General features: G+C 60.5%; 108 protein-coding genes and 3 pseudogenes (2 of these 111 running past the window's edge). 50 read left to right on the top strand and 61 right to left on the bottom strand.

The window, feature by feature from the left end; genetic code table 11:
• The 3 genes from DY201_RS26195 to DY201_RS26185 all read right to left on the bottom strand — a co-directional run.
• Window positions 1-434, bottom strand: partial view of an efflux RND transporter periplasmic adaptor subunit gene (locus DY201_RS26195; RefSeq protein WP_115734240.1) — the 5' portion only. 670 nt of this gene lie to the left of the window's left edge; 434 of the gene's 1,104 nt are visible here — the first part of the coding sequence; the start codon lies at window positions 432-434; its stop codon lies off the left edge, out of view.
• Between the two features lie 75 nt (window positions 435-509).
• Window positions 510-1,754, bottom strand: a complete 1,245-nt coding sequence (gene arcA / locus DY201_RS26190) for an arginine deiminase (protein WP_115734239.1) — start codon at window positions 1,752-1,754, stop codon at window positions 510-512.
• Between the two features lie 19 nt (window positions 1,755-1,773).
• Window positions 1,774-3,207 carry a basic amino acid/polyamine antiporter gene (locus tag DY201_RS26185; protein ID WP_115734238.1) on the bottom strand — a complete coding sequence of 478 codons (1,434 nt, stop codon included), beginning with the start codon at window positions 3,205-3,207 and terminating at the stop codon, window positions 1,774-1,776.
• 87 nt (window positions 3,208-3,294) lie between these two features.
• On the opposite strand from DY201_RS26185, the gene DY201_RS28840 reads away from it, so the two are divergent.
• On the top strand, window positions 3,295-3,522 hold the full coding sequence (locus DY201_RS28840) for a hypothetical protein (RefSeq protein WP_131922395.1): 228 nt from the start codon (window positions 3,295-3,297) through the stop codon (window positions 3,520-3,522).
• Between the two features lie 7 nt (window positions 3,523-3,529).
• Here DY201_RS28840 and DY201_RS26180 read toward each other — a convergent pair whose 3' ends face one another.
• On the bottom strand, window positions 3,530-4,960 hold the full coding sequence (locus DY201_RS26180) for a basic amino acid/polyamine antiporter (RefSeq protein ID WP_115734237.1): 1,431 nt from the start codon (window positions 4,958-4,960) through the stop codon (window positions 3,530-3,532).
• A 212-nt stretch (window positions 4,961-5,172) separates the two neighbouring features.
• Between DY201_RS26180 and DY201_RS26175 the strand changes: the two genes are divergently transcribed.
• Genes DY201_RS26175 through DY201_RS26140 form a run of 8 tightly spaced genes read left to right on the top strand, consistent with a single transcriptional unit; the run spans window position 5,173 to window position 11,834 of the window.
• On the top strand, window positions 5,173-6,318 hold the full coding sequence (locus DY201_RS26175; protein WP_115734328.1) for an alpha/beta hydrolase: 1,146 nt from the start codon (window positions 5,173-5,175) through the stop codon (window positions 6,316-6,318).
• Entirely contained in the window at window positions 6,315-6,833 is a 519-nt protein-coding gene (locus DY201_RS26170; protein WP_115734236.1) for a Na+/H+ antiporter subunit E, read from the top strand. Before DY201_RS26175 ends, DY201_RS26170 begins: the two co-directional genes overlap by 4 nt.
• Window position 6,834: 1 nt before the next feature.
• Complete coding sequence (locus DY201_RS26165; protein ID WP_245432183.1) at window positions 6,835-7,086, top strand: MrpF/PhaF family protein; 252 nt, start codon at window positions 6,835-6,837, stop codon at window positions 7,084-7,086.
• Between the two features lie 2 nt (window positions 7,087-7,088).
• A complete protein-coding gene (locus DY201_RS26160) occupies window positions 7,089-7,331 on the top strand; it encodes a hydrogenase subunit MbhD domain-containing protein (protein ID WP_115734234.1) in 243 nt (80 codons plus the stop codon).
• A 2-nt stretch (window positions 7,332-7,333) separates the two neighbouring features.
• Window positions 7,334-7,675: a monovalent cation/H(+) antiporter subunit G gene (mnhG, locus tag DY201_RS26155; protein ID WP_115734233.1), complete on the top strand. Its 342-nt coding sequence runs from the start codon at window positions 7,334-7,336 to the stop codon at window positions 7,673-7,675.
• Window positions 7,672-8,361: a hydrogen gas-evolving membrane-bound hydrogenase subunit E gene (gene mbhE / locus DY201_RS26150; protein WP_115734232.1), complete on the top strand. Its 690-nt coding sequence runs from the start codon at window positions 7,672-7,674 to the stop codon at window positions 8,359-8,361. Before mnhG ends, mbhE begins: the two co-directional genes overlap by 4 nt.
• Window positions 8,362-8,376: 15 nt before the next feature.
• Entirely contained in the window at window positions 8,377-8,745 is a 369-nt protein-coding gene (locus DY201_RS26145) for a sodium:proton antiporter (protein ID WP_115734231.1), read from the top strand.
• Complete coding sequence (locus tag DY201_RS26140) at window positions 8,739-11,834, top strand: complex I subunit 5 family protein (RefSeq protein WP_115734230.1); 3,096 nt, start codon at window positions 8,739-8,741, stop codon at window positions 11,832-11,834. Before DY201_RS26145 ends, DY201_RS26140 begins: the two co-directional genes overlap by 7 nt.
• A gap of 145 nt (window positions 11,835-11,979) precedes the next feature.
• On the opposite strand, the gene DY201_RS26135 is transcribed toward DY201_RS26140, so the two are convergent.
• From DY201_RS26135 to DY201_RS26125, 3 genes are all read right to left on the bottom strand, one after another.
• The gene (locus DY201_RS26135; protein ID WP_115734229.1) at window positions 11,980-13,266 is read right to left on the bottom strand and encodes an alpha/beta hydrolase; all 1,287 of its coding nucleotides are present in this window, start codon (window positions 13,264-13,266) and stop codon (window positions 11,980-11,982) included.
• A 22-nt stretch (window positions 13,267-13,288) separates the two neighbouring features.
• Entirely contained in the window at window positions 13,289-13,951 is a 663-nt protein-coding gene (locus DY201_RS26130) for an alpha/beta hydrolase (RefSeq protein WP_245432177.1), read from the bottom strand.
• Window positions 13,952-14,170: 219 nt separating this feature from the next.
• Window positions 14,171-14,470, bottom strand: coding sequence for a hypothetical protein (locus DY201_RS26125; protein ID WP_115734227.1), 300 nt, complete (start codon window positions 14,468-14,470; stop codon window positions 14,171-14,173).
• Between the two features lie 363 nt (window positions 14,471-14,833).
• Between DY201_RS26125 and DY201_RS26120 the strand changes: the two genes are divergently transcribed.
• The 7 genes from DY201_RS26120 to DY201_RS26090 all read left to right on the top strand — a co-directional run bounded on the left by DY201_RS26120 (window position 14,834) and on the right by DY201_RS26090 (window position 21,937).
• Window positions 14,834-15,133: a hypothetical protein gene (locus DY201_RS26120; RefSeq protein ID WP_115734226.1), complete on the top strand. Its 300-nt coding sequence runs from the start codon at window positions 14,834-14,836 to the stop codon at window positions 15,131-15,133.
• 78 nt (window positions 15,134-15,211) lie between these two features.
• Window positions 15,212-16,414: a succinylglutamate desuccinylase/aspartoacylase family protein gene (locus tag DY201_RS26115; protein WP_115734225.1), complete on the top strand. Its 1,203-nt coding sequence runs from the start codon at window positions 15,212-15,214 to the stop codon at window positions 16,412-16,414.
• Between the two features lie 57 nt (window positions 16,415-16,471).
• Window positions 16,472-16,792, top strand: coding sequence for a hypothetical protein (locus DY201_RS26110; protein ID WP_245432176.1), 321 nt, complete (start codon window positions 16,472-16,474; stop codon window positions 16,790-16,792).
• A 137-nt stretch (window positions 16,793-16,929) separates the two neighbouring features.
• Entirely contained in the window at window positions 16,930-17,712 is a 783-nt protein-coding gene (locus tag DY201_RS26105) for a pyrroline-5-carboxylate reductase (protein WP_115734326.1), read from the top strand.
• Window positions 17,713-18,202: 490 nt separating this feature from the next.
• Complete coding sequence (locus tag DY201_RS26100) at window positions 18,203-19,390, top strand: MFS transporter (protein WP_115734224.1); 1,188 nt, start codon at window positions 18,203-18,205, stop codon at window positions 19,388-19,390.
• 415 nt (window positions 19,391-19,805) lie between these two features.
• The gene (locus DY201_RS26095) at window positions 19,806-20,315 is read left to right on the top strand and encodes a hypothetical protein (protein ID WP_210210434.1); all 510 of its coding nucleotides are present in this window, start codon (window positions 19,806-19,808) and stop codon (window positions 20,313-20,315) included.
• Window positions 20,312-21,937, top strand: coding sequence for a GMC family oxidoreductase (locus DY201_RS26090; RefSeq protein WP_115734222.1), 1,626 nt, complete (start codon window positions 20,312-20,314; stop codon window positions 21,935-21,937). The genes DY201_RS26095 and DY201_RS26090 overlap by 4 nt, the downstream gene beginning before the upstream one ends.
• 119 nt (window positions 21,938-22,056) lie before the next feature.
• On the opposite strand, the gene DY201_RS26085 is transcribed toward DY201_RS26090, so the two are convergent.
• Genes DY201_RS26085 through DY201_RS26060 form a run of 6 tightly spaced genes read right to left on the bottom strand, consistent with a single transcriptional unit; the run spans window position 22,057 to window position 28,023 of the window.
• Window positions 22,057-23,154 (bottom strand): D-TA family PLP-dependent enzyme, encoded by a 1,098-nt coding sequence (locus DY201_RS26085; protein ID WP_115734221.1) that lies wholly within the window; start codon window positions 23,152-23,154, stop codon window positions 22,057-22,059.
• Window positions 23,151-23,843 carry a TetR/AcrR family transcriptional regulator gene (locus DY201_RS26080; protein ID WP_245432175.1) on the bottom strand — a complete coding sequence of 231 codons (693 nt, stop codon included), beginning with the start codon at window positions 23,841-23,843 and terminating at the stop codon, window positions 23,151-23,153. Before DY201_RS26080 ends, DY201_RS26085 begins: the two co-directional genes overlap by 4 nt.
• Window positions 23,843-24,916, bottom strand: coding sequence for an ABC transporter ATP-binding protein (locus DY201_RS26075; RefSeq protein WP_115734220.1), 1,074 nt, complete (start codon window positions 24,914-24,916; stop codon window positions 23,843-23,845). The genes DY201_RS26080 and DY201_RS26075 overlap by 1 nt, the downstream gene beginning before the upstream one ends.
• A gap of 10 nt (window positions 24,917-24,926) precedes the next feature.
• Entirely contained in the window at window positions 24,927-25,754 is an 828-nt protein-coding gene (locus DY201_RS26070) for a carbohydrate ABC transporter permease (protein ID WP_115734219.1), read from the bottom strand.
• Window positions 25,747-26,733: a carbohydrate ABC transporter permease gene (locus tag DY201_RS26065; protein ID WP_245432174.1), complete on the bottom strand. Its 987-nt coding sequence runs from the start codon at window positions 26,731-26,733 to the stop codon at window positions 25,747-25,749. The genes DY201_RS26070 and DY201_RS26065 overlap by 8 nt, the downstream gene beginning before the upstream one ends.
• Before the next feature lie 45 nt (window positions 26,734-26,778).
• Entirely contained in the window at window positions 26,779-28,023 is a 1,245-nt protein-coding gene (locus DY201_RS26060; protein WP_115734217.1) for an ABC transporter substrate-binding protein, read from the bottom strand.
• Window positions 28,024-28,214: 191 nt separating this feature from the next.
• Between DY201_RS26060 and DY201_RS26055 the strand changes: the two genes are divergently transcribed.
• From DY201_RS26055 to DY201_RS26035, 5 genes are all read left to right on the top strand, one after another.
• Window positions 28,215-29,375, top strand: a complete 1,161-nt coding sequence (locus DY201_RS26055) for an amidohydrolase family protein (RefSeq protein WP_115734216.1) — start codon at window positions 28,215-28,217, stop codon at window positions 29,373-29,375.
• A 22-nt stretch (window positions 29,376-29,397) separates the two neighbouring features.
• Window positions 29,398-30,840 carry an aldehyde dehydrogenase family protein gene (locus tag DY201_RS26050; protein WP_115734324.1) on the top strand — a complete coding sequence of 481 codons (1,443 nt, stop codon included), beginning with the start codon at window positions 29,398-29,400 and terminating at the stop codon, window positions 30,838-30,840.
• Between the two features lie 128 nt (window positions 30,841-30,968).
• Window positions 30,969-31,832 (top strand): fumarylacetoacetate hydrolase family protein, encoded by an 864-nt coding sequence (locus tag DY201_RS26045; protein WP_115734215.1) that lies wholly within the window; start codon window positions 30,969-30,971, stop codon window positions 31,830-31,832.
• Between the two features lie 126 nt (window positions 31,833-31,958).
• Window positions 31,959-32,708, top strand: coding sequence for a 2-amino-5-chloromuconate deaminase CnbZ (gene cnbZ / locus DY201_RS26040; RefSeq protein ID WP_115734214.1), 750 nt, complete (start codon window positions 31,959-31,961; stop codon window positions 32,706-32,708).
• 13 nt (window positions 32,709-32,721) lie between these two features.
• Window positions 32,722-34,323, top strand: a complete 1,602-nt coding sequence (locus tag DY201_RS26035; protein ID WP_115734213.1) for a GMC family oxidoreductase — start codon at window positions 32,722-32,724, stop codon at window positions 34,321-34,323.
• Window positions 34,324-34,729: 406 nt separating this feature from the next.
• Here the strand turns inward: DY201_RS26035 and DY201_RS26030 are convergent, their stop codons facing one another.
• From DY201_RS26030 to DY201_RS26015, 4 genes are all read right to left on the bottom strand, one after another.
• Window positions 34,730-36,001: a sensor histidine kinase gene (locus tag DY201_RS26030; RefSeq protein WP_115734212.1), complete on the bottom strand. Its 1,272-nt coding sequence runs from the start codon at window positions 35,999-36,001 to the stop codon at window positions 34,730-34,732.
• 17 nt (window positions 36,002-36,018) lie between these two features.
• Window positions 36,019-36,720: a response regulator gene (locus tag DY201_RS26025; RefSeq protein ID WP_115734211.1), complete on the bottom strand. Its 702-nt coding sequence runs from the start codon at window positions 36,718-36,720 to the stop codon at window positions 36,019-36,021.
• A gap of 35 nt (window positions 36,721-36,755) precedes the next feature.
• Complete coding sequence (locus DY201_RS26020) at window positions 36,756-37,316, bottom strand: Spy/CpxP family protein refolding chaperone (protein ID WP_115734210.1); 561 nt, start codon at window positions 37,314-37,316, stop codon at window positions 36,756-36,758.
• 252 nt (window positions 37,317-37,568) lie between these two features.
• On the bottom strand, window positions 37,569-38,096 hold the full coding sequence (locus DY201_RS26015) for a Spy/CpxP family protein refolding chaperone (protein WP_115734209.1): 528 nt from the start codon (window positions 38,094-38,096) through the stop codon (window positions 37,569-37,571).
• Window positions 38,097-38,659: 563 nt separating this feature from the next.
• Here DY201_RS26015 and DY201_RS26010 point away from each other — a divergent pair.
• The 9 genes and pseudogenes from DY201_RS26010 to DY201_RS29645 form a co-directional block, all read left to right on the top strand.
• Complete coding sequence (locus DY201_RS26010; protein WP_115734208.1) at window positions 38,660-39,061, top strand: host attachment family protein; 402 nt, start codon at window positions 38,660-38,662, stop codon at window positions 39,059-39,061.
• Window positions 39,062-39,543: 482 nt separating this feature from the next.
• Window positions 39,544-40,569 (top strand): LacI family DNA-binding transcriptional regulator, encoded by a 1,026-nt coding sequence (locus DY201_RS26005; protein ID WP_115734323.1) that lies wholly within the window; start codon window positions 39,544-39,546, stop codon window positions 40,567-40,569.
• 89 nt (window positions 40,570-40,658) lie between these two features.
• Window positions 40,659-41,969, top strand: coding sequence for a xylose isomerase (gene xylA, locus DY201_RS26000; RefSeq protein ID WP_115734207.1), 1,311 nt, complete (start codon window positions 40,659-40,661; stop codon window positions 41,967-41,969).
• Between the two features lie 165 nt (window positions 41,970-42,134).
• Window positions 42,135-43,190 (top strand): sugar phosphate isomerase/epimerase family protein, encoded by a 1,056-nt coding sequence (locus DY201_RS25995; protein WP_115734206.1) that lies wholly within the window; start codon window positions 42,135-42,137, stop codon window positions 43,188-43,190.
• 12 nt (window positions 43,191-43,202) lie between these two features.
• Window positions 43,203-44,378, top strand: a complete 1,176-nt coding sequence (locus tag DY201_RS25990; RefSeq protein ID WP_115734205.1) for a Gfo/Idh/MocA family protein — start codon at window positions 43,203-43,205, stop codon at window positions 44,376-44,378.
• Window positions 44,375-45,907, top strand: coding sequence for a sugar ABC transporter ATP-binding protein (locus DY201_RS25985; RefSeq protein ID WP_115734204.1), 1,533 nt, complete (start codon window positions 44,375-44,377; stop codon window positions 45,905-45,907). The genes DY201_RS25990 and DY201_RS25985 overlap by 4 nt, the downstream gene beginning before the upstream one ends.
• A gap of 3 nt (window positions 45,908-45,910) precedes the next feature.
• On the top strand, window positions 45,911-46,915 hold the full coding sequence (locus DY201_RS25980) for an ABC transporter permease (RefSeq protein ID WP_115734203.1): 1,005 nt from the start codon (window positions 45,911-45,913) through the stop codon (window positions 46,913-46,915).
• Window positions 46,916-46,981: 66 nt separating this feature from the next.
• On the top strand, window positions 46,982-47,929 hold the full coding sequence (locus DY201_RS25975; RefSeq protein WP_115734202.1) for a substrate-binding domain-containing protein: 948 nt from the start codon (window positions 46,982-46,984) through the stop codon (window positions 47,927-47,929).
• Window positions 47,930-48,005: 76 nt separating this feature from the next.
• Window positions 48,006-48,132, top strand: a pseudogene (locus DY201_RS29645) (FAD-dependent oxidoreductase); the annotation flags it as partial.
• A gap of 33 nt (window positions 48,133-48,165) precedes the next feature.
• On the opposite strand, the gene DY201_RS25965 reads toward DY201_RS29645, so the two are convergent.
• The 12 genes from DY201_RS25965 to speB form a co-directional block, all read right to left on the bottom strand.
• Window positions 48,166-49,716, bottom strand: coding sequence for an acetolactate synthase large subunit (locus DY201_RS25965; protein ID WP_115734201.1), 1,551 nt, complete (start codon window positions 49,714-49,716; stop codon window positions 48,166-48,168).
• Window positions 49,717-49,726: 10 nt separating this feature from the next.
• Window positions 49,727-50,164, bottom strand: a complete 438-nt coding sequence (locus tag DY201_RS25960; RefSeq protein ID WP_115734200.1) for a RidA family protein — start codon at window positions 50,162-50,164, stop codon at window positions 49,727-49,729.
• A gap of 31 nt (window positions 50,165-50,195) precedes the next feature.
• Entirely contained in the window at window positions 50,196-51,260 is a 1,065-nt protein-coding gene (locus tag DY201_RS25955) for an ABC transporter ATP-binding protein (protein WP_115734199.1), read from the bottom strand.
• Between the two features lie 38 nt (window positions 51,261-51,298).
• Entirely contained in the window at window positions 51,299-52,090 is a 792-nt protein-coding gene (locus DY201_RS25950; protein ID WP_115734198.1) for an ABC transporter permease, read from the bottom strand.
• Window positions 52,091-52,092: 2 nt separating this feature from the next.
• Complete coding sequence (locus DY201_RS25945; RefSeq protein ID WP_115734197.1) at window positions 52,093-52,941, bottom strand: ABC transporter permease; 849 nt, start codon at window positions 52,939-52,941, stop codon at window positions 52,093-52,095.
• 89 nt (window positions 52,942-53,030) lie between these two features.
• Window positions 53,031-54,077 (bottom strand): ABC transporter substrate-binding protein, encoded by a 1,047-nt coding sequence (locus tag DY201_RS25940; RefSeq protein ID WP_115734196.1) that lies wholly within the window; start codon window positions 54,075-54,077, stop codon window positions 53,031-53,033.
• A gap of 23 nt (window positions 54,078-54,100) precedes the next feature.
• The gene (locus DY201_RS25935; protein ID WP_115734195.1) at window positions 54,101-55,072 is read right to left on the bottom strand and encodes a dipeptidase; all 972 of its coding nucleotides are present in this window, start codon (window positions 55,070-55,072) and stop codon (window positions 54,101-54,103) included.
• Window positions 55,069-55,800 (bottom strand): hypothetical protein, encoded by a 732-nt coding sequence (locus tag DY201_RS25930; protein WP_115734194.1) that lies wholly within the window; start codon window positions 55,798-55,800, stop codon window positions 55,069-55,071. The genes DY201_RS25935 and DY201_RS25930 overlap by 4 nt, the downstream gene beginning before the upstream one ends.
• On the bottom strand, window positions 55,797-57,518 hold the full coding sequence (locus DY201_RS25925; protein ID WP_245432173.1) for a hypothetical protein: 1,722 nt from the start codon (window positions 57,516-57,518) through the stop codon (window positions 55,797-55,799). The genes DY201_RS25930 and DY201_RS25925 overlap by 4 nt, the downstream gene beginning before the upstream one ends.
• Window position 57,519: 1 nt before the next feature.
• Window positions 57,520-58,278, bottom strand: a complete 759-nt coding sequence (locus DY201_RS25920; protein ID WP_115734193.1) for an IclR family transcriptional regulator — start codon at window positions 58,276-58,278, stop codon at window positions 57,520-57,522.
• 907 nt (window positions 58,279-59,185) lie between these two features.
• Complete coding sequence (tauA, locus tag DY201_RS25910) at window positions 59,186-60,196, bottom strand: taurine ABC transporter substrate-binding protein (RefSeq protein WP_115734192.1); 1,011 nt, start codon at window positions 60,194-60,196, stop codon at window positions 59,186-59,188.
• A gap of 46 nt (window positions 60,197-60,242) precedes the next feature.
• Window positions 60,243-61,178, bottom strand: a complete 936-nt coding sequence (gene speB / locus DY201_RS25905) for an agmatinase (RefSeq protein WP_342635229.1) — start codon at window positions 61,176-61,178, stop codon at window positions 60,243-60,245.
• A gap of 211 nt (window positions 61,179-61,389) precedes the next feature.
• On the opposite strand from speB, the gene DY201_RS25900 reads away from it, so the two are divergent.
• Window positions 61,390-62,310: a LysR family transcriptional regulator gene (locus tag DY201_RS25900; RefSeq protein WP_115734190.1), complete on the top strand. Its 921-nt coding sequence runs from the start codon at window positions 61,390-61,392 to the stop codon at window positions 62,308-62,310.
• Between the two features lie 500 nt (window positions 62,311-62,810).
• Here DY201_RS25900 and DY201_RS25890 read toward each other — a convergent pair whose 3' ends face one another.
• From DY201_RS25890 to DY201_RS25865, 6 genes and pseudogenes are all read right to left on the bottom strand, one after another.
• Entirely contained in the window at window positions 62,811-64,307 is a 1,497-nt protein-coding gene (locus tag DY201_RS25890) for a tripartite tricarboxylate transporter permease (protein WP_115734321.1), read from the bottom strand.
• A gap of 3 nt (window positions 64,308-64,310) precedes the next feature.
• On the bottom strand, window positions 64,311-64,802 hold the full coding sequence (locus DY201_RS25885) for a tripartite tricarboxylate transporter TctB family protein (RefSeq protein ID WP_165916004.1): 492 nt from the start codon (window positions 64,800-64,802) through the stop codon (window positions 64,311-64,313).
• A 33-nt stretch (window positions 64,803-64,835) separates the two neighbouring features.
• Entirely contained in the window at window positions 64,836-65,810 is a 975-nt protein-coding gene (locus DY201_RS25880; protein WP_115734188.1) for a tripartite tricarboxylate transporter substrate binding protein, read from the bottom strand.
• A gap of 49 nt (window positions 65,811-65,859) precedes the next feature.
• The gene (locus DY201_RS25875; protein ID WP_115734187.1) at window positions 65,860-66,666 is read right to left on the bottom strand and encodes an HpcH/HpaI aldolase family protein; all 807 of its coding nucleotides are present in this window, start codon (window positions 66,664-66,666) and stop codon (window positions 65,860-65,862) included.
• An 87-nt stretch (window positions 66,667-66,753) separates the two neighbouring features.
• The gene (locus tag DY201_RS25870; RefSeq protein WP_115734320.1) at window positions 66,754-67,785 is read right to left on the bottom strand and encodes an L-idonate 5-dehydrogenase; all 1,032 of its coding nucleotides are present in this window, start codon (window positions 67,783-67,785) and stop codon (window positions 66,754-66,756) included.
• A 9-nt stretch (window positions 67,786-67,794) separates the two neighbouring features.
• A pseudogene (locus DY201_RS25865) lies at window positions 67,795-68,643 on the bottom strand (2-hydroxyacid dehydrogenase); the annotation flags it as partial.
• A 163-nt stretch (window positions 68,644-68,806) separates the two neighbouring features.
• Between DY201_RS25865 and DY201_RS25860 the strand changes: the two are divergent.
• Entirely contained in the window at window positions 68,807-69,820 is a 1,014-nt protein-coding gene (locus DY201_RS25860) for a LacI family DNA-binding transcriptional regulator (protein ID WP_115734186.1), read from the top strand.
• 418 nt (window positions 69,821-70,238) lie between these two features.
• Here the strand turns inward: DY201_RS25860 and DY201_RS25855 are convergent, their stop codons facing one another.
• Together DY201_RS25855 and DY201_RS25845 are read right to left on the bottom strand one after the other, a co-directional pair.
• The gene (locus DY201_RS25855; protein WP_115734185.1) at window positions 70,239-71,327 is read right to left on the bottom strand and encodes a sensor histidine kinase; all 1,089 of its coding nucleotides are present in this window, start codon (window positions 71,325-71,327) and stop codon (window positions 70,239-70,241) included.
• A 501-nt stretch (window positions 71,328-71,828) separates the two neighbouring features.
• Window positions 71,829-73,475, bottom strand: a complete 1,647-nt coding sequence (locus DY201_RS25845) for an OmpA family protein (protein ID WP_115734183.1) — start codon at window positions 73,473-73,475, stop codon at window positions 71,829-71,831.
• Window positions 73,476-73,913: 438 nt separating this feature from the next.
• Between DY201_RS25845 and DY201_RS25840 the strand changes: the two genes are divergently transcribed.
• Together DY201_RS25840 and DY201_RS25835 are read left to right on the top strand one after the other, a co-directional pair.
• Window positions 73,914-74,318 carry a host attachment family protein gene (locus DY201_RS25840; RefSeq protein WP_115734182.1) on the top strand — a complete coding sequence of 135 codons (405 nt, stop codon included), beginning with the start codon at window positions 73,914-73,916 and terminating at the stop codon, window positions 74,316-74,318.
• Window positions 74,319-74,422: 104 nt separating this feature from the next.
• Window positions 74,423-74,905, top strand: a complete 483-nt coding sequence (locus DY201_RS25835; protein WP_115734181.1) for a hypothetical protein — start codon at window positions 74,423-74,425, stop codon at window positions 74,903-74,905.
• A gap of 229 nt (window positions 74,906-75,134) precedes the next feature.
• Here the strand turns inward: DY201_RS25835 and DY201_RS25830 are convergent, their stop codons facing one another.
• From DY201_RS25830 to DY201_RS25805, 6 genes are all read right to left on the bottom strand, one after another.
• Window positions 75,135-75,839 carry a DUF421 domain-containing protein gene (locus DY201_RS25830; protein ID WP_115734180.1) on the bottom strand — a complete coding sequence of 235 codons (705 nt, stop codon included), beginning with the start codon at window positions 75,837-75,839 and terminating at the stop codon, window positions 75,135-75,137.
• A 172-nt stretch (window positions 75,840-76,011) separates the two neighbouring features.
• The gene (locus DY201_RS25825; protein WP_115734179.1) at window positions 76,012-77,010 is read right to left on the bottom strand and encodes an MBL fold metallo-hydrolase; all 999 of its coding nucleotides are present in this window, start codon (window positions 77,008-77,010) and stop codon (window positions 76,012-76,014) included.
• Window positions 77,011-77,070: 60 nt separating this feature from the next.
• The gene (locus DY201_RS25820; RefSeq protein ID WP_115734319.1) at window positions 77,071-78,162 is read right to left on the bottom strand and encodes an ABC transporter substrate-binding protein; all 1,092 of its coding nucleotides are present in this window, start codon (window positions 78,160-78,162) and stop codon (window positions 77,071-77,073) included.
• Between the two features lie 104 nt (window positions 78,163-78,266).
• Window positions 78,267-79,097, bottom strand: a complete 831-nt coding sequence (locus DY201_RS25815) for an ABC transporter permease (RefSeq protein WP_115734178.1) — start codon at window positions 79,095-79,097, stop codon at window positions 78,267-78,269.
• On the bottom strand, window positions 79,094-79,888 hold the full coding sequence (locus DY201_RS25810) for an ABC transporter ATP-binding protein (RefSeq protein ID WP_115734177.1): 795 nt from the start codon (window positions 79,886-79,888) through the stop codon (window positions 79,094-79,096). The genes DY201_RS25815 and DY201_RS25810 overlap by 4 nt, the downstream gene beginning before the upstream one ends.
• Window positions 79,889-79,946: 58 nt before the next feature.
• Window positions 79,947-81,422: an aldehyde dehydrogenase family protein gene (locus tag DY201_RS25805; protein WP_165916005.1), complete on the bottom strand. Its 1,476-nt coding sequence runs from the start codon at window positions 81,420-81,422 to the stop codon at window positions 79,947-79,949.
• Between the two features lie 64 nt (window positions 81,423-81,486).
• Here DY201_RS25805 and DY201_RS25800 point away from each other — a divergent pair, with 64 nt between their 5' ends.
• Window positions 81,487-82,593 carry a 2-hydroxyacid dehydrogenase gene (locus DY201_RS25800; protein WP_165916006.1) on the top strand — a complete coding sequence of 369 codons (1,107 nt, stop codon included), beginning with the start codon at window positions 81,487-81,489 and terminating at the stop codon, window positions 82,591-82,593.
• A complete protein-coding gene (locus DY201_RS25795) occupies window positions 82,590-83,837 on the top strand; it encodes an acetyl-CoA hydrolase/transferase family protein (RefSeq protein ID WP_115734175.1) in 1,248 nt (415 codons plus the stop codon). The genes DY201_RS25800 and DY201_RS25795 overlap by 4 nt, the downstream gene beginning before the upstream one ends.
• On the opposite strand, the gene DY201_RS25790 is transcribed toward DY201_RS25795, so the two are convergent.
• Both DY201_RS25790 and DY201_RS25785 read right to left on the bottom strand, forming a co-directional pair.
• On the bottom strand, window positions 83,838-84,545 hold the full coding sequence (locus DY201_RS25790; RefSeq protein WP_131922397.1) for a GntR family transcriptional regulator: 708 nt from the start codon (window positions 84,543-84,545) through the stop codon (window positions 83,838-83,840).
• 114 nt (window positions 84,546-84,659) lie between these two features.
• A complete protein-coding gene (locus DY201_RS25785; RefSeq protein WP_165916007.1) occupies window positions 84,660-85,670 on the bottom strand; it encodes a zinc-dependent alcohol dehydrogenase family protein in 1,011 nt (336 codons plus the stop codon).
• Between the two features lie 108 nt (window positions 85,671-85,778).
• Between DY201_RS25785 and DY201_RS25780 the strand changes: the two genes are divergently transcribed.
• The 7 genes from DY201_RS25780 (at window position 85,779) to DY201_RS25750 (ending at window position 93,818) form a co-directional block, all read left to right on the top strand.
• Complete coding sequence (locus DY201_RS25780) at window positions 85,779-86,939, top strand: acetyl-CoA acetyltransferase (RefSeq protein WP_115734172.1); 1,161 nt, start codon at window positions 85,779-85,781, stop codon at window positions 86,937-86,939.
• Window positions 86,940-86,949: 10 nt separating this feature from the next.
• A complete protein-coding gene (locus DY201_RS25775; RefSeq protein WP_115734171.1) occupies window positions 86,950-88,443 on the top strand; it encodes an AMP-binding protein in 1,494 nt (497 codons plus the stop codon).
• Window positions 88,444-88,512: 69 nt separating this feature from the next.
• The gene (locus DY201_RS25770; RefSeq protein WP_115734170.1) at window positions 88,513-89,310 is read left to right on the top strand and encodes an enoyl-CoA hydratase-related protein; all 798 of its coding nucleotides are present in this window, start codon (window positions 88,513-88,515) and stop codon (window positions 89,308-89,310) included.
• A 36-nt stretch (window positions 89,311-89,346) separates the two neighbouring features.
• A complete protein-coding gene (locus tag DY201_RS25765; protein ID WP_115734169.1) occupies window positions 89,347-91,401 on the top strand; it encodes a CaiB/BaiF CoA transferase family protein in 2,055 nt (684 codons plus the stop codon).
• A 1-nt stretch (window position 91,402) separates the two neighbouring features.
• Window positions 91,403-92,581, top strand: coding sequence for a thiolase family protein (locus tag DY201_RS25760; protein WP_115734168.1), 1,179 nt, complete (start codon window positions 91,403-91,405; stop codon window positions 92,579-92,581).
• Window positions 92,578-93,021 carry a Zn-ribbon domain-containing OB-fold protein gene (locus DY201_RS25755; RefSeq protein WP_115734167.1) on the top strand — a complete coding sequence of 148 codons (444 nt, stop codon included), beginning with the start codon at window positions 92,578-92,580 and terminating at the stop codon, window positions 93,019-93,021. The genes DY201_RS25760 and DY201_RS25755 overlap by 4 nt, the downstream gene beginning before the upstream one ends.
• On the top strand, window positions 93,018-93,818 hold the full coding sequence (locus tag DY201_RS25750; protein WP_115734166.1) for an SDR family NAD(P)-dependent oxidoreductase: 801 nt from the start codon (window positions 93,018-93,020) through the stop codon (window positions 93,816-93,818). The genes DY201_RS25755 and DY201_RS25750 overlap by 4 nt, the downstream gene beginning before the upstream one ends.
• Window positions 93,819-94,281: 463 nt before the next feature.
• On the opposite strand, the gene DY201_RS28835 is transcribed toward DY201_RS25750, so the two are convergent.
• The gene (locus DY201_RS28835; protein WP_131922398.1) at window positions 94,282-94,554 is read right to left on the bottom strand and encodes a DUF6522 family protein; all 273 of its coding nucleotides are present in this window, start codon (window positions 94,552-94,554) and stop codon (window positions 94,282-94,284) included.
• Between the two features lie 143 nt (window positions 94,555-94,697).
• Here DY201_RS28835 and DY201_RS25745 point away from each other — a divergent pair, with 143 nt between their 5' ends.
• The 3 genes and pseudogenes from DY201_RS25745 to DY201_RS25735 form a co-directional block, all read left to right on the top strand.
• Entirely contained in the window at window positions 94,698-95,162 is a 465-nt protein-coding gene (locus tag DY201_RS25745; RefSeq protein ID WP_115734165.1) for a group III truncated hemoglobin, read from the top strand.
• Window positions 95,163-95,208: 46 nt separating this feature from the next.
• Window positions 95,209-95,640: an RrF2 family transcriptional regulator gene (locus DY201_RS25740; protein ID WP_115734164.1), complete on the top strand. Its 432-nt coding sequence runs from the start codon at window positions 95,209-95,211 to the stop codon at window positions 95,638-95,640.
• A gap of 222 nt (window positions 95,641-95,862) precedes the next feature.
• Window positions 95,863-96,174 (top strand): annotated as a pseudogene (locus DY201_RS25735) (transposase); the annotation flags it as partial.
• Window positions 96,175-96,543: 369 nt separating this feature from the next.
• Here the strand turns inward: DY201_RS25735 and DY201_RS25730 are convergent.
• The 3 genes from DY201_RS25730 to DY201_RS25720 form a co-directional block, all read right to left on the bottom strand.
• Window positions 96,544-97,134 carry a mobile mystery protein B gene (locus tag DY201_RS25730; RefSeq protein ID WP_115734163.1) on the bottom strand — a complete coding sequence of 197 codons (591 nt, stop codon included), beginning with the start codon at window positions 97,132-97,134 and terminating at the stop codon, window positions 96,544-96,546.
• Window positions 97,131-97,595 (bottom strand): mobile mystery protein A, encoded by a 465-nt coding sequence (locus tag DY201_RS25725; protein WP_115734162.1) that lies wholly within the window; start codon window positions 97,593-97,595, stop codon window positions 97,131-97,133. The genes DY201_RS25730 and DY201_RS25725 overlap by 4 nt, the downstream gene beginning before the upstream one ends.
• 499 nt (window positions 97,596-98,094) lie before the next feature.
• Entirely contained in the window at window positions 98,095-98,376 is a 282-nt protein-coding gene (locus DY201_RS25720) for a hypothetical protein (protein ID WP_131922400.1), read from the bottom strand.
• A gap of 103 nt (window positions 98,377-98,479) precedes the next feature.
• Between DY201_RS25720 and DY201_RS25715 the strand changes: the two genes are divergently transcribed.
• A complete protein-coding gene (locus DY201_RS25715; RefSeq protein WP_115734160.1) occupies window positions 98,480-98,878 on the top strand; it encodes an RrF2 family transcriptional regulator in 399 nt (132 codons plus the stop codon).
• 1,432 nt (window positions 98,879-100,310) lie between these two features.
• Here DY201_RS25715 and DY201_RS25710 read toward each other — a convergent pair.
• Window positions 100,311-101,081, bottom strand: coding sequence for a CPBP family intramembrane glutamic endopeptidase (locus DY201_RS25710; protein ID WP_115734159.1), 771 nt, complete (start codon window positions 101,079-101,081; stop codon window positions 100,311-100,313).
• 825 nt (window positions 101,082-101,906) lie between these two features.
• Complete coding sequence (locus DY201_RS25705) at window positions 101,907-103,244, bottom strand: FAD-dependent oxidoreductase (RefSeq protein ID WP_245432171.1); 1,338 nt, start codon at window positions 103,242-103,244, stop codon at window positions 101,907-101,909.
• A gap of 9 nt (window positions 103,245-103,253) precedes the next feature.
• On the opposite strand from DY201_RS25705, the gene DY201_RS25700 reads away from it, so the two are divergent.
• Window positions 103,254-103,853, top strand: coding sequence for a TetR/AcrR family transcriptional regulator (locus DY201_RS25700; protein WP_115734317.1), 600 nt, complete (start codon window positions 103,254-103,256; stop codon window positions 103,851-103,853).
• Between the two features lie 424 nt (window positions 103,854-104,277).
• Here DY201_RS25700 and DY201_RS25695 read toward each other — a convergent pair whose 3' ends face one another.
• Window positions 104,278-105,663 carry a nucleotidyl transferase AbiEii/AbiGii toxin family protein gene (locus DY201_RS25695; RefSeq protein ID WP_115734157.1) on the bottom strand — a complete coding sequence of 462 codons (1,386 nt, stop codon included), beginning with the start codon at window positions 105,661-105,663 and terminating at the stop codon, window positions 104,278-104,280.
• A 246-nt stretch (window positions 105,664-105,909) separates the two neighbouring features.
• Between DY201_RS25695 and DY201_RS25690 the strand changes: the two genes are divergently transcribed.
• Window positions 105,910-106,596: a hypothetical protein gene (locus DY201_RS25690; RefSeq protein WP_115734156.1), complete on the top strand. Its 687-nt coding sequence runs from the start codon at window positions 105,910-105,912 to the stop codon at window positions 106,594-106,596.
• Here the strand turns inward: DY201_RS25690 and DY201_RS25685 are convergent.
• From DY201_RS25685 to DY201_RS25645, 9 genes are read right to left on the bottom strand one after another with little or no spacing between them, the layout of a single operon-like run.
• Entirely contained in the window at window positions 106,562-107,140 is a 579-nt protein-coding gene (locus tag DY201_RS25685) for a hypothetical protein (RefSeq protein ID WP_131922401.1), read from the bottom strand. The genes DY201_RS25690 and DY201_RS25685 overlap by 35 nt on opposite strands.
• Before the next feature lie 26 nt (window positions 107,141-107,166).
• Entirely contained in the window at window positions 107,167-107,613 is a 447-nt protein-coding gene (locus DY201_RS29885; RefSeq protein WP_115734154.1) for a lipocalin-like domain-containing protein, read from the bottom strand.
• Window positions 107,614-108,936, bottom strand: a complete 1,323-nt coding sequence (locus DY201_RS25675; protein WP_165916008.1) for an aspartate aminotransferase family protein — start codon at window positions 108,934-108,936, stop codon at window positions 107,614-107,616.
• A gap of 11 nt (window positions 108,937-108,947) precedes the next feature.
• On the bottom strand, window positions 108,948-110,357 hold the full coding sequence (locus DY201_RS25670) for an amidase (protein WP_165916009.1): 1,410 nt from the start codon (window positions 110,355-110,357) through the stop codon (window positions 108,948-108,950).
• A complete protein-coding gene (locus tag DY201_RS29205) occupies window positions 110,354-110,602 on the bottom strand; it encodes a hypothetical protein (RefSeq protein ID WP_115734151.1) in 249 nt (82 codons plus the stop codon). Before DY201_RS29205 ends, DY201_RS25670 begins: the two co-directional genes overlap by 4 nt.
• Before the next feature lie 45 nt (window positions 110,603-110,647).
• Window positions 110,648-111,481, bottom strand: coding sequence for an ABC transporter permease (locus tag DY201_RS25660; protein ID WP_115734316.1), 834 nt, complete (start codon window positions 111,479-111,481; stop codon window positions 110,648-110,650).
• Between the two features lie 2 nt (window positions 111,482-111,483).
• Entirely contained in the window at window positions 111,484-112,776 is a 1,293-nt protein-coding gene (locus DY201_RS25655; RefSeq protein WP_245432170.1) for an ABC transporter permease, read from the bottom strand.
• A gap of 45 nt (window positions 112,777-112,821) precedes the next feature.
• Window positions 112,822-113,859: an ABC transporter substrate-binding protein gene (locus DY201_RS25650; protein WP_165916010.1), complete on the bottom strand. Its 1,038-nt coding sequence runs from the start codon at window positions 113,857-113,859 to the stop codon at window positions 112,822-112,824.
• 60 nt (window positions 113,860-113,919) lie between these two features.
• Window positions 113,920-115,014, bottom strand: a complete 1,095-nt coding sequence (locus DY201_RS25645; RefSeq protein WP_115734148.1) for an ABC transporter ATP-binding protein — start codon at window positions 115,012-115,014, stop codon at window positions 113,920-113,922.
• A 198-nt stretch (window positions 115,015-115,212) separates the two neighbouring features.
• Between DY201_RS25645 and DY201_RS25640 the strand changes: the two genes are divergently transcribed.
• On the top strand, window positions 115,213-115,343 hold the 5' portion of the coding sequence (locus DY201_RS25640; RefSeq protein WP_115734147.1) for an enoyl-CoA hydratase/isomerase family protein. The gene runs 664 nt beyond the window's last position; 131 of the gene's 795 nt are visible here — the first part of the coding sequence; its start codon is at window positions 115,213-115,215; its stop codon lies off the right edge, out of view.

Genomic DNA, 115,343 nt, shown 5'->3' with positions numbered 1-115,343 from the left:
TCAAGTGCTGCACGGCTGATGGTGCGCGGATAAAGCTGCTCCTGCCGCCTGCGCGTCTGGTCGGCATTGTCAAAAGTCGATTGTGCCGCAAACAGATTGGCCTCGGCCTTGCGGACGGCATCCTGGGCGTCTTCGGTGTCGAGCCGCGCCAGTACGACGCCGACCTCGACGCGGTCGCCGACATCCACGTCGCGCTCCCTGATCTCGCCGCCCTGCCGGAAACCGAAATTGGTTTCGGTTCGCGGCTGCACGTCGCCGACGAGCGAGCCGAACGTGTCCTCGGGGCTAAAGGAAACTGCAACCGTCTTGACCGGACGAGGCGGCAGTTCGGCCACGTCCTCCGCCCGCTGGCAGCCGGCGACAAGCAGTGACGTTGTGGCGACAGCGGCCAGCCCAAGGAGGCGCCTGCTGGTGGAAGACGAACGAGATGCCATTTCGGGTTCCTCATCGACCCAAGGGCCAGCGCGCGGCTCTCGTCGCACGCTGGAGGACAAGCACAGACGGTGACGTCAGTAGTCGACCGCGTCGCGGATGATCGGGCAGGTCATGCAGTGACCGCCGCCACGGCCCCGGCCAAGCTCGGCCCCGGTAATGGTGATGACCTCGATGCCTTCCTTGCGCAGCAGCGTGTTGGTGTAGGTGTTGCGGTCGTAGGCGAAGACGACGCCAGGAGAAGCGCAGACGAGATTGGCGCCGCTGTCCCACTGGGTACGTTCGCGCATGTAGTCGTTGCCGCCGGTCTCGACGACGCGCATCTTCTTGAGGCCGAGCGAGTCGCGCACCGTCTCGACGAAGCTGCCCTTGTCCTTGTGCAGTTCGACGCCGCCGTTTCCGTCGGGGCGATAGGAGAAGGCGCCGATGCCGTTGACGATATCGGGATAGAGCAGCACGCAGTCGCGGTCGGCGAAGGTGAAGACGGTGTCGAGGTGCATGGCGGCGCGCAGCTTGGGCATCGCTGCAACGATCACGCGCTCGGCAGCCCCCTTCTCGAACAGCGCGGCTGCAACCTGGCTGATCGCCTGGCGCGATGTGCGCTCGCTCATGCCGATGAGCACGTTGCCCTTGCCGATCGGCATGACGTCGCCGCCTTCGAGCGTTGCCAGTCCCCAATCCTTGGTCGGGTCACCCCACCAGACGTTGACCTTGCCGGCGAAGTCGGGGTGGAACTTGTATATCGCGGTGGTGAGGATCGTCTCCTCGTGGCGCGCCGGCCAGTAGAGCGAGTTCAGCGTCACGCCGCCATAGATCCAGCACGTGGTGTCGCGGGTGTAGAGCGTATTGGGCAGTGGCGGCAGGAGATATTCGTTGACGCCGGCAGCATCCCGGATCAGTGCCAGTTGCTCGCCGCCGATGGCCTCGGGGAACTCATGTGTCGAGAGGCCGCCGATCAGTGTTTCGGCGAGCTCGCGATTGGAGAGCCCTTCGAGATAGGAGCGGACTTCGTCGAGAAGTCCGAGGCCGATCTGGTTCGGCGACACCTGATGATCGAGGATCCACTTCTTGGCCTCGGGATTGGCAACCGTTTCGGCGAGCAGGTTGTGCATCTCGACCACCTCGACACCGCGGTCGCGCATCTTGGTCATGAAGTCGAAATGGTCGCGCTTGGCATTGTCCACCCAGAGCACGTCGTCGAAGAGGAGATCGTCGCAGTTGGAAGGCGTCAGGCGCTGGTGGGCCCGGCCGGGCGCACAAACCATGACCTTGCGAAGCTGGCCGACTTCCGAATGAACACCGAGAGGAGTGTTGTTTGTCATGACGTTTCTGCCTTTCTGTTCAATGTGTGATGGTGCCGGTCAGCAGACCGTAGACGCCGACCAGACCAGCGATCAGGGTGATGGCGAAGACGATGAGCTCGGTTGGGGTGAACAACTGCAGTTTCTGTTCACGGCGTGCCCAGAAGTAGAGGATCGTACCCGGCGCGAAGAGGACGGCGACGAGCAGCACGTATTTCAGCCCGGCAGCGACGAACATGAAGATCGTGTAGATCGCCGCTATCCAGGCGATGACCTGATCCCGCCCACGTTCATTCTGGGAGGTCTCGTAGCCTTCCCCGCTGCGCGCGATCAGAATGCCGTAACCGGCAACCAGCAGGTAGGGCAGCAGCGCCGTCACGCTCGTCATGTCGAGCATGAAGTTGAAGGCGTCGCGGGACCAATAGGTTGAGATCACGAACAGCGACACGACGATGTTCGTCAGCCACAGTGCATTGGCGGGGACCCGATTGCCGTTCTGCGTGGCAAAGAGCTTCGGCATGTCATTGGACTTGGCGGCAGCAAACAGCACTTCCGCGCAGATCAGCGACCAGGCGAGATAGGCGCCCAGCACCGACACCAGGACACCGATGGAGATGAAGACGGCGCCCCAATGTCCCACAACGGCCTCGAGAACACTCGCCATCGACGGCTGCGGGACGGCGGCGATCGCCGACTGCGGCATCGCTGCGTAGGGCAGCAAGGTCACCGCCACCATCAGTCCGGTGACGCCGACGAAGCCGAGGATCGTTGCCCTGCCGACGTCGGAGCGTTCCTTGGCGAAGCGCGAGTAAACGCTCGCGCCTTCGATGCCGAGGAAGACAAAAACGGTGATCAGCATGGTGTCGCGCACCTGGGCGATCAGCGTCTTGGCCGGCATGTCGGCACCACCGAAAAAATTCGCGGAGAACTGGGAATAGTTGAAGGCGAAGACCAGTGCGAGGATGAACACCAGGATCGGTACGATCTTGGCAATTGTGACGATGGTGTTGATGAACGTGGCCTGCTCGACGCCGCGCAGGATCATGAAATGGAATGCCCAGATGCCAATCAGCGATACGATGATGGCGGTGGCGCTACTTCCGTCGCCGAACATGCCGGGGAAGAACCGCCCAAGGGTCGAACCGATCAGGACCCAGTAGAAGACGTTGCCCAGGCAACTGCCGAGCCAGTAGCCGAAGGCCGACAGGAACCCCATATAGTTGCCGAAACCGGCCTTGGCATAAGCAAAGACGCCGGAGTCGATGTCCGGCTTCTTCTCGGCCAGGGCCTGGAACACGCGTGCCAGCATATACATGCCCGTTCCCGCGATCGCCCAGGCAATGATGGCGCCGAACGGACCTGTGGCTGCGCCGAAGCGACCGGGCAGGTTGAAGATGCCCGCACCGACCATCGATCCCACGACCATGGACGTAAGTGCAAACAGCGACAGCTTCTGATTATCGCTTGAAGCCATGGTCCCCTCTCCTGGCAGCGAACCCACGTTCGCGATCGAGATGCGAAAGAAATTCAGTGTGAACTATAGGATTGCAGGGGTGGGGCTGTGATCAGCATGGAATCCCATGTCTATGCTTCGCGTCCCAAAGTTGTGCCGCGCAAAGGCATAGGGAACCGAAACGCCATCCCGAAAAAGATCGCGCCAATCAAGCAGATGCTCAAATACCGTACAGTTGCTTCTGAGCATGGGCTGCTGGTCACGGCCATGCCGGGTGTTTGCGCCTGCGGCGTTGCAACTAGAGCAAGCTACGGGCATGCGCAGGCATTGCTGTAGAGCTTGGCTAAACAACGATGAGACCTGTGACGATGCCGTAGATCGCAGCCGCCGCGCCGACAGCGGCAACGGCGAACATCACCGTCTCGGCGGGCGTGAATACCCTGCGACCCTGCTCGATGCGCGCCATGAAGAATAGGATCGTGCCCGGTCCGTAAAGGGCTGCGGAGAGCAGCAGGTGCTTGGCGCCTGCCGCATAGATGAGGAAGGCGGTGTAGACCAAGGCGATAGCAGCAATGGCCAATTCGCTACGCCGCGCGGCCTGGTCTTTTTCATAGCTCTCGCCGCTCCAGGCCAGCTTGAAGCCGTAGGCGGCGACCAGAAAATACGGAATGAGGATCATCGAACTGGTCAGTTCGAGCGCCAGCCTGAAGGCATACTGGGCAAAGAGCGTAAGGATCAGGAAGGTCTGGACGACAGCATTGGTGAGCCACAGCGCGTTCGACGGCACACCGTTCTTGTTCTCATGCGCGAGGAAGCGCGGCATGGTTTCGTTACGTGATGCGGTGAACAGGATTTCGGCCGCCAGCAACACCCAGGACAGGTAGGCGCCGGCAACCGAGATCAGCAGGCCGACACTGACGAACTTGGCGCCCCATGGCCCCACCACCGCCTCCAGCACGCCAGCCATGGACGGGTTGCGCAGGGCCGCCAGATCCGGGCGCAGCATGACGCCGTAGGAGAGGATCGTCACCAGCACGAGCAGGCAGAGCACGCCGAGAAAACCGAGCAGCGTCGCCACGCCGACGTCGCGGCGACTGCGGGCATAGCGCGAATAGACGCTTGCGCCCTCGATGCCGCCGAAGACGAAAACAGTCACCAGCATCGTGCCCCGGACCTGGCTTGCGACGCTGCGGAGGCTGACATCTTCGCCACCCCAGAAGTTGGTAGCGAAGATGTCGGCCCTGAAGCCATAGATGACGAAGACGATGAACAGGAAGATCGGGATGATCTTGGCGAAGGTGACGATTGTGTTGATCGCCGCTGCTTCCTTGACGCCACGCAGGATGAGCGAATGAACGACCCACAGCAGCATCGACGAGATGACGATGGCCGTGATGGTGTTGCCATCGCCGAATACTGGAAAGAACAGACCGAGCGTCGACTTGATCAGAACGAAATAGGAAACATTGCCGAGAAGCGCGGCTGACCAATAGCCGAGGGCCGAAAGAAAGCCGAGATAGTTGCCGAAACCTGCCTTGGCATAGGCGTAGATGCCAGCGTCGAGATCGGGCTTTCGGCGCGACAGCGTCTGGAAGACGAAAGCCAGCATCAGCATGCCTACGCCAGCGATGGCCCAGGCGATCAGGGCACCGAACGGCCCGGTCTCGCGGCCGAAGGCCTGCGGCAGCGAGAAGATGCCTGCGCCGACCATCGAGCCGACGACCATCGCCATCAGGGTCCAGACCGAGAATTTCTGCTGAGTGGCTGAGCTCATCGAATCTTGTCGTCAATATTTGATTGGCCGGCGGCAGCCCCATCAATTTCTTCCGCCATGACGGCAATCTAGCCCGAGCCCGGTGACCATGTGATTGGCATGGAATCCCGAGGATATGCTTGGCGTCCCAATCCTTGGCCTCGACCTGCTTCGTCGGTTGCCGCCACGCGAATTTGCTGCTTCTGATCACGCGTAAGCTGCTGGATCGAGGCATGTCGGCGAAGCGTCTGTTTTCCGTTCTGTTGATGGTAGTGCTGCTCGCCGGCTGCGGTGGCCCCCGCGCGGTGCTCGGCCTTGGCGCGGCGGCGGACCAGGCTGCGTCTGCGGCGGATGTGCCCGTCTACGTCGCCACCACGCGCGCCCGTTCGGACAACCTGTCGCTGCCCTATTCGGCCGAACGCTCGCAGACCCTCAATTTCGCAAGATTCGATATCGGCATTCCCAGGAACCATGTGCCCGGCGACGTCGAGAAGACCGGCCGGACACCTGACTCCAGCAGGCATTTCGTGGCGCGGAGCTACCAGCAGATCGCCAGCCGCAAGCAGTTCGTCGCCCAACTCGATGCCGCGCTGGCCCAGCGTCCGCCGCAGGAGCGCGAGATCTTCATCTTCGTGCACGGCTACAACAACAACTTCGCCGACAGTGTCTTCCGGGCCGCGCAGATCGCCCATGACTACAATGTCCGCGCCGTCACGCTGCACTATGCGTGGCCCTCGGGAGGTGCTTTGCCGCTCTATGTATACGACCGCGACAGCACCGTGGTCGGTCGCGGCGGCCTGGCGGAAACCATCGAGATCGCGGCGCAGACCAAGGCGAACCGGGTCATCCTCGTCGGCCATTCCATGGGTGCCTATGTCGTCATGGAAGCGCTGCGTGAATTGGCGCAGACCGGCCGCCGCCACGCCATCAAGCGTCTCGGCGGCGTGGTGCTGGCAGCGCCCGACATCGACATCGACGCCTTCCAGAGCCAGGTCCGCGACATCGGCGAATTGCCCATGCCCTTCGCCATCGTGGTATCGCGTCGCGACCGCGCCCTCGGCATATCCCGGCGCATCGCCGGCGGCCATCCGCGGGTCGGCAGCGGCTCCGATATCGCGCTGTTGCAACAGAAGCATATCACTGTGCTTGACGCGTCCGAGGTCGATGGCGGCTCGCACAACATTTTCGCAACTTCCCCGACGCTGATTGGCTTTGCCGGTCAAAGCGGGCTGCTGCGCCGCTTGATCGAGGGCGGCGATGCCAGCGCCGGCGAAACGATCCTGGCCGATGGCGGCTCGGTCATCGAAGGTGCGGCGGCTCTCGTCATCTATCTGCCCGGCCGCATCCTCGGCGGCGTGGCGCTCGCGAGTCGCCTATGAGCGAACGGTCTCCGACCATCGGGAAAGGTGTCGGCGGCCTGCCGGTGCTTTGGCTGCTGCTCTTCATCCTCTGGCTGATCGTCAACGCGTCGCTGGCAACGCCCATCCTTGTCACCGGCGCTGTCATTTCCTTTGCCGTCGCCTTGATCTTCGCACGCCGCAGCAATGTCTGGGACATCGCCATCACCCCGCGCAGCGCATGGCACTTCCTCGCCTATACCGCCGTCTTCTTCACGGAGTTGGTGAAGGCCAATCTCAACATGCTGCGCTATGTCTATTCGCCGCGCATCGACATCCATCCCGGCATCGTCAGGGTCCGCATTCGCTTGAAGTCGCCGATCGGAAGGCTGGCGCTCTGCAACTCGATCGCACTGACACCTGGTTCACTGATGATGGACGTCAGAGGCGAGGCGTTGTTCATCCACTGGCTCGACGTGAAGACGTCGGACCCGGATCAGGCGACCCAGATGATAGTCGCGCCGTTCGAGAAGCATCTGGAGGCGGTCTTTGGCTGACATGATGCTCCTGCTTGCCGGCGTGCTGATCTCCTTCGCCATCGTCTTCGGCGTGGCGAGGCTGGTGATCGGACGGACCGCAGTCGACCGTGTCGTTGCCATCGACATGCTGACCGTCGTCTCGATCGCGTTGATCACGCTCTACGCGCATCTGTCAGGCCGCTTCGTCTATATCGACGTCGCCCTCGTTTACGGCCTGCTCAGCTTCCTCGCCGTGCTCGCCATTGCCCGTTTCCTCGAAAAGGGGCCGTGACGATGCTTGAACTGCTGGTGATCCTGATCTGCGGCAGCATCCTGGTCAGTGGCGTCTTGGCCGTCTGTCTCGAAAATCTCATGCCGGCGATGGTGAGTGCCGGCCTGGCAAGCCTGTTTGCCGCTGTTTCTTACGTGCTGCTGGCAGCGCCCGATGTAGCCATGGCGGAAGCCGCAATCGGCTCGGGCCTGTCGACCGTCATCTTTCTTTACGCGATCCGCCGCACCGGCGGCGGGGGAGGATGACCATGGAGCTGACGGGCAGCATCCTGGTGCTAGCAGGCGCGTTCTTCCTGTTTTCCGCCGGGCTCGGCCTGCTGCGCATGCCCGACACCTTTACCCGCATCCAGGCCGGCACCAAGGCCTCGACGCTGGGCAACATTCTTGTGCTTGCCGGGCTCGGTTTCCATCACCCGGATTGGGCGTTCAAGCTCCTGGTCGTTGGCTATTTCGTCATGATGACCAACCCGCTCTCCTCGCACGCGCTGTCGCGCGCAGCGCACGCCATCGGCACGCCTATGGCGCGGTCGACCATCGTCGACGCTCTGCGCGAGGAGGACGACCGGGCAGGCAACGGGGACGCGTCATGAAGACGGTCCTCTCCTTCCTCGTCGTACTTTTGTTCGGGGCGGTCTTCGCCAGTATCGTCGGCGGTTATGCCGAACGCGACAGCGTGTCCGCGCTCGCCGAACAGTACCTGGCCATGGTGCCGCGCGAACTCGGCGCACCCAATGTCGTGACGGGCATTCTGATCACCTATCGTGGCTTCGACACGCTCGGCGAAGTGGCGGTGCTGTTCATGGTTGCCGCGGGCGTCGGTGTGCTTTTGGGCGGCAAGGACACCGCTACGGCTGCGGAGCCAGGAATGAGGTCGCGTCGCCCCAGCGAACTGGTTGGCAACGGCGCCGAGATCATCCTGCCGCTGATCTTCCTGTTCGGCGCCTATGTTATCAAGAACGGCCACCTGTCGGCCGGCGGCGGCTTCCAGGGTGGTGCGGTGGTCGCCTCGGGAACCATGCTTCTGATGCTCGCCTTGCCGTCGACCAGGCTCAACCACGGTTTCCTCGGCGTGACGGAATCCCTTGCCGGCGTCGTCTATGTCGGGATCGGCATCCTCGGACTGGTATTCGCGGCCGGCTTCCTCGACAGCCACATCCTTCCCTCGGGTGAATTCGGCACGCTGGTCAGCGCCGGCGCCATCCCTGTCATCTCGGCGCTGCTGGGCGTCAAGGTCGGCGCAGAACTCAGCGTCATCGTCGACCGCTTTCGCAACTGAACGCAGGAAAACGCCATGGGCCTGCCTGTCTCGACACTGCTCATGACCACCGGCTTCCTGCTGGTGCTGATCGGCATGTGGGGCATCCTGCGCCATCGCAACATCCTGCGCATCATCATCGGCTTCGGCCTGATCGACACTGGGCTGCACATTGTCATGGTGGCGACCGGCTACATCACCGGTGGCACAGCGCCGATCATCGACACGGCACTCGCGATCGAGCAGGCGACGACGCGGGCGGTCGATCCAGTGCCTTCGGCTCTGGTCGTGACCGCGATCGTCATCGGCTTTTCGGTCACCGCCATCATGCTGGCTTTCGCCATCCGCATCCATGACGCCAGCAAGACGCTGTCTATCGACGCGCTGACGGAGTCCAAATGGTAGAAGCGCTGTTCCAGCCGCTGAACATCTTCCTGCTCGGCCTCGGCGGCGGCTTCCTCATCCCCCTGCTCTACCGCATCGCCAAGCCCTTGCCGGCGCTCGCCTTCATCGCAGCACTCTGCGGCATCGCGGCCATCTCCGGCGTCAACTTGTGGGCGCTGCAAGACGGCCAACCGGCCATCGAGGTCTATACCGCGGGTGCTGTGCCGCCGATCTCCATCAATCTGCGCTTCGGGGCCTGGGAGGCCTTCTTCACCTTCTGCGTCAACATAGCAGCGATACTCGGTGCCTGGCAGCTGTGGCAACGCCTGCGCAGCAGCTATGCGGCGCTCCTGCTCTATTTGATCCTCATCATGGGCATCAACGGCATGGTGATGACCCGCGACCTGTTCAATCTGTTCGTCTTCCTGGAGATCGTGTCCATAGCGACCTATGGCCTGCTCGGGCTCGAGCGCAGCCCGGCAGCGCTGGCGGCCAGTTTCAAATACGTCATGGCAACCGTGCTCGCCTCGTCGTTCCTGCTGCTCGGCTCGGTGTTGCTCTACCATGTCACCGGCACGCTCAACATCGACGAACTGATCGCACGGCGCGAACTCCTCGCCGGGCCGATCGGCACCACGGCGCTGATCTTCGTGCTGGCCTGCCTGATCCTCGAACTGAAACCGTTCCCGGCCAATGGCTGGGGTCTCGACGTCTACGAGACGGCGCCCGGTGGCATTGCCGCGCTGGTATCGGTCGGTGTTTCCACGGGCGTGTTCTTTGCGCTGCTCAAGCTCCTGCCCTTGTTCGAAAATCATCTCGCGCTGATCGCGGTCGCCGGCGGCGCCACCTTCCTGTTCTCCAATCTCGTCGGGCTCAGGCAAAGCAACGTCCAGCGCATGCTGGGTTACTCCTCCATCGCGCAGATGGGACTGATGATGCTGGCGCTGGCCTTGCTGCAGAAGCAGGGCGCGGCAGCCTCCATGCCACTGGTCATCGGCGGCCTGTTTGCCAACCATCTCTTCGCCAAGGCCGGGCTGTTCTGGCTCTCCGGCGCGGTGCAGCGCCCGCAGGTGGCCGGCTGGTCGACCGTTGCGGGGCGGCCCTTCCTTCTGCTCGTCTTGGCACTTCTGCTTGTCGCCATTGCCGGCCTGCCGCCCTTCCCCGGCTTCTGGGCCAAGTGGGAGTTGATCATGCAGCTTTCCGGAGCCCAGCTCTATGTCTGGATTGCCCTGATCCTGCTCGGTTCGCTGCTGGAGGCTGCCTACATGTTCGGCTGGTTCAAGCAGGCGACGCGGGCCATGCCCGGCGACCTGCCGGTCTCCGTCACGTGGCGAGACCTGTTGCCGGCCGCAGCCAGTGCCGTGCTGCTGGCCGTCGGCAGCTATTATGCGGCCGAGCTTGCAGGTGCTGCCTCGCTCTGGCTGTTTGCGCCGCTCATTGTGGCCATGGTGCTCTACGCGCTCGACTGGCTACCAGGGCGCGTCAAATGCTGCCTGATGCTTCTGGCCGTGCTCGGCGTTGGCAACTGGCTGATCTCCGATACGACAGGCATATCAGGGCTCTTTGCCACCGTGCTTCTGGCCGGCGGTCTGGTGGTGGCCTCGGCAGCGCTCTACAGACCGGATTCTCGCCCCGGCTATTATCCGCTGATGGCGGTGCTTTTGCTGTCAATCGCCGCGATGATGCGCGCGCAAACCAGCCTGGAGTTCTTCTTCGCCTGGGAACTGATCACGCTATCGTCCTACTTCATGATCGCGCAAGGTAGGCATGCCCACCCCTATGCCCTGCCCTTCCTGCTGTTTTCGCTGACCTCAGCCTTCTGCCTGCTTGCCGGCTTCGCGCTTGCCGATGCAGCCAACGGCACTTCCGTGCTGCAGGCGTTCCGGACAGGCGGGACGGACGCTGCCTCCGCCTTTGCGCTGCTGGCACTTGGCTTCCTCATCAAGGCCGGTGCGATCGGCTTCCATATCTGGCTGCCCGGCGCCTATGCCGAGGCCGACGACGACCTCTCGGCAATGCTGTCGTCGGTGGTCAGCAAGGTCGCCATCTTCGGCCTGTTCATGGTCACCTATCTTGCCATCCGCTCGCAGGCTGGGCTGGAGCTTGCCCATCTCATGGGCTGGATTGGCATGCTGACGACTGTGGTCGGCGCCGCCCTCGCCTTCAGGCAGGACGACGTCAAGCGGCTGCTTGCCTATTCGAGCATGAGCCAGCTCGGCTACATCATCACGGCAATCGCGCTCATGAGCCATCTTGGCTGGGTTACTGCCCTTTACCTCGTCGCCAACCATCTGATGGTCAAGGGCATCCTGTTCCTGGCCATTGCCGGCGTGATCCTGCGCTGCGGGACCCGCAGCCTCGACGGGCTCGGCGGCCTGGCCAAACGGATGCCACTGACCTTCGTCACTGCCGTCATTGCTCTTGTGTCGATGTCCGGCTTGCCCCCGCTCGCCGGCTTCGGCGGCAAATGGCTCCTGCTCAGCGCCATGGTCGACAAGGGCTGGTACGGCCTGGCGGCAGCAGGCATCCTGGCCACGCTGATCGGCCTGCTCTACATGTTCCGCCTCGCCCATGCGCTGTTTCTCGCGCCGCCGCAGGCTGCGGCCGTCGACGCCGGCGAAGCGCCGGTGCATCTTCTCCTGCCGCAAATCGTGCTTGTCGGGGCGATCCTCGTGCTCTCCTTCCAGCCCAAGCTGTTCATGGACCCGGTATCGACTGCCATCGATCCCCATTTCGCCTCAACGCTGGTCTGGCAGGGCATGTCGCTCGAGACGATCTATGGCTATTGGAATCCGGTTCCCGTCATGGCCGCCTCGATTGCCGGGGCCGGCGTTCTGTTCCTGATCGGATGGATCGTCTATCGCCTCGACCAAGGCCGCACTGCCGCCGAGGGTGTCGCCGAATTCTATCGCTACTACATCAAGATCTCGCAACCCTGGTCGGCGCCGCTGGCAACGAGGGTCTGGGAGAACATTGCACGCCTTGGCATTCGCTCAGCCGAAGCAACGCGCAGGATCTACAATGGCGACGGCCAGATGTATGTTCTTGTGGCGCTGTCTTACGTGCTGTTTCTGCTGTCGGCCAATCTCATTGCCGGACATGTCGGCTAACTCGAACCAGCATGGCCCGAGTGGGTCCAGAATTGGGCCAGACAATGCAAGCAGCGTTATTGGGCCTCGACACAGTGCAGAGATGCTCTGAGGCCCGCCATGGGAAAGCGTCGCGTGCCAGATCGGGTGCCAGATCACGTGGCAGTCAGTCACTGGTTGCGGGGTGGACTTTTCCCTGCTGACGTAGCCGCGACAAGACATCGGCAAGCTGGTCGGGATAGTCTGGCGTGAAGGTCCAGTAGTGAACCCCGGAGGCAGCCGCAGCGTCCATCAGGCCGCGCTCGCCGGGGGCCAGATCATAAAGCAGCGTGATAAGCACGTCGCTGCTGACCCACGGGTCGTCATACCAGAATGTATGCGAGGTTCGCGACAGACCGGGAATGTTCTCCGGCCTGACCCGAAGCAGTTCCAGACCGTCGGTCCGTGCGCTTTGCAGTAGCCAGGTCGTGTCATCCGCATCAAGTTCTTCCATATCAGGCCTGCCTGCGCGTGACGCACGGTTAATCGCCTGCGACAGCCTGAGCGCGCTATCGTTGAGATTGGCAGAAACAGTCACGCGTTCGGCCACGTCGGCGTAGTCGCGCATGTCTGTCACGAAGCGTCGAAAATCGGCGTCGGGGGCGGCGTGATAAACCTCGCCGAGACGCACCGGCCTGGCGTCCGGCTGCTTTGCCTTGCGCCCCGCCAATGCCAGGGCGTCGCTGCCGACAGTGCCGCCGGCGCTGTAGGTCAACAAGTCGACCTTGTCAGCAATTGTGTGCTTCGACAGGAGCTCGACCAACTTGGCCAGCTGGGGAGCCGCGCCGAAAGCGGTCACCATATCTCTCGGATACCTCAGGAAGTTCTCGGCCGTCGGCCAGGCGAATAGAACGACCACGGCGGTCCGGCCTGTGAAATGGCGCAGCTGCGCTGCCTGTCCGGCGGCACGTTCAACGGTGGTGTTGGCGCCGTGGACATAGACAATGACGTCGCGATCCGGGCTCGCGGCCAACGCTTGGTCGATCTTGTCGAACCAGGCTATCGCCGCGGGTGAAAGCGCCTGATCCGGCTCGATTGCCGCCTGCTCATTCAGATTGCTGAGATGGAGGAATGGCCGCCGGTCGTCGCTTGCACCGGTCGACCAGGCATAAATCCTGTCCCAGGTCGTACCTTCCTCGCCGATTCTGACCGTCGCCTCCCCGAGATGCAGATCCCTGCCCGGGATGACCGCATAGAGGCGGTCGTTGCGCGGCCCGATGGGCAGCCGGTTGGTGGCGTAGAAAAGATCGATCTCCGGATCTGACTTGCGCTCTGGATTGGAGGTGAAGGAGCTTGACAGGCCGCTGAGGAAAGCGAGCGGGGCGGGCATCAGGCGCATGGGCGGCTGGTAAAAGGAAATGGCTATGGTCGCCCCGGCGACGACAAGGCAGAAGATGGCGAGATAGCGGAACATATTGTCCTCGGCCGGTGCGTGTTCAGTTCCTCAACACGCGCCGGAACAGCTCGCGCATGGTCAGGTGGTGGTCGAAATGTCCATCGCGCAGGAAGTACAGAACCTGCGCGATGACCAATGGATTGTTCATCATGAATGTGTGGGACGTCGGCAGCACGATATGGTCAGCCATGCCTTCGAGTTTGGTGCTCTCGACCGAAACTTTGCCGTCATTGGGGCCGCTGAACAATTGGGAGAACGCGGGATTGGTCGATCTGTCGCCGGCTATGATGCCGAGATTGAAATCTGCCGGCCCGAGCGTGTTGGGAATGCTGCCCGGATTGGTGCCCAGTTGCCGGCCGGCTGGTCCGGTGAGCATCTGCAGGATTGCGAGATCGCCGAATTCGTCGATGATCTCGGAGCCGCCATTTGGCGGACCCAGCATGACCACGCGGCCGAGGTTTCCAGGCCTGTGCTGCTGCAGCCAGGCCCGGACCAGTATGCCGCCAAGCGAGTGCGTCACGAAGTGGATATTCCCAGACGTCCCACATCTGATCACCGACTTGTCGACATGCTCGATCAGCTTTTCAACCGGAGCTTTCAGGGAGGGATAGCCGTCATTCACCACCCTGAAGTCGTTGGCCTCCAGTGCCTCCTCGATCAGGAGCAGCGATGGGGCCGAACGCCCAAGGCCGTGAAGCAGCACCACGCAATCCTGCGCCGATGCAGCGGACCAAAACAGAGACAACATCAATGCCAGGAAACAGCGCATGCCCGTAAGCGCAACCTTCTGCGGATGTTGATGGTGCTTACGCTGCGGGCTCAGGTCATGCCTTCTGACCGCGTAAGTGTTGCCTCGACCCCGGCGCAGTGACCTGGCGGCCCGATGAATGGGCCGCCGATCCGCTACGTCGCAGACAGGCGCCTACCGGCAAGGTGCGAGATAAGTCACCGGCCTGCCGTAGCGATCGACCATTGGTCGTCCACGGCTGTCGACCCGCTGGAAGCGGCACTCGCCCGGAGCGGTCCCGGCACCAATCATGGCACCCGCCACACCGCCGATTGCCGCACCCGCGACCGTTGCCCCGGTATTGCCGCCGATGGCCTGGCCAACCAGTGCGCCGCCTGTTGCGCCAATGGCGGCTCCGCCGAGCGCGCGTTCCTGGGGCGTGTTGCACGCCGACATAGCCAGGGCGATCACAAGGAGAACAGCAACCTCACCCATTGTTCGTATCATCGATCGATTCCTCCACTACGGTGCACATGTCGATTGCATGAGCACCGACGACAATGCTGCCATTGCTTTAGTCGATTGAAACGTCGAAGTGATTGGCTGAGCGTCCCAATCCTATGCACTGCGCCTCAATCGCAGCGTGTCACGCGGCCTCTCGTCTCACGGAAACGATCAACTCGCCTTTGCGCCACTAACAGCCCCGTCTCCTCAGCGCCAAGGGCGACGGAGGTTGGCATAGTGTCCAGATATTATGCATCACGTCCCAAAGACGCCGGTCGGCATGAAGCGCTTGTTGACAACAGGTCTACTGAGGAACTGACATCAGGCAGATGTCGTTTGTAATCGAGGTTCGTCATGAAACGTTTGTTGGCTCTGTGTCTTGCGATCGGCCTTGCAATGCCGCTGGCGGCGCCCACTCCGGCTCAGGCGGTAACCGTCAACATCACAATCGGAACCAGCCTGAACCACGGCCGGGCCATTAGTTGCAGCCAAGGCCAAAGACTGCTTCAGAACAGAGGCTTCCGTGAGGTCCGGCGCATAGACTGCCGCGGCAGGATTTTCATCTACCACGCCCGGCGCGGCAGCAGCAGGTTTGAAATCGCGCTGAACTCACGCACGGGGCGTGTGGTGGATGTTCGACGCATTCGCAGGTGATCCATTCCACGTCACTTTCTGCACGTCCTTGATGGCGATCCTGCAGGGTGGTCTTGTGATGAAGTACGGAAGCTTCCCATGACAATTGGCAATGACCCGGGTCTCGATCGTCGCGGCTTCATGATCGGATCCGTCGCAACCGTTGGTGCGGCAGCCGCACTCGTGACGGGCGCTGCCCAGGCACAATCAAGATCGACGTCTGCCGGCTCGTTGGCCGTTGATGGAAAAGGCACCGTTTTCACGGGCGATACCATCGACGGAAAGAAGGTCGTCACTTCGCTCGACGTGAAGGATCTGGAGGCCGGACAGACGCATCGCCTATATTTTCAGGGTGTGGAGACGCCCACCGGGCAGCACTGGTACGTGTCCGTAACAGTCACCAGGGGCGCAAAGCCGGGCAAGCGTGTCGTCCTGACAAGCGGTGTGCATGGTGACGAGATGAGTTCCATACATACGGTCCATACCGTGATGAACCAGCTCGAGCCGGCGAAGATGTCCGGCACCGTGATGGCGGTTACCGATATATCCCGACCGGCCCTGGAAAGCATGCAACGCCGGTGGCCGAACCAGGGCAGAGGTATCGACCTGATCGACATGAACCGGGAATGGCCCGGGAATGAGAACGGCCTCACCGCGCCAAGCCGCCATGCCGGGCTTCTGTTCAACAGGCTGCTGCGGCCGAATGCCGACGCAGCGATCGATTTCCACACCGGGACGACCGGGTTCGAAGTCACCGCATTCAACATCGGCGAAATAGACAGGCCCGAGGTCAAGGCAATGCTGGATCTCTATCCCGTCGGCCAGATTCTCAACATGCCGAAAGCCGCCTATCCAACGGTCTTGCACAATGCGTTCATAGACGTGGGAATTCCGGCGATTGCACCGGAGATCGGCGCTGCCCGCGTACTGGATCGCGAGATGATCGCGCTGTTCGTCGAAGGGACGATGAACGTCCTCAAGCATTACGGGATCGTTGCCGGACCGATGGGCCGCACTGCCAAGGGCATGGCTGTCTTTGTCGGCAATAGCGGGTTCCCGGTTCTGGCCACCGCAGGCGGGCTCGTCGAGCATCTGGTCAAACTGAACGACAAAGTTGTACCCGGACAAAAAGTGGCCATTCAGCGCAACAGCTTCGGTGAAGTGGTCGCCGAGTATACAGCCGGAGTGGCCGGAGAGATTTCGGGACAGCGCAGCGATGCGATGTCCGAGCCCGGCAACCCTCTCGCGTTCATTCTGTTCAACAAGGCGCCCCAAGACGGCGTTGAAATCTACCCCGAATAGAACATCTGCGCGCGCCGCCACCTCGCCCGCACCAGCGCGCCAGCTTGGAGAACTATCATGTGGAGAGAACTGTCGATCGCTGCGATCAGCGTACTGACGCTTGCAGGCTTCGAGCATCCGGCCTCAGGCGCGGCGATCGGTGCAGGCAACCCCCATCCCGTCAGTGAATACACGTGCGAGGACGGCACGCGCCTGGCAGTGCGCCTGCTCGGAGACCACGCCTCGGTATCCATCAACGGAGCGACCGAGATCGAATTGCCCGCCATGGGACCAGACGGAACAACCTATTCGAATGGTCAGCAGACGATCACCATAGTGCAGGGAAAGCTAACGTGGGGCATTGGCAGAGCAGTGCCATCCGCATGCACCGGCGGTTAAGCGACTGATCTCGTTGCAGGAATAAGGATCGTCAACCAAAGGGACGGTTGGCGCCTTTGGGACTCCGTAATAGCCGTAAATCCGGCGGACGCTGTCGTCGAATCGGTCATATTGCCCCTCGCGACAACGGAATGATCATGGCCCTGTCTCGAAAGATTGGATTTGTCGGAACCGGCGCCATTACTGACGCTATGGTACGCGGCCTGCTCACCGAGCCGGCCGCTGTGTCCTACGTGATGGTGTCGCAACGCAGCGCAGATATCTCGGCCAAATTGTCCGCGGATTTCCCAACTGTAATCGTCTCAGGCGACAACCAGGCGATCGTAGATCAATGCGATACAGTGGTGCTGGCTATCCGCCCGCAGATCGCGGAGGAGGTCATCCGACCGCTTCGGTTCCGCGACGGGCAGAGCGTGATCAGCGTCGTTGCCGCAACGAGCCGAAGCGCGCTTCTCGACTGGATCGGCGCGGATGTGCGTCTCTCCCAAGCGATTCCACTGCCTTTTGTCGGAAGGCGCAAGGGCGTCACAGCCGTCTACCCGCCTGATACCGATACGGCTGCCATCTTCGACGTGCTGGGCAAAGCAGTCGAATGCGAGACAAAGACGGAGTACGATCTCCTCGCTGCGGCAAGCGCCCTGATGGCTACCTATTTCGGCATCATGCAAACTACGGCCGCCTGGCTCGCGGAGAACGGCCTCCCGGAAGAAAAGGGTCGCGCCTATCTCGCTCCTCTGTTCTCCGGCCTCGCCGAAACGGCGCTATTGGCCGGCAAGGATGTTGAATTCCTCGAAATGAGCCACGAATTCGCCACCAAGGGCGGCCTCAACGAGCAGGTCCTACATGACTTCAACGAAGACGGTGGCAGCCGCTCCCTGGTGCTGGCCCTCGATCGGGTTTTTGCGCGGATCCAAGGTTAGACTTATGCGGTTCCGATAGGATGAAGGGACATCGCGTGCCATGCCGATGATGCTGTTCAATGCGGTTGTTGAGTTGGCGTCGGTGGATGCGGTTCAGCTGTCGTCATCCGACATGGAACTCGGCTCTCGCAATTTCAGGTAATGTTTGACTGTCGCTTGGTCTGACAGTCGCTCACAGAGACTCCAACTCAGTCGGGCCTCGCTCCTGGGTTTGCATCACCACATCCTCCACAGTTGACTCGGCGAGCTTGGTGGATAAGGTCCCCATCGCGAGGTAACGTCCTCTCCCGTATTGGGAAAGAATGTCCGGGAACGGCCCGGCCCACCAAGGGTCGAGGCGTGTTCCGGTGTTGTTATCTCTTGCAGCTTCATCCTGTTAGAGGCGCGCTACCCGACATCCGCCACGAATCCCAGTCGCGTATGGCTGCGAGGTTCGAGAAATCCTGGTCGAGGGAGTGCGCGCAATTGTCTTCGGCCGAACCACGACAGCATGACCAGCGATCACAATCCTGATAATCCGGCGAGCAGCCCATCGGGCCGCTGGCCACTCATCCGCTGGTTTGCCTCGTCTGCAACCTTGTCGGTGCCGCAGGCTGCGGGACCGGTGGCCTTTTCGCTTCTTGCTCTGAGCTTGGTGGGCGACGCGAGAGGGGGAGCTGGCATAATCCTCGCAATGACGATCGCACAGGTGGCAGGGGCAATTCCGATCACGCGTCTTGGCAGGAACCTGCCGGCCTCCACGTTCCTCAGGCTCTTGGTGGGATTTCGGACGATTGCCTTGGCTGGCATCGCTTTGTGCGCCTACTACGAGGCCCCCTTCCTCTGGCTCGTCTGCCTCGCGGCCTTGGCCGGATCGGTGAATGGCGCAGCATTCGGCTACCTGAGGTCGCTGCTCAATCATTTCACGCCCGCATCGCGCTTGCCGCGTGCCCTCGGGATAGCATCCACCCTCAACGAATTGACTTTCGTCCTGGGGCCTGTCGCGGCGTCCGGTCTCGGTTCGATATCGCCCGTCTTCGCCTTGCTGGCGATCACCGCAATGGGAGCGATACCCATCCTCCTGATCCCTCAGGCAAACCTGGTCCATGTCACGGACATCCCGCATACGGAGGGCTCTATCCTGAGCCCTTCCATCTTGCTCTGGCTCGCCTGCGCGGCCGCTGGCGGCTCAACTGTCGCGGCAATTGAGATCGGCGCTGTCGCGTTAGCTCTGAAGTTCGGTTACGAGCCGGCCTTTGCCATTCTGTTCACGGTGCCGCTATGCTTGGCTTCAGTCGCAGGAGGGATCTGGGTGAGTGTGCGGAACCGGCTGGCGAGCAGGCGCATAGTGGTCGTCCAGTTGGGGGTCATGACGCTGGGAGCTGCTCTAGCGGCGTTGGGGTCGTCTCTCGTGACGACCGTGATCGGAGCTATCCTCATAGGCTTCGTGCTTGCGCCGCTCGGAACCCACTACGCGCTTGCGCTTGATCGGTTAGCGCCTCCGCGAAAGCGGCCCGCAGTGTTTGCGCTGCTGCGTACCGCGAACGCCATCGGCGTGATCTTCGCCAGCGCGGCGCTAACGGTCATCTCCCTGTCCGGCGCATTGTTTGTGGTCACCGGTGCGATGATCGCGGTAATGCTCGTCGCTGGATTCGCGCCCGTCGTCCGGAGGCAGGCCGTCTGGATGACGGGGCCTTAGCAGCAAAGGACGCGCCGCCGGGATCCGCGCCGAGACTACAGCAAGGGGTGGCAACGGTGCCGGAACCTGTCCGGTTTCGGGGCGAGACTCGGATAAGCTGACATAGAACAATGTCGGATGACCAACAGGGCACTCGACCGTTTCGGTAAGTGTCACCGAAGCAGCGCTTTCCCAATCCCGCAATTCCACGGAGAACTCACATGCCGGTAGCAGCTAGGAAGACAAGCGCTCGCTATTGACTGACTAGTCAGTTTGCGTAATCTGAGAGCAACACGCAAATCGAAGGGGTCGATAGGTCCGCGAGAATGGAGAAACGAAGACCCGATGGCTCGCACTTCCCTTCTTGGCACCGACCCCGCCACGCAACGATTGCACGGCCACAGCAACCAAGGGCTTTAGAATGCAGCCAAGTAACTTGCCCATTGCAAACGAGATCGTACTTAAGCGCTTAGTGGATGAGCTTATTCCAGGCGATGGTTGCTGGCCCTCGGCCTCTGAGGTTGGCGTCCATGGTCTGGTGTTGTTGCGCCTGTCTGGCGATCGGCCCTCCCGCGCCATCGAATTATTGGCCACAGCGCTCGAACCTGCTTCAGAAGGCCTGCTGAACGCCGCTTCGGAACGCCGCATCTCGGCTGTTCGACAGTTTGAAGAGGCAAACCCTGTTCTATTCGACAAGATCTACACCGCAGCGCTGCTCGCCTACTACGAGATGCCGGGAGTAGTGGAAGCGATCAGGGCCGGTGGTCGACCATACTCCACATTCCCCCATGCAGACGGATACCCCATGCCGGCCTTTGACCTTGAACGTGATACGCCGACCCACGGCCGCGGACGCTATCTGCGAACCGAGGACGTCGTGCCCCTGGACCTGTCGTCGATCGACCTTGGCTCAGCAACGACCGAACGTTGGGGGATGAAGCGATGAGCCGGCAGCGTATCTGCGACGTCCTGATCGTCGGTGCCGGCGCGACGGGGTCGCTCGCCGCGCTCGTCTTCGCGAAAGCTGGACTCGACGTGGTCTGCCTGGAGCAGGGATCGTGGGTAAACGCTGGTGATCGGCCGCACGGACATGCGGACTGGTCTTGGCAGAGACGCGGTCGATGGAACCCCGACGTCAACAAACGCGATCACGCCGATGATTTTCCAGTCGAGTCCAACTCATCGCAGGTACTCATGTGGAACGCCGTGGGCGGGTCGACCAACGTTTATGGCGGCCTATGGCCACGCTACCGTCCGTCAGACTTCAGGAAGGGCACCGAGCACGGCCTTCAGCCCGACTGGCCTATCACCTATGAGGACATCTCTCCCTTCTATGAACTCGCGGATCAGGTCGTAGGCGTCTCTGGGTTGGCGGGCGACCCTGCAATGCCGCCGCGAGAGCGTTGCCCAACCCGCCCGCTGCCTGTTTCCGACGTCGCCCGGCGGCTTTCGTCCGGCTTTGACAGGCTTGATTGGCATTGGTGGCCCGTCGAGGCATCTGTCATCTCGGAAGACTACGATGGTCGCCCTGCCTGCAACAATTGCGGCGTATGCAGCGGCTGCCCTCGTGGCTCGATGAACGAATACGCGACATCTATCTGGCCCAAGGCTTTGCGTGCGGGGTGTGAACTGCGAACCCACGCCCGCGTCCTCAGGATCGAAAAGGGGGCGGACGGTCGCGCTACCGGCGCCCACTACATAGATCGCAACTCCGACCAGCTTCTGTTCCAGAAGGCGCGGATTGTCGTCGTGGCAGCCAACGGCGTTGGCACGCCGCGTCTCCTGCTGGGTTCGGACAACCTCGCCAACGGTAACGACCAGGTCGGCCGCAACCTGCTCCACCACACGCTCGTGGCGTCCGAAATGTGGGTCGACCGCCCGGTCGACGGCCACATCGGCTATGCTGCCTCGCTGATCAGTCGCGAATTCGCCGAAACCGACCTGTCGCGCGGCTTCGTGAACGGTTTCAACCTCAACTGCATCTCTTCGACCCCATCTGCCGGGGAGTTGGCGGCCGGATGGCTTTCGTCTGCCCGCGCGCCATGGGGGTCAGGGCATCATCGATGGTTTGAAAATCATTTCGGCCATTCCATCGGCGTCTTTGCCATAGGCGACGATCTTCCCAACCCCGAAAATCGGGTCACGCTGGATACTCGGACGGATTCGGACGGAATGCCCGGAGCCAAGCTGCATTACACGCCCGGCGAAAACGACAAGCGCATGATGAACTACATGCTTGATCGGTTGAAGGATCTCGCGCAGGCATGTGATGCCGTCGAGTATCGCCTGCAGGATTACCGCGATGCGAATGGAGTATACCGGACGCCCGCCTGGCACATGCTTGGAACATGCCGGATGGGCAAGGATCCGGAAACCTCCGTGGTGAACGGCTGGAACCAGAGTTGGGAGGTGCCCAACCTGTTCATCATCGACGGGAGCGTGCTTGCGACCGGCGGAACCGTGAATCCGACGCCGACGATATCCGCTCTGGCGCTGCGGGCCGCGACCTACATACGCGACAACTTCGTCGCCTTGTCCAAGGCCACCAATGTTCCGGCAATGGCATGATTGCCTGGCGGAGCGAGCAGTCTCAGCGACGCTCGCTCCGTCTCAACCATAGAACGTTGGCCACGTCTCTCTAAGGTTGCCCATTCAGCAGGGACGCAGACCGGTTCCGTTCTGCGAACTCAGGTGATCCGACCGCGCGCTGCCACCGGCTCGGCCCGGACGTAATACTCTCCCCTGACGAGATGTACGCAATCTACCATGTTGCTGACGACACAGGCGTGGTTGGGGATGATGCGCAGGAACTCGCCCACCGAAGGCATCGGCTCGCTGCCATATTCGATCCGTCCGTGCTCTTCGTTCAGCGACGTGACAGAGCTGTCGGGCCGGTCCAGTACCATGCCATACCCGCTCATCCCGAAGAGATCGGACGTCAGCACCTTCGTACCGGCATCGACGATCGCGCGGCCTCGCGCGGGCGAACTGACGACGGTCGTCAGCACCGTCAGCGCGCAATCTTCCGGTCCGCAAGCGCCGGCAGTGACAAGCGAGCGATCATTGTAGATGTAGCTGCCCGGCCTGTACTCAGTAAGGCTGGTGTGATGCTTCATTGCGTATAGGTCGGGAGTTCCGCCGCTCGACACAATTTCGGCTTCGATCCCCGCAGAACGAATGATGCCAGCAACACGCTCGAGCCATTCCCCGGCCGCATTGCCCTGGCCGGGAGCCGGGTACGTCATCACGCCGGCGAACCGCAAGCCAGGGGAGCTGGAGATCTGCCGGGCCAGTTCGAGCGCGGCCTCCGGGGCCAGGACGCCACACCGCTGCATGCCGGTATCGCATTCTACCAGGACGCCGAGTTCGCTTTTTCCGTCCGCGAATGTACGCGCAAGGCCGGCAACGACTTCGGCGCTATCGGCAACCACAGAAAGGCGGCACCGTTCGGCGAGATGCCTCAGCCGCTCAAGCTTGCGATGGCCGACAATGTTGTAGGAAATGAGGATGTCGTCGATTCCCGCATCGGCCATGACCTCGGCTTCGCCGATCTTCTGCGCCGTGACGCCAACCGCCCCTGCCGCCAGTTGGGCGTGCGCGAGCAGCGGCAATTTGTGCGTTTTGATGTGGGGTCGGACAGTTACGCCGAGCTTGTCACACTGCTCCTGGCAGCGCCTGATGTTCCGTTCGACGACATCGAGGTCGATCAGCACCGCGGGCGTTTCGACAACGTCGCGCCAGCGCAGCGGCCCGGCATCCGGCAGTAACGGCGGCGTAGCGATCATTCTTTTCCGTCCAAGGATTTGACGTTGCGCAGATAGTCGAGAACCATTTCGGTCATATGCTGCAGGCGCACCTTTTCCGCACCCTGTCCCAACAGATCACGGTTGAAGACCACGCCGAGGGTCCAGCGATTGGCCAGGAAGAAATAGCCCAGGCCGACGATCGAGATGTATAGTTCGACGACATCGACGTTTGACCGAAAAATGCCCTGCTCCTGGCCGCGGCTGATCAACTCGCTCAGGCGCCGCGACAAGGGTGTAAACATGTTGCGGATGCTCTCCGATCGCTCAAGGTGCTGGGCCTTCATCAGATTTTCGGAGTTCACCAGCACGATGAACTCAGGATGATCGACGAAGTACTGGTATGTGTGCGCGATGAGCTCGCGGATGCCGTCTACCGGCTCGAATTCGTCCAGAACCAGGGCTTCGTTCTGCGAGCGAAGCTCCTGGTAGATGTCTTCCAGGACGGCTACGAATAGATCATCCTTCGAACTGAAGTAGTGGTAGAGAACGCCCTTGCTCATGCCCGTGCGGGTGGCGATCCGATCCGTGCGTGCGCCATCGTAGCCGTTTTCGGCAAATTCCTCGCGAGCTGCCTCGATGATCACAAGCCTGGTGCGCTCGGGGTCGCGCTTTCTTGCCTCCGCAGGCTTGGCTTCGCTGGTGGAGCCGTGAGTACGCATTGCTGCCATTATATCCGCTCCTTGGTATCGGCTGCGAAGAGGTGGAGGTTGGTCGGGTCGAAGACGAGCCCGACACGCTCTCCTTGCACGAGATGCTGGCGGATCCGCGATTGTACCGTCCACTTCTCGGGTCCAACTGAAAGAATGACGTTGGTTTCACACCCCGTATGCTCGACCAGATCAACCGTCCCCGTGAGCCCAGCGCCCTCTGGAGAGACAACTTCCAGATGTTGCGGGCGCACCCCGGCCACAACCTCCTTGTGAGCTGACGGCGGAATGTTGGCAAGCTCGATCGGACCGGAGCCGGCATGGAATTCGAGCTTGGCTGATCCACCTCCGGCCGAAAGCGTTGCGCTGCCCAGGTTGATCGTCGGCGAGCCGAGGAAGCCGGCAACGAAGACATTTGCCGGCTTGTCGAAAAGCTCGAGTGGTGTACCCACCTGCTCGACCTTGCCGCGGTTCATGACAACGATCCGGTCGGCCATGGTCATCGCCTCGATCTGGTCGTGCGTGACATAGATGGACGTTGCGCCCAGCGACTTGTGCAATTGGCGCAGCTCGATGCGCATGTGATGCCTGAGTTTCGCGTCGAGATTGCTCAGCGGCTCATCGAAAAGGAAGGCCCGCGGCTCCCGTACCATCGCCCTGCCCATCGCGACGCGTTGACGCTGCCCGCCGGAAAGGGCGCGTGGTTGGCGGTCAAGAAGCGCGTCGAGATGCAGTGTGTTTGCCACACCTGCGACGGAACGGCCAATATCATCCTGGCTGGCGCCCCGCAGCTTCAGGGGAAAGCCGATGTTCTGCGCGGTCGTCATATGCGGATAGAGCGCATAGGTCTGAAAGACCATCGCCAAATCGCGCCGCTGCGGGCCAACGTCGTTCACCACCTCGCCGTCAATGGCGATGGTCCCTCCCGAGATCGATTCCAACCCGGCGATCATCCGGAGGAGCGTGGACTTGCCGCACCCTGACGGACCTACCAGGACGACGAATTCTCGATCCTCGATTGAGATATGGACATCGTCGATGATCGTGACCGAGCCATATTGCTTGCGGATGTTGGTGAGATTGATGGAAGCCACTTAGCTCCTCCTACTTGACCCCACCAAGCGCCATTCCCCCAATGAGGTAGCGCTGGATGGTTGCAAAGACGATTGCGACAGGCACCGACGCAAGCAACGTCGCGGCCATGATGAGATGCCATTCAATTTGGTAGAGAGTGCCGGTCAGGAACGCGATCTGAACCGGCGCGGTCTGCTGGCTGACCTGGCGCAACAGCGTCAACGACATCGCATACTCGTTCCAGGAATTGACGAAGGTGAAGATTGCCGTGACGACAATCCCGGGAAGGCACAACGGCAGGAAGACGCGGATGAAGGCACTGAACCGGCCGGCGCCGTCCATCCACGCGGCCTCTTCGAGATCCTTCGGAATGGTCGCGAAGTAGCTCTGCAGCATCCAGACGGCAAATGCCATGAAGAAGGCGCTGTGCGCGATGATCACCGACAGCAGGCTGTTGACCAGGCCGAAATAGGCAAACATCCGGAACAGACCAATGATCAGAACGATCGGCGAGATCATCTGGGTGATGAGCAGGTAATTGGTCAGTGCGCCCTTGGCTGGAACCCGCATCCGGGTGAGCGCATAGGCGGCTGGTATGGCCACCGCGAGGGACAAAACGGTGGCCCCGATGCTGATGGCAAGTGAGTTTGCCAATGCCCGTCCAAATCCCTTCTCGAAAATGAGCTCGGCAAAATTGCCCAGATAGAACTCGCGCGGCAGCCAGGTCCGATGGAAGGTGAATATCTCGTCCTTCTGCTTCAGCGACGTCGACAGCATCGTCGCGTAGGGAAAGAGTACGACCAGGAGGAAGGGTGAAAGCAGCGCCCAGCAAACGAGACTCTTCTTTGCTTTAGACATCGTTGCGAGCCCCCTGCGCTTTTGTCAGAAACAGGTACACAACGGCGAAGACCAACAGCATCGCGAACATGACCACGGAACCGGCCGCTGCGTTGCCAAGCTTTCCGAAAGCGAAGGCCTGTTTGTAGACATAGGTGATCAGAATGTCGGTCCGGTTGGCGGGGCCGCCATTGGTCATGATCCAGATGATCGGGAATGAATTGAAAACATAGATGACGTTGAGGACGAGCGCGATCTGCATGAACGGCCACAGCAGCGGCATCGTAATGAAGTAGAAACTCTTGGTCGACGACGCGCCGTCGATGGCAGACGCCTCGTAGAGGGACTCCGGGATGGACGTCAGCCCGCCGAGGAGGATCGTCACGGTGAACGGCACCGACACCAAAATTCCGACCAGTATCTCAAGGAGGAACGCCGTCCTGGCGTCGGCCAACCATGGATAGTTTTCGAATGGCAGGCCGAGGGCGGCCAGTGTCATGTTGAGAGTGCCGAAATCTCCGTTGACGACATAGCGCCATACAACCGCCGTCATCGCCAGCGAAATGGCCCAAGGCAGCAGCACGATTGTCCGTGCGATTGTCCGGCCATAGAAATCCTCATTGAGGATCAAGGCAATCGGCACAGAGACCAGCAGTGTTCCGCCTACGACGGCGACGGTCCAGACAAGGGTCTGGCGTGCAGCCTGCAGAAAAACAGGGTCGGCGAAGGCCTTGGCAAAATTGGCCAGACCAGTGAAATCGCGGACAACGCCAGTACGACTTACGTCAAAGAGCGACATACGGATCACGTCGAATATCGGATAGCCGATCACGGCGACCGAAAGCAGCAGACAGGGTGCAATCAGGATCAGCGCGAAGGCCGGACCCGGTAGCCCCGTCTTGCTCCACCGGCCCGCGCTTGCGGCGCTTCTGGGGGCGGTCATCTCAATTCCCGGCATACGCGCTTTACCTTTGAGGAAGAGCGGTGGCGTGGTCGTCACGCCACCTGAGTAGAATGGATCGCCTGCGGGCGACGATTTCAGGACTTATTCTTCTTCGGCCAGGATCGCATCCATCTTTGCAGCCGCCTGCTTCAGGCCTTCCTCGGCCGAAACCTCGCCGGCGTAAATCCTGGACAGCTCGGACTTGAGGCCGTCCGCCATCTCTTCCCAACGCGGGAACAGCGGTGCGAACTTTGCCGTCGGTCCCATTTCGAGGAACACCGACATCTTCGGGTTCTCGGTGAAGAAGGGCTCGGTCGATTCCGCCTTCAGGACAGGCACGAAGCCTTCGAGCTTGCCGAATTCAAGCCTGTTTTCCTTGCTGAAGATGAACTCCAGGAACTTCATCGCCTGTGGTTTCACCTTCGAGGATTCCAGGACGGCGATGGTATCGGTGACGCCATAGGTCGCCTCGGTCGTTGCGACCGGAATTCGGCTGATGCCGTACTCGACATCCTTGCCCTGTTCGGCGAGCTGCGCATTGAACCACGGACCCGACAGGACCATGCCCATCTTTCCGGCGGCGAAGAGGTTCTGCAGGTCCTCGCGGCTGGAACCGGTAACGCCCGGCTGGGTGACATTCGCCTTGATCATGCGCAGATAATTGTTGGTCGCTGTCACGGCCTCAGGCGAAGCGAACCCGCTCTTGCCGTCCGGCCCCAGAATGCTGCCGCCATGCGTCCAGAGGCTGTAGAACCAATAACCTTCGGTATCGAGGTCCCTGCCCTGGACGCCGATGCCATAGACCCCGTCGCCCAGCGCATCGATCTTCTTGGCTGCCTCGAATGCCTCGTCCCAGGTTGCCGGCGGGTTTGCGATCCCCGCCTGCTCGAGCAACTTCTTGTTGTAGAACAGCCCACGTGCGGATGCCGCAATCGGCAGCCCCCAGGTATGGTCACCCTGCTTCTGCAGATCGAGATAGGTTGGCACAAAGCTATCGGCGAAGCCGGGTGACATCAGGCCTTCGATCGGGGCGAGCGCCCCGTCCTTGGCAAATCCCGCCATCCAGCGCGTCGCCATGTGCGAGACATCAGGGGCGGTACCGGCAGAAATGTCGCTCACCAGCTGCTGCTGCATCTCCGGCCAGGGCAGGTGCTCGACCGTGACCTCGATATCGGGATTCGCCGCGTTGAACTTTGCCGCCAGATCCTGAAAGAACGGACCGGTCTTGGTGCTGTATTCTGCGACGCGGACCCGAACGGTGTCCTTTGCCCAGGCACTGCCGGAATGCAGCAGCGCAGTTGCAGTGGCCGTGCTGACGATCAGCGCGGCCCAAAACTTCTTACCCATCAGAGCCTCCCAAATGGTGCTGTAAGTTGTCGGATGACGCACCCATCTGGAATGAAAACGGGGTCATTGTCAATATTGACTGACTGGTCAGTATGTGCTTTTCATCGTGCAGACGATCACCCAACGCAGCACGATCCGGAGCCTGAGCACCGGCTCGATACGGGAACCCTACTGGAGACGAGTACTCGCCAATGGCACGACGAACAGTTCTACAAGGCGGCCATGTCCTGGCCTTCGGCGGCGCACCCGGAACCGTTACCGACATCGCCATCGCCGACTGTCGCATTGTCGCTATCGGCACCGGCTTATCGCGTCCGGACGATATCGTCGTGGACGCGCGAGAAGCAATCGTTTTGCCAGCGCTGACCGACATCCACACCCATATCTACTGGGGCGCCACCTCTCTGGGCGTCCGGCCCGAACTGGTTGCGCATCGGTCCGCGACAGGAACCTTCGTCGACGCCGGTTCGGCCGGGGCAGGAAATTTCGAAGGCCTGAAAACGTTCATCTTCGAGCCACTGCCTTTCCACGCCTTTGCCTTTCTCAACATCTCGTTTCCGGGAATCTTCGGCTTCTCGAAGCGTGTCATGGTGGGCGAATGCTGCGACATGCGTCTCGTCGACGCCGAAAGCTGCATAGAAGCCGCGCAGGCCTATCCAGAGCAAATCGTCGGCATCAAGGTGCGGGCCGGCCGCAAAGCTTCCGGCGAAAACGGTGGCGCAGCTCTCGAAGTTGCGCTCAAGGTGGCCGAGCGGCTCAACCTGCCGGTCATGTGCCACGTCGACCTCGACCCTCCTTCCATCGAGGAGGTCCTGCAGCGGCTACGCCCCGGTGACATCATCACCCATTGCTGCCGCCCGGATCCGAATGCCGCCACCGAAAATGGCCGCGTCCGCGATGCGGTATGGCGGGCTCGCGAGAGCGGCGTACACTTCGACATCGGCCATGGCATGGGTGGATTTTCCTTCCGCGTCTGCCGCGAGATGCTGGCTGAAGGCTTCGTGCCCGACCTGATCAGTTCGGACATCCATTCCCTTTCGGTCAACGGTCCTGCCTACGACCTTCTGACCACGATCAACAAGATGATTGCGCTCGGCGTCGACCAGACGACGGCTCTGGCCGCAGGCAGCGCCAACCCGGCGAAAATGATCGGCCGTCCCGACCTCGGCCGTATCGCTGTCGGCGACGAAGCCAATGTTGCCGTGCTGAAATGGCGGGACGAACCCTGGACCTTCAGGGACGCGGCCGGCGAAGGCCTCGACGTTTCGACAAGACTGGTGTGCGATCGCCTCATCGTCAAGGGTCGCCAGATCGACCCGGCGGGCGGCAGCCACCCCATGCAATCCCAGTAAGAATCCAAGCGGAACAATGACGATGGAACACAGCGTAGTTCTGGCGCACCATTTCATAGCGGGCAAGTGGACGCCTTCACACAGCGGCAAGACTTTCGAAGCGCGATCGCCTTACGACGACAAGCTCCTGGCAGTGCTTGCCGAGGGTGACCGCTCGGACGCGCAGGATGCTATCAAGGCGGCTGAAGCCGGTCATAAAGCGTTGTCGAAAATGTCGGCATGGGACCGGTCACGCCTCTGCAACCGCGTCGCCGACATCATCGACAAGCGCCGCGACGAACTGGCGCTCACGCTCGCACGCGAACAAGGCAAGCCGCTGGCGTCAGAGGCCTATGGCGAGGTCGATGCGGCCGCCACCGGTTTCCGGGAAGCTGGCGAACTGATCAAGTGGCTCGAAGGCGAGTTCATCCCGGTCGAGACACCTGGCAAACGGGCGATAAGCTTTCGCCAAGCGCGTGGCGTCTACGCGATCGTCACGCCTTGGAATTTCCCGATCAACATTCCCGTCGAGTATCTCGCGCCCTGCCTCGCCGCAGGCAACGCGGTGGTGTGGGTGCCCGCCCCAACGACCTCTCTTTGTGCCGTCAAGCTGATGGAATGCATTGTGGAGGCTGGCCTTCCCGACGGGGCGGTAAACCTTGTCCTCGGCCCAGGCGCGGTTGTCGGCGACGAGATCGTCGCCAATCCCGGCACGCATGGGATCGGTTTCACCGGCAGCCCACAGACCGGTAGCGCCATTGCAAAGCGTGGTGCCGGCAAGCCGATGCTGCTGGAACTCGGCGGCAACGGACCCGTCGTCGTGCTCGATGATGCAGATCTGGATCGTGCGGCACAGGCCGCCGCCTTTGGCTGCTTCTTCAATGCCGGACAGGTCTGCGCCGCCACCGGCCGAATTCTCGTCACCGAAAAGAACCACGACGCTTTGGCTGCCCGCATCGCAGGCATTGCGGAGAAGATCCGCCTTGGCGATCCGCTTCTCGCTGAAACGACGATGGGGCCGCTGAACAACCCCCAGGTAATAGCCAAGGTCGAACAACATGTGGCAGACGGATTGTCCCGCGGGGCCGACATCCTCACCGGTGGAAAGAAAGGGGCGGGTCTGCTGTACCACCCCACGGTCATGGGGCGCGTCGACCGCCAGGCCCTGCTCAACACATCCGAGACCTTCGGACCCGTAGCGCCGCTGGTGGTTTGTGCTGATGACGCCGACCTGCTCGATACGGCCAACGCTTCGTCGCACGGACTTGCGGCAAGCGTGTTCACCCGCGATCTGAGCCGCGCCTTTTCATTCGGCGAGAAATTGCGTGCCGGTCTCGTCAACATCAACAGCCCGAGTTGCTACTGGGAGCTGCACCTGCCGTTTGGCGGAGCATCGGGCAAGGCCAGCGGGCTGGGCCGCCTTGGCGGTAAGCACACGCTGCGCGAAGTCACCGACGTCAAGACGATCACCTTCGACATCAGCTGAGAGGCGGATCGGGCGGCGTCGGTCGCCCGGTTCGCAGACCACCAATAAAGAACATGGCGGCTTCGCGCCGCCCGCAAACATACCCCGTTTCCCGGGGGCCGAACACAATCCAATCGCAGCGAGGAACGATGCGACTTTGTAGCTATTTCCATAATGGCCGAGCCGGATATGGCGTGGTGGCGGACGACCGCATCCGCGACATCAGCAGCGTCCTTGGCGACCGCTTTCCGACGCTCGCCAATCTCCTCGCCGAGCAAGACTTCGTGACCATCTGCAGGCAGGCGATCGACCGCAGCGCCGAGCTTCCGCTGGCTGGCATTGAGCTGCAAGCGCCAATTCCCAACCCTGGAAAGATCATCTGTGTAGGGTTGAACTATCACGACCACATGGTCGAAACACGCCATACGCCGACACAGCATCCGACCTTGTTTGCCCGCTTCGCCGACTCCCAATGCGCGCATGGCGAGCCGATGTTGATGCCATCGGTGTCCACCCAGTTCGACTTCGAGGCGGAACTCGCCGTCATCATCGGCAGAAGCGGCCGCAACATCCCTGCGGATGCCGCTTTGGATCATGTCGCCGGATACTCATGCTACAACGATGGTTCGGTTCGCGACTGGCAGACTCACACCTCACAGTTCCTGCCGGGCAAAAACTTCCCCGCAACCGGTGCCTTCGGGCCGTTCCTGGTCACATCAGACGAGATCCCCGACCCACAGGATCTGGCCATCAGTTGCCGGTTGAACGGCGAGACTGTCCAAGCGGCGCGTACCAGCCAGATGATCCATTCTGTAGCGCAGTTGATCGCCTACATCTCGAGCATCACCCCACTATCGCCCGGCGACGTGATTGTGACAGGCACACCCGGAGGGGTCGGCTTCGCCCGCGTGCCGCCCCTCTTCATGAAGGAAGGTGACCTGGTCGAAGTCGACATCGAAGGTGTCGGCCTGCTGCACAACCGGATTGCGCGTGAAACCATCCAAAGCGCCTAGCGGCAATGCGCGTGGGCATTGTGCTTGCCTCGTCGGTCAGATTTGCACTTTGCGAGGGGCACGTTCGTTTGTTTCAGACCAGACGGCGACAGGCCCGTCTGGCATTTCATTTTCAGGAGAGACACCATGGGCGAAGTGATTGAATTTCCGTCTGGCGGCTACCGTTTCATAAAAGGCGTATCGCAATATTCGGGCGGCGTGGCGGCATTGCCGGGCTTTCGCCTGGAACGGGTACGCTTTACCCATCCCCTGCCTCTGAAGGAAGGTTTTGTCGAGATCGAGAGGATCATCGCGGCTGCAGATCGTCCCCTCACCTCATTCGCCGCATGCGAACTGCGCTCGCCGGCACCATTTAGCGAAGAGGGTTTTGTTGCCTTCAACAGCAGCTACACGGAGACGCTGAAGGCGTGGGGCTTGCTTGATACCGGCCTCAATCCCGTGGCGCGCAGCAACGTCTGTCCGCAGATCGCTCCGCCGCCGGTTCCGTCGATCTATGCCTTCTCGTTCACGGTGCCCACCGTCGAAGCCACGCCATCCTTTGTCATTTCCGGCTCCGCCGAAGTGCCGGAGGGACATGCGGCCTATCGCGACCACATCATCAGCCGCGGCGATCTCTCTCCCCACGGCTTGCGCACCAAGGCCCAGTTCGTGCTGGAGGAAATGGAACGTCGTGCCGCCACGCTGGGCTTCGGATGGGAAAATGCGACGGCGGTCCAGGTCTACACCGTGCACAATCTCTACCCGTTCCTGGCCGACGAAATCGTCAGGCGCGGGGCTGCGCGCGCCGGCCTGACCTGGCATTACAACAATCCGCCCGTCGTGGATCTGGAATACGAGATGGATCTCCGGGGCGTTGCCGCGGAACATGTCGTCTAAGAGCGCTCGTCGGATGACCATGCGCACTGACATCGGCAGCTATGACTACGTCATCGTCGGGGCCGGCTCGTCCGGTTGCGTTTTGGCAAACCGGCTGAGCGCTGATCCCGGCAAGCGCGTGCTGCTTCTGGAAGCCGGCGGTTCGGACAACTATCACTGGATCCACGTCCCGGTCGGATATCTCTACTGCATGGGCAATCCGCGTACGGACTGGGGCTATCGGACAGCGGCGGAGCCCGGCCTTAACGGCCGCTCCCTCGCTTACCCACGCGGCAAGGTGATGGGCGGCTGCTCGTCCATCAACGGCATGATTTACATGCGCGGCCAGGCCGCCGACTACGATCAATGGCGCCAGCTCGGCAATCCGGGCTGGGGCTGGGACGACGTCCTGCCACTCTTCAGAAAGTCGGAGGACCACCACTCCCTTTCCGGTCAGTTCCACGGCCAGGGCGGCGAACTCAGGGTCGAACGTCAGCGCCTGAGCTGGTCGATCCTTGACGCTGTGCGCGAGGCTGCAGAAGAACTCGGCGTGCCGCAGGTCGAGGATTTCAACGACGGCAACAATTTTGGCTCATCCTATTTCGAGGTGAACCAGAAATCCGGTTTCCGTTTCAATGCCGTGCGCGCCTTCATCAAGCCGGTTCGGCACCGACGGAACCTGACCATCCTCACCCATGCGAAGGCCGAACGCATTCTGTTTTCCGGTCGTCGGGCCACTGGGCTCGAACTGCGCCACGCCGGCAAACCTGCCCATGTGAAGGTAACCCGTGAACTCATCCTGTCAGGCGGTGCTATCGGCACGCCGCAGCTGCTGCAACTGTCGGGCGTGGGGCCAGCCGGCCTGCTTGGACGTCACGGCATCGAAGTCGTGCACCACTTGCCCGGCGTCGGCGAGAACCTCCAGGACCATCTGCAAATCCGGACGGCGTTCAAGGTTTCGGGAACAAAGACGCTCAATGAGCGCCAAGCGAGCCTTGCCGGCAAGGCACTGATCGCGCTCGAATATGCGGTCAAGCGTTCCGGCCCCATGTCCATGGCGCCGAGCCAGCTCGGCATCTTCATGAAGTCGGACGCGCGCTTTTCGACACCCAACATCGAGTTCCATGTCCAACCGCTGTCGCTGGAAGCCTTTGGCCAGCCGCTGCACAGCTTTCCGGCGATCACCGTCTCGGTCTGCAATCTCAGGCCTGAGGCGCGCGGCCATGTGCGCATCGTCTCACCCAGACCCGACGATCATCCAGAAATCGCGCCTAACTATCTCTCTACCGAAGGAGACCGCGAGATTGCGGCTGCGTCGATCACGATCGCCCGCCGGTTGATGGAAACCCGACGAATGGCCCAGTTCCGCCCCGAGGAATTCAAGCCGGGCGCACATATCCAGGCGCCCGACGAACTCGCCCGCGCCGCCGGCGACATCGCCACGACGATCTTCCATCCCGTCGGTACTGCACGAATGGGCAGCGAAGACATGGCGGTGGTCGATCCTCAACTGCGCGTGCGCGGGATCGATGGACTCCGCATTGCCGATTGCTCGATCATGCCGACGATCGTCTCCGGCAACACCCACGCCCCGGCGGTGATGATCGCCGAAAAGGCAGCCCAGTTAATCGCGTGAATCATGGCAATGGACGAAGCTGCGTGACGCGCTGGCGCCAATGGAATTCGGGCGGCGGTGGTCGAGCTACTCCTTCAAATAGGGAGCGCGAGACGAAGCAGTCGTTCAAATGTTTATAGGCCAATTGGCGAAGTTGACCCTCGACTTTCGATGCGCTTGAGTCTGACCGTCGAAGGCGACCTCGCCTCCTGAGCTATACATGTCACGGATGACCTTTTTTGCGCACGTTGAACTCAGCAATAGAACGTGCGGCCACGGGGAAGCCCCCAAGCGCCAAGGACGGCTCTTCGGCGAAAGGACACCTCGCCAACTCCGAAGAAGCTAATGCGACTGCAACGAAGCCGAGCCAATTCGCCTTTCATAAAGGATCTTCACGCCAAGCGAAGAGCGGGGCTGAGAGGACGGATCAACCGCTCGTCGGCGCTGGTCTTGCGATTGGCTGCGCCACGCTCGACGCCGGAAATTCCACGATGAAACACGCCCCACCCTCCGGCACCCTTTCATAGCGTACGGACCCTCGGTGGTGAGTAGCGATCTGGCGGACCAAGGATAGTCCAAGCCCCCAGCCGCCCTTGCTCTCGCTTCGTCCCGTCGGACGGTAGAACGGTTCGAAGACCCGTGTGCCCTCGCCGTCTGGAATGCCCTCGCCATGGTCCTTGACACGCAGGCGCACGATTGCCCCATCGGTCTCGACATCAGCGACCACCGGCGGAGCCCCATGGCACAACGCATTCTGCATCAGATTGCGAACCAGGCGTCTCAGCAACCGCGCATCGCCCGAGATCATGGCGGTCGAACCGGTGACCGCAACGTCGTTGCGCGCACCTTCCTCGGCTGCAAGTGCAAGCATGTCGACGGCTTCCACATGGTCCAGTTTTTGGACATGGTCGAGCCGACTGGCCAACAGAATTTCCTCGACCAGACCGTCGAGTTCCGAGAGGCTGTGCACGATCTCTCGCTTCGTTGCCTGATTGGCCGAACGCTCGTAGAGATCTATGGCCATGCGAAGCCTTGCCAAGGGCGAACGCAGTTCATGGCTGGCATTCGCGAGCAGGGATCGATGCGCGTCGACCAGACGTTCGATGCGATCAGCCGCAATGTTGAAACTGCGAGCGACTGCTGCGACTTCATCGCTGCCACTCGCCGCAACCCGCGTTCCAAGCTCGCCAGTTCCCCAGATTTCCACGCCACGGCGCAGACCCTCCAACCTCAGCGTCAGATGGCGAACCACAGGATAGGCTGCAAGGCCAATAACACCGGCGATGACTGCCAGGTAGCCAAGTGGGTTTCGTCCACCCGGCCCCAAGGGCATGCGTGCCTGTATCGAACGACCATCCACCAATCGAATTACAAACGGCCGTTCGCCATCGTGTGACTGACGCGAGCCGGGCGCGTCGAGTTTGAACGGCTCTCCGGCACTGGCAATCAATTGGTCATGTGAGTTGTAGAGCGCCAGATCGGCTGCGAAAGCGTCCGCAAGCCTGTCAAGCGTGGTCTTGAGCATAGCCGGATCGTCGGTCACCGGGAGCATTGTGGCGATGAATTTGTCACGCCGGCCGCCCCATCCCCGGTCCAACTCGTCCTGCCCCAGCCGGACAAAAAACGCACTCGTGAATGCGACTACTGCCAAGCTCGCCAGCAGCGTAAGGTAAATCTTGAGGAAAAGGCTGTTGCGCACCACAATTTCGCCCCGACTTATTTCTGATCGTCCTGAAAGCGAGCGAAAACATAGCCGGCGCCGCGCACGGTAACGATGCGACGCGGGTGTTTGGGATCATCCTCGATTGCCGCCCTGATCCGAGAAATATGCACATCGATCGAGCGATCGAACGCTTCGAGCTCTTCGCCTTTGACAAGGTCCATCAGTTGCTCGCGCGAAAGCACTCGTCCGGCATTCTCCGCCAGTGTGACGAGAAGATCGAATTGATAGCTGGTCATCGGACAATCGCGGCCATCGATACGGACTGAACGAGAACCGGGATCTATCTCAAGCCGCCCGGATCGAAGGATGCGTGATGCGGCCAGATCGCCGCCACGGCGCCGCCGCAGGATAGCCTTGAGTCGTGCAAGCAGTTCGCGCGGATTAAACGGCTTTGGCAAGTAGTCGTCTGCGCCCAACTCCAGCCCGATAATCCGGTCCGTCTCGTCCCCCTTCGCCGTGAGCATAAGAATGGCCACGTCAGATACGGCGCGCATGCGGCGGCAGACCTCGAAGCCGTCCAGGTCGGGCAGCATGACGTCGAGAATTACCGCGTCTGGCGAACGCCGTTGCACATCGGCGAGGCCGGCATACCCGGTTGCAGCGGTGTGGATAGCGTAGCCATTTCCCGAGAGATAGTCCGCAATCATGGCGGACAGGCGCGTGTCGTCATCGATGATCAGCACCTGTTCCGCCATGGGGCTCTCCGGATTTCAACCTTGCAGTTGAAATCCTACCACCGGCCGTGATCTCCGCGCGCCTTGAAATGCTCCAACATCTTTGCCCTTTGTTCTGGCGTCAGGATTTCCGCTGCATCGACCAGAGTGGCCGTCATTTTCCGCGAGGCGGCATCGATCGCGGCAACGCGCTCACTGCGCAACGTTTCGATCGCAGACCGGTCGATAGTCGGCGCGCCCAGAATATCGGCAGCGGTGTTGCGCGTGTCCCTGAAGTCGTCGAGCATCGGAGTGATCTCATCTCGGGCAGAACCGAAGAGCTCCCTCAGCTTCTTCGACTGTTCCGGCGTGGCATCGATATCCTCCATCATATGCTCCATCCGGCGCTCCGAGAAGCCACCTCGGCCCATCGAAGCACCCATCATCTGGTGCCCCTGGCCAAAATGCGGCATTCCGTGCCCATCTCCGAAGTCGCCACTGTTGGCCACAGCAAGTCCAATGCCGGCGACTGCTGCGGCAGCAAGGCCGCCGATGACGATGCGCCGTCCCCAGCCACGCGACCCAGTTGCCGTTTTCGGAGCCGATGGGGGCTGCATATTCTGCTTGTCGTTGTCCATGATCGCTTCCTTGGTTAGGCGGCACTTGCAGCCGCGATAACGCCAAACTGGAGGACCAACGTTTCTCGAGTGACGGGGGAGTGTAAAGAAATGTGAAGGTGCCTCCCTGTCATCTGGGGTTCCAACTACGCTTTTGACCTGGCGCCGAAGCCCCTTGGCAGCAAAGGCGGTAGTCACATGCTCAATCGCTCTTTCCATCGGCAACGCTAAACGGCTTGCCGAAAGTGAAGCTCAATGAGCTTTCCCCCTCCGTCAGAAGGCACCGCAATCGCCGCCAATCAGTTCATCGGCAACCGCCTTCTGCTCATCTTTCAGCACAGAGTAGAGCCCCTCCGTCGCGGGCTTCATGGCTTTCATTGACTCCAGCATGGCCTCCATGCCTGAGATTCGTGCATCCATGCGCTCCGGCGCAGTCCCCGTGCCCATGGTCTTCGCTATGCCCTCATGCATGCCCTGCATGAGTTCGACGCGCTCCGTAACCGCAGTCGCATAGGCGTCCCATGCCGGCTGCTGATCTGCGGTGATGTTCAGTTCACCCCTGAGGTAAGCTAGGCGCCCCTCGACCATGGCGCCCATCTTCGGCTGGCGACCCATCAGGCCGCCAAACCTGCCTTCGCCCCATCCGCCCTGGCCCATGCGTCCGTGTCCCATCATGCCAACGGTCGGGCACCCGCCGCCCATCATTCCCATCATGCCTTGTTGGGATTGGGCATGAGACGGCGAGACGAATGCGGCTCCAATTGCAATCACGACTGCGGCATTGGCGAAGAACTTTGTCATCTGACATCCCTTCGCACCGCGCTATCCGGGTGCTCTTGAAGAGATTGAGCTCCCTGCAGTGACTTGTCGCTGATCTGGATCAACGAAAATGTCGATAGCTTCCTCTGCAGCATCGCGCCACCGCGGTTCGACCGGCTTGAGCGACTTTGGAAACGCTGAACCGGAGTGGCAGCGTCGAACGCCAGGCCGACGAGTGAAGCACCTGACGAGCTTAACGGACCATATAAGCGCCCAGCTCATCGCCTCCATCATCCGCATCTCAGCTATGCTCATCAAGCCGCTCTGCAAAGCTGCGCGCGTAGCCAGCCTGTGAGCAGGCAATGGTCCTGGTTCAGCCATTCCCGGCAATCGTCCCAAATCGGGTGCCGGATTGCTGTTTCGGCGAAATCGGGCATTCATCCGAGCACGGGGATCCCAGGCGTGCTAGAGTTAAATTGTTGTGTCCGATGCCGCTATTTGCCGGCTGAGGCTTTTTCCTCCGATCAGCGTGGCCTGAGGCTGCTCCCCTGAGCGGCACTTTCCCGTTTCCAAGTACGCAACTCGCCTAACCAGGAGAACCGCACATGTTGCTGCCCAAAGGTACAGTCGTTGCCGTCGCCGATGGCGAAAAGATCAATCTGTTTCGCAACACGGGGGACGAGGCAGGTCTGAAGCTCGTCGCAATGCCCCACCAAGCTGTCACTGCAGACGCAGGTACGAGCATGGGACGGCAAGCAAGCGCTGCCAACCCCGACCATGGTCAGGCTGGAGAGGATCAGTTTTCAGCGGGAATTGTCCAGCATCTCAATCAGCAGGCGCTGAGCGGTGAGATCGAGCATGTGGTGATCGTGGCAGCGCCCCGCGCTCTTGGCGAGATGCGCAAACATTACCACAAGGCGCTGTCCGCCATCCTTCTGGGCGAGATTGCGAAAGACCTGACAGGGCATTCGCAGGCGGATGTCGAGAAAGCACTTGCGGGCGGATGATTATTTGGGAAACCGCCCAGGGGGGGCATCCGGTCGATACCTAGAAGGCTCGACGAGGGCCCAATCGAAATCCCGTTCGAAAGCAGGCCGGCCATGGCGTCCTTGATCGTGTGGTCGCCTGACGCCTGCGAACTGCGCGACAGTTATCCTACAATGGAACGCACCGGATGATGAATGCGATCGTGCCAATCAGCGCAATCCCAAGCAGATTAAGGCCGGCGAACCAACGCCATCATAGCATCCGTGATATCGGCCGATCGGGCCGTGGCTGCGCTCGAGGCACTGACATTGTTATGCCGAATTGAACCGGATCACACCTCGTTCCCGACGTCGACCCGCCAGATGCGAATTCTCCACTGGGCTGCTGAGCCCATTATGTGAGCGATGCCCGACATCGTGCATAATTTGTCTTTTGGCTGCGTCGTTGACGCAAACATCCAAACGAATGTAATGATGTACGTAACTCAAATATGGAAGTCGCAATGCGCCCCACGGTCCATGACGTCGCCCACGCAGCCGGCGTCAGCCTCGCAACGGTCGATCGTGTCATTAATGGCCGGGAAGGTGTTCGGGCCTCGACAGTGCAGCGCGTGGAAGCAGTCATTCGACAGCTTGGCTTCGTCCGCAACCAGGCGGCGGCCAATCTGGCCAAGGGCCGCGTCTACCGCATCGTCTTCATCATACCCGAAGGCGCAAACACCTTCATGCGCAGGCTCGAGAGCGAAGCGCGCGAAGCCGGTCGCCAGATGGCGCCAGACGGCATCGAACTTTGCGTCGTCACGGCGCCCGCCTTTGACGGGCAGGCACTGGCCGACATCCTCAACGGGCTGGACCCCAACGAGATTGGCGGCGTGGCGTTGGTCGCAACCGAAGCGCCGCCGGTGCGTCAGGCATTGGCGCGGCTGCATAGCGCGAATGTTCCCGTTGTCACCCTTGTCTCCGATGCGCCGTCCTTTCAGCGCCATCGCTATGTAGGCATCGATAATGTCGCGGCGGGACGCACGGCGGCGAGCCTGCTCGGGCGCTTCCTGCGCGGCGTGAGCGGCAAGATCGCGCTGGTCGCCGGCTCCATGCTGGTGCGCGACCATGTGGAGCGCCGCATGGGTTTCGATCAGGTCATCCGCACCGAGTATCCCAATCTGGAAGCGCTGCCGGTGGTCGAGGGTCGGGACGACCGAACCTCGACACGGCGCATCGTGGAGGAGTGCCTGGATCGCGACCCGGATATTGTCGGCCTTTACAATATCGGCGCGGGCAATCTCGGTCTGATCGAAGCATTGTCCGAACGGCCAGCCGAAAGGCGTCCGATGGTGGTGGCGCACGAACTGAGCGTCCATACGCGAGCCGCGTTGGAAAGCGGCTTGTTCCACGCCATCATCAATCAGGATGCCGGCCATGAGGTCCGCAGCGCCATTCGGACGCTCCGTTCGCTGACCGATCAGCGGACCCTCATTGAGGGGCAGGAGCATATTCGTATCGAGGTATACCTGCGCGACAATCTCCCCTGATCGGCGGATTCTTGGCTGCGCCCTCTGGCGTGCTCGATCATTCCTGATATACGTACATCAGAAAATGCAGAAATGGGGCCGAACAGGACATGACCACCGGATTTTTTGGTGACATCAAGCCGATCCAGTACGAGGGGCCGGACTCTGCAAGTCCCTTGGCCTATCGCTTCTATAACAAGGACGAGCTGGTACTCGGCCAGCGCATGGAGGACCATCTGCGCTTTGCCGTTGCCTACTGGCATTCTTTTGCCTGGGAAGGCGGCGACCCCTTCGGCGGCCAAACGTTTGACCGTCCCTGGTTTGGCCCCACCATGGAACACGCCAAACTGAAAGCAGATGTTGCTTTCGAAATGTTTTCGTTGCTCGGCACGCCTTACTACTGTTTTCATGATGCTGACGTACGTCCCGAAGGCGACAGCTTCGCCGAAAGCAAGGACCGGCTCGACGAGATCGTCGACATTTTTGCAGAGAAGCAGGCCAAGAGCGGCGTGAAGCTGCTCTGGGGCACTGCCAATATGTTCTCGAACCGGCGCTGGATGGGGGGCGCTGCGACGAACCCTGATCCTGACGTCTTTGCTTATGCGGCAGCCACGGTTAAGGCCTGCTTGGATGCCACCATGAAGCTTGGCGGCGAAAACTATGTTCTCTGGGGCGGGCGCGAAGGTTACGAGACGCTGCTCAACACTGACCTTAAGCAGGAGCGCTTGCAGGCCGGCCGCTTCCTCTCGATGGTCGTCAACTATAAAAAGAAGATCGGCTTCAAGGGGACTATCCTGATCGAGCCGAAGCCGCAGGAACCGACCAAGCACCAATACGACTATGACGTCGCGACGGTATATGGTTTCCTGAAAGACTTCGGACTGGAGAACGAGGTCAAGGTCAATATCGAGCAAGGCCACGCGATACTCGCCGGCCACTCGTTCGAGCACGAATTGGCGTTGGCCGGCTCGCTTGGCATCCTTGGTTCGATCGACATGAACCGCAACGACTATCAGTCGGGCTGGGACACAGATCAGTTCCCGAACAACGTGCCGGAAATGGCGCTGGCCTATTATCATATCCTCCAGGCCGGTGGCCTGAAGACGGGCGGCACCAATTTCGATGCCAAGGTTCGCCGCCAATCGCTCGATCCGCAGGATTTGCTGATCGCCCATATCGGCGGCATGGACGCTTGCGCCCGCGGCCTCAAGGCTGCGGCGCGCATGATCGAGGACAAGGCTCTCTCAGGGCCTTTGGCCGAGCGCTATTCCGGCTGGAAGACCGCCGAGGGTGAGGCCATGCTGTCGGGCAAGCGCACGCTTGAGGAAGTGGCCGAGCGCGTCGTCAAGGAGAGGATTCAGCCGCAGCCCAAGTCCGGCCGACAGGAACTGCTCGAAAACACCGTCAACCGCTACGTGTAAGGTGCAATCGACGGTGTCACACGCGCGTATGCGAGCTGGCGGCATGGAAGGTGAAGGTGGGTCGCAGGCTTTAGGATGGCATCAATTCCGCTCGCAGGGTGAACTGGGCATGCTGTCCCAATCTGGAGCGACGTTTCGGCGCGAGCGCGCCACGGGAGGAAGTTCATGAAGACGATCAAGGGCCCGGCCATTTTCCTGGCGCAGTTCGCCGGCGACGCAGCGCCGTTCAACTCGTTCGACTCAATCTGCAAATGGGCGTCTGACCTTGGTTACAAGGGTGTCCAGATTCCGACCTGGGATGCGCGGCTGATCGATCTGAACAAGGCGTCAGGCTCCAAGGGTTATTGCGACGAGATCAAAGGCGTCGCCGCCTCGCATGGTCTGGAAGTGACGGAGCTCTCAACCCACCTGCAGGGTCAGCTGGTTGCGGTTCATCCCGCCTATGACGCCGCGTTTGACGGTTTTGCGGCCCCGGAGGTTCGTGGCAATCCGAAGGCGCGTCAGGAATGGGCGGTTGACCAGGTCAAGCGCGCACTGCGCGCCTCCAGGCATATGGGGATCAAGGCCCACGCCACCTTCTCGGGCGCGCTCGCCTGGCCCTATGTCTATCCCTGGCCGCAGCGTCCGGCCGGTTTGGTCGAGGCCGCGTTCGATGAGTTGGCCAAGCGCTGGACCCCGCTGCTCGACTATGCCGACGATAATGGCGTTGACGTCTGCTACGAAATCCACCCGGGTGAAGACCTGCACGATGGCGTCTCCTTTGAGATGTTCCTCGAACGCGTCAACAACCACGCCCGCGCCAACCTGCTCTATGATCCCTCGCATTTCGTTCTGCAGCAACTCGACTATCTCGACTACATCGACATCTATCACGACCGTATTCGCATGTTTCACGTCAAGGACGCCGAGTTCAACCCGACGGGTCGGCAGGGGGTCTATGGCGGCTTCCAGAGCTGGGTCAACCGCGCTGGACGCTTCCGCTCGCTGGGCGACGGCCAGGTCGATTTCGGTTCGATCTTTTCCAAGCTGACCGCCAACGATTTCGACGGCTGGGCGGTGCTGGAATGGGAATGCGCGTTGAAGCATCCCGAGGACGGCGCGCGCGAAGGCGCCGATTTCATCAAGGCGCATATCATCCGCGTCACCGAACACGCCTTTGACGATTTCGCCAATGCCGGCACCGACGACGCCGCAAATCGCAAGATGCTCGGCCTGAGCTGAGGGGAACGCGACATGGCAATTGAAGCAAGCAAGAAAGAAGCTGGCGCCGGCCGCATTCGCCTGGGCATGGTTGGTGGCGGACAGGGCGCTTTCATCGGCGCTATCCACCGCATGGCCGCGCGGCTCGACGACCAGTATGAACTGGTCGCCGGCGCGCTGTCGTCCAGCGTCGAAAAGGCGAAGGCCTCGGCTGCCGATCTCGGCCTTCCCACCGACCGATCCTACGGTTCGTTTGAAGAAATGGCCAAAGCGGAGGCTGCCCGCCCTGATGGCATCGAGGCCGTCTCCATCGTGACGCCGAACCACATGCACGCGCCTGCTGCCAAAGCCTTCCTTGAGGCTGGTATCCATGTGATCTGCGACAAGCCCATCACCACCACGGTCAAGGAGGCCGAAGAACTCGCCGCGCTGGTGAAGAAGTCGGGCAAGCTGTTTGTATTGACTCACAATTACACCGGCTATCCGATGATACGGCAGGCGCGCGAAATGGTCGCCAATGGCGATCTCGGCGAAATCCGCGTCGTGCAGGCAGAATACCCGCAGGACTGGCTGACCGAGCCCGCGGAACGCTTAGGCTCCAAACAGGCCGAATGGCGCACCGACCCCAAGCGCTCCGGTGCTGGCGGTGCGATCGGAGATATCGGCACCCACGCCTATAACCTGGCAGCCTTCGTCACCGGGCTGAAGAGCGAACAGGTGCTGGCGCAACTGACCTCCTTCGTCGAGGGCCGCACTCTCGACGACGACGTGCAAATCCTGCTTCGTTATCATGGAGGCGCGCGCGGCATGCTGTGGGCAAGCCAGGTGGCTGTCGGCAACGAAAACGGTCTGAAGTTGCGCGTCTACGGTACAAAGGGCGGCCTGGAATGGACGCAGGCCGACCCGAACTATCTCTGGTTCACGCCCTTCGGCAAGCCGAAGCAGTTTTTCACCCGTGCCGGGTCCGGCGCGGGCCCCGCTGCGACCCGCGTCACGCGCATTCCGAGCGGCCACCCCGAAGGCTATCTCGAAGGTTTCGCCACCATCTACGCAGAAGCAGCCCGCGCCATCCGCGCAGCGCGCGAAGGCAATAAGCCCGACGCCGATGTAATTTACCCGACCGTTGACGACGGCATTGACGGTATGAAGTTCATCGAAGCCTCCGTCGCTTCATCAAAAGCCGGCAACGTGTGGACAAAGATCGGATGACCATGTCCGTCGTCTCTCCGTCGCAGGGCCACAAGGGCTTCATGGCCGGACATGGGCTGGCTAAGACGTTTGGTGGTGTTGAGGTTCTGAAGGACATCTCACTGGATATCCGCTCCGGTGAAGTGCACGCCATCATCGGCGAGAACGGCGCAGGCAAATCCACCCTGCTGAAGATCCTCGCGGGCCATCTTGCGCCGACGCGCGGATCACTCACCATTGACGGCGAGACCGTCGCCTTCAGCGGACCGGTGGACGCCGAGCATCGTGGCATCGTGCTGGTGCATCAGGAAATCCTGCTGGCGCCGGACCTGACGGTGGCGCAGAATATTTATCTTGGTCGCGAGATCAAAAAGGGCTTGAGCGTCGACGACAAGGCCATGAATGCGGGTGCGGCCAAGGCCGTGCGCAACCTAGGCGCCAATATCGATCCGAAAACCGTCGTCGGCCGCCTTTCGATCGCCCAGCGCCAATTGGTGCAGATTGCCCGCGCGCTTTTGGTGCCGCACCGGCTGGTCATTTTCGATGAGCCGACGGCGTCGCTGACGCCGATTGAAACCGATGCGCTGCTCAAGGTGATTTCAGATATCCGCAAATCGGGTGCGGCGGTCCTCTACATTTCCCACCGCCTGCCGGAAGTGAAGACCTTGGCCGACCGTGTCACCGTGCTGCGCGACGGCAAGCTGGTCACCACTCGTGACGCAGCCGGCCTTGAACCGCTCGACATGGCGCAGTTGATGGTGGGCCGCGACGTGTCCAAGCTATATCCCGATCATGTCGCGCCTGAGGGCGAGGACTATGTCCTCGAAGTCGAGAACATGGATGTGCCCGGTTATGCCCGCAACGCCTCGTTCAAACTGAGGCGCGGCGAGATCCTCGGCTTCGCCGGCCTTGTCGGCGCCGGGCGTACCGAATTGATGGAGGGCATCGTCGGCCTGCGTCCCGCAAAGGGCACGATCCGTCTGAACGGAAGGCCGGTTTCCTTCGCCAATGCCAGGCAAAGCATGAAGGCGGGCCTCGTCTATCTTTCCGAAGATCGCAAGGGCAAAGGCTTGCTGCTGCAAGAGGCCCTCGGCGTGAACCTGACGCTGGCCGGCCTGAAGAAATTCGTGCGCGGCATGATGCTTGACCGCAAGGCTGAACGCGCCGCTCTCGATCAGGCGATCGCCGAATTCGACATTCGCACCCGCAACAAGGACCTGCTGGCCGGCCAGCTTTCCGGCGGCAACCAGCAGAAACTGCTCATCGCCAAGATGATGCTGCTGAAGCCCAACATCGTCATCATCGACGAGCCGACGCGCGGCATCGACATCGGCACCAAAGAGCAGATCTACATGTTCATCGCTGACCTCGCCCGGCAGGGCAAGTCGGTGATCGTGGTCTCTTCCGAAATGCCAGAACTGATCGGCGTCTCTGACCGCATCGTTGTGATGCGCGAGGGCGTGATCGCCGATGAGGTGAGCGGCAAACACATGAACGAGCGAGAGATCGTCGTGCTTGCGACGGGCGTAAAACCTTCTGAGGCGGCTTGAGACATGACTGACACGACGACCACCACTCCACAAAGGCGCAACCTCTGGCGGGATGTGGACCTGCGCGCCGTCGCGCCCTTCATCGCGCTGGCGCTGCTTCTGGTGCTGGGCTCGTTTGCCCACGACAACTTCCTGACGGCCAACAACCTGCTGAACGTGATGACGCGCTCGGCCTATATCGCGATCATTGCGATTGGCGCGACCTTTGTCATCACCGCCGGCGGACTTGATCTCTCTGTCGGCGCAATGACCGCCTTCATCGCCTCGCTCGCCATCATGTTCATGAATTCGGACGGCATCGCCAATCCGTTGACGATGGTTCTGGCTGCCACGGCGCTGATGCTGGCAATCGGCATGGCCTGTGGGCTGACCAATGGACTGGTCATAACCTTGGGCAAGATCGAGCCTTTCATCGCCACGCTTGGCATGATGGGCATCTATCGCGGCCTGACCACCTGGCTTTCACAAGGCGGCGCCATCACGCTGCGCAATCCGGATGTGCAGGCGATCTATCGCCCGGTTTATTTCGGCAATCTTTTCGGCATTCCTTACCCCGTGCTTGCAATCTTCATCACGGCGGCGATTGCGGCATTCATCCTGTACCGCACCTCGTTTGGCCGCCATGTGATAGCGGTCGGCTCCAATGAGGACGTCGCGCGCTATTCCGGCATCTCGGTTGCACGCGTCCGCACCATGACCTACCTGATCCAGGGGCTATGCGTGGCGGGTGCCTGCCTGATCTATATTCCGCGCCTTTCTTCCACCACAGCCACGACGGGCACAATGTGGGAACTGAACGCGATCACGGCCGTCGTGGTCGGTGGCACCGCCTTGCGTGGAGGCGTAGGTCGCGTCTGGGGAACCGTAGCCGGCGCCTTCATCCTGGAAATCATCGGCAACATCATGCTGCTGACGTCATATGTCAGCGAGTATCTGCTCGGCGCGATCCAGGGAGCAATCGTCATTGTCGCGATGTTGGTGCAGCGTTCGCTGACGCGAAAATCGTGACGTAAATCGGGGCTGCGGGTCGCCCGGTCGGTTCAAGACAGGCCTGCATTTTTGGGAGAGAGATGAATGCGTAAAATTCTACTGGGACTGGCGGCCGTTGCGCTCGCCGCGACCATGGGCACAGCCCTGGCGCAAGACAAAAAGACCATCGGCGTCTCGATCCCCGCCGCGGACCATGGTTGGACCGCTGGTGTGGTGTTTCATGCCGAACGCGTCGCCAAGAAGCTGATGGAAGAATATCCGAACCTGAACGTCGTGGTGAAGACTTCGCCCGACCCGGCGTCGCAGGCCAATGCGGTGCAGGACCTTGAAACGCAGGGTATCGACGCACTCGTCATCCTGCCGACCGATCCCGATCCGTTGGTCAGCGCGATCAAGGAAATCAAGGCCAAGGGCAAGTTCGTTGCGCTCGTCGACCGTGCGCCCTCCAGCAATGACGATTCGGTCCGCGACCTCTATGTTGCCGGCAACAATCCGGCGCTTGGGGAAGTCGCCGGCAAGTACATTGCCGCCACCACCCCCAACGCGGAAGTCGTCATTGTGCGCGGCATGCCGATCCCGATCGACCAGCAGCGCCAGGATGGTTTTGACAAGGGCATCGCCGGCTCGGGCGTCAAGGTTCTCGACCGCCAGTTCGGGAACTGGAACCGCGACGACGCCTTCAAGGTCATGCAGGACTACCTGACCAAATATCCGAAGATCGACGTGGTCTGGGCGCAGGATGACGACATGGTCGTCGGCATCCTCGAAGCCATCGAACAGGCCAAGCGCACCGACATTCAGTATGTCGTCGGCGGAGCCGGCTCGAAGGACATGATCAAGAAGGTCATGGACGGCGACAAGATGGTCCCGGTCGACGTGCTCTATCCGCCGGCAATGGTTGGCACCGCGATGGAACTGACGGCAGCACAGCTGTTTGATCAGGTTCCGGTGCACGGCACCTACATCCTCGACGCCACGCTGGTGACCAAGGACAACGCCGCCAACTACCACTTCCCGGATTCGCCGTTCTGATCGACGGTTGCAGGGAATAGCTTGTGCAACGGGGAGGCTTGGCCTCCCCGTTTTGCTTTGGCCCTATAGGTGTCCAGATGGCCCTTCACTGGTTATGGAGGTGAGCGACCGGCATCGCATCGACTGCGAACTCGAGCGAAACGGCACGCTTCACTGCGCGGTCGTCCGGGGGCTTGAAGGAGATCGGGGAACGCGAGGCGCAATAGCAATGAGAGGCGAAACAGGCTCTGCAGAGCCTATATTCTCGCCTCGATCAGAAAGGGTCCGTTGCGCGCAGTTGCCGCCGCAAGGATGTCGCTGAATTGCTCTACCGTGTCGGCGCGCGCCGCTTCGACACCCATGCCCCGCGCCAGAGAGCACCAGTCGAGCTCGGGATTGTCGAGGTCTAGCATGCGGCGCGCATTGCGGCCGAAGTCGTTGACGCCCACATTGCGCATTTCGCCCTGCAAGATGGCATAAGCCCGATTGGCGAAGATGATGGTGATAACGTTGAGTTGTTCGCGCGCTTGGGTCCACAGCCCCTGGAGCGTGTACATGCCGCTGCCGTCGGCCTGCAAAGCGATCACCTTGCGTTCAGGACAGGCAATGGCCGCGCCGGCTGCCAGAGGAATGCCAATGCCAATAGCTCCGCCGGTGAGCGGGATATGGTCATGAGGGACGAGGTTTGGCGCCAGTACTGCCATCTTACCGGCCGAGGTGATCGATTCCTCGCAGATTATCGCGTTCTCGGGCAACATCCGCGCCACGGCGATAGTGATGGAATCAGCATTCAGCGCGCCTGTAGGTGCAGTGATTGCGGATTGGCCTGGCCGGTTGGGAACGAAGGGCGCATCTGCGCGGAGACCTATCTCCTCGGCCAGCATTCGCAGCACATCTGCAAGGTCGCACTCGTGGCCGGCCAACTCGATGGCTTCGCAGCCGGGCTGCAGCATCGTGCTTGGTTTGTCGGGATAAGCAAAAAAGCCGACCGGCTGACGGCCGCCGAGGCAGATCGCAACGTCGAATTCGCGCAATGCCTCAACGGCGAGGTCGATGTTGTAGGGAATCGGACGTGCAAAGACGCGGCTTGCGCCGCGTTCGGTCCGGTCCGATGTCTGAGAGAAGAGCGCAGCTCCCGTTGCCGCCGAAATCTGCCCTGCTGTCTCCAGCGCTCGGGCACGCAATGCGCGGCCGGACAGAATAAGCACTGCACGTTTGCCGCTGCGCAGTGCCTTTGCAGCGCGGCGAAGCACCTCCTCTGCCACCTGCAGGGCTGCAGGCACAATGACCGGCTGGAGGTCCTGTCGGACAACTTCGCCCCAAGCCGCGTCTGCCGGCAGGATCAAGGTCGAGACTCCACGCCTTGCCTGCGCCTGGCGATAGGCTTCCTCGGTGGCGGCGCGGACGCCGGCAGCATTTGCTGCGCGCCCCACCCAATGCGACATCGGCCGTGCCAAGCTCTCGATGTCGCTGGTCAGTGGTGCGTCATGCTTTAGATGATAGGACGCATGGTCGCCAACAATGTTCACTATCGGCGTTCGAGCGCGCCGCGCATTGTGCAGATTGGCGAGCCCATTGGCGAGGCCTGGGCCGAGATGAAGAAGCGTCGCCGCGGGCTTATCAGCCATGCGGGCATAGCCGTCGGCAGCACCTGTCACCACGCCCTCGGAAAGCCCCAGCACGCAACGCATTCCGGGCTTGCGGTCCAGCGCGGCGACAAAGTGCATCTCTGAAGTGCCTGGATTGGCGAAACATACATCGATGCCATTGACCAGCAGCACGTCGCAAAGCATATCGGCGCCGTTCATATCGCCCTCCTCACGGGGCATTGACTGTCCCCTGCCCCACGCCGTCACGCCTGTGCACTTCGCGAGCGGCGCAAACCATGATCATTTCGATCTTCAACGCTGGATTGGCAAGAGGTGCCTCGAAGCAGGCGCGGGCTGGAGGCGCCATACCGGCGACCCACTCATCCCAAGACGCGTTGACGGAGGCAAGATCGGCCATATCGGCCAAGATAATGGCTACGAACAGGAGTTTTTCCTTGCCGCTGCCGATCTCGGCGAGCCGCGCCTCGGCCTTGGCGAGCAGTTGCATGGCCTGTTCTGCGGTGCTGAGGTCGGCATCGTAAGGCGCTTGCGGCGTTACGGCGAAATAGCCAGTGCCATTATGGACGACAGCCATGCTGGCGCGCTTACCGATGCCGAAACGGCTGATCACTCCGGCGACGTCGCCGGGCTCAAGAGTCAGGGACATAGACTGCTGCTTTCTGTCGCCGGCGATTGGATCACTTGGTAATGACGTAGACGGATTCGCGCGCCCAGCTGATCAAGCATTCCTCGCCTTCCTGAATGATCACGACATCTGCGCCCAACACGCGGACACGCATCGGCTGATCATCGACCTTGCCAATGACGAGGGCATTGTCGCCGTAGTTGACTATCGTTTCGACGGTCATGCGCACGTTCTTGCGTCCATCTATTGGATTGCGCGAGAGTTTGATGTGCTCCGGACGGATCATAAGCGTAACAGACGCACCATTTGTCACGTTGTTGGTCTGCGCATATTCGACCGTGCCGAGCGCCGAGTTGGAGGCTTCGCCCTTGGCGGCGTCAACAATCGTCGATTGAATCAGGTTGCTCTCACCGATGAAGCCGGCGACAAATCTGGTTTCAGGCTCATGGTAAAGTCCGAGCGGTGTTGCCACCTGCTGGACGCGCCCCTTTTCGAATACCACGATCCGGTCTGACATCGACATGGCCTCGGACTGGTCGTGCGTGACAAAGATGGTCGTCACGCCAAGCGCGCGTTGAATGCGTTTGATCTCGATCTGCATCTGCTCGCGCAGGTTCTTGTCGAGAGCGCCCAGTGGTTCGTCCAGCAATAGAAGCGAAGGCTCGAAGACAAGCGCACGAGCCAATGCCACACGCTGCTGCTGGCCGCCCGAAAGCTCTTTGGGGTGGCGGTGGCCGAATCCCTTGAGTCCCACCAGATCGAGCATTTCTTCGGCGCGCTTGAGCCCCTTGGCCTTGTCCCAGCCCCGCATCTGCAAGGGGAAGTAGACGTTTTGCGCCGCCGTCTTGTGGGGGAAAAGCCCATAGTTCTGGAATACGATGCCGATGTTGCGCTCATGCGGTGCAAGGCCAAACAGCGACTTGCCGGCAACGTCGACTGAACCGGAGGTGGCGGTCTCGAAGCCGGCGATGATCATCAACGTCGTCGTCTTACCCGAGCCGCTGGGGCCCAGGAAAGTGACGAACTCTCCCTTTTTGATGTCAAGGTCGACCGCTTCGAGCGCGGTGAACTGACCGTATGTTTTTGAAATACCGGAAAGCTGAAGATAGCTGCTCATGGAGTCTCCTGGGCATGGCGGGGCATGCCGAAATTGTTTCAGGCGGTGCCGAGGCGTGCGCGCCTGTTGCGCCAGTGGGCAAAAAGCAGCGGCGCTGTCAGCCCTACGAGTACTGCGACGAACAGAAGCGTTGAGATCACCGCGATGACCGGGTCGGCCTCCTGCCGGATGCTGTCGAACATCTTGCGCGGCAGCGTCTCGGCGCCCCGCCCTGAGATGAAGATTGCGACCACCGTTTCGTCGAACGACTGGACGAACGCGAACAGGGCGCTGATGATCAGTCCCGGTCGCAGGATCGGCAGCGTCACATGGATGAAGGTCTTGGTTGGGCTTGCGCCCAGACTTTGTGCTGCCCGCTCCAGGGTGCGGTCGAAGCCCTTGAGATTAGCCGAGAGCACCAGGAAGGCGATCGGCACAGATAGGCAGGTATGGGCAAGGATGACACCCAGATGGGTGTGCACGATGCCAATGTTGCCGAAATAGGAATAGTAGCCAACTGCCATGACGATATGCGGTACCGCGAGCGGCATCAGCATCATCAAGTCGGCGATGCTCTTGCCATGGAAGCGATGTCGAACCAGAGCAAAGGTGGCGGGCACGACGAGCGCCATGGTCAACACCGTCGTCGCGCTGGCGATGAGGATGCTGTTGAAGGTAGGGCGAAGCCAGTTCATGTCTGTGAAGTAGGCAGTGTAGTAACCGAGCCAGTATCCGGGCGGCGGGAACTGCAGGGAACGCGCCTCCGAAAACGACATCGGTACGACAATTACCAGTGGCGCGGCGATGAAGATGACGACCGCAATGCCGAGCCAGCGCATAAAGCGGTTCATGTTCAACCCCACAGTTTGTCCAGCCCGAAGCGGCGGTGGTAGATCGTCAGGATCGCCAGCGTCAAAAAGAGCAGGACCATTGCCATGGCAGAGCCCATGCCGAACGCCAGGAATTCATCGACCTGGTTGCCAATCAGTCCGGCGATCATCTGCTCGCGCGGGCTGCCGAGCAGGACCGGCGTCACGTAAAAGCCAAGGCAGATCACGAACACAAGAACCGAGCCATTGGCGATGCCTGGCGCTGTCAGCGGCAGGTAGACATGCCGGAAGAGCGACAGCCCGCGTGCGCCGAGGCTTTCGGCCGATCGGATCAGCGTCGGGTCGATCTTCTTCATCACCGAATAGATGTTCATGACCATGTAGGGGACGAGGATGTGGACCATCGCTAGCGTCGATGAGAAGCGTGTGAATAGAAGCTGCGGCGGCTGGTCCATACCGAGCGCGCCGAGCAGCCAGATCAGCGGCCCGTTATTTCCGAGCAGGACCATCCAGGCATAGGTGCGGACCAGGAACGAGGTCCAGAAGCTCATCGTCACCAGAAGCAGAATTAGCATCGCGGTACGCGGCTTGCTGTTGGCCATGAGATAGGCAAGCGGATAGCCAACAAGCAGGCAGCAGATCGTCACGATGATCGCGGTGGCGAAGGTGTTGACGAAAACACGCTGGTAGAGCGCGGTGGTGAATACACGTTCGTAGTTGGCGAGCGTCGGGCGCGGCTCCGTGACGCTCATGATCGCCACGTCGGCAAGCGGGACGAGGAAGAAGACGGCCATGTAAATGGCCAGTGGCGTAAGCAGTAGCCACGGCCACAGGTTCTTCCTCTCGGACAATGCAGCGATGCTGATCGCCATCGTGGTTTCCTTTGCTTGTGCAATCAGGCACCCGTCGCATGGGACAGCGCGGCGGGAACTTCGTTGCGAGGTTATGGGTGCCGCAAGTCTCAGCTGGCGACCCACTCCTCGAAACGCTCGGCCACGGCGGCCGGATCATCGCCAAAATTGGCCATATCCTGCTCGAAGGTCTGGCCGTAGTTCTCGGGCGAGGTCGGCATGCGTTTGGCGGCTTCCGCCGTCACGAACTCGTTGGCCGCCGGGTTAAGCGGACCGTAGTCAGCCTGCATAGCAAACCCGGCCAACGGCTTGCCGCTGGTTGCGAATTCGACGAACTTCTTGGCGCTGTCGGCGTTCGGCGTGCCTTTGGCGACGACCCAGTAGGCGCGATCGATTTCCCCCTGGTTCCATGTCATGGCCACAGGTGCGCCGGCCTTCTCAGCTTCGTAGAAGCGACCGTGCCAGATGCCGATAAGGTCAACCTCACCGTCGCGAAGAATCTGGGTCGACTGAGCACCTGCTGTCCACCATACACGGACGTGATCCTTGATGCGGTCGAGCGAAGCAAAGGCGCGGTCGATGTCGAGCGGATACAGGTCCTTGAGCTCGACCCCGTCGGCCAACAGCGCGATGGGCACCACGCGCGCCGCATAGCGCTGCAGCGAACGCGCGCCAGGGAACTTCTCGACGTCCCAGAATTCCGTCCAGGTCTTTGGGCCTTCCTTGATGCGGTCGGTGCGCCAGGCCATGACCGTCGCGAAAGCATGCGAAGCGACGCCGTTTTCGAACAGACCACCCTTGTAGGGTTCCGCCAAGGGTTCGATGATGCCGGCTTGGTTGGCGCGCATGAGTTCGCCGCCGCCGAGCGTGGTGATGTCAAATTCATACACGCCTGTCTTGGTCTGCTGAGCGAGCTTGGCGAAAGACACCGGGGATACGGTGCGAATCTCGATGCCGGTTTCGGCGGTGAACGGATCAAACAAATGGATGCGCGCAGCTTCCTCCCAAGGCCCTCCCCAGGTGTTGATGTAGAGCGCCTTGTCCTGCGCGCGGGCCACGTAGGGCATGGCGATCGTTGAGGCGATAGCGGCACCTGCGCCCTTCAGGAACATACGACGATCCGGCGTCCAAAAGCCGGGAATGGTGTGGTTGGTCATTGCAAAGTTCTCCTCTTCAGGCCTTAGGCCTTCCTGAAAGTGGCCTCGTAGAGTCGAAGCCAGTTCTTATGGGTGATCTTGGCGACATCCTCCTCCGAGAAGCCGACGGCCCGCAGGCCGCCCGGGATGGCACCCATGTCTTCCACCTTGTGGAACCAATCCGGCGGCGGCGCCTTGAGCGGCTTGCCCGCGGCGCTGGCGCCATAGTCTGCACCGCGGGTCCAACGACCCTGGCGCATCCAGGCATAGTCCGGCGCGGTGAAGTTGTGGCTGCGGTCGGTTCCGATAGCGACAGAGTCGATCCCGGCGATGTCGACCGTGCGTGCGACCATGCCGCACCATGCCTCGATTGAGCTGCAATATTCATCGCCCGTGATGTTGCGATAGGCGGCACAGCCTATGACGCCGCCCGTCTCACCGAGCGCCTTCAGCACAGCATCGGACTTGTTGCGTTTATGGTCGAATAGCGAGCGCGCATTGGCGTGCGTGACGGCTATCGGCCTGGACGATGCCTCGATGGCGCCGAGCGTGGAGCGATCGCCGACATGGCTGCAATCGACCAGGATGCCGGCTGTGTTCATCTCGCGCACGACTTCCTTGCCGAAGCGAGCGAGGCCCGAATCCTCGGCCTCGTAGCAGCTGCCAGCGAGTTCATTCTGATTATTGTAGGTGAGTTGGACGACGCGCACGCCGAGTTCGGCAAAGAGCTCAACGAAGCGAATGCGGCCTTCGAACAGATTGGCGTTCTGGTAGCCGAGGATCACGGCAATCTTGCCTTCGCTGCCGATGCGCTCGACGTCGGTCGCTGTTGTCGCGATCTCGGCGATCTCGGCGTTTTCACGCACCAAGTCGCGCCATCGGCCGAGTGAGTCCAGCGATTCCACCGCTCCTTCCCAGAAGCCGCAGGTCACCACAACGCCGCCGACCTTGGCCACCTGCAGAGACTGGAACGCCTGCCGATCGAAGTGGCCGCACTGCAATCCGTCGATGATCATGAGTTCGTGCTTTCCGTTTGAGTTTCAGTGCGGGGCGCTATGAGGAAGCTGACGTCTGTCTCGTCGTCGTTGTCCTTGCGTCCGATCACGGTGCCGTCCTGATTGACGATCATCGGACCAGCGTGACGTCGCGAGACCACGCTATCGGCAGCAAGGGCTTTCTTGGCGAGTGCGTAGATGCGCCACCACAATTCGGCCTGCACCGGCAGCCCGGACTCTAGCACTGACCAGAGCAGCGGATCGTCGTGGCGAACGTCGCCCGTAAGGACACGGCCGCACGCCTTGAGTGTCACATCGCTGGCTATCGTTACGTAAACGGAAAGTCCGTTGCGCTGGGCGAACGCCTCGGCGATCTTAAGCTCCTCGGGATCGATCGCATCCGCCACGACCAACTCGGCCTTGCCAAACCTCGCGACGAGTTCACCTAGCAAGTCAATCGCTGCCGGAAGCACGAACCAGGCGTGCTGGCCTCTGCCGTCGAGCCACAGCTTGGCCTTGTCCTCCGACGCGATCGCGATTTCGCCGACGCACGCATTGCAGAGCGCATCGAAGCGGCTTTCGAGAAGCGCGAAACCGCCGAGACCCAGCTTTTGCGAATACATAGGCACGTCCTGTACAGAAAGGAAAAAGCCCTTGGGCTGGCCCGTCATCGACAAGATGCGCTCCGACATCATTCGCATCTCGCGCGGCATAACACGCAGGATCTGATGGAGCTGGGACACACTCATTGGATTGGCTCCGAGGGATAAAACCATGTGCCAACGAAACCAGATCGGATTTCGTCTGGGGTCGGGGCGCCGTGGTAGAGCACGCCGCGTAGGTTGCGGTTGAGAAAATCACGGGTTTTATCAACGCCATGAATGCCACAATTCATCAATCGAACGAGGTCGATAGGTACAAAACTCTCGGCATTTATGTTGGCATGCGGCGTGTGGAACTGGGCGTCGCGCAGGCTTTGAATGCGGGCGACGAGATAGCGATGCTCGGGGTGCTTGAGCAGCAACCGCGCGACGGTGGTTGAAGGGCCGACCAACTCGATGTCGTCCATCAGAGCCTGAACGCTGCCGCAGACATCCAGGCCAAGATCGATGGCTTCGGGCACCTCCTCGCGCGCGCCGCGGCGCGGCTCTTCAGCTGTCTCGGACTTGTACCAGACGAATTTATAGGCCTCTGGGGCCGACATGTCGGTTGCAAGCGCCCAGCTATAGTCGCGGCGGATCAGGTCGGCCAGACTGGCGAGTGTTTCTGCAGGCGACACGGTGAATTCGTCGGGCGCATCAATCCCTGTAAAGAGCGAATCTGCCTCATCGGGAACGAGTTCGATAAGTAGCGAGTGCAGCGTTTCGAGCGCTTCCGGGCAGGCGGTTTCGCCAAAGCTTGACACCAGCATGTCGAGCGGCGTGGCATGAGCCACGCCCTGGATTAGTCCGTTGTCACGGAACACTTTAAGCGTTTCGAGCGCGTGCTTCAGATCGCTGGCAATCTCGGCACTGGAAGTAAAGGCCTCGTAGACCATTCGGTCCTGCTGGCGGAAGGTGATCGCCGTTTGCAAAAGATCGATCAGCTTGCCAATGCGCGGGTCACCGGCACCGAGTTCTAGGCCGCGCGCCTTGGCGATCGCGGTTTCGCGCGCTCCTATCCAGGCGTTAATCAGGCGTGGGTGCTTGTGGACGAAGAAGATCAAGCCAAGTGCCGACCCGTTACCGACGCCAAGATACCGGCGGATGGAAGGCTCGAGCGACACGGCCCTGTCGGATTTAAGACGCGCCAGGTGCTCGACGAGGTCGCACGAATATTCGCGCATCATGTAGGCAGTGAGAAGCTGTGCTTGCAACACGCCGCCCAACGGATGGTGGCGACCGAGCGACGGAAACGAACGGGTGCCGAACGTGCCGTTGCCGTCGAGACCGGTATTGCGCATGAGGTAGCAGACCTTGGACAGATCTTCGACCACCGGCTGGTGCCCTGCTGCGAGTGCGTCAAGCGTCTGGTCAAAGACGCGCATCGAACGGTTCGAACGGCACCAAATGAGCGCGTTGTGCGTGGCCCGACCAGTGTAGAGCTTGGGTATCTCCCGCCGCGCTGACTCTATATCGGCATCTGTCGCTGGTCCCTCGTTGAGCGTGCCAACCATGTCCCAGGCTTGGCCGATGATGCGACCAGTGCGGGCGGTTCGGCTCGGCGGGCGCGAGAAGCAGATGAAGCTGAATTCCCGGTCGGGCGCCTTGATCGAATAGACGACGGTGCCCTCGGCGTTGGCATCGACGTCGAAGCGTACCATCGAAATGTCCCAGCGCTCGCGCAGCATCTTATTCATGAAGGCGCGCGCGCCGCTGAAGCGCGATGGCTGGATTGCTGCCAGGCTTTCAGGCTTCATCAATTGCGATCCCGTGCGCATGCGCGCGGTCACGCCGGACCCTTTTGTGGGCTCAATCGTGTCGGTCATGTCACCGATGTTTTCCCTGCTGGATGCTGGTGATTTCGCTGGCTGCCTCGAGCAGCGGCCGCTTGAAGGTTTCAAGGTCGAAACGCGTCTCGGGCATAACCAGCGACAGTGTCGCGAAGCACTTGCCTTTGAGATCAAAGATCGGCGCGGCTATGGCGATCACGCCGCTGTGGGTGTAGCCGCTGGAGATCGCGTAGCCATTGACGCGGGCATCAGTAAGTATTTCTTCCGAAGCGAATTCCTCACCGCCCTGGCGGAGGCGTGCGAGCGTTGTTTCGTCGGCAAAAGCAGTGAGAATGCGGCCCGAAGCGGATCCGCCGAGAGACATCGTGGTGCCTATCTTTTGCTCGGCGCGCAGCAGGCTGTCGGAATCGACACGTGAGACAATGAATGGCAACCCTCGGTCGAGGATCGCGACGGAGGCGGCCTCTTTGACCTTCGCAACGAGCGCTTCGAGCACCGGCTGGACACGCGTGCCAAGATCGGCCTGCTCGAGTGCTGCACCAGCGAAACGGCAGGCATGCATGGAGAGTCGGTAGCGCATCTCCTGATCCTGCTCGACCCACCCTGCATCGATCAGGGTGAGAAGGCGCTGATATGCGGTCGGCCGCGACAACTCCATCGCTGCGGCGATCTCCGGCAACTTCATCCCGCGTGCACTGGCGGCAAGGACATCGAGCACGGCCAACGTCTTGATGACGGTGGAAAGAGGCCTGACGCCGCTTTGCTCTTGTATTCTATTTGAATATGATGTATCCATGTAGAATACAATCGGTCCAACCAATGCCGTTTGTCAACAGCGCTTGCCCGCCTATCGGCCAGGACGGCGATATCTCATTGGAATCGGCCAAGAAAAAAGTACGCGTCGTCCTAGGGGGTCGCGGGCTTGCCTGTCGGCGCCGCAGGCGGTCACCTCGCAATAGGCGCGATGGAGTAACTGACAGAACGGCGTCAGTCCCGCCCGTTGCAGCGATCAGCGTCGTGCTGCCCGCCAGTTGTTCGCGGTCGCCCCCCCGTCATAAGCGACCCATCGGTGGGAACCGACGACCTTCGCCCGCCGTGCCCTGCTACGGCTGACGCATGACCATCATGTTCGCGCTGGAGCCAACCGCGCCGGACCGCCGGGTAAGACGGCGAAGCCCCATGGAGCCGGCATGGGCCGGTCCAGCCTTCAGCCACAGGCAATCAGCCGCTAGCCGACTTACGCGTGCCTGCGGTGATCATCGACGACAAAAAAAGGCTCGGCTCCGGTTGCGCGGCACCCTCAATGCCAGGTGGTTGAAACGCAAAGCGCTCCATCCGCATCAAGCCGGCCGCTTGCCGGCGGCCGTCGAGCCGTTGCCGACACCAGCCGCAAATCGACCATAGACATTGCCTGTGGCCAGCGGGGTCCGTCCTTGGGGACTATCGGACTCCCGCCCGTGCCCGAAACTTCTCACGGAAGCAGGTGTCAGTATGCGGAAGCACACGTAACTCCAGCTGTTGGCGTTTGAGCGATGGCGCTAGCTTGCATCCCGCGTATTGGAGCGAGCTGGTGAGTTGTAAATGGCGCGACTTGCGACTGCGACGCCCTCTGGAAAGGAACTCTATAGACTACCCGCCATTCGCCGACCGATGCCTTCGATGGGAGCTACGGCCATAAAGTTCCGTGCTATGTTCGTGTGCCGCTACTGAGAGGACCCTAGGTACTCATCCGCCACAAAGCCGGAATAGTCGTCGAGGACCTTGTCGATCCTACCTTGAGATTTCAGAAACTCCGCCGTCAGCCTTAGCGTTTTGGCCGCGCCACCTTCGGCGCCGCAGCCAAGCCAGGTACAGGAAGCCTGTTCCGTCAGCGACGGATACTTGTACTGTGACAGATCTTCCGTAACCGTTCTGGCATCAGCTCCAAAGAGATCTGATATAAGCTTGATGTTGGCAGAGTCGATCGCCCAGCCGGCAGGATTATTTATGTAATCACGGTTGGCCTGGTCGATTATGCTCGTAAACTTCCGCATGAATTCAGAGTTCTCACGGGCAAATTCAGTACTAACAGCCATCCCTTCGAATGTGCAGCGCCCCATCTCACAGATTTGGCCGGCTGTGACGAGGGGCGTGCCATTCCGTTTAAGGCGAGCCATCGCCGCGCCCCAGATGAACGCACCGTCAATGTCCTTGCGTTCCCATGCGGCTGCGGCCTTGTTCGGATCCAGATTCAGTACGGTAACCTGCTCTTCGACGCCCCATTTCTTCAGCGCGTACATGAGTTGGTAGTGGCTCGTGCTCGCAAAAGGCACTGCCAGCCGCTTTCCGACCAGGTCATGTGGCGATCTGATGCCGCTGTCGTTTCGGACGTAAAGCGCTTCGGCGCTCGCGATGTCCTCCAGCACCCAGAACAGCTTGATGTCCAGCCCTGCGGTGGACGCAACCGCCAATGGACTTGATCCAAGTACACTTAGGTCGATGGAACCCGACGCCATGGCGCTTATGATTTCGGCGCCGGTGTTGAACTGGTGCCAGTTGATCTTGTATCCGGTCTCTGTCTCGAACGCCCCGTCCGCCAGACGGGCGATCCAAGGGCTAGTGGTCAATTGATATGCCACTTCAACGATTCTCTGCTCAGCTGACGCTGGACCCGCAAACGACAACGCGGACAAGACCATTGCGCCGCAGGCCGTTAGATTTCTGACAAAGCTCATCTGCTCCTCCTCAATGTTTATCTTTTTCGGTGGTGGTCAGGTCGAACTAACTGTTCGCTTTTGAGACGGTGCCTGCGGCAACGCAGAGGATCTCAAACATCAGCGTCGCCGCCGCGAGAGCCGTATTGCCGCTGGTGTCAAATGGGGGTGAAACCTCGACGACGTCTGCGCCGACGCACTTAATGCCCTCAAGGCCACGAATGAGACTTTGCGCCTCGAAAGTCGTCATACCGCCGATTTCCGGCGTTCCAGTCCCAGGTGCGTAGGCCGGGTCAAGCACGTCAATATCGAAACTAACATAGGTCGCTTGCGAGCCCACACGGGCGCGGGTTTCGCGCAGCACCTGTTCGACCCCTAATCTCTTGTATTCGTCGAAGTCGATCACGCGGATGCCCTGGTCGCGTCCCCAGCGATCGTCCCCGTCGGCATAAAGAGCGCCGCGGATTCCGATTTGCACAGTCCGCTTCGGGTCTAGGATCCCCTCCTCGATTGCTCGACGAAACGGGGTCCCGTGCGTGTATTTCTGGCCGTCGAAATACGAATCCCACGTGTCCGTATGGGCGTCGATGTGAACCATTCCGACGGGCCCCACGTGCTTGCTAATCGCACGCATGACCGGAAGCGTGCTCAGATGATCCCCGCCCACAAAAAGGGGCACTATGCCCGAGGTGCAGACGCCGTCGACGAAGCGCTCGATTCGCAGCATCGAATCTGCCAGGTCAGCTGGATTGACCGGTGAGTCACCAAGGTCGGCGCAACGGCAGAGGGCGAAAGGATTGACGCCAGTTGCGCGATTGACGTTGCGAACCATCGTTGAGGCGTCGCGCACCTGCCGCGGTCCTTGTCTCGCACCTGGGCGGTTGGTCGTGCCGCCGTCCCAAGGGATCCCGAACAACCCAATCTGGACGTCGTCCCAATCGGATGAACCGGGGAGAACTAGTGGGAGCCGCATCAACGTCGCTGCCCCCGCATATCGAGGCATTTGCGTTCCGGTAACGGGAGTAAATCGGCGGTCCGTCATTGCAATACCTTTCCAGAGTAGGTCGTCGACCCGGAATTGGTGTCACTTTGGACGCAGTGGACGAATGCCTATCTACTCAAGTTGACTTCTGCCCAAACCGAAGTGAGCATCCCGCACAGCTTGGCGTTTCGATGCCGCCGACCGGCCGAAAACAGGTGTGGGGGTGTTGCGCATGAAGGCCGTGTCCGACTTCGATCTTCGACTTTTGATGGTTTTTAAGACGGTTGTTGAGTGCGGGGGGCTCTCCGCCTCCCAATCGGCTCTCGATATGAGCCTCTCCAACATCAGCACGCATATGGCGAACCTCGAGAAGAGGGTCGGGTTCAAGATCTGCCATCGCGGAAGATCTGGTTTCAGGCTTACGTCTGGCGGAGCCGAACTCTACGCTTCAGTAGAAGACCTTTTTCAATCAATAGATCATTTTCGAAATAAAGCATTCTATACCAAGAATCATGTCGGCAAAGAACTGAGCTTGGGTATCATCGACGGTCTGATCTCAGAACGCCAATTCTCAATACAGACGGCGATTCAAACGCTGGCCGTTAAGGAACGTGGTGTATTCATTCGAATGGATATAATGCCTCCTAACAAATTGAAAAGCAGCCTAGCTGAAGGCGACATAGATGTCGCGATAGGGCCAACTTCCATCGTTTCGAGCTCAGTCGTCTGCCAAGAGATATTTAGAGAAAATATAGCACTTTTCTGTTCACGATCGCATGAATTGGCAGAGCCTGAATCTCAAGAGAAGAAGCTTATTCAATCTGATACGCCCTTTGCTTTCGTGTCGAGAGGCTATCTGAGAGAGTCACAGCAGCCAAGCTATATCGACAACCTGAGGACAGCTGCAATCGTGCACACAATGGAGGCCGCAGCTATGTTAATTCTCAGTGGGAAATACATTGGGTACCTCCCAGAGCATTTTGCGAGAAAATGGGAAGACACTAATGAAATGATCCGCGTTCTCCCAAACAGAACAAGCCATTCCGTGCCGTTTGGCGTTATGCACCGTCGCGACCAAAGGCTCTCCCGGGGGGCAAAGTTACTCATAGAGCACCTACGGCCAGGGGGCTCCGGGGGCGACGCATCGGACTGAAGGCAAAAGTTCGCATAGGCCGTCGCTCACGGAATGGTCTTTATCACGGGACCCTGCATCTTCGCCCGCTTCTTCAGCAGAGTGGCAAGTGCGCTCGGACCAAGGATTCCGACGAGCGGACGTTGATTTGGGTGGTTCCCCAACGACCTTTCGGCAACGTAGATTGGCGAACCGTCCCGTGTCGGACGGGGGGCTCCAACCCAGAAGGCTGGCGCTCTGCCCCTGGCTACGAACGGGTCGCCACCTCCACTCTTATCGGATTGCATGCCAGCGCTGGCGGGTTCGCACGCGATACTATCGTTGTCCTCGTCGTGGGATGGGCTTAGTAGCCGGGCAGTCCGCGTCCTGCAGGAGCAAGTCCAACGGCACGTGCTGAATTGCAGTTTGGAGCGGATACGAAATGGCTGGACGCCTTGCGGCCCTGACGCCATTTTCGTTCGACGGCGCTACCTCCCGCGGCGACCCGTTCCGCCAGCACTCCGAATCGCAAACTAGCCGCGCTATGCGACCGTACGGATCGCGAGCTTACGCCGGTTTTGCACTGTTGCCCCGACCAGCAGCGCCGCAGTGATGAAGAATACGAGCGCTATCGGACTTTGGAAGAAGGCAAGGAAGTCGCCTCCAGTCAACATCAATCCGCGACGAAGATTGATCTCCAGCAGCGGACCTAGAATGAAGCCGACAATTACCGGGGCGAACGGAAAACCGGCCTTGGACAGGACCCATCCGATGACGCCGAACGCGCCGAAGATCACCACGTCGAAAGCTACATTGTTGGCTGAATAGGCACCGACAGCGCACATCGCAACAATGACGGGGAACAGGTAGTATTTTTTCACCGACAGCAGCCTTACAAATATCCTGATGCCGAAGAACTGCACGATTACCATCATGACGTTGGCGATCATGAGCGCTGCAAAGATTGCGTACAGCAGGTCGCCATGCGTCTTGAGCAAAAGTGGTCCTGGCGTCAGGCCGTGTAACGTCAGCGCGCCAAGTAGGAGCGCCGTCACCACATCGCCTGGTATGCCCAATGTGAGCAGCGGAATCATATCGCCCCCGATTACGGCATTATTGGCTGTCTCAGATGCAACAAGGCCATGCATAGACCCCTTGCCGAACTTCTCCTTTTCCTTGGAAGCGTTTTTGGCCGCAGTGTAAGCTACGAGGCTCGCCGCAGTGCCGCCGAGAGCGGGCAGGATGCCGATAAAGATCCCGATCACCGAGGATCGTATTGCGTTCGGCATCTGCTGGATAGTTTCCTTCAGGCTGATGCCGAATCCACGCATGTGAAAGTTCAGCGGACGTGCGGCCTCCTCGGCAGGATCGCGGCGCGCGGCCTTCACCACTTCGGTTATTGCGAACATGCCGATGAGCACCGCGAGTTGCGGAAAGCCTTCGGAAAGCTGGTAAAATCCGAAGTCGAAGCGTGGCGTGTAGTCTATCGGCGCCGAGCCAACTAGTGCCAGCATAAGCCCGATCAAGCCCGCGAGCAGCCCTTTGATCAAAGAGTCACCGGTCAGGCTGCCAAGCAGCATAAGTGCTGCGAAGGTGGCTGCAAAATACTCGATCGGCCCAAACTTCATGGCCAAGTCGGAAAGCGGAGGTGCGATGAACAGCATTGCGAACATACTGATCAGACCGCCGATGAAAGAAAATACGACCGAGGCGCCGAGCGCGCGACCAGCTTCCCCGTCTCTGGCCATAGGATAGCCATCAAAAGTCGTCGCGACTGCCGACGGCTTTCCAGGTATGTTGAGCAGGATAGCAGCAATGAAGCCACCCGAGGATGCGCCAATATAGAGGCCCATCATCAGCGCGATGGCAATCACAGGCTCCATACCGAAGGTGATGGGCAGGAACAGCGCGATGGCGGTCGCAGCCGAAAGACCAGGAATGACGCCGAAAACGATCCCCACAACGACCCCGAACAAGTTGAGCGCAAGTGCCTGGAATGTGAGTACCGAGGCAAAGCCCGTCCAGATAACGTCAGACATCATTCACCCCAACAGCCCAGCCGGCAGGAACACGTAAAACAGCCGCAGGAAGACGTAATACGAGGCTGTCGAGACGACGCCGGCCACGAGCGCGAAACGGATGTATCGGCGCTCGCCGGAGCGTGACATGACGATGAACTGCAGAAACAGGAAGATGGTGGTCGACAATACGAAGCCAAGCGGCTCGAATACGATCGTGTAGGCGAGGATCAGTAAGAGGCTGATCCAGTCGGCATAGCGCTCAATCAGGTCGCCCTGCCGCACCGGCCCACGGCCGACGTCTGGCATCTGATGTGCGCGTAGTGCCATGTTACGCTGCACAGCCTGTGCCAGGAGCAGCGAGCTAAGCAGAAAGGTCAAGGCCGCCACCAGTTTCGGCATGAAGTCGGGACCGATGTCCATCCGCGTCTTTGCCTCCAAACGGTCGGAGGCAAAGAACACAACAATGGACACGACGATCAGCACGAGCGCCGAGATAATGTCATTCCACTTCATTGGATTGCCCATGCTAACGAATTTCGGGGCGGTTCAGAACTTATCGGCAGCGATGAGATCTTTCATCGCCATGAACTCCGGCTCGCGCTCCTGAAGATAAGCCTTGGCCGCTGCGCTGTCGCGATAGTCGACCGTAAAGTAGGATTTCTCGAACTCCTTCTTCACCTCCGGGTCTTCGACCGTCTGTTTCAGCGCGTCGCTCAGCGCGGCGATCACGTCCCGCGGCGTCCCCTTGGGGGCGAGCAGAACGTAAAACATGTTGAAATCCGGACCGAGCTTTACGCCGCCTTCGGCAAAGGTGGGTACATCTGGGATGAAGGGGCTGCGTTCGCGGCCGAGATTGCCGAGAACCACCATCTCGCCGGTGGTGATGTAATCCTTCACTAGCGAATAGTTGGTCGTCAGCACGTCAACCTGGCCCGAGAGAACCGCGACGATTTTGTCCGAGCCCGAGCCCGTATCGATCTTCTTGAGATCCCCACCTATCGCCTCTTCATAAGCGATTGCCTGCAGGTGCGAAGGAGCCCCTACGGTCGCGGCGTATTTCACGGTATCGGGCGCCGCAAGGACAGCCTTGCTGAGTTCCGGCAGCGTCTTGAACGGCGCATCCTTGCGTGTCACCCACAGCAGTGTGTCAGAATAGCTCGGGATACCTATGACCTCGAAATCGTCAAGTCCGAGCTGCAGTGTCCCGACTGCCCGGCCGGTGAACAAGACAGTGTTCAGCATCAAGATCGCGTGACCGTCAGCTGGTGATGCGGCGACCTTCTGCGCAGCCATGTTTCCGCCGCCGCCATCGGTATTCACAACGACCAACGGCTGGCTCAAGTGTTTGCCGATGTGCTTGGCAAGCAGTCTCGAATTGAGGTCGGTATCGCCGCCAGGTTTAGCTGGCACGACAAGTTGGATTGGCTTGCTCGGGAAGCTCGACTGGGCACTTGCAGCCGTTGCCGCGAGAAACCCTGCCAGAATGACGAGCCCGCTACCGAGTGTCTTGAAAATGTTCATATCCTCGTTCCTCCCTTGTTTACTGACCAGTTGCGTGTCTGACGCGCAGTTATTGCCCACCCCATTTTCCGAGTTTCAGCTTCCCCAGATCACGCGGCGAGAGCCGCTTGGCCGATTCCACGATCAGGCTCAGGTCCGAAGCGGCGTTTATCCAACCGTAGCCATTCTCAACGGCTCTGACAGCCTCGTCGTGGTTCTTGGGCAGTGCCGATGCGAGTTTGCCTGACGCAAAGATCTTGCCCTCCAGAGTGCTGATGATCTCAACGATCTTCGGGTCCATAGACTTTCCCGGCATGCCATAAGAATTGGCGATATCCGACGGCCCGACGGCGACACCGTCTACACCTTCGACGGCGAGGATACCGTCAATATTCTCTACACCGGTGCGAGACTCGCACATGCAGATGACGAGCGTCTCGTCGTTCGCACGGGCCGCATATTCGCCGGTCGGCGCGCCCATGCCGAATGTCGCCGCTCGGCTTAACGGCATCATGCCCCGCTTACCGAAGGGCGGATATTTCACCGCGCTGACAATGCTCCGTGCTTGTTCGGCCGTGTCTACATGTGCGGCGAGAATACCGACCAATCCCATGTCGAGGTATCGCCCGATCTGGCGAGGATTGTGATCGGTCGGACGGATCATGCACGCCACGCCATGCGCTGCGCAGGCGCGCGCAATGTTGGCAATGGTCTCATCATTGAAAGGCATGTGTTCGTTGTCGATGACGATCACATCAAAACCCAACACCGCCAGAAGCTCCGCGATCCCAGGGTCGGGAAACCGCATCATCGCCGAGATGATGGGCTGTTGCTCACGGATCTTGGTTCTCAGGGAAACATTCTGTCCGGCTGTCATGATATTCTCCAGGTGCCTGTAAGTTGTTCGCTAGCGTTACCGTCTTGGTTGGCTCGCAAGCGTCCGCCGTCGAAAAGCCATATCGTTTCACGAAAATGCGATCTGTACCTTCATCGCGCGGGTTCGGTCCGATGCCAGCTCAAAGGCTTCGACGGCTTTGTCGAGCTCCAAAGTGTGTGTGATCAGCGGCCTAACGTCGACGAGCCGCTTGCGCATCAGTTCGACACCCACCGCGAACTCGTCGTGGAAGCGGAACGAGCCGCGAAGCTCGATTTCCTTAGAGACGATCGCCATCATCGGCAGCGACATGTCGCCGCCAAGGCCAAGCTGCACAACAATCCCGCGCGGACGCAGGGCCGCTATCCCACTTGCCAAGGCGGCTGCAGCGCCCGAGCATTCGTAGAGCACGTCGAAACTACCTTTGTTGAGGCCGTAGGACGCCAGACCATCTGGCTCGTCCTTGATGTTGATTGCCGTGTCAGCACCGCAGGACCGCGCAGTCGATAGTGAACTTTCAGAGAGATCAGTCGCCACGATCTCGGCTGCGCCTGCCCTCCGTGCCGCAATGATCGCGAGCACGCCAATGGGCCCACACCCTGTCACAAGCACTCGCTTGCCGAGCAAGTCCCCCACCCTGCTCATGGCGTGTAATGCGACCGCGAGTGGCTCCGCCATCGCGGCCTCGGCCGCGGTTAGCCCGTCAGCGGGCACGCATTGGGTCGCATCCGCGACCAACCACTCGCAAAATGCACCCTGGACATGCGGAACAGGCATTGCGCTGCCATAAAATCGCATATTGAGGCACTGGTTGTGCTGGCCTTTCTGGCAGTAACGGCATGACCGGCAAGGCCGCGATGGGGACACTGCAACGAGTTGGCCGACCTCCAGGGCTTCGACGTGAGGACCGAGTGCTTCCACATAAGCCGAAACCTCATGGCCAAGCACCATCGGCTGCCTCAATCTGACAGAACCGAAGCCACCATGATTGTAGTAATGGAGGTCACTGCCGCAGATTCCCCCGACAGCTAGCCGAAGCTTCACTTCGCCTTCGCCGGGTTGCTCGTCCGGACGTTCCTCGATCCGCAGATCCCGCGAAGCATGGGCAACGATCGCTTTCATCATCATGCCTCAAACGACAGCAGTCGGCAGCGGCATGCCGGCAAAATGGGCGAGGAGATTGTCGCGCAGGAGTTGCCCCATCGCCTTGCGCGTCTCGATCGTGCCCGACGCATGGTGTGGTTGGAGTAGGACATTGCTCAAAGCCAGGAAGCGGGGATCAAGCTTCGGCTCTCCCTCAAATACATCCAGCGCTGCCGAACCAAGCGCGCCACTTTCCAGCGCATCAAGTAGCGCCTCCTCGTCAATATTTGACGCACGCGAGATGTTAATCAGCATTCCATCGGGCCCGAGCGCTCTGATGACCTCGCGGCCGACAATGTGTCTCGTCGCGGGTGTGGCTGCGAGCGTCACGAAGAGGAAATCGGACCGGTCTGCAAGCGCCACTGGGTCAGCGACGAACTCCATGCCCTCGGCGTATGTCTTCGGCTTCGAGCCGCTATAGGCGATGTCCATGCCGAAGCCTTCAAGCCGCTTTGCTACCTCAAAGCCAATACGTCCCAGCCCGAGAATACCGGCGCGCCGACCCCAGACGCGGCGCTTTAGGGGGTAGAGCCCCTTCGACGCCCAGCTTCCGTCACGCACCCATGCCTCAGCCCCAATCACGCCCCGCGATTGGCAGAGCATCATAGCGACGCCAAGGTCTGCGACGTCGTTGGTCAGCACGTCGGGTGTGTTCGTCACGCGGATGCCGCGCGCCCTACAGAAGTCGACATCGACCGCGTCATACCCGACACCGTAAACCGAGACGATCTCCAGATTTGGACAGCGCTCCATCAGCGCGCGGCTAGCGCCAAGTTCTCCTCGAGTAGCGATCGCCCGGATGGATGGCCCCACCTGCGTGAGGAAGGCATCCTTGTTTCGAGGGGCGAGTCCATCACCATGTCACACTGGCCAACGAGTTCGTGCTGTGATTCCACGATGTATCGGATGGGCAAGCAGTCGACGATATTGCATTACAAGCCTGCACTCGATCTAGTTACCTAACATCAATATCGGCATTGACCGGAAATTGACTGCGCTGATGAAGCCAAACCGCAAGCCACCGACAATGGCCGACATTGCGCGCATCACCGGCGTTTCGCCGATGACGGTTTCGCGCGCGTTCAAGGGCGACAGCCTCATTCGCAAAGAAACCCGCGAGGCTATTCTCAAGACTGCGGAGGATGTGGGGTACGTTTTTGACTCGACTGCCTCCAATCTCCGCTCGCAGCGTACCGGCTTTGTCGCTGTCACTATTCCGTCGATTAACAATGCCAACTTCGCCGATACGGTAGCCGGTCTGTCGGACGTGCTCGGCGGCGCCGGCATGCAGATTCTGCTCGGCTATACCAACTACGATATAGAAAACGAGGAGCGGCTTATCGAGCAACTCTTGCGCCGAAAGCCTCAAGCGATCGTAGTCACCGGAGGCAAACACACGGCGCGCGCCCGCAGGTTGCTGGAGAACGCTCAGATCCCTGTTATCGAAACCTGGGACGCACCTGCTGAACCCATCGGACACTACGTAGGCTTCTCGAACGCCAATGCGGTGCGCGGGATGGTCGATCATTTCGTGCGAGCTGGATATCAACGCATCGCATTTCTTGGCGGCGATGCCAGCCGCGACACGCGCGGCAGTGACCGCCGTCGGGGTTTCGTATCGGCCATGAAGGAGCACGGGCTCGATTCCACACGCCTTATCGCCGCCGGAGTGCCGCCGATCTCCATGCGTGAGGGTGCGATCGCGATGGCCACGCTTTTGCAGGATCTCCCTGACACCGAAGCCGTGATCTGCGTATCTGACTTGTCCGCCTTCGGAGCACTGACTGAGTGCCAGCGACGCGAGCTGCCTGTGCCAGATCGAGTTGCGATAGGCGGATTCGGAAACTATGAAATTGCGGACATATGCGTCCCAACGCTTACAACGATCGACGCTCGAGCCAGAGAGATCGGCCACCGCGCCGGATCATTGATACTTAGCATCTTGGACGGCGCCGAGCAGCTAAACCATATTCTCATAATACCGGAACTGATCGTGCGTCAAAGCAGTCGGTAGCACGCCAGCGTGAGTTGATTTTTGCGAAGTTGCCAGTTCCGCAAGAGCGGCGACGCTCTGGTGCTTTGGAGACGTTTGTGTCGCCGAGCAGCTTGGACGCTGTCAATTTGAAGGCCATGAAATTGCAGTCGAGTCGAGCCAGCCAGTCGCCTCGGCAATCTTCAGCTTGGCCTCGCCAGCGCTGACGGCACTGATGCCACGCGGCCCCTGCTGAGTGTTCGCGACCTCCCTTAGATGCCGTCGAGATAGGGAACAGCCATGGGCCGGCGAATGTCGACGCTGCTGAGGCGGAAGATGCCCGCACGTCGAACTTGAAGGGGCGGAACGTCCAAATTCAGATCAGGACTGACTGGGATGACACAGCAATGTCTTGCATCAACCCATTGTATAGATTCGCTGATACAGCATTGCCGTAGCGTCAATTTGGCGCGGCAGCAGCGGACCGTTTGAAAACTATGGCTACACTGGTTCCCTCGGTGGGACTTGAGCTGACGTCGAATTCCGCCTTGGCGTTCTCAGTCAGCGAGTGCGCAATCAGCGCCCCCAGCTTACCGCGCTTGGGCCAGCTCTCCCCTTCAGGCAGCCCGATCCCGTCGTCCTCAACAACGACCCTGCAACCATCGCCGTTGACGATGCTGTGGAGGGTTATTGTGCCACCGTCACGCCCGCGGAAGGCATGTTTGAGCGAATTGGTCAGCAGCTCGTTTACCACCAGCCCTGTCGGCATGGCGACGTTGATTGAAACTGGATATGTATCCACCTTCATGTCGAGGCGGATACCCTCGACCGCATGCGAGGTCATCACCGCTGATGCGATCTGGCTGAGATAGACGCCGAGATCGACCTCATCCTTCTGATCGTCAGCAGACAGCGTCTGGTAGAGGATCGCGAGGGCGTCAACGCGGCCTGCCAGTCTTTCGAAACGCTTCTGATCCGGCTCGGTGGCATTTCGGGTTTCCAGACGGATCAGCGCGGTGATCATCTGCAAATTGTTCTTCACACGATGCTGCAACTCGCGCAACAGCGTGTCCTTTTCGCGCATGCGCTCGTCGATCGTGCGCTGATCCTCAGTCTCGCCATGAGCCGACACATCGACAAGCGCCACCAGCCGAAAGCAGATCTTGCCGTTGTCGTCCTCGATAAGATTGGAATAGACGTCGACAAGCGCCTGCTTGTCCTCGTCGCGCTCCATCAGGAAGGTGCCGACGAAATCGGCTTCCTCGATCACGGCCTCGGCCAGTGGCCGGTCCTTTTGCTGGTGGAGGCCGACGCCGGAAAGTGCGGCCCAGTTTTGCCGGGTGAGGCCGGCCGCCGTCAGGCCCGAGAGTTTTTCAAATTCGGGATTGGCATAGACAACGCGCTCCTTCGCCTTCAGGTCCGAGACCGCTATGGCAATCGGCACCTGATCGAGAAATTTTTTGAACTGTTCGCTTTCCAGCGCAGTGGCAAGGTCAGCTGTATCGAGCAGTTGCTCGACAGCCTCGGCTTTATCTGCATCAGATGTCATCTGCGGCGCCTGTTCTGGAAATGGGCGACATCAATACCAGCGATACGGTACTCCCGCTATTGCCAAAGCAAGCGGCAAGGCCCCCGGTCAGGATAAGAGGCCTGGTGTCGCGGAGCGACAGGAGTGAAATGCAGACGTTCGCGTCGTAATTCAGTTCGACTTTTCCGTCGCATAGCAGAACAATCGTCCATTGGCCGAACGATTTAGTTAGTGCGAGCTTGGCTGAATACAACCGTTCCTGCGTCCTTCCGCACCTCCACCGCTACGATACCCTCCTGCTTTCTAGCCGAGAAGGCCGCCAGTGCATGGTCCCGTGCGGCCTTCTCGGCGTCGAAACGCACTTTCTCGACAATGCCCTGTTTGCCGTACCAAATGAGCGTATAGGCCACCGTTGGGAAGTTCCTTTTCAGTCGTTTTCTTGAGCGCGCAGCGGGGGAGCTGGATTTGAAACGTCCCGCCAACGAAGGAACCCGCGGCCGTTGTGAAGCCGCGGGTCTGCACTTATTTAGCCGTTGCCACAGGCGCCACCAGCGGCGTGATGCGACGGACAGCAACGCGCCGATTTTGTTGGTTGGCTTCCTCGGTGTTCACCTTGAGATACTGCTCCCCATACCCCTGTGGCGCCAAGTTCTCCGGGGGAATTGCGAAGCTGTTTGTGAGCGCTTCGGCGACCGCTTCCGCACGCCTGTCTGATAGGGCCAGGTTATCGAGGTCGGAACCCACGGCATCGGTGTGGCCTTCGATCAGGAAGGTTTCCGCCGGATTCTTCTCAAGCAGCCTTTCCATCGCCTTCGCCACACCTTCCAGCTTGACGACCTCGCTCTTAGGGATTTCCGCGGAACCAAACTCGAACGTCAGGGTGTCCAGATCGACGCGGCGGGCAATGTCACGGACACGAGCAGAGCGCTTGACCTCGTCGATCGAATAAAGCCTTTGCAGTCGCTCTACCGGTGGTTTTTCAAGGAACTCATAGTAGTCATCCGCTTCCTGGACGTTCGCTGCCACCAGGATGTATTCGTTGGCTGGAATGGTCAGGTGGATCGGTCCCAAGTCAAGACCCGGATCGCGCCAGTCCCCGACCCGATCGTAATTGAGCTCGTCGACGTAAACAAGCACGTATTCGCGGCCATCTGGGGTGATCCGGGAGCGGCGAATGACATCGCCATATTGGTTGCGGATAGTAACAATCTGCGTCCCGTTCTCGCGCACGATCGTTTCGCGTGTCCTTCCGCGCGGCAGGTCCTCATAGTAAACCTCGCGCGCGCCCCGGCTCATACGCGGCCGGTCGTTGCTCTCGACGATCACCTGATTGTTGATCTGGATGATAATGCGGTCGCCAATCTCACGCACGACATCGACGCCTTCCGGCCGTTCGCGGCGGCGCATATCTTGGTCGGGCGCTTGCTCGAGGCGGGTGCCCTTTTCGAGCGTGACTGGTTGGATTTCCGCCGGCTGTGCGGCTTCGGTGGCGGCCGCGTCGGATGCGGGCGGCGGAGCCGGATCGACAGGTGAGGCCGGCTGAGCTGCCTTATCCCCAGCCTGGCCCGGTTGGCCACCGCCCTCTGCCGCCGGGGCTTCCTTTTGGCTGTCAAGGAGCGGTGCTGCATTTGGATCAGCCGGCTTTTCGCCCGATTGCGGAGCTTGATCTCCCGTAATCGGCTGTGCAGGTTCGCTGGCCGGAGCCTCCGGAGCTGGTGGCTCAGCGGCAGGCTGCTCCGCTGGTGGCTGATCCGACGGAGCCGGCGCGGGGACCGCCGCAGGGCCCTCTGGAGCTGGTTGCTCAGTGGTAGGCTGCTCGGCCGGTAGCTGATCAGATGGGACCGGCGCGGGTTCGACTGCAGGCGCCTCAGGCGCGGGCTGATCAGACGCCGGAGCTTCCGGCGACGGCGTTGCGGGCGCTTCAGGCGCCGGGGTTGTCTCTGGCACCGGGTCGGGCACCTGGTCAGCTGGAGCCCCTGGCCGCAGGCGCAATGCACACGCTTCCGCCGTCTCGCCCTCTTGGCAATCGGCTTGAACGAGCATCTCCAGTGTTCTCGTCGCGTTCGGCGAGGCTGCCAATTCGTTGCCAATCGACATCGCACCCGATTGCGAAGAGGCCATCAGCAAGCTGATTGCAGTCCCCGCCAGAATCCTGGGGTGGAATTTCATTATCAATCTCCAGCAAAAATAGGTCCCGTCCGTGTCCTAACATCTCTCAGACGCGTTGGTTCCGCTGGACCGATTAGGCATTCCTATCGAATTACTCTTTTTCAACGCCGTAACACCGAACACTGCTGCAGCTGCCGCGCGGAAGGCGCAGCGGTCGGGTGGCGATGCCTCCTCCTAAGAAACCGTAGAAGGCGCCGTGCTTTGACCGATTTCGAGGAAGATTGCGGCGCCACCTAAAGCGCAGCACGGCCGGAGGCCCACAAGGATTCTGGCATGTTATCCGGAGCTTACGTCCGCTCGGCGTGGCGATGATGGGCCGGCCTCGATGAAAAGGTTCTTCCCAAGGCATCCATCGGTGACTTCAGACGTTGAGACCCACGTCAGCACGCTATCTATCGAAGTAGGTATCCGACGATTGGCGCAATTTCGGAGATTCCCATGATTATTCCCAAAGGCGCCATCGTTGCAGTTGCTGACGGCGAGAGGCTCAACTTGTTTCGCAACTCAGGAGACGAAGCCAATCCAAAACTCACGGCTTCGGCGGTTGAAGACGTTACCAACAGTAACAAAGGGTCCGGGGGCCGTCATCAGAGCAGCTCCGCCAATCCAGACGACAGTCAAATTGACGAAGACAGTTTCGCAGCCGGAACTGCCGAACTGCTCAACCGACAGGTGCTTGACGGACAAATTTACAATCTGATCGTCATCGCCGCTCCTAGGACGCTTGGGGAACTGCGCAAGCATTATCATCAGAAACTGATGGCAGTGCTTGTTGGCGAAATCGCCAAGGATCTCACGGGCCATTCGGCCCAGGAGATAGAGAAAGCAGTGGCCGGCGCCTGATGCGCAAACGGGCCACCTAAAATACCCCGCATATCCTCACGCCTGCGCTGGTTGAAGTATCGCGCACGCTAACCTGAAAGATTCAATCATGACAAAACCCGCTATTGGCCGCAGCAACGCTATGCATCGCGGGGCTCGCGCATGCCGCCGACGGCGCCTTTTTGAAATCGCTCGTTGGCAGCTGGGTTGGCAAGGGCACGGTCAAAGTAGATGCTGATTCCCAGCCCATCAAGATCAACTGCAAATTTGCGTCCGACGCTACTCAGAGCTCGTTGTCACTTGATGGCAAATGTACAGGTTACGTGGTCTTCTCGCGAGCGATCGGCGCCGACGTCAAGGCCAATGGTAAGACCTATACGGGCACATACACTGGATCGAGCACCGGCCCTGCCGGCCTCAGTGGCAATCGTTCAGGCAACGCCTTGGTTCTTGGCATTCAATGGGCGAAAGAAGTCAATGGCGACCGGGCGGCTCAGTTGAGGCTAGAAAAGGTTGGAGCCAATGGCATGCGTCTGACGACAATTGATGAGGACCCTGCGACAGGCAAAAGCATTGTAATCAGCGATATTAACCTCAGCCGTCCCTAGTGTTTTTCATCGGTGAGGTTCTGACGTTAAGCTAGCGGCGGATGAATCTGAATCCATCCGCCCCGGGCGCCGAGTTTTATGTTAGCTCGTAGCAAAAATCGCAGATGAGATCCGCGACCCCGCTAGCGTCCGAATTGCAGCGAAGAAATGCCGCGCATTGGCATATCCGTGCCGCAAGGCGGCAGCGCGCGCTGTATCGCGCGCCGCCTAATGTCAGCAGCGGCTGTCATTAGACTTTGTGCCAGACGCGGCCGCTACAATTGGGACACTGCCTAATGACCTGGTCGGCAGAGATTTCAGTCACGGTCGCGCATAGAGCGCACGCCAGCCGGACTTTTTGAGGCGACGTGTTGCCAACATGTATCTTCCGGGGTTCGCTTACGTCCCAGGGAGGTTCGATGGAAAGCCCTGGCCGATTGGCGTCAGTTTCGAACTTGAACACTGAAATCGCGCCATTCGTTTCCAAGTATGCGCCGCGCACTTGTCCCAGATGCGCGACATCCTTCAATCGCAACTGCTCAAAAAGCTCGTCATGTCCAAGATTCAGGGCTTGAAGCACGCGGTGAGCGATAACTCCATCTCGCACAACCTCGACGCTTTTTCCCTCGATAACGTCTTCCAGTACCGGGTTTCGTGCCACAACATATGCCAGCCCTTTGTCGAGCAGCACGACCAAGGTTATCACAACGAGACCGTGGACCAGCGGCACATCGGGATAAAACATTGCATCCCCGACGGCAGAGCCCAGCGCAATCACCAAAAGGAATTCTACGAGCGACAGCTGTGCGATCGATCTACTTCCAATCCATCGGATCAGGATCAGCGTGTAGAGGTAAATTACGACTGTTCGGAAAGCTATTTCCAACAGGAACAGAGGCGGCTCATCGCCCAAAAGCATCCGCCCCACATCGAATGCAATGACGGGTTCGTTCATGCAATCCCCTCCAGGGACCCCTTGCGGATCGCAAAGACTGGATTCGCATCCAGGGGCAACATTGAAAAAATCGATACTGCAAATGCCGCGTCAGCAGCTTGCGTTCAACGCAACTCTCACGTTGACTAGCTAGCGAGGTATTCTAGTCCGAGCACCAAAATCACTCCAGCGGTCATTCCAACGAGCGTCCAGCCTTCGTCTCGACCGGATCGGCGCTGATGTGCGTTTCTCCCAAGCGATTCCCCTTGACTTTTTTTGTTGCTGGTAAGTGCGAGAAGCTGTCTCTCGATAGTTGGATCCATTCAAAACCGTGCCCCTCCCTTGTGAGGAAACCCAATCCGGGGAACGGAAAATGGTATGAAAGAAAGGGGATACGATCCGTTGCGAGCATGTCGAAATGCCGTTTGCGGGTCTCCACCATCTGGCCCTGGTCGGCATCAAACGCGAGTCGGATGTCCGGATTCCGCAGAAACATCACATGATGATGTGCCAGATCCCCCGAAAGCAGGAGGGTCTGTTTGCCCGACTGCAAGCGATACATCATGTGGCCGGGTGTGTGCCCAGGTGCAGCAACGGCTACGATCCCGGGCAGAACCTCTTGTCCATCTTGCAGCAGGTTTAACCGGTCGCCCACCGCGGCAAACCTGGCTCGACAGCCTTCCATTTGCGACCCTACGATCGGATGCCCGTCATTGGCTGTAGCGGTGAAGAAGCGATGGTCGATTTCGCTAATGTGCACAATGGCGTTTGGGAAACGAACCTGTCCATCGAGGTCGGTCAGTCCCCAAAGGTGATCGGAATGGCCATGCGTGATCAGCACGTCCGTTACGTCCTCGGGACGTACCCCGGCCCGCACCAGTTGCGACGGCAGACGTCCGCTTCCCATGCCGAAGCCCGGTGCGCCGCCGGTACCGGCGTCAACCAAGACGATCCTGTTATGTGTCCGCAGGATTGCGATATTCTGATCCATCGTAACGGAGGTGTCGCTCAGCAACGCTTCGCGCAGGGTGGAACGTATCGTCGTTTCGCCTTGACCCAAAAACAATCGCGCTGGATCACCAAGCGACAGTGACCCATCCGAGACGATGTCCACGCGATACTCACCTACAGTGAGTCCGGCCTTTCCATCGATCTCGAAGGGAAGCTCGTAATTTCCGGTGGCAGCGTTCATGGCGTGGTCCGTTCGGTTGGAAATCGGGCGCCAGCCGACAGGCGGCGCCCGAAGTGTGGGTTAGATTTTCCAGTTCAGCCCCTGAAGCCCTCTCTCGACGAACTGCATGGCCAGCATCTGACTGTAAGGGAAGGTTTCCGGATTGGGATTGCCGCCAATACTGCCAGTTTCAAGCCAGGCTCGCAGGCCGTCCTCGGAGACGCGGGGGGTACGGAAAGTGGACAACTGGGCGGCCCACACAGCAGGCCAGATCGCCTCATCAATTTTCGAAAAACGTGTCGCACGAAGTTTATCGCGAGCTGCGTCAGGATTCTCCTGGATCATCTTCAGTGCACGTAGATCGGCCCTGACAAAGGCGGCGAAATCGGCGGCGCGCGCCTCGACATCCTCTCCTCTCGCATGCAGTGCCTGACCCTGCAGTCGTGCGGCAGCCGGAATGTCGCCGACTGCCACTTCCAACAGAGGCACAGCGCCAAACTGTTGCGTCGTCTGCTCGGTGAAAGGGGCCAGCAGCGCACCGCCGTCGATTGCACCATTGGCGATGCCGGAGACAACGTTGACGATGCTGCCCATTGGCACGAGCTGGGCATCCACATCCGGATCGAGGCCCGCCTGCCGTAGCGACATCCGCACGATCAGGTCGGTCGCACTGCCAGGAGCAGTGATGCCAAGCTTCCCGCCTTTAAGCGCCGCAACTGCTGCCGTGCGATCTGCAAGGGGGCTGTTGGCTGTCACGCCTCTGGCCTCGGCGAAGGCCTTGCTCACACACAGGCTATAGGCGTCGGTTGCGGTATAGCTCTCCAGAATACGAATGTCCTGCCCGCGGCCTACGGCCGATAGAGCCTCGCCCGGGGTCGCGACCTGCAGGTCGCCCTCGCCGGCCACAAGCGCGGTCATCGCGACTGGCCCACCATTCAGAGGGATGCGCTCTATTGTCAGACCCTCATCAGTGTAAAAGCCCATGTCTTCGGCAAGATAGGTCACTGACCAAAGTACCAGCGTCGCGGGCGAGGCATGGATCACGCGCAGATGGCCATTCCCTGCCGATCGCGCAGGGCCCCCAAACAGAGGCATCAATGCGGCAGCCAGCCCCCCTGCTCCCACCGCGCCCAGAAGGTGGCGGCGCGAGATCGATGTCGACAATGGTTTCATGTTCTCCTCCCTTGTATCGGGCTATGCCCGCTCTTTTGGTTGTCACCCGTCCTTCGACCGGTACCCCTGCACCGGCCGGCGGCATTCCCTGTCAGGTTTGGATCTTACTGCCAGCGCAACAGGTGGCGCCCGATCACGACGACGACAGCGTCCAGCAGCAAGCCAAGCAGCGTCGTCACCACGAGCGCTGCGAACAGCCCTGCCGTGTCAAACTGACTTGCACTCACCGAAATCAGGTAGCCAAGGCCGCGGTTCGACGAGAACATTTCCGCGACCACCGCGCCGATCAGCGCGAATGGCGCGGATATGCGCAGCCCCGCAAAGACCCATGACAGTGCCGAAGGGACGAATACCTTTGCCACCGCATTCCAGCGAGATGCGCCCATGACCTTGATCACGTCGATCAGGTCGGCATCAACCGAGCGGACACCCGACAGCGTGTTCATGAATATCGGGAAGAAGACCAGGAGTGCCGTGAAGGCTACCTTCATCTCGAAGCCGATACCGAGCCACAGCACGAACAATGGTACCAAGGCCACCCTGGGCAACGAGTAGAGGCCGACCAGATAAGGGTCCAGCACCCGAGCCACGACAGGGTTCAACCCAAGAAGGATGCCGAGAGCCACGCCGAAGGCCGCGCCCAGGGCAAAGCCTGACAGGGCAACGGTAACCGTAGCGCCGAGTGCTGCGACCATCCGCCCATCAATGGTCATGGCCCACAGAGCCTGAACTATCTGCGAGGGGCTCGACACCCAGAAATCGGAGAACCACCACCCACTGCCTATTTCCCACAATCCCAGTATGCCGACGGCGAGGGCAAGCTGCAGCATCAGCACCAGTCGGTTCTCCCGCCGACGGGCCGCGATTGCCGGGTCTTCGAGCACACCCTCGACGGGGCGCAGCGCGGGGCTGTCCTTCTCGGCCAGTGTAGTCACTTCCTGTCCTCCCCTGCGGGCGCATCCTGCTTCAGGGCGGCCCAAAGCTCTTCGAAATAGACGCCGAACTCCGGTTGGAACCGGATGTGGAACACGTCTCGCGGGCGCGGCAGGCGAATGTCAGCGATCGCCGTGATCCGACCCGGGCGCCCCGACATGACGACCACCCGGTCGGCCAGCGAAATCGCCTCTGTGAGATCATGCGTAACGAAGATTAACGTCTTGCCCGACCCTTCCCAGGTCTTCAGCAATTCGGCCTGCAGCGCCAGCTTCAATTGGGCATCCAGCGCACCGAATGGCTCGTCCATCAGCAGTGTGTCGGGCTCGTAGACAAGCGAGCGCGCCATCTGTGCTCGCTTGCGCATCCCACCAGACAGTTCTTTCGGGTAGTGATGCTCGAAGCCTGCGAGACCAACCATCTGTATGTAACGAGCGACGCGGGCACGCTTTTCCGTCTCCGGCAGCAGGCGGTGTGCGCCCATCTCCAATGGCAGCCGGACGTTCTGTTCGACCGTACGCCAAGGCAAAAGGTTGTCTTTCTGCGTGACATACGCCACCTGCGTATTGGCTCCCATGACGGCCTGCCCCTTGTAGCGGATCGAGCCTGTTCCCGGCTTCATCAAGCCTGCAGCCATGTTCAGCAGGGTAGACTTGCCGCATCCCGATGGGCCGACGACGGCAAGGAGTTCACCCGTGCGTACGGTAAGGCTCATTCGCCCCAATGCCTGGATGGGTGTTGCGCCCTTGAAGAAGACCTTGGAGACGTCTTCGAATTGTACAATCGGGATCATCGTCCCTCCTCCCAATGCCTGCCAACTGCGCCACCTCTCCTCCGGTGGCGCGGCACATCTAGTTGTCCAAGCGGATCTGAACAGTTTTGACGGACTGGTATTCCTCCAATCCCTGGCGACCGAATTCCCGACCGATGCCGCTGTCCTTCACTCCACCATGCGGCATGTCGTCGATGCCCGCCGAATTATAGCAATTCACAAACATCTTGCCCGTCCTGACTTCACGCGCAACGCGCAGCGCGGTGTCGATCGAGCGGCTCCACACCCCGCCGGCCAGACCATAGTCGCTGTCATTGGCGAGCGCGACGGCCTCGGCCTCGTCTTCAAATGCGATGACCGACAGGACTGGACCAAAGATCTCCTCCTGTGCAATCCGCGCCTTGTTCGAGACGCCGGCAAAGATCGTCGGCGCGACGAACAGGCCGCTACCGGTCGGGCCACCATGGATGCGCGTGCCCTCGCTGTCGCCCAACTCAACATAGCCGGAGACCCGATCGAACTGCTCGTCGTTCACGAGCGGCCCCATCGTCGTGTCGTTTTGCAACGGATCGCCCAGTACCTGCCTGCCGGCGGCGGCGACCAGCGCTTCGAGGAAGCGGTCCTGGATCGATTTTTGTACAAGAAGTCGGCTGCCAGCCGAACACTGCTGGCCGCTGTTGAAGCAGAACGCACTGATGGCGGTCGCCACGGCGGCCTCGAATGGCGCATCGGCAAAGACGATGTTGGCCGACTTGCCACCCAGTTCGAGTGCGACATGCTTGTTGTTGCCCGCCGCCGCCCGCATTACCGCCCTTCCGGTCGCCGTCGACCCCGTAAAAGCGACCTTGTCCACCAGAGGAGACCCTGCAAGCGCCTGCCCGACGACTCCCCCACGCTCGATGTCCGAGGTGACCAGGTTGAATACGCCCTCGGGCAGCCCCGCCTCGGCCAACACCTCGGCCATCACAGCAACAGGTCCAGGGCACAGATGCGAAGGCTTGATCACGACAGTGCATCCCGCTGCCAATGCTGGCGCGATCTTGCATGCCGGATTGAGCATGGGGAAATTCCAAGGAGTGATGAAAGCACAGACGCCCACAGGTTCCGGCAGGATCAAGCCCATAGCGTGGGGCACGCGGCCGGCGATGGCGCTGCCTTCGTCCGAAAGCGCGAGACCAGCGTAGTATTCGAAGGTGCGAGCGGCGGCGGCGGCCTCACCTCGGGCCAAGATGATGGGCTTGCCTGATTCCAGCACCATACGAGAGACGAAGTCCTCGACGCGGCTACGGATCAAGTCTGCAGCACGGCGCAGCACGTCATGGCGCTGCCGGGCCGGGACCTTCGACCAGATTCCACGGTCGAATGCCTGGCGAGCGGCGTGGATAGCGGCCTCGGCATCTTCAGCAGTACCGTTGGCAAAAGCGGCAGCGATCGAGCCGTCAAAGGGATTGCGCCTTTCGAAGACCGAGCCTTCGGCGGCGGCCCGCGACTTGTTGCCGATGAACAGCTGGAATTGCGGATGGCCGGAATGAGGCCGGGCAGCGGCGATTTTCATGTTCTCTCCCAAGATTGGAGATCCTGACGGATCGGGTGTTGTGTCGCCGAGGATCGCTACTATAATGTCCGAACATTTGCAACTTGGAAAGAGAAAAATGTCAGTCCTGCCTTGCCTGTCCCTGTCATTGACCGACGACGACCATGTGCTGCGTCTCATGTCCGATCTGATCCAGTGGGACAAACCGGACTGCCAGTCGCGGGCAAGGGCGTTTTTCTTGCCGGAAGATCCTGGAAACGTAGTGCTGGAGGCCGTATTCGCGCCGCTTCGTGCAGTTTGCCGCCTAGTTGTCCGCCATGCGAACGAAGGCTTGGCCGACGCTCAGGTCCTGATTTCGCGGCGGGGCGAGGTCAACGCTGCAATGTTGGACAGATCGCCCAATGTCAGCCTTGTGCAAAGGTTGGGTGAAAGGCGAAAAGGTCTGGACATTCCAGCGTGCCATGCACGCGGAATAGAGGTCTCCCTTTTGCCGCGGCGCAGTCTGGACCACGTGGCGGATCACACGATGATGCTGATACTCGCTGCTGCGCGACGACTACCCGCGATGCAGGCAGGGTTACGGAACTTCCGTGAGGCAAGCGGTGCCCCAGGCTACGTCAGCTATAACTGGCCAGCCGTTGGCGGCATCCAGGCCTTGTCCGGACTGACGCTTGGCGTGGTGGGCTTGGGTGAAATCGGCCTGCGCGTTGCCCGTCGAGCCTCGGCCTTCGGCATGTCGGTGGTCTGGACTGCCCAAAACGGTGTTCGCGCCGAGACTGAGTCTTCCGGCTGGCGCTGGATGGCGTTGCCGGCCCTGCTCAGGGAGGCCGACATCGTCACACTTCACGTCCCGCCCGCGGGGTTGACCGGGCCGCTTATCGGCCAGCGCGAGCTCTCGACCATGAAGCCAGGTGCGATTCTGATCAACACGGCCCGAGGCGCGCTGGTCGATAGCCGCGCACTGGCCGATGCACTCCGTTCGGGCCGTTTGGCGGGAGCTGCTCTGGACGTCCACGCCGCGGAACCGATCGCCCCGGACGACCCCCTCCTGTCTCTGCCGGATGCCATTCTGACGCCGCATGTCGCCGGCGGATCGCGGCAGGTCGTGCTGCACGAGCTTTCTGCAATTTGCGACAATCTGGTGGATAGCCGAGCCGGCCTGCCACCCCGCCACGCGCGGGTGCTCGCATGATCAGGCCAGCTTTTGCTCACCTTCTGCAACCCTCTGACATGCTGATGTGGTCGCAAGGCGCAGCCGAGCCCATCGACCTGATCCGCGAAGCACTGGGGGCCCTACCTGATTTGGGCGGTCTGGCTGTCTTTCTGGCAGGCAGCTATGCGCGCCTGGTCGGCCCTGATGCCGACCCTCGCCTGCGCATCCATGGCTTGGGCGCGGTCGGTTCCAATCGCGACCTATGCGCCGCGGGGAGAATGCAGGTGCACCCCGTGAACCTCTCGCAGTTGCCGGACCTTCTGATCCGGGGTGCGATTCCTGTATCGGTCGTGCTTATGCAACTCGGCCCTGGGGGCGGCTCAGGCGTCGCTTCCCCTGGAGCCGTCCAGTCTTTTTCGCGCTATGCCCTTCCTCGCGCCCGGCTGGCCGTGGCAGAGGTAAATGCCGCCGCTCCCCGCACCCTCACCCGCCACCCTCCAGATCTGTCGCGCTTCGATCATCTCCTGTATTGTGATCGACCATTGATCGAAGTGCCACAGGCCACTCCGGGCGTGATAGACCACAGCATCGCAACACATGCCGCGGAGCTGATCCGCGACGGGGACACGCTGCAGATAGGAATTGGCACTGTGCCTTCTGCAATCCTGACTGCACTGTCGAGCCACCGCCATCTGGGCCTGCATTCGGGCGTCATAGGTGACGCCGTCCTGCCGCTGATCCGCGATGGCGTGATCGATAATTCGCGCAAATCGCGCGACACGGGGCTGACCGTGACCGGCGGGCTGGCCGGCAGCGCCGCGCTCTACCGTTTCGCTGACGGCAACCGCGACCTGCTGGTCGAGCCGGTGCACTATACCCATTCATTGGTCACGCTGGCAGGATTGGAGAACCTGGTCGCCGTGAATTCGGCTATCGAGGTGGATCTTACAGGCCAGGTGGGCTCGGAGATCGCCGGGACCCGCTATCTTGGTACCATCGGCGGACAAGTCGATTTCGTCCGCGGCGCCATGGCCGCTGAAGGAGGGCGGTCACTGATCTGCTTGCCAAGTCGCACGCCGAAGGGGCGAGCGCGGATCGTGCCGAAGCTGTCCTCGAGCGTGGTGACCGTGCCTCGGGCCGAGGCCGACTTCGTGGTCACCGAGTGGGGCAGCGCGGCCCTTCGCGGCCTGTCCGTACGTGGGCGCGCGCGCGGGATGGTGGCCATCGCCCATCCCGAAGACCGCGAGAATCTGGAACGTGCAGCGGCCGAGTTGCCGGGTTGATCAGAGGGGGCTCTCGTGCAGAAAGTCGACTTCCTGCCTGTATCGGTCAGGCCGCGCGCTTACGCTGGTATGCAGGATCGCTTCGCCTCCGGCATCGAAATAGGTCCTGTTCAGAATCAGGACGGGATCCCCTACCGTCATGCCCAGTTGACGCGCCACGATGGTTCCCGCCGCGGCTGCCGTAGCCACTTGGCGCACGCGAACCGAGCGGACCCGGCCGTACTTCTCGACCAGATGAATCAGCGGTTCCGCGCCCAGGAGCTCCTGGGGGATTTTCTGGCTCAGATCAACGAGGGTGAAAACGTCGGCAAGCGCATACGGCACGCCTTGCGCCAGAAGAAGACGCATGATGTAGAACAGGCGCGCCTCGGGTCGCAGACCGAAGACGTCGGCGGCCTCCAGGTGTTCGGCCACCGGCACTGTTTGCGCGACCAAGGTCAGATAATCGTCGGGCGAAAACTCCCCGATCAGGTTGCCGAGCTTGCCCAATGCCCAGACCCCGCCGCGCGCACGGTCAGTGATGCGGGTACCCGATCCAGCACGGCGTTCGATCAGCCCCTCAACCACCAAATGCTGGAGGGCCGAGCGCATGGTGTGGCGGCTGCAGTTGAACTCATCCATCAGCTGGATCTCGGGAGGCAACTCCTCGCCGCCATAGAACCTCTGCGCTATGCGGCGACGCAGTTCGTCACTGATCTTGAGGTGCAAGGGAGGAAGTCTGGACAAGGCGATCTCGCTTCACGGGATCATTTGTTCTAACATTTCCGGCGCCGACTTCAATATCTTCCAGGCAATCGCCTTCAGTGCTGCCTACAAGCTGGATCAACTCAGGGCGACGACCACCTTGCCGAACTGCCCGCGCCCGGCGAAGTAACGTAGCGCTTCGAACACCTCATCGGGTCCAAAACGGCGATCAATCGGGGGCTTGAGCTGCAAGGCGGAAAGCGCGCGGTTCATGGCCAGGAAATCGGCACGGCTGCCCACACCGATACGCCGGTACGTCACACCCATCGCCGCCATGAGGATCGCCGGATCAACGGGTGGAGCCCCGACAGGTCGCCCGATCAGATTGATTTGAGCGCCCACTGTCGCTGTTCGAATGGATTGCTGCAGGGTGCCGGCCTCGCCGATTTCGATCACGTGGTCAGCCCCCTTCCCGCCGGTGAGACGGCGGATCTCGTCGCTCCACTCGGGGATCTGGCGGTAGTCGACCACGGCCTCGACGCCCATGCCAAGCAGACGTTCGGCCTTGGCTGGCGAACTGGTGGTGGCTATGACGCGTGCACCGGCAGCACGCGCAAACTGCAAGGCAAACAGCGACACACCGCCTGTTCCCTGCACCAGAACGATCTCGCCTGGCAGCACGGGGCGCGGACCAGTCAGCAATTGCCAGCCTGTCAGCGCCGCACAAGGCAATGTCGCGGCCTGCTCCCAATCCAGATGTTCCGGCGCGGGCACGACGGCTTCTTCGCGAAAGCGAACTATTTCCTGCAACACTCCCTCAACTGTCGAGCCAGGGATGGCCGTTCGCGCTTCGTCTGTGATTGGACCGGCCAGCCAACGCGGAAAAAAGGTCGAGACAACGCGATCCCCGGGACGGAACAAGGTCACGCCGGGCCCTGAGGCGATGACCTCGCCTGCCGCGTCCGACAGCGGCACAAGTCCGGTCCGCCCGCCAGGGAACGACCCGGCGATGACCTTCAGGTCGAGATAGTTCAGCGAGACCGCCTTGATCCGTACCGTGATCTCACCATGCCCAGGCTCTGGCGCCTCGACCTCGCTGACCGATAGCCCGTCGGGCCGCCCGCTTCCGTCCGTCCTGTAAGCTTTCATGCCGTCCTTCCAACACCAAATTGAATGCCACGAATGCTCGGTCATAAAAAAACACTTGTCAATCCAAATGTCCGAACATTATAGAAGAGCCATGAGGAGAACAGCAACATGAACGTCGACATCATCGGCTGGGGCCACACCCGCTTCGGCAAAAGCCGGTCCAGCCTTGAAGAACTGATTGTCGAAGCTGCAACAGCCGCGCTGGTCCATGCACAGCTGCCGGCGGAAGAAATCGACGAGATCGTGCTTGGGCATTTCAACGCAGGTTTCTCGACGCAGGACTTCACGGCAGCGCTTGTTCTCCAGGCAGACCCGGCATTGCGCTTTCGCCCGGCGACCCGGGTCGAGAACGCATGCGCCTCCGGTTCCGCGGCGGTTCATGCGGGCATTCGCGCCATTAAGTCGGGCGAGGCGCGCAAGGTACTGGTCGTCGGCGCCGAACGTATGAGCGACACACCTGGTCCGGAAGTCGGTCGTAACCTCCTGCGCGCAGCCTACCTGAAGGAAGAGGGCGAAACCGAGGGCGGTTTTGCGGGGCTATTCGGTCAGGTGGCCCTGGCATATTTCAAGCGTCACGGCGACAAATCCGACGCGCTGGCTGCAATTGCCGCCAAGAATCATCGCAACGGCGCAGGCAACCCGCTGGCCCACCTGCAAAAGGATCTGGGCCTCGAATTCTGCCGCACGACAAGTCCAGACAATCCCCTGGTTGCCGGCCCTCTACGTCGCACGGACTGCTCGCCCGTCTCCGACGGTGCGGCGGCGCTCGTCCTCAGCCTGGATACCGCGCATGACGGGCAGCGGGCCGTCAAGATTGCCGCCACCGCTCATGCGCAGGAATTCATGCCGGCCGCCCGCCGCGATCCGCTGCTCATGGAGGGCTGCCGCGAAGCCTGGGGCCGGGCTCTGAGCCGTGCGGACTGGCGGATCGATGACCTGTCGTTCGTCGAAACCCATGACTGCTTCACCATTGCGGAGCTGTTGCAATACGAAGCCATGGGCCTGGCCCCTTACGGGCGAGGCGCAGACGTGGTGGCCAGCGGGCTTACCGAGGCTGACGGACGACTTCCAATTAATCGATCCGGTGGACTTAAGGCCAAGGGGCATCCTATCGGCGCGACCGGCGTATCGATGCACGTGATGGCGGCAATGCAGCTCACCGGAGAAGCTCCATCAGCTATGCAGTTGCAGCGCGCCGACAGGGCCGGGATCTTCAACATGGGTGGGCTCGCGGTGGCGAACTACGTCAGCCTTCTGGAAGCCAGATAGGACGCGACCGATGAATCTTGCTAACTGGCTGCATCGATCAGCTCTGACCCGGCCCGACCACACAGCCCTACTGCACGGCAATCGGCAGGTGGAGACCTACCAGGGCTTTGCCGCTCGCGCCGCTCGCCTGGCCCGCTTGCTTGAGGACAGGGGGGTGGCGCCGGGCGACCGTGTCGCGATCTGGATGGGCAACCATCCCGACTATCTGATCGGCCTTTTTGCCGTCTGGTGGGCCGGCGGCATAGCCGTACCCGTGAACGCGAAGCTGCACCCCCATGAGGCGGCCTGGATCGTGCAGCATTCGGAAAGCCACATCGTGCTTTCCGACGCAGACCACAGCACTCTTCTGGCTGCAGTCGTATCAGTGGAGGTGCTGGACATCCGGCAAGCGGCCATCGCTGGCTCGTCACAAGCCAGGCCTTCGCCACAGCCGCGTGGTCAGGACGACCTCGCCTGGATATTCTACACCTCTGGTACGACGGGGACGCCCAAGGGCGCCATGCTCAGCCATGGAAACCTGGTCGCAATGTCGCTGGCCTATCTGGCCGACGTCGACGACGTTCAGCATGACGACTGCATGATCTATGCCGCGCCGTTGTCACACGGTGCGGGGCTCTACAGCCTTGTTCACGTGCTGCGCGGAGCCCGCCATTGCGTCCCCCTATCCGGCGGTTTTGACGGGGCGGAAGTGCTGGAATTGGCCTGCTCGCTGGATAGGGCATCATTGTTTGCAGCACCCACAATGGTACACCGGATGACCGAGGCAGTCCTCCAGGGTGCAGGCGACGGACAGGGCCTCAAAACAGTCATCTATGGCGGCGGCCCAATGTATCAGGCCGACCTCGCCAAGGCGATGCAGGTTCTGGGGCCACGCTTTACGCAGATATATGGGCAGGGCGAGACGCCGATGACCATTACCGTGCTGACGACATCCGATCATGGCAGCTTCAATGAGCCTGGCCCTCAGATTGCTACGGTCGGTCGTCCGCATTCAGTCGTGGATGTCCGCGTGACGTTGGACGGAGAGCTAGTGCCTCCAGGAACCCCAGGCGAAATCGAGGTGCGCGGGCCGACCGTCATGCAAGGCTACTGGAACGACGACGTCGCCGGCGCCGGGAGCCTGCGCAACGGCTGGCTGCTGACCGGCGACATCGGCGAAATGAACGCTGCGGGTTATCTGACGCTGACGGATCGATCGAAGGACGTGATCATTTCGGGGGGATCCAACATCTACCCACGCGAAGTCGAAGAGGTGCTGTTGACGCATCCGGACATCCGCGAAGCTTCGGTCATCGGCCTGCCGGACCCGGAATGGGGAGAAATCGTCGTGGCGATAATCGTTGCCGAAGGCGAAGTGCCAAATCTCGAAAAAGAACTGGACCGGCTCTGCTGCGACAGCATCGCCCGATTCAAGCGACCCAAGCGTTACGTTCGCCTGCCAGACCTGCCCAAGAACAATTACGGCAAGATCCTGAAGACCGAACTGCGGCGAATGGTGTCCTGAGTCCGAGTTCCCCGATTTCCACCGACACACATGACCGCATAAATGTCCGTACAAATAAGGAGCGCCTTCATGGAGTACACTGATATTTTGTTCGACGTGCGAGACCGCACCGCGACGATAACCGTCAATCGACCCGACCGCCTCAACGCTTTCACCCGTCGCACCTACTACGAACTGACCGATGCTATCCGCCGCGCCGGGTGGGACCGGGATGTGGGTGTGATCGTTCTAACCGGCGCTGGCACCCGGGCCTTCGGCATCGGCGGCGACAAGGACGAGAAGAAGGCTGATCGCGTCGACAACGGCATAGGCATCCTCGGCAACGGGATTGAAGAACTTCAAACCGCAATTCGCGATGTGCCCAAGCCCGTTATCGCCAAGGTCCGCGGCTATGCCGTGGGCTCGGGCAACGTGCTGGTTACCTTGTGCGATCTGGCCATCGCCGCCGAAAATGCGGAGTTTGGGCAAGTCGGACCGAAAATGGGATCTGTGGATCCGGGCTTCGGCACTGCCTTCCTGGCTCGCACCGTTGGTGAAAAACGAGCACGTGAGTTCTGGTACCTCTGCCGCCGATACAGCGCGCGGGAGGCGCTGGCCATGGGGTTGATCAACGCGGTCGTCGCCAACGACCAGCTGGACGGGGAGGTCGACAAGTGGTGCCGCGAGATCAACGATCGCAGCCCGACAGCAATTGCAATCGCCAAGCGGTCGTTCAATGCCGACAGCGAGAACATCCGAGGGATCGGGCAACTCGCCTTCTCCGCATTGGCCCTCTACTTCGGCACAGACGAGGCAAAGGAGGGCGGCAATGCGTTGCGCGAAAAGCGCAAGCCCGACTTCGCCGGCAACATGTATCGCGGCAGCTGAGCCTTGGGTTCAGCTTGTGACCAGGGATACCTCAAGATGACATCTGATCCTGCCCGCCCCTATCTGCCACTTGCAGGCCTGACGGTCCTGGAACTTTCCGGACGGCCCGAACTTGCAACCTGTGGCAGTCTCCTGGCCTCGCTCGGCGCGCAAGTCTACGTGGTCGAAGACGACCTCGCCTACCCGGGCCGCAGCCGGAGGGTTGCGGGGAAGATCCCGATCCGCTGCGAAGACGACCATATCCCGCGCATAGCTTCAGAATCCGACGTAATCCTCTCCTCCCCCGACGTCGAGCCTATGACGATCGCGGTACCCGAAACGGCCATTCTATGCGACATCACGGCCTACGGCGCGACTGGCCCCTTGGCCGGGCGCACTGACAGCGAGGCGCTCGTGCAGGCGGTGGCGGGGGTGGCTGACACGACTGGCCGGCCCGATGGAGCGCCATGCCTTTCCGGCGCGCCATTCGTCGGCATGGAAACCGCTGTCTATGCTGCCTCGGCAATCCTGGCCGCCATCCGTCACCGCGATACGAGCGGTCGCGGTCAGCGCATCGACATGGCGCTTTACGACGTGGCGGTTAATGCGCTTCTGACCTTCCTTCCGCTGGTCTTCACTGGCCGGCCCGCCAGTCGTGCCGGCAACCGGCATCCTACCCTCGCCCCATGGAACGCTTATCGCGGACAGGATGGCTGGGTGCTGATCTGCGCGCCGACAAACGACCAGTGGCAACGGCTGTGTGAGGTGATGAGACAGCCCGAGCTTGCCTTCAAGCCTGCCTTTGCCACCACTACCGCACGGTTCGAAAACAGCGCAAAGCTCGACCGCGTCATTGCAGAATGGACGGGACGCCATGATGTGGCCGGCATCGTGAATCTGGTCGGTGCAGCGGGTATCCCCTGCGGGCCGATCCACAGTCTGGAAAGCCTTTTGTCCGACCCCAACCTGCTGCATCGCGACACTCTGGTCCAGGCTGAGGATGGAGCACTGCTGGTCAGGAATCCTATTCGCGCAATCGGCCATGCCGCCCCTTCAGTTGGCAAGGTGCTTGCCCCGGGGGGCGCCACCTCCGCTGCATCCGTGCCGCCCATCGATCCCCGAACGCCTGCGCTGAGCGATATTCGTATCATCGAGATCGGGATGAACACGGTCGCCCCACTCGCCTGCCGTCAGTTGGGGGCACTCGGTGCTGAAGTGATCAAGGTGGAGCCGCCAACGGGCGATTCCAACCGCGCCAATACGCCACTGCGGGCCGGGGACGGACAGTCCTATGTCTTTGCGCTTTCGAATACCGACAAGCGCGGGATCGTGCTGGACCTGCGCCAGCCCGAGGATGCCGCTATCCTGTGGCGGCTGATCGACAGCGCCGACGTCGTGATCGAGAACCTCAAGCCGGGATCCCTGGCCAGGCTAGGCTTTGGCGCGAAGGCGATAAGGACACGCAAGCCGTCCATCGTGCATTGTTCGGTGAGCGGTTTCGGGCAGGACAGCGCCTGGCCCGGCCGCCCGGCTTTGGACACTGTGGTTCAGGCACTCTCCGGGGCCATGGCCGCCACGACCGTTGACGGCATGCCGACCAAGATAGGCATTTCGATCTCGGATCAATTGGGCGGGCAGTTTGGCCTCTTGGGCATCCTGGCCGCATTGCGACACCGAGACCGTACTGGGGAAGGTGTGGCGATGGACATCGCCATGCAGGACTGCACGGTCTGGGCGACGCAGGCTGCCTTCGACAGCGGCCCATCGACCACGCGCATCCTGCCTTGCAGAGACGGCTGGATTGCTGCGGAAAGCGTGATCGACGTCTCTGCCATGGGCCGAGACGAAGCATTGAAACTGTGCAGCAAACGCGGCATCCCTGCTGCGCCTGTCTTGACCGTATCGGAGGTCGAAGCCGCCTCACAAACTGCGGCGCGTGGCCTTCTAGTCGATGTTCCGACACATGACGGGAGCTCCTGGAAAGTGCTCGGCTCGCCATTGAAGCTTATGTCCACGCCGGCGCGGACGAAGCTGGCGATGCCACGCCTTGACTGGGTCGATCCGGGACTGCGGTCGGAACTCAACCTCGCACCTGTTCGGGCGGAGGTCTGAGATGCGCGACCACCATAGGCTTGCAGTTCTCTCCGACATTGCCGCCGTCGCCGGCATCGGCGAAACCGACTACGCCCGCGACGCCGAAGCGAGCCGCAACGGCGCAAGTTTCGACGCCTATCAGCTGGCCGCCAGCGCCTTCCACCGCGCACTCGACGACGCAGATCTTTCAAGGGGAGATATCGATGGACTGATTGCCGGCCCGCCACTGTCGTTGGAACGCACGGGCGAGGTCCTGGGCCTTGATGTTGGTTTTGCTGCCCAGGCCGATGCTGTCAACGCGGTGATGCAGGCAGTCCTGGCAATTCATGCGGGACTGGCAGAATGTATTGCACTCGTCTACGGCAATAACCAGCGCAGCGCTGCAACCGCCTATGGCGGCCCGCAGGCCATGGGGGGCGATCGCTTTCTGGCCTATGTGCAATACGCGCCTTGGGGGCTGACATCTCAGGGCTCGCTCTACGCTATGATGGCCAGCCGATACATGGCGGAGACCGGCTTCACCGCAGAGGATCTGGGGGCGGTCGTCGCCGGCATCCGAGATTTCGCGGCGCTGAATCCCGGTGCGATCCGGCGGCGCCCGCTAACGGTTGCAGAGTATCTGGAGAGCCCTCATGTTTGCGAGCCGCTTCGCCGCGATGACTATTGCCTGATAAACGACGGGGGCGTGGCGCTGATCGTCACTACTGCCGATCGCGCACGCCGGCTGGCGCGGCCGGTCGTCACCGTGGCCGGCTTCGGTCGCTACGATCTGAACCGCGATGCAACGAGCCTGCGCCCCAGGCTGATCGACCGATACCATACCGCCCACCGCGAAGCTGCTGCTGCCGTAGCAGAAATGTCGGCTACCGGCCCCGAGGATGTGGGCTCAGTTCAAATCTATGACAGCTTTTCGATCCATGTCCCCGTCGCCTTGGAGGGTTTCGGGTTCTGCCGACCTGGCGAGGCGGCCGGCCTGGTCCGCGCGGGCCGGCTGCGTCCGGGAGGCGCGCTGCCGGTCAACAGCGGCGGCGGCATGCTGGGGGAAAGCTACATGCAGGGATGGAACCACCAGGTCGAAGCCGTGCGCCAGTTACGCGGCATGGCGGGCGGGCGGCAGATATCGAGGCTACGTCATGTGCAGTATCTGTCGGATGTCGCAGGCAAGGCTGCAACCCTGCTTTACCGGAGGGGTGCATGACGATTGTACGCCCCTCGCCTCGCAAAGACCCGCTGGAGTGCGCTTACTGGGATTATGCCGCCAAGGGTGAACTGCGCCTGCAATGCTGTATGGCCTGCAACCGCTTCCGCTATCCACCGGCACCCGCCTGCGCCGACTGCGGAAGCGCCAAGGCCGAATGGCGCCTCCTGTCCGGGCGCGGGCGGATCGTCACTTGGACGGTCTTTCATCGCAGCTACTTTCCCGCCCTGCCCGCCCCCTATGCGGTTGTAAGTGTCGCAACTGAAGAGGGGCCACTTCTGGTGGGCAACCTCATAGGCACGAGTGAACCACCGGAAATTGGAGCCTCGGTCCTGGCAGAATTCGAGAACGCCCAATTCGACGACGGCAAGATTGGTCGCATCTGCCAGTGGCGACCAGCTGACGACAACACCCTTTCAACCCACGGAGAACGCAAGTGAACCAAATCCTTCCCCTATCCACCCTGCCCTACGGCCGAAACTTCGACGTCACCGGCAGGGTGGCGATCGTCACCGGCGCGGGTCAAGGAATCGGTCGCGAATATGCTCGTCAGTTCGCCGCCGCGGGCGCCCACGCCGTAATCGCCGAGGCCAACATCGACCGCGCTCGCGCAGTCCAGAAGGAGATTGTCGCCGCTGGTGGCTCAGCCCTTGCAATCCACACCGATGTCGGTGATGCCGCATCGGTCGACGAGATGGTCAAAGAGGCCACCCGCACTTTTGGGCGCGTGGACGTCCTCGTGAACAACGCCGGCATATTTACCAGCCTGAAAATGAAACCTTTCGAGGAGATTCCGCTGGACGAGTGGGAGCGCGTGATGCGCGTGAACATCACAGGCTGTTATCTGACCGCGCGAGCTGTCTCCCCCTACATGCGCGAAAGGAACTGGGGCCGGATCATTAACATCACTTCGGGCTCTGTTCCGTTGGGTGTCCGAAACTACCTCCACTACGTCACCTCCAAATCAGCGCTGATCGGCATGACCAATGCGATGGCCCGCGAATTGGGTGCCCACGGAATCACGGTGAATGCGGTGCAACCGGGTGGCACTTTCACTGAAGTTCCGCGCGAGACGTTGACTGAAGAAGGCAAAGCCCGCCTGATCGCAGCCCAGTGCATCCCGCGCGAGGAGGTGCCGATGGACCTGGTCGGTCTCGTGCTCTTCCTTTCAAGCGAGGCGGCGACATTTATCACGGGTCAGACGATCGCTGTGGACGGTGGACTGACGCATTGGTAGCCACTTAGCTCAAAAAGACTTTGCCGGTGATCGTACGACCAACAGGGTGGGTGTCATACTGCGAGTGACATCCGCCCGCGAAGCTCGCTCAGCTGGTTGGCGAAAATCCAAGTCTTGAGACCATTCACCCCGCCCGCTTGACGGGTGCCCTTTGATCCAGAAGTTCCGGGAGGTGCCGGGGCTTGGCATCGGCGGCGGGCCCGCGATTGGCGTACGTCACCGAAGATATCTGTCCTGGGGCCGACAGGAGACCGACAGCTTGGGCGCTCAGATGTCAGATAATGGGCCTTTCCGATGAGGTTCACACGAACATCATGATCACCGCATAGCCCACAGTCACCAGCACCAGGCCAGCGACCAGCATTGGCAAGAGAGTACTGCCAGAATCTTGATCGTTCATAATTTCATTTCCTGCTGCTAGGTGAACGGACTTAGATAGTCGCTGCGGATGAGATTGGTGGTGTCAGTTTGCCACCGCCGAAGCTTGTCCCAATTCGAAGGACTCCTCACTGACGATGCGGTTGTCAGCATCGACGACGGCACGCCAGACCGAGTTTCGATTGCGCACGGTCAGGCGCTTTCGGCCCTTGTCGCCGTCGATACCGAATTCCACCCTGCTGGTTACGAGGCCGAGGCGCATTTGTCGTTGAAGTTCGTTCTCTTCAATGGAAAGCCGCTGCGCCAGGAACCTTGGCTCCAGGACATAGTCTCCGCTCTGGTCAGGCTCGAGCTTCATCCGTTTTCCTTCATCGCGGCGACGCTGTGCGACATAAACATATATTGACGATATATGTTTTAATCTGCATCGTGAAGCCTGAACAGACGTCAAAAACGAACGACAAAGGGCCGCACCAGGCTCGCTGACGGCGGGAGCCCGGCATGAGCGAAGACACAAAACGTAAGACAACGATCGTCATCGACGGTCGCGTGCTGCCCGGACAGCTGGATGAGCAGATGATCCGCGACGTGGTTCATGGCTTCTACGCCGAGATCCGGAGCGACGCCCTGCTCGCACCGCTGTTCAACAAGGCGATTGCGCTGCATGACTGGCCACCACATCTGACGAAAATGTGCGACTTCTGGTCATCCTTGATGCTTCGCACCGGCCGTTACGACGGCCGCCCACTACCACCACACCTGACCCTTCCTGGCCTGGGCGAACAGCATTTCCGGCGATGGCTTAGTCTGTTTCGCGCAACCGTCAACAATCTCTGTCCGCCGGAGATCGCGGCCCTGTTCATGGAACGGGCTTTGCGTATCGCGCATTCCTTCCGCCTTGCGTTGGCCCACAATCGCGGTGAAAGCACCTTGACCGTAGAGCCGATCACGGCCGAAAGCCTGTAAGCTGCCGGACATCCGGCAAGCAGGCATGCGGTGAGATTGGATCGAAATGCGACTGACGAATTTTTCCGACTACACGCTCAGAATGCTCATGTTCGCGGCGTCGGCGGGGGATCAGCTGTTCACCATCGAAGAGACAGCGCGCGCCTTCGGTGTGTCGAAAACGCATCTCAACAAGGTGGCCAACACGCTGACCCGCGCTGGCTATCTTGTCGCGGTTCGCGGCAGGTCTGGTGGGTTGAAACTCGGTCGCCGGCCAGAAGACATCCGGATCGGCGACGTCATCCGGTTGACAGAGCCGGATTTCGCACTGGTTGAGTGCTTCGCTACCGGGAACCAGTGCACAATCACACGGTGCTGCAAACTTTCCACCATGCTGCACGACGCGCTGTCGTCGTTCCAGAGCACCCTTGATCGGTACACGCTCGCCGACATCGCGCTGATGCCCACCGATTTCCTGGGTGACAAATCCCGCGCCTAGCGACGTGCCGACATGGGCAGTGCCAGTGATGGCGGAGCCCCGTGTTGGCCGTTGCGACCGGCGGCGGTACGTCCGATTTCGTTCGCTGCACGCCGAGCACGAGACCGACGGCGACCTGCCCTACCCTCACTGCATTTAGCCCGGGGAGGACCCGTGACCGGGCGGTGTCTACGTGAGGATCAGCCCTGCAGGAGGCCATTTGTCCCTAGACTTTCGGGCGCCTCCCGGCTGGTCGCGCTGCACGAAGCCGGGCGGCTCGCCTTCTTCGGATCGCTGGCGCACTTGGCCGAGCAGCGAGCATTCGTGCGGCACCTGTCGTCGGTCCGGAAGAAGCCCTGGGTGGTCTACGCCAGGGCGCCTTTCGCCGGGCCGGAAGCGGTGCTGGCCTACCTGTCGCGCTATACCCACCGAGTGGCGATCTCAAACCGCCGGCTGATCGCCTTCGACGAGGCCAACGTCACCTTCCGCTACAAGGACTATCGCCGTGATAGCGCCGAGCGGCAGCAGGTGATGACGCTCGCCATCGACGAGTTCAGCCACCTATCCCGATGGGAGCGTGGCCTATTGCGAAAACAAGCAAGAAGGTCACCAGTCGTTCAGGATGTGCGCGCCCGCCGAGACCCTGTCGCAACATAGGCGAGCGTTAGGATCTAGATCTCTTCCTCACCAAAGCTGTCGGAGAGTCCGCAAACGAGGCCGAGGAAGAGCGTCGGCTTGCCGCGTGAGGCGGCTTCATTGGAGTTTCGGCCAGCTCGCCAGCCTGGTCGGCGCGTCGGCGGCCTATCTGCGCCAGCTTCCTGCCGCGCTGGCCGGCATCAATCTGCAATGATCGCGCAGGGCCAGAGCGAACCGGAAAACTCGCTCTATCCGGAATGGCAACTGAGCATCAATGATCCGTGGGCTTCACGAGCGAGCGAACGCCAGCAAGGGGGCGTAGTCGCCTGCGTCGGCGGCTTTGAGCGCCGCGATATACTCCTTTCGGGTTGCGGACGGATCGACGAGATTGATTTGGCCCCAGGTGAACTGCGGCTGACCGAGTTCGATCGCAAGCAGGTCGCCGATCATGCGCGAGAAGCGGCCATTCCCGTTGGGATAGGGATGGATCGCAACGACTCGGTTGCTGAAACGGATCGCGATTTCATCCGCCGGAAACGTCGAGTGCTCGACCCAATATTTCGCGTCGTCGATCGCCCGATAATATTCGACCGGAATACGATAGGCATCGATGCCGATATTGTGCGCCGTCGTGCGATACGTGCCGGCCCACTTCCACACATCGCCATACATCTGCTTGTGCAGCTCGTTCAGGAAGCCTTGGTCGAGCACCTTGCGCTTTCGCCGCCCGACCCAGCGAACGGCGTCGGCGATGTTGGCAAGCTCCGCCTCGTTCAACTCGTCGCGCGTCGTGATGTAGGAAGGAATGAGCTGTTCCCGCTCCTCGGGTTCGAGCGGCGTGTTCCCGTCGTCGTCACCCTCAAAAAGCGGATCGCTCATTCCTTGTCCCACAGCTTCCGCGAAAAGTACGCGAGGTAGTCCGCCACGATGCGGCGCTTTTGCCCTTCAAGGTCCTCCACGTTCACCGCCTGGTTTTCGAGACGCATCGTGTGATTGAGATGCGCAAGTTCGTTCCTCACTTTGCGCTCGGCCTGATCGTAGAGAATGTCGTCGAGGGGCTTGGTCGGGACAAAAGCATAGACGAACTGACAGTCGAGCGCTTCGGCTGTCGAGCGTAAGGTTTTTAGGGTGATCGCGCCCGTGGCTTCCGCTTTCTCGATAGCCGTCACCCGGGAGGGGGCCACGCCCATGCGCTCGGCGAGCTGGCGTGTTGTCATGCCCAGGGCCTCCCGAATGGCTTTGGTCCAGCCACGCGATGGCGCCACAATGCGCTCGGCTCTCAAGGGAGAAAGCCGCTTATCAAGGTTCTTTCTGGCGAGCCTGGATTGCTTTTCGCTCATATATAGGTGTCCTATTCGGACGCAAGATAACATACATATGTGAGCAGAGCAATTTATCCCGCTCACTCATGTATGAGCAGTTTGCCAAATCAGGCTCATACATATATGAGCAACGTACGGCTAATGGCGCGGAGCGCGATGCCTGCAATCGCCCACCGAGTGACTGGGGCCGACGGCAGATCCCTCAACGAGCTGTCGAAGGGATGCTCAGCCCACCAAGGACGATCCCTGCGGCACCGACAGCGGCGCGACCGCCGAGACGAACTGTGACTTTAGATCCGCGCCCTGACGCGGCGCGTCGACTTCGCTGACGACAAGGTTCGCATCACTGGGACGAAATCGGAATTTCTGCGAACGCTCGTAGCCGCTTCCAAGGGGGAAACGGCGCGTGCGGCGTTCATAGTTTTGAGAGAAGTGGCGCGCCGGACGAGATGAAACTGAGAACTGCTATACTCTTGTAATTGCGTTGAATTCGGATCGAAGCGGCGCAGTCGGGCGGCTATGATTGATCAGCCTTGCTCGCTTTGGGCGTGCAAAGGCAAAAATAAGCGGACTTTATGTCGAGGTAGAAGCGGCATTCGCACAAAATGTCACGGCCGATAAGGACACCGTAAGGAGCAAGGTGCTCCAGAAGTGAAAACTCGCGCTCAAAGGCGACCTCCGGCATCCATGAAGCGTTTGCCCGAACGGTGCTCTCGCCGGTCACGTTGCCGTATACATGCGCTATGTTGCGCAAGCCCTGAACGCCACCGGCCAGCTTGGCGAACATATCGGGCGACACGCAGGAAGCTTCCGCGCCTGTGTCTATGATGGCTCCGCAAACATGTTCCGCCAGCCGCGTCCCGTCTGGTGATAGCTGACATGCACACGCCGATGTTCGGCCCCTGCTGTATCAGGGCGCGGGGGTCGCGGGGGATCAGCTGTTCACCATCGAAGAGACAGCGCGCGCCTTCGGTGTGTCGAAAACGCATCTCAACAAGGTGGCCAACACGCTGACCCGCGCTGGCTATCTTGTCGCGGTTCGCGGCAGGTCTGGTGGGTTGAAACTCGGTCGCCGGCCAGAAGACATCCGGATCGGCGACGTCATCCGGTTGACAGAGCCGGATTTCGCACTGGTTGAGTGCTTCGCTACCGGGAACCAGTGCACAATCACACGGTGCTGCAAACTTTCCACCATGCTGCACGACGCGCTGTCGTCGTTCCAGAGCACCCTTGATCGGTACACGCTCGCCGACATCGCGCTGAAGCCCACCGATTTCCTGGGTGACAAATCCCGCGCCTAGCGACGTGCTGACATGGGCAGTGCCAGTGATGGCGGAGCCCCGTGTTGGCCGTTGCGACCGGCGGCGGTACGCCCGATTTCGTTCGCTGCACGCCGAGCACGTGACCGACGGCGACCTGCCCTACCCTCACTGCATTTGGCCCGGGGAGGACCCGTGACCGGGCGGTGTCCACGTGAGGCTCAGCCCTGCAGGAGGCCATTTGTCCCTAGACTTTCGGGCGCCTCCCGCCTATTCGCACAGTTCGTTCAGGGGGCGGGGGACCACTGAGGGAGGCAAATGAGGAAAGCCGTAATCAATTCGCCTACTCGTGCGAGCACTCACCCCTTCTATTCCTCTGACTGTCGCCTCGCATTAGAGCCGTCGATCCAAGGCTTGATGGACCTGGCCATAAAGGCAGGTTGGACCCCGAACGAAGTCTCCTACACCATCATGATGCTGGGCGTTGAACAGTTCGAGCTTTGTTCCGCCGATGAGCAACATCGACTGGACGCCCACTAACGTCACGCGTCACCAAGTTGTTTTGAGATGCCCATAAATGGTCATTCCAAGCAAATAGACCGAGCGCACTTCTTTCCCCGGCAGGCTGCTCGCGCCAATAGGCCGGCCGTGCGAGCAGAGCCAGGCTCGAGCCTCGGCACCTGGACGGCTTGCTGGTGATCGCCATATCTGTTTTGCTGTCATTTGATCTCGGGGGAACCATGAAATGGCACCAGGCAAGATTGTCTGCCCGATTTGTAGAAATGGGGCCAAGAAGGGGCCCGCTACGACCGGTGAGTATTTGGCTGTCGACTGCACTTCGTGTGGTCGCTTTCATGCTTCCGGATCCTTTCGAGAATCCGCCAAAGCCCAATCAATAGCAGCTCGAAGGCACGCGCTTGAGCTGGCAAGGTTGAGAGCGCCATACGGGGCGATGCCTCACGTAACCACTTACGACATCCCATAGCAGGCGCAGTTTGCAGACCCCTCGCCGGTTTGAGCGCTCAACTGGCGTTGTGGGAGCCGTTTGGGCTACCAAGGGGCCGTGACCGGACTGGCGGCTTGCGGTCGACAGACCGCGAAAGCAGACATCCCGGCGCCAAGTGCACGGATACCGGACATGGCGAACCAGCCACGAGGTTGAAACAGGGAGCGCCACACAATCGGACTGGGAACGGGCATCCTCGCCGCAGCATGCTGCCGTCAACACCGGGAAGTCATGCTGCCCATCATGCCTGCGGTCGTTGGCACTTTGCGCCCGCTGATGATTTCCTACTCTCTGCAGGATGTTGCCGCGGGCGCAGTTGTCGCTTTCGCGGGGGTGAACTTAGGACGCACATCAGATTGATCCAAATCCGCCCTGCTGCCGGTCTAGCTCTGCACCCGCTCCAGCGGTCACCCCGCCCAGGGCGACCGTTCGACGAACGACCGGCTTCGAATCTTGCCGCGCGCAGCCTCAGGCTGCGGACTTCGGCGCGAAGCGCTCCCGGCCGTGGATTGCGACGATCGCCAGCGCGACAAGCGCCCACAGTGCGACGGCGATCCACTGGTGCTGCACTTGGTCGGCACCCTCGTAGACCCGACCAAGGTAGCGCACGCTATTTTGGTGCGAGGCGTGCATCAGGATCGCCAACAGCGCGCTGCCGGTGTTCTGCCAGAGCCAGGTGAATACCACTGCGGCGAGTACCGCGTGGATCGAACCGTAGACTGTCAGGTCACCCACCAGCCCGAGCGGCAGGTGCCACGCTGCCCAGAGCACGCCCAACATTAGGCTCGCCGCCAGTGCCCCCTGCCGCTCGAGCATTTTTGGGAGCGCATAACCGCGCCAGCCCGGCTCCTCACCGAGCGGGCCGCTGAACACCAGGAAAATCGCTACCCAGGCGACGATCTCGCCGAACGGTGGGACCAAGCTCCAATTGGGCGGCGCCGCACCGAACATGGGGATTACGAGCACTGCCGCAAGCTGCAATGCAAGCGGCAGCCCGATCGCTACCAAGTACCAGACGGGTGCCACCCGCCAACGCCCGATCGCGGCCAGGATCCGCCTCACCCCCACCCAGCCTTCAGTCAGCGCCGCGATGGCGAAGCCGGCGAGCGCTGGGCCGAAAGTGAACCAAGGTATGCCCTCGCCACCGGTCGCCATCCACGGCAGGAACAACAGCCATGTCAGCGCGAAGGCGAGCGCGAAAAAGCTGACGAGCGGGCGCCTCGAAATCTGCGTCACCATACCGTTGACCCCTGTTGCGCATGACCAAGAAAGCTAAGCTCCTCCGGCGGCGCGCCACCCCTCGGCGAAATAGACTATCACTTTGCCTGGGCGCGAACCACGTAGTCAGCCTGCCTTCCGCTTGGCCCCACAACAGGTGAATTGCAGGCTCTCTGGCTGATCCTGCCACATGCAGTCTGTCCGAGCGCGCCGGGGGGGGGCCGCTCGACGACCGCTTCTGGCTCGACAGTGACTTCTAGCGGTCGCGGCAATGTCCGCCTTATGGAAGTGGCAAAGCTGGCCTCTATGGGCAGCGATGGAGGCGCATTTGCTGCCGATCACGTGAGGCGATGCGTAAGTCGGCCTCAGCTCAGCAGCAGCTTTCTGCCTGCAAGGTTTGGCCGTTCGTGTCGATGACGAGGTCCGCTGGCGTCGCACCGAGTCCGTTAGCACGTGCCATAGCGTGATTACAGTCGGATTGAGCTAACTGATTATTTTTCGCTGATATGATCTGATACACCTATGGGTTCCGCAACCTTGCAACCGCAGCCGCCAACAGGTTGTATCTGAAACGTCCTCAGATAGATGCTCATCATCGCCGCAATAACGAGGAACGATAGGCCTGCGGTATGTGGACATGAGCACCGCCTGCTGGGCAGCACAGCAACGTTGCTGGCTCGTTGCTGCCCAGTCGCTCTGCTTTCCATGGGCAGCTGCCCGGCGCTGCTTCTGTGCGGCGCCTCAGGGCGCCCGTGATAAATGAACGCGCTGGAGCCGTCTCGATACACACGCCAGGATGACTGCATTGGTGACGGCGTATCGTGCCTCTGTCGAAGATTGCCGCGTTCAGGCCGCGGCTTTGAACGATCGAACGCGCGCCGCGTCGGTGGTGTCGTCGATACGCGCGGCAGAGACAGCCGCCGGTGGTAGCTGGGCCGAAGCGGCACGGCTCAGGCCCGACAGGTTCATCTGAATGCGCCGCCTGGCAATCGGGTTGAGGTTCACAAGCGACAGCATCATATTGCGAATTAAGCGTCTGATTGGGCCGCGCGTGGTCGCCATGCCCGTCATTGTTCCAGCGATGCTCAGCACCTTCTCCGCTGCAGGCCGGCGCAGTCTTTCGTATAGGTCGAGGGCTGCCTCTTCCCGGATGCCGTTTATCACATCGCCGAGCAGTTCTCCGAGTACCACCGCATCCACCAAGCCAGTGTTCATGCCTTGGCCACCGGCGGGGCTGTGAACATGGGCAGCGTCGCCCATGAGGAATAAGCGATCCTTTCGATAGGAGCTGGCGAGACGATGGTGCAGCCGGAAACGCGAACTCCAGCTCAGTGCGGTGACCTTGGCGCGCTCACGTTCTGGACCGCGGCTTTCGAGTAGGCGCTGGATATCAGCGATCTGCGGCTGCTCCGGCGCATCATCCATGGTAGCCACGACGCGGAACGTCCCGTCCGGCAAGGGTGCGACAACCACCATTCCCGCTGGCGAAAAGAAAAGTGAGACCTCCTTCTCGGTCAGCGGCCACTCCAAACTTACATCGGCCAGCACAAAGGAACCCTCATAGGTAGCGCCTTCGAAATCGAAGCCGGTCGCCTGCCGCACAACGCTGTGTGCGCCATCGCCGCCAACCACGTAGCGGGCTGATATCCTGTGCTCGACGCCATTCTTGCTGAGCGTCACAATTGCCTGGTCGCGATCCTGAAGCACGCCGGTGGCGGTGAAGCCTCGATGCACAAATCCGCCGAGCGCCGCGATGCGCTCTGCGAGCACCTGCTCGGTTAAGTTCTGAGGCAGCATCAAGAGGTAGGGATGGTTGGTCGGCAGCTTGCCGAAGCGTAGGTTCAATAGTGCGCGGTCACGATCCCTGACCGCGAACCGGTCAACTTTCACCCCAAGCTCAACCATCCGATCGGTCACGCCCAAGCGGGTTAGCGCCTCAAGAGTGTGTGCATGGATGACACCAGCACGCGATGTGTTTTGACCCTGATCGAGCTTGTCGACCAGCAGATGATCGACGCCGGCCTGATGCAGGGCGATCGAGAGCGCCATGCCTGTGGGGCCGGCACCAATGATGATGATGTCCGTATGATCGGGGAGCATTTCAATTCCTCCTTGGATATCATTTTTATCAACGATTGTTGACTTATGACGAATGCCATTGAATTTGTCAACAGCTGTTGGCATATAGATGACATGGGCAACAAACCGACCGCGAAACCAACCAAGTCCGAACGAACGCGGGCCGCAATCCTCGAGGCAGCCCGCGAACTTTTTATGGAGTTCGGCTATCAGGCCGCGACGGTGCGCGATGTGGCGCACCGGGCTTCGATCGATCCGGCGATGGTGATCCGCTACTTTGGCAGCAAGGAGGAGCTCTTTGCCCGCGCTGCCTCGATCAGGCTGAATGTCCCCCAGCTACAGGTGGTCGACAGTCAAGCTATCGGTGAGACGTTGGTCCGCCATTTCCTGAACCTATGGGAGGGGCCGGAGAGCAGTTGCGGCATGACGGTGTTGTTGCGATCGGCGGCCTCGAACGAGTTTGCAGCCGAAAAAATGCGGGAAGTGTTCGCCGCGCAAGTTCGCCCGGTTGTGGCATCCGTCGGGGATCCCGCGACAGCAGCCAGGCGTGCCGGTCTGGTCTCCAGCCAATTGCTCGGATTGGCAATGTGCCGTTACATCCTTAGGCTGCCTCCTGTGGTTGACCTGTCCCAGGCGGAAATTGTGCGCGCGATTGGTCCGACGCTACAAAGCTATGTCATGGCGACCGATGAAGATGCGATGAGCAAGATTTGACGCATCCTCCAAGACCCAGATGGAAGCCCGTGATAACAATGCCAACCATGGGGTTCTGCGCAGAATGGGGGTGTCTGGTTCAGACCCAATCGCTCCCCCTTGCGTCGCGGCCGGCAATGGCTCCTTTCAGGCGCCGGCGAAGCCCCAACAGCCTAGATGAGGGCGTATTGTTGGCAGGCAGTTTTGGGGCCGTTTCCAGACCGTCCGCTTATGGGCGTCGAGGATCGCATAGCTGCCGTTAAGCGCGGGCTGATCTCAACGACGGCTTCCGACCCCCTTCCAGTCGGTCAGGTCAGGCTATCTGTTGCCCAGAAGCCGACATCCAGCTGGCGGATAGAGGGACGACCCCTCCAATGACGATGGCGCATCCCGCGAGCCGCCACGGACGAACGGTCTTGAAGCGACGGCATAACAGCCGCTGCTGTCAGACGAAATAACCAGTCCGTCCATAGCACGGAAGGCCGTTGTCCTGCTTGTGCGGGTTCAAAGCCGTGGTCATCGTCGATCGCTTGAAGCGCTTCTGGCAATAGGGACATTCCACCGCATAGGAAGGCCCGCCGAAAGCGCGGAACGGAGTAGATTGTCGTGTCCTGCGCTTGCGTAGCCGCGGTGTACTTGTCGAAAACGGCTTGCCGAAATATTCGTTCTGCGCGGTCTCGCCTGCCTTTGAAAGCTCGATAGGGTATCGCGGTTCGAAGGTCTTTTCGGTCAGCTCCAGTCTGTCAATCTTGTGATGGAAGAGGGATCGCCAGCCCGGCGGCGTCTTTTCGCCACCCGTCAAATCCCAAACGTAGAAGTATTCAGACGCGGGACCACCTTTGGGACGCTTGTAGGAAAGCGCGTAGGGTTCGACCTCACGCGCGCGGCCATCATAGACCAGGCCCATGATGCGCTTTCCGCTCCCGGCCTCCATGATCAGGTTGCGCAGCTCGGCGGGGTAGAATGCCTCGTGGTCCCACAACCCGCCGCCCGCCGTCCCGAAAATCTCTTCGATGGCAGCCTTGAATCCTTCAGCCGCTTTGTCGAACTCCATTCGTCCACCAACCGGCGCGACATACTTGTTCCATGCGCCCTTGAAGAAGGCCATCGGCAGGCCAAGGAGAATTCCTTTGGCAGCACCAGGACTCGGCTCGAAAATCGTCTTCTGAAGGAAAGTCCGCAGCACCTGCGATCGGCTTATCTCGATCGAACGATCGAAGAACGTTGCGTAGACGAGGTCGTACAGGTCGAACGAGTGTCGACGCTGGATAAGGCATTTCAGTTTGTTGGCGATGAGCTCTTCGAGCGCCACGCAGCGCAGGTCGATGGCGCAGTCCGCTTTGTCGGAATAGGGATGGATGAGACCGCGGGTCACCGTCGGTAGATAGACCCGGTCATACTCGGTCATGTCCAGACGCACCGAGATCGTTATCTCGCTCGGCTCGTTATAGAAGTCCTTGAAGTAGACTCGGCCCTTGAAGGATTGCCGTTCGGCATCGAGCATCCGGTCCGGCTTGAAGCTTGTTCTTTCCAAATCGAAGGTGACGCCGCTGAGTTCCTGCGCCGCTGCACAGGCCGCGTTAATCTCGCGCTGAAATCGCTCCGGGTTGATCGCGGTAAGGACGGAAAAGTCGAGGTCACCAGAAAAGCGTATGGCGGGATAATAGGCTTTCCTCATGCAGTTCCCGCCCTTGAAGATCAGGAGCGGGCCTAAATAGGCGTTTTCGTAAAAGCATTTTAGCAGCCAACCGAAAACGTAGTCACGCTCCACGTTGGCGACGTGGACACCCATCTCCGTTGCTCTGGCATCGATCTCGTCGTCGTCAATCATCGGCGAGCGGTCCCTTGCGGCGCAAGTATATGCAATGGCCACACTGCGGGCATTTGTACGCACGCCACTATTTCCGAGTGGGTCGGCATCGCCGGGGGCGTTAAGCGTGGCAGGTGTGGGATGGACTGATTTCTCATTGCATTTGACCGTTGTGCCATTAGCATTTCTCGCTAGCGGGGAGAGAATTCATGGCGATGCTGGAAATGATACCGGAACCGGAGCCACAACTCTACATTGACATAGGAAATGAGCGACCTATCGGCGCCGAAGAGCTTGGGTCGGTTTGTACGTGAGCTTGGCGCTGATTATCGCCGGACAACTGGTTCTACCCTCGTACTCTCCCGACTGGAACTTGGCTCGACACTCCTGGAATTCGTTGACCAGGTGGTTGCTGTCATCGCTGCGCCGCTGGTGATCATCGAAGCGGCTGAGCGCATGGGCCAGTTCTATAAATATCTGAAAGAGCAGCTAAAGGGTCCGGAGGTCACACAGGCAGCGCTGACTCCGCCGATGGACGCTTCGCCCGCGAGACTGCTGGAGATCGCTGCGAACAGCGGCGCGAACCTCAAGATCAGTAGGGGCAAGGGCAAAACCAAAGAGGTCATCGAGCTTACCCATACCGAGGTCTCGATGCGAAATGCGAACGCGAAGGCCAGAAAGAAGAACAAGTCCAAGGCCACCGCTGCACTATCTAAGCCGGCAGCGCCGTTTCAGATCGGTCATCTGTCGGAACGGCTGCGTACACAGGTCGCCGCTGCGCCCGAGCAGGTGGAGAGTCTTGTCGAGCTTTTTGTAGATTTCCTGAAGTCGAACGGAGGCGAGTACCAATTGCCCGCGTTAGCTCAAGACTTGGAGTCGCACAGCCTTTACCACATAGCCGCAGTGGTTCGTCGGCACATTAAGCCTGGACCGACGCAGCGGGTGACGACGTAAGAAACTGAATGGCGCATCGCCTCCCGCGGGCCGAACAGAAAATGCCGGGCAGAGAAGGACTTACCACTTCCCTTAGATCGGCGTGCGCCCGGAGCGCTTCCATCAAAACGGCGATGGCCTCAGCAACCAAGTGGTTGTTTCGGTCAGAGTCTTTGTCGCCTGACTTGCCGCCATGCACAAGATTGTTTCGGACGCGGCGCACAGAACCGAAAAGCGACTGAATGTCAGTCGGCGGTGCGGTTGCTTCCCAGTCAAGCGAGCTTCCATTCAGGATCTGCCTGGTGGGCGGCTTGCTAAGGATGGTTGGGGCAATGTTGTTTTCTCGAACGTGCTTCAAGAAATCGGACGTCAGTTCTTTGTTCGCGAACTCGTCCCATTTGGCTTCGACGGCTCCGCCAGCCCCCATCTTCCCATAGCTGATCTCCTTCAGCGCGTACTCGAACCGCGTTACCACGAGCACCAATTCCTCGCCGCGCGCGGGCACCCTGTTCGCCGCAGCCATGTCGATGGTTGGCGCTCCGCCTATTCCAGATTTCTCTGTCACTATTGCCCCTCAGCGACGGTTGCCCGTTATCGCTCCCAAATCAACTTATAGACTGTGGGGATACCGCCGCGACGGAGCGGAACCGTGGTGAGATGAACTCGATTGTCAGCGATGTGAAAGTGGCGAATTTGTTTAGATCCTATTTCATTTGGGTATGCGGAAACCTCGATCCGATGCACGATCGTACCGCCCACCAGCTCATAGGTTCCGGCATAGGCGATTATACTCGAATATGCCCCAGCTCGCTCCTCTACTGACGAGTCCAATCGGTCCCCGCTGAGTGTAGGGCGCTGGCCGTAGGCTATAATCACAGACATGCGCCCATCCGGAAGGTAGTGTATGAAGCCGACCGGGAAATGACCATAGGGATGTGCGTCATGGAGCTGATCGTCTCTCCAAGAGGAGACGGAGAGAAGGCGCCAGGTGCCAAGCAAATCCTCGAGCGTCGCTGTCGATGTGGCACACTGATCCATTCACTGATCCCCCAATGCCCGAAGAAGGGCACCATACTCGACAAGAAAAGTCTCGACCGTCGCTATCAGGAAGTTGAATTCCTCTGACGTCATAGGGAGGGAGAGGTTTATCATTCCTCGTCGGGCCACGTAGCAACCGCGACTGAGGAGGAACAGGTGAAAGAGTTGCTTCGCCAAGGCGTTGCTTTGCTCCACGTCGGCGACGCTGCGAATTGGCCTAGACGTGAAGTGCACATTGTTCAACGAACCGCAACCGACAAACTGCATCGGCACCCGATGGCGTTGTGTCAGTTCGTTGAGCCAGCCTCGCAGATTATCGCCTGCCTTGTTGAGGCGAGAGGCCCGGTCGACGGTATAGACCTTTCCCATCGCGGCCGCACCTGCAGCCATGGTCAGCGCATTGTTGTTGAAAGTGCCGGCATGCGACAGCGACCCCGCTTTGAATGGATTGTAGAGCTCCATGATGTCCTGGCGTCCACCGAAAGCACCGAACGGGAGGCCTCCAGCGCAATACTTGCCGATTGTCGTCATGTCAGGAATGACGCCCAGCGCCTCTTGCAGGCCGCCGGCAGACAAGCGTGAGGACATCACCTCATCGAATATCAGCAGGACGTTGCTTTCCGTGCAGGCGGTTCTCAATGCTCGCAAGAACTCGGGATCGCCCGAGATGCAGCCGGCAGATCCCTGAAAGGGCTCGACAAGAACTGCGGCCAGTTCATGCTTGTGCAGGTCGATCAGTTTGCAGGCGGCGCTGGCTTCATTGTACTCGGTGATAATGACGGGAAACGGCGCATTCTGCGAAACATCGCGAGTCTTGTAGATGAGCACGCCGCCGTGATAGCCGCCCCTGAACACCAATATTTTATTGCGCTTTGAAAAGATTCGGGCGGTCGCGATCGCCATGAGGTTCGCTTCGGTGCCGGAGTTGCAGAAGCGAAGCCGTTCAATCGATGGGAATCGCCGGCAAAGGATTTCGGCAAACTTTCGCTCATTGGCGATGTGCCCCCCGTGAACCCATCCGCCCTCAAGCGCCTCGAGCAGCGCCGCCTTGATCGTCGGATCCGAATGTCCGAACAGACCCGCCGAATATTCGCCGAGAAAATCAATGTATTCGTGCCCATCAATATCCCGGATGCGGCAGCCCTCACTCTTCTCCACTACGAATGGGAAGGGGGGAAAGAACAATACCGTCCTGCTGTTTCCGCCCGGCAGAGAATTGCTGGCGTGATGAATATGACTCTTACTCAGCGGACGTCGGGCCGCATAGGCATTTTCGAGAGCGGTGATCGCCGCTTTCATGTCGTGTGTGGTGCTGACTTCCATCGGGATGCCTCTTAACATTCGGGGTACGGAAAGAAGATCTTTGGTCTCCGGTCTCGCCAGGATGTCGCAGCCTCGAAAGCGCGTCCGATACGAAGCACGACTGGGTCGTCGAAGGGTTTTCCTGCGATTTGTATGGCCAGCGGTAGCCCCGCTTCGGAAAAGCCGCAGCAGAGCGACAGGGCGGGCATACCCGCGACGCTGAAAGGCGCCGAGAAGAGAGGCTTGTCGTAGGAGGCATACGGACTAACGGAGCTTATGCTCGGCGCCTCGGACCCCGTGATGGCGGTTACGACGGCGTCAAAGCCTTGAAGCGAATCGAGGAGTCGACGCTTGAGCAGTCGACGTTTCCTCTGCGCCTCAATGTAATCCGCCGCCGTGAAGACCGCTCCGAGTGCCATACGTTCAAGGAAAATGCTTCCGAGCTTTTCGGGAGACCCGACGAGCGACGTCCGATGCGCGGCAAAACCCTCCATCAGCATGATGGCGAGCATGCACGAAGAATAGTCGGAGAGCGGGTCGAGCCTGACTTCGCGAATGCTGGCGCCAAGCCCCGCAATGATCGAAATCGCGTCGTTCATCGCATGAGCGACATTCGATGCGACGGGCGTGTCCTCATCGAAATGGTGCCTGACGACACCGATCTTCAGCCCCTTCAGATCGCGGCAGTCCGTCGACGTATAGTTGAGTGCATCGACCTGAACGGAACCATGGTCGCCGGAATCATATCCGGCAATGCATTGCATGATTATGGCGCAGTCCTCGACGGTCCAGGCCATTGGCCCAACCGTGTCGAGTGTTTCGGCGAGCGGGACGATGCCGCGGCGCGAGACGAGGCCAAAGGTTGGCTTGAAGCCCGCTATTCCGCAATAGGCCGCCGGAAAGCGTATCGATCCGGCGGTGTCTGTGCCCAGACCCGCAAGGATCATGCCGGTAGCAGTCGCGACGGCGGAGCCACTGCTCGATCCCCCTGTGAAATGCTCGGGATTCCAGGGATTCCGGGCCGGCGGCCAAGGGAGATCGAAGGACGGGCCGCCCAGGGCGAATTCATGCGTCGTGACCTTGCCGAGGATAATTGCCCCGCAAGATCTGAGCTTGCTGGTAACAGCCGCGTCCTGTCGTGCGATGTTGTCCTTAAGCAGGAGCGAGCATGCCGTGGTCGCGACCGACTCGACGTCGATAATGTCCTTCAGACCAAGCGGAATGCCGTGTAGCGCCCCTCGATAGCGGCCTGACAGAATTTCGGCTTCGGCCTGGGCCGCCTCCCAAAGTGCCTGCTCCTCCATGAGCAGCACGAAAGCGTTCACACATGCATCGGATTGCCTAGCTCGCTCTATGCACAGGCGCGTCAGCTCGACGGGGGAAAGCTCTCTGCTCGCAATCAGCCGCGAGGCCTCTGAGATGGTCAACGCTGTGAAACTCACTCGTGCGATCCTTCGAACGAAGAGTCGGCAACCTGCTCCTCCCAGATCGACGCCCGCATCATCTGGATATAGCGCGTGTCACGATGGATCCGGCTTCTGCGATCACCCTCGAAATTGAGGCCCGCCGTCTTCATGAATGCATCGAAGACCTCCTCCGAAACCGGGGCGAAAGAGCCTGCGTTCGCGCCGGACGTCTCCCCCTCCCTTGCACTTGCGAGCCCGATAGGCCGCTCCCGATCCTGCATGTCTCTTCCTCCAGAATTGCCTCAAGGCTTCGCGAGCCGGAACCGCTAGTCGCAATCCGTAAGCGGCGTCCTATTGCCGGGTTTCTGCAGCAGGTTGACAACCCATATCATCAGAGCCGAAACGGCGCTCAGCAGAATGGCAAGCGCCACGATAGACGGGGTAAGCTGGTCTCGCAGGTCGCTGTAGAGCTGCCTGGGGATGGTGATCTGCCCCGGCCCCGTAAGAAACAGCGCAATGATCAATTCGTCGAAGCTCGTGACGAAGGCAAAGACCGCGCCGGCGAGAACGCCCGGTGAAATTAGGGGAAGCGTGATCTTGAGGAACGCTGTAACGGGCGCCGCCCCCAGGCTGGCGCCGGCACGAACGAGATTGAGGTCGAAGCCCTTGAGCGTCGCCGATACGGTCAGGAACACCATCGGCACCGCGATAACGGTATGCGCGATCACTACGGCCAGCAGGCTTCCGATCAGGCCTATCCGGGCCAGGGCGAAGTAGCTTGCCAATGCCACGATGACGACTGGCACGAGCGCTGGCGTGACAATGATACCGACCAGCAAGGGCTTGAGGCGGAACTCCACCGTGTTCAGCCCATAGGCGGCCAATGTTCCCAGGGTCGTGGCGATCATCGTCACCGAGACGGCGACAATGATGCTGTTCTTCAGAGCCAGCATCCAGGGATAGCTCGCCATCAGCGAGGCGAACCATTTCAGCGAAAAGCCGGTCGTGGGGTAGCCGAGAAAATTGCTCTCGCTGAAAGCTATGGGGAACACGACGAGCAGAGGCAGGACGAGGAAAAGCACGCCCAACCATCCGAGCAGCTTGAACAGCAGGCCTCCAAGTTGCGCGCCAGGACCGTCGATTCCATTGTTGATCCGCATCATCAGCCCCTACCGAGATTGAGTGACTTGCGGCGCAGAAGTGGCGCAGCGGCGAGAAACACGATGCCGATGCAGACCAAGAGCAGAATCGCGAGTGCGCTCGCCATGCCCCAGTTGCCGCGTCCGATAGCGAAATCCGCGATCAGCGCGCTGATCATCTGGTCCTTGTTGCCGCCGACCAGCGCCGGCGTGATGTAGAACCCGTTCGCCAGCACGAAGACCATCACCCAGCCGGCAACTACGCCCGGCATGGTGAGTGGCAGATACACGCTGAGAAATGTCCGAAAGGGTGTCGCGCCGAGCGATGCGGCAGCGCGCAGAAGAGACCTGTCCACGCCTTTCATCACCCCATAGAGCGGCAGGGCAAAAAACGGCAGAAGCACATGCGTCATGGCGACGATCACGCCTGTCCGATTGAAGATCAACTGCGCGGGATCGTGAAGCACACCGGACATGAGCAGCAAGCTGTTGGCGATGCCCTCCTTCTGCAGGAGAACGACCCAGGCCGCCGTCCGAACCAGCAGCGATGTCCAGAAGGACAGAAGCACAACCGAGACCAGTAGCTTCTGCACTCCCGACGACGCCTCGGCCATCAAGCGGGCCATCGGAAAGCCGATGAGTGTGCAAGCCAATGAGACGGTCAGGCTGATCGACAGCGTTCGTGCCAGGTAATCAAGGTAAACCCGCCGCTCTTTCGGCACGGATTGTACTGAGCCCTCCGCGGTCTTCTCGAGATCCAGAACCGATAGGACGTTACGAATGGTGAAGCGCGCCGATTCCCGGTTCAGGACGACCCAGAAACGCAGGTCGCCCCACCGCTTGTCAATGGCGAGCAGTGCCATGCGCGGATCAGCAGGCACGGCTTCCATCTTCCTGGCCGAAGACAGCAGGAGGCTTCGAAATCCACCCAGTTCGGAATTCAGCCGTGTCGCCAGTCGCGGCAGGTCGTTTCGTGACTTTGCATCCAGGATGTCGTTTGCCAAGGCGGCGAAAGCGGAGACATCCGGAAGGCTGGTTCCATCCCAGGCCGCGAGGGCCTGGGACGTGTTGCGCAGCGACGCGCTGACGTCGCCATTATCGACGGCCCGCCACAGCATCGAGGCCAGCGGCACCACGAAGGCAAGCAGCAGGAAGACCAGAAGAGGCCCTGCGACGGTCAGCGCACGCGCGATCTTTCGGCGCTGCCCCGCTCGCAGCCGGGCAGACAGAGCCTTCCCCGATGCCGATTCAAGTCTGTCGTCGCCCCGGTCGGCGATAAATTGAGAGACAGTCATCTCGGTCGATTTCGCGTGCACTTGAATTCTCACCAATGGTCTGGTCCACCGACGGTCGGACACCGGTCAATTCGCGCTCGACCAAGCATTCCAACGTTCGGTGAGTTCCTCGTCGTGATCAAGCCAAAAGGCCATTGCCTCGTCGCTGCCGGCGAAGAGACCGCCTGCCATCTTGTCGCCGAGAGGCAGATTGGCCTGGCCGTCCGCAGGAATGAAGTCGGTCGCCTTCTGGTTGGGCACGCCATATCCAACGCGTTCTGCCAGCGCCGCTTCCCGCTTCGGGTCGATGTAGAAATTCAGGAACTTGTAGCCGGCATCCTGGTGTTCAGAATTTGCGAGGACGACCCACTGGTCCATGTCGTAGGTGAACCGGTTCCACACGGCGCCGATGGGCTGACCGTTCTTCACCGCGCCGTCCACGCGGCCGTTATAGGCGATCGCCATCACGACGTCGCCAGAGGTCAGCCATTGGATCGGCTGCGCGCCAGATTCCCAGAACTGCAGCGTCGGCTTGATCTGGTCGAGCTTGGCAAAGGCGCGATCGACACCGGCCGGATCCGACAGAACCTCATAGACATTGGTCGGCTCAACGCCGTCGGCAAGGAGGGCGAGTTCTAGATTGTACTTCGGGCCTTTTCTCATACCGCGCTTACCGGGCCATTTGGCGGCGTCCCAGAAGTCCGCCAGCCCGGTGGGCTTTTCGCTTATCTTGTCATTGTTGAAGGCGAGAACATGTCCGGCGATCACCGCGCCTAGACCACAAGTACTGGCCGCGCCCTTCACGAGATCGCCACGTTGCGCGATCTTGTTCCAATCCAACTTGAGAAACGTGCCGTCCTCGCAGCCCTTAAAAAGCTCGGTCGTCTCGACCTGAACAACGTCCCAGTTGTAGACACCTGTCGACTTCATCGCCTCGAACTGGGCCCAGCCACCGAGATAGGTATCTTCGAGGAACGTCACGCCCTCGGCCTTGCCGAAGGGCGTGAAGAAGATCTCCCTCAAGCCATCCTGGTAGGCGCCGCCCCACGAGGCGATTGTGAAATCGCGCGCGGCCGCCCCTATGGGAGCCGCGAGACCGGCGCTTGCAACGACTGCAGCAAGCATGATTGTTCTCAAGTTCATTCTCATTCCCCTCTCATGTTTGTATTTGGTTTGGCGTCACACTCAGTGCATTGGATCCAATGCCCGGCAGTGCTCGGCTTTCCAGCCCACCAAAATCTCAAGCTCCGGTCGAAGCGACGAATCGACATTGCCGATCGGCAGCTTAGCGAAGAAGTCGTGGTTTCCGCACACGCTCATCCGAACCCGGACGTGATCGCCGAGATAGATCAGCTCTCGAACCGTGGCCGGAACAACATTTCTCACCGATGAGCCGGGATTGATCGATATGCGTTCGGGTCGTATCGACAGGGTGGTCTTGCTTCCGGCCGCAAGCGGGGTGTCGGCCGACGCTGTGAGGCGGGTTCCGTTGCCGAGAAGAACGACGAAGTCGCCGTCGACACCATGATCTACCACGCCGTCCAGCCGGTTGTTCTCGCCGATGAAGTTTGCGACGAACGATGTTCCGGGCCGCTCGTAGATGTCTTCCGGAACCGCGATCTGCTGTATCTTTCCTTCGTGGAAAACCGCGACGCGGCTAGACATGGTCAAGGCTTCGCCCTGGTCATGGGTGACATAGACAATCGTGATGCCGAGCCTCTGATGCAGCCGCTTTATCTCGATCTGCATGTGTTCGCGCAGTTGCTTGTCGAGGGCGCCGAGCGGCTCGTCCATGAGGACGACTTCGGGCTCGAACACGAGCGCCCTGGCGAGCGCAACGCGCTGCTGCTGGCCACCGGACAACTGTCGGGGATAGCGAGCCCCGATATTCGGCAGATTGACCATTTCCAGCGCCCGCCTGACCTGGATGGCGACATCCGACTTGCCGACCCTCCTCTGCTGCAAGGGAAAGGCAATGTTCTGCGCGACCGACAGATGCGGGAAGAGCGCGTAGTTCTGAAACACGACGCCCATGCCTCGCCTGTACGGCGGAACATCCAGCAGCGAGCGACCATGCATGCGAATGTCACCGGACGTCGGCCCCTCAAATCCCGCCAGCATCATCAAGGTGGTGGTCTTGCCGGATCCCGACGGCCCCAGGAGGGAGAGAAAGCTGCCGCGCTCGATGCAGAGATCGAGGCTGTCCACGACCTTCGTGTGTCCGTCATAGGTCTTCTCGACCCCGTGAAACTGGATGATCTCTTCCGCTAACGATGCCATTTGGCGGCCTTTATTTTTGATAGTTCCCCTAGACGAACGCCCACATCCGAGCCTCCGACGACTGCAATCTGGCAGAAGCGGTAGTTGTCGTCAACGCAAAATGACGACTGACTCATTCGTCATTTTATGTTGACAGCGATTGCTTCAAATCTTAGTCCTTGCCCCAGCAGACCAGCAGAAGGGACTTGGGGAGGGATCATGCCTTACAGCAATTACAGGGAATTGATCGTGGATGTGGATGATCGCATCGCCACGGTCACCATGAACAGGCCCGAGAAGCTCAACGCCGTGAGCAAGGCCATGCACGGCGAACTCGCGACCATCTTCCA

Origin of the sequence: Aminobacter aminovorans (assembly GCF_900445235.1) — a bacterium.
Lineage (GTDB): Bacteria > Pseudomonadota > Alphaproteobacteria > Rhizobiales > Rhizobiaceae > Aminobacter > Aminobacter aminovorans.
This window is presented reverse-complemented; position numbering and strand designations above follow the sequence as displayed.

Bases quoted from the DNA above. Each gene is read 5' to 3' on its own strand.
- DY201_RS29885 (WP_115734154.1), bottom strand. From the start codon at position 107,613: ATGGATCAGTGTGCCACATCGACAGCGACGCTCGAGGATTTGCTTGGC.
- DY201_RS26050 (WP_115734324.1), top strand. From the start codon at position 29,398: ATGGAACACAGCGTAGTTCTGGCGCACCATTTCATAGCGGGCAAGTGG.
- DY201_RS25690 (WP_115734156.1), top strand. From the start codon at position 105,910: ATGAGCGACCTATCGGCGCCGAAGAGCTTGGGTCGGTTTGTACGTGAG.
- DY201_RS25875 (WP_115734187.1), bottom strand. From the start codon at position 66,666: ATGACAGCCGGACAGAATGTTTCCCTGAGAACCAAGATCCGTGAGCAA.
- DY201_RS25840 (WP_115734182.1), top strand. From the start codon at position 73,914: ATGATTATTCCCAAAGGCGCCATCGTTGCAGTTGCTGACGGCGAGAGG.
- DY201_RS25980 (WP_115734203.1), top strand. From the start codon at position 45,911: ATGACTGACACGACGACCACCACTCCACAAAGGCGCAACCTCTGGCGG.
- DY201_RS25795 (WP_115734175.1), top strand. From the start codon at position 82,590: ATGATCAGGCCAGCTTTTGCTCACCTTCTGCAACCCTCTGACATGCTG.
- DY201_RS25880 (WP_115734188.1), bottom strand. From the start codon at position 65,810: ATGAACATTTTCAAGACACTCGGTAGCGGGCTCGTCATTCTGGCAGGG.
- DY201_RS26120 (WP_115734226.1), top strand. From the start codon at position 14,834: ATGAAACGTTTGTTGGCTCTGTGTCTTGCGATCGGCCTTGCAATGCCG.
- DY201_RS25695 (WP_115734157.1), bottom strand. From the start codon at position 105,663: ATGATTGACGACGACGAGATCGATGCCAGAGCAACGGAGATGGGTGTC.
- DY201_RS26060 (WP_115734217.1), bottom strand. From the start codon at position 28,023: ATGGGTAAGAAGTTTTGGGCCGCGCTGATCGTCAGCACGGCCACTGCA.
- DY201_RS26110 (WP_245432176.1), top strand. From the start codon at position 16,472: ATGTGGAGAGAACTGTCGATCGCTGCGATCAGCGTACTGACGCTTGCA.
- DY201_RS25950 (WP_115734198.1), bottom strand. From the start codon at position 52,090: ATGAACCGCTTTATGCGCTGGCTCGGCATTGCGGTCGTCATCTTCATC.
- DY201_RS26165 (WP_245432183.1), top strand. From the start codon at position 6,835: ATGATGCTCCTGCTTGCCGGCGTGCTGATCTCCTTCGCCATCGTCTTC.
- DY201_RS26005 (WP_115734323.1), top strand. From the start codon at position 39,544: ATGCGCCCCACGGTCCATGACGTCGCCCACGCAGCCGGCGTCAGCCTC.
- DY201_RS25830 (WP_115734180.1), bottom strand. From the start codon at position 75,839: ATGAACGAACCCGTCATTGCATTCGATGTGGGGCGGATGCTTTTGGGC.
- DY201_RS25675 (WP_165916008.1), bottom strand. From the start codon at position 108,936: ATGGAAGTCAGCACCACACACGACATGAAAGCGGCGATCACCGCTCTC.
- DY201_RS25955 (WP_115734199.1), bottom strand. From the start codon at position 51,260: ATGAGCAGCTATCTTCAGCTTTCCGGTATTTCAAAAACATACGGTCAG.
- DY201_RS25765 (WP_115734169.1), top strand. From the start codon at position 89,347: ATGACATCTGATCCTGCCCGCCCCTATCTGCCACTTGCAGGCCTGACG.
- DY201_RS25820 (WP_115734319.1), bottom strand. From the start codon at position 78,162: ATGAAACCATTGTCGACATCGATCTCGCGCCGCCACCTTCTGGGCGCG.
- DY201_RS26015 (WP_115734209.1), bottom strand. From the start codon at position 38,096: ATGACAAAGTTCTTCGCCAATGCCGCAGTCGTGATTGCAATTGGAGCC.
- DY201_RS25745 (WP_115734165.1), top strand. From the start codon at position 94,698: ATGAGCGAAGACACAAAACGTAAGACAACGATCGTCATCGACGGTCGC.
- DY201_RS25860 (WP_115734186.1), top strand. From the start codon at position 68,807: ATGAAGCCAAACCGCAAGCCACCGACAATGGCCGACATTGCGCGCATC.
- DY201_RS26135 (WP_115734229.1), bottom strand. From the start codon at position 13,266: ATGTTCCGCTATCTCGCCATCTTCTGCCTTGTCGTCGCCGGGGCGACC.
- DY201_RS25785 (WP_165916007.1), bottom strand. From the start codon at position 85,670: ATGAAAGCTTACAGGACGGACGGAAGCGGGCGGCCCGACGGGCTATCG.
- DY201_RS26070 (WP_115734219.1), bottom strand. From the start codon at position 25,754: ATGTCTAAAGCAAAGAAGAGTCTCGTTTGCTGGGCGCTGCTTTCACCC.
- DY201_RS25965 (WP_115734201.1), bottom strand. From the start codon at position 49,716: ATGAACGGCGCCGATATGCTTTGCGACGTGCTGCTGGTCAATGGCATC.
- DY201_RS25810 (WP_115734177.1), bottom strand. From the start codon at position 79,888: ATGATCCCGATTGTACAATTCGAAGACGTCTCCAAGGTCTTCTTCAAG.
- DY201_RS26100 (WP_115734224.1), top strand. From the start codon at position 18,203: ATGACCAGCGATCACAATCCTGATAATCCGGCGAGCAGCCCATCGGGC.
- DY201_RS26025 (WP_115734211.1), bottom strand. From the start codon at position 36,720: ATGGCGGAACAGGTGCTGATCATCGATGACGACACGCGCCTGTCCGCC.
- DY201_RS26125 (WP_115734227.1), bottom strand. From the start codon at position 14,470: ATGGGTGAGGTTGCTGTTCTCCTTGTGATCGCCCTGGCTATGTCGGCG.
- DY201_RS25800 (WP_165916006.1), top strand. From the start codon at position 81,487: ATGTCCGAACATTTGCAACTTGGAAAGAGAAAAATGTCAGTCCTGCCT.
- DY201_RS25990 (WP_115734205.1), top strand. From the start codon at position 43,203: ATGGCAATTGAAGCAAGCAAGAAAGAAGCTGGCGCCGGCCGCATTCGC.
- DY201_RS25650 (WP_165916010.1), bottom strand. From the start codon at position 113,859: ATGCTTGCTGCAGTCGTTGCAAGCGCCGGTCTCGCGGCTCCCATAGGG.
- DY201_RS28835 (WP_131922398.1), bottom strand. From the start codon at position 94,554: ATGAAGCTCGAGCCTGACCAGAGCGGAGACTATGTCCTGGAGCCAAGG.
- DY201_RS25855 (WP_115734185.1), bottom strand. From the start codon at position 71,327: ATGACATCTGATGCAGATAAAGCCGAGGCTGTCGAGCAACTGCTCGAT.
- DY201_RS26145 (WP_115734231.1), top strand. From the start codon at position 8,377: ATGGGCCTGCCTGTCTCGACACTGCTCATGACCACCGGCTTCCTGCTG.
- xylA (WP_115734207.1), top strand. From the start codon at position 40,659: ATGACCACCGGATTTTTTGGTGACATCAAGCCGATCCAGTACGAGGGG.
- arcA (WP_115734239.1), bottom strand. From the start codon at position 1,754: ATGACAAACAACACTCCTCTCGGTGTTCATTCGGAAGTCGGCCAGCTT.
- DY201_RS25730 (WP_115734163.1), bottom strand. From the start codon at position 97,134: ATGAGCGATCCGCTTTTTGAGGGTGACGACGACGGGAACACGCCGCTC.
- DY201_RS25780 (WP_115734172.1), top strand. From the start codon at position 85,779: ATGAACGTCGACATCATCGGCTGGGGCCACACCCGCTTCGGCAAAAGC.
- speB (WP_342635229.1), bottom strand. From the start codon at position 61,178: ATGCCTCGATATGCGGGGGCAGCGACGTTGATGCGGCTCCCACTAGTT.
- mbhE (WP_115734232.1), top strand. From the start codon at position 7,672: ATGAAGACGGTCCTCTCCTTCCTCGTCGTACTTTTGTTCGGGGCGGTC.
- DY201_RS25890 (WP_115734321.1), bottom strand. From the start codon at position 64,307: ATGTCTGACGTTATCTGGACGGGCTTTGCCTCGGTACTCACATTCCAG.
- DY201_RS25805 (WP_165916005.1), bottom strand. From the start codon at position 81,422: ATGAAAATCGCCGCTGCCCGGCCTCATTCCGGCCATCCGCAATTCCAG.
- DY201_RS26185 (WP_115734238.1), bottom strand. From the start codon at position 3,207: ATGGCTTCAAGCGATAATCAGAAGCTGTCGCTGTTTGCACTTACGTCC.
- DY201_RS26105 (WP_115734326.1), top strand. From the start codon at position 16,930: ATGGCCCTGTCTCGAAAGATTGGATTTGTCGGAACCGGCGCCATTACT.
- DY201_RS26140 (WP_115734230.1), top strand. From the start codon at position 8,739: ATGGTAGAAGCGCTGTTCCAGCCGCTGAACATCTTCCTGCTCGGCCTC.
- DY201_RS26085 (WP_115734221.1), bottom strand. From the start codon at position 23,154: ATGATCGCTACGCCGCCGTTACTGCCGGATGCCGGGCCGCTGCGCTGG.
- DY201_RS25870 (WP_115734320.1), bottom strand. From the start codon at position 67,785: ATGAAAGCGATCGTTGCCCATGCTTCGCGGGATCTGCGGATCGAGGAA.
- DY201_RS25940 (WP_115734196.1), bottom strand. From the start codon at position 54,077: ATGACCAACCACACCATTCCCGGCTTTTGGACGCCGGATCGTCGTATG.
- DY201_RS25740 (WP_115734164.1), top strand. From the start codon at position 95,209: ATGCGACTGACGAATTTTTCCGACTACACGCTCAGAATGCTCATGTTC.
- DY201_RS25760 (WP_115734168.1), top strand. From the start codon at position 91,403: ATGCGCGACCACCATAGGCTTGCAGTTCTCTCCGACATTGCCGCCGTC.
- cnbZ (WP_115734214.1), top strand. From the start codon at position 31,959: ATGGGCGAAGTGATTGAATTTCCGTCTGGCGGCTACCGTTTCATAAAA.
- DY201_RS25705 (WP_245432171.1), bottom strand. From the start codon at position 103,244: ATGCCAACAGCTGTTGACAAATTCAATGGCATTCGTCATAAGTCAACA.
- DY201_RS25885 (WP_165916004.1), bottom strand. From the start codon at position 64,802: ATGAAGTGGAATGACATTATCTCGGCGCTCGTGCTGATCGTCGTGTCC.
- DY201_RS25845 (WP_115734183.1), bottom strand. From the start codon at position 73,475: ATGAAATTCCACCCCAGGATTCTGGCGGGGACTGCAATCAGCTTGCTG.
- DY201_RS25700 (WP_115734317.1), top strand. From the start codon at position 103,254: ATGGGCAACAAACCGACCGCGAAACCAACCAAGTCCGAACGAACGCGG.
- DY201_RS26055 (WP_115734216.1), top strand. From the start codon at position 28,215: ATGGCACGACGAACAGTTCTACAAGGCGGCCATGTCCTGGCCTTCGGC.
- DY201_RS26020 (WP_115734210.1), bottom strand. From the start codon at position 37,316: ATGGACAACGACAAGCAGAATATGCAGCCCCCATCGGCTCCGAAAACG.
- DY201_RS25960 (WP_115734200.1), bottom strand. From the start codon at position 50,164: ATGTCCCTGACTCTTGAGCCCGGCGACGTCGCCGGAGTGATCAGCCGT.
- DY201_RS26180 (WP_115734237.1), bottom strand. From the start codon at position 4,960: ATGAGCTCAGCCACTCAGCAGAAATTCTCGGTCTGGACCCTGATGGCG.
- DY201_RS26080 (WP_245432175.1), bottom strand. From the start codon at position 23,843: ATGGCAGCAATGCGTACTCACGGCTCCACCAGCGAAGCCAAGCCTGCG.
- DY201_RS29205 (WP_115734151.1), bottom strand. From the start codon at position 110,602: ATGCAGGATCGGGAGCGGCCTATCGGGCTCGCAAGTGCAAGGGAGGGG.
- DY201_RS25645 (WP_115734148.1), bottom strand. From the start codon at position 115,014: ATGGCATCGTTAGCGGAAGAGATCATCCAGTTTCACGGGGTCGAGAAG.
- DY201_RS25925 (WP_245432173.1), bottom strand. From the start codon at position 57,518: ATGACCGACACGATTGAGCCCACAAAAGGGTCCGGCGTGACCGCGCGC.
- DY201_RS25660 (WP_115734316.1), bottom strand. From the start codon at position 111,481: ATGCGGATCAACAATGGAATCGACGGTCCTGGCGCGCAACTTGGAGGC.
- DY201_RS25825 (WP_115734179.1), bottom strand. From the start codon at position 77,010: ATGAACGCTGCCACCGGAAATTACGAGCTTCCCTTCGAGATCGATGGA.
- DY201_RS25975 (WP_115734202.1), top strand. From the start codon at position 46,982: ATGCGTAAAATTCTACTGGGACTGGCGGCCGTTGCGCTCGCCGCGACC.
- DY201_RS25985 (WP_115734204.1), top strand. From the start codon at position 44,375: ATGACCATGTCCGTCGTCTCTCCGTCGCAGGGCCACAAGGGCTTCATG.
- DY201_RS25935 (WP_115734195.1), bottom strand. From the start codon at position 55,072: ATGATCATCGACGGATTGCAGTGCGGCCACTTCGATCGGCAGGCGTTC.
- DY201_RS26010 (WP_115734208.1), top strand. From the start codon at position 38,660: ATGTTGCTGCCCAAAGGTACAGTCGTTGCCGTCGCCGATGGCGAAAAG.
- DY201_RS25725 (WP_115734162.1), bottom strand. From the start codon at position 97,595: ATGAGCGAAAAGCAATCCAGGCTCGCCAGAAAGAACCTTGATAAGCGG.
- DY201_RS25995 (WP_115734206.1), top strand. From the start codon at position 42,135: ATGAAGACGATCAAGGGCCCGGCCATTTTCCTGGCGCAGTTCGCCGGC.
- DY201_RS25900 (WP_115734190.1), top strand. From the start codon at position 61,390: ATGAAGGCCGTGTCCGACTTCGATCTTCGACTTTTGATGGTTTTTAAG.
- DY201_RS26090 (WP_115734222.1), top strand. From the start codon at position 20,312: ATGAGCCGGCAGCGTATCTGCGACGTCCTGATCGTCGGTGCCGGCGCG.
- DY201_RS25920 (WP_115734193.1), bottom strand. From the start codon at position 58,278: ATGGATACATCATATTCAAATAGAATACAAGAGCAAAGCGGCGTCAGG.
- DY201_RS26175 (WP_115734328.1), top strand. From the start codon at position 5,173: ATGTCGGCGAAGCGTCTGTTTTCCGTTCTGTTGATGGTAGTGCTGCTC.
- DY201_RS25770 (WP_115734170.1), top strand. From the start codon at position 88,513: ATGGAGTACACTGATATTTTGTTCGACGTGCGAGACCGCACCGCGACG.
- DY201_RS25930 (WP_115734194.1), bottom strand. From the start codon at position 55,800: ATGAGTGTGTCCCAGCTCCATCAGATCCTGCGTGTTATGCCGCGCGAG.
- DY201_RS26045 (WP_115734215.1), top strand. From the start codon at position 30,969: ATGCGACTTTGTAGCTATTTCCATAATGGCCGAGCCGGATATGGCGTG.
- DY201_RS25710 (WP_115734159.1), bottom strand. From the start codon at position 101,081: ATGGTGACGCAGATTTCGAGGCGCCCGCTCGTCAGCTTTTTCGCGCTC.
- DY201_RS25755 (WP_115734167.1), top strand. From the start codon at position 92,578: ATGACGATTGTACGCCCCTCGCCTCGCAAAGACCCGCTGGAGTGCGCT.
- DY201_RS26170 (WP_115734236.1), top strand. From the start codon at position 6,315: ATGAGCGAACGGTCTCCGACCATCGGGAAAGGTGTCGGCGGCCTGCCG.
- DY201_RS26115 (WP_115734225.1), top strand. From the start codon at position 15,212: ATGACAATTGGCAATGACCCGGGTCTCGATCGTCGCGGCTTCATGATC.
- tauA (WP_115734192.1), bottom strand. From the start codon at position 60,196: ATGAGCTTTGTCAGAAATCTAACGGCCTGCGGCGCAATGGTCTTGTCC.
- DY201_RS26160 (WP_115734234.1), top strand. From the start codon at position 7,089: ATGCTTGAACTGCTGGTGATCCTGATCTGCGGCAGCATCCTGGTCAGT.
- DY201_RS26035 (WP_115734213.1), top strand. From the start codon at position 32,722: ATGACCATGCGCACTGACATCGGCAGCTATGACTACGTCATCGTCGGG.
- DY201_RS25775 (WP_115734171.1), top strand. From the start codon at position 86,950: ATGAATCTTGCTAACTGGCTGCATCGATCAGCTCTGACCCGGCCCGAC.
- DY201_RS25945 (WP_115734197.1), bottom strand. From the start codon at position 52,941: ATGGCGATCAGCATCGCTGCATTGTCCGAGAGGAAGAACCTGTGGCCG.
- mnhG (WP_115734233.1), top strand. From the start codon at position 7,334: ATGGAGCTGACGGGCAGCATCCTGGTGCTAGCAGGCGCGTTCTTCCTG.